General features: G+C 62.7%; 97 protein-coding genes, 1 tRNA gene and 1 pseudogene (2 of these 99 only partly in view). 45 read left to right on the top strand and 54 right to left on the bottom strand.

Annotated features, from left to right (window positions below):
- Positions 1-114, top strand: partial view of a ribosomal maturation YjgA family protein gene (locus AC1DVV_RS12585; RefSeq protein WP_477701801.1) — the 3' end only. The gene continues 345 nt to the left of window position 1, outside the view; the window shows 114 of its 459 coding nt (coding positions 346-459); the start codon falls outside the window, past its left edge; its stop codon occupies positions 112-114.
- Here AC1DVV_RS12585 and AC1DVV_RS12580 read toward each other — a convergent pair.
- A complete protein-coding gene (locus AC1DVV_RS12580; RefSeq protein WP_477701800.1) occupies positions 95-1,294 on the bottom strand; it encodes a cation:proton antiporter in 1,200 nt (399 codons plus the stop codon). The two genes, AC1DVV_RS12585 and AC1DVV_RS12580, sit on opposite strands and share 20 nt — an antisense overlap.
- Positions 1,295-1,481: 187 nt before the next feature.
- On the opposite strand from AC1DVV_RS12580, the gene alaC reads away from it, so the two are divergent.
- Positions 1,482-2,717: an alanine transaminase gene (gene alaC / locus AC1DVV_RS12575; RefSeq protein ID WP_457282100.1), complete on the top strand. Its 1,236-nt coding sequence runs from the start codon at positions 1,482-1,484 to the stop codon at positions 2,715-2,717.
- A 73-nt stretch (positions 2,718-2,790) separates the two neighbouring features.
- Here alaC and AC1DVV_RS12570 read toward each other — a convergent pair whose 3' ends face one another.
- From AC1DVV_RS12570 to AC1DVV_RS12550, 5 genes are all read right to left on the bottom strand, one after another.
- Positions 2,791-3,138 carry a hypothetical protein gene (locus tag AC1DVV_RS12570; RefSeq protein WP_457282099.1) on the bottom strand — a complete coding sequence of 116 codons (348 nt, stop codon included), beginning with the start codon at positions 3,136-3,138 and terminating at the stop codon, positions 2,791-2,793.
- A 302-nt stretch (positions 3,139-3,440) separates the two neighbouring features.
- On the bottom strand, positions 3,441-3,926 hold the full coding sequence (locus tag AC1DVV_RS12565) for a hypothetical protein (RefSeq protein ID WP_457282098.1): 486 nt from the start codon (positions 3,924-3,926) through the stop codon (positions 3,441-3,443).
- Positions 3,927-4,183: 257 nt separating this feature from the next.
- A complete protein-coding gene (locus tag AC1DVV_RS12560; protein ID WP_457282097.1) occupies positions 4,184-5,014 on the bottom strand; it encodes an urease accessory protein UreD in 831 nt (276 codons plus the stop codon).
- A gap of 232 nt (positions 5,015-5,246) precedes the next feature.
- A complete protein-coding gene (gene cphA, locus AC1DVV_RS12555; protein WP_477701798.1) occupies positions 5,247-7,841 on the bottom strand; it encodes a cyanophycin synthetase in 2,595 nt (864 codons plus the stop codon).
- Positions 7,841-10,048, bottom strand: coding sequence for a cyanophycin synthetase (locus AC1DVV_RS12550; protein ID WP_477689157.1), 2,208 nt, complete (start codon positions 10,046-10,048; stop codon positions 7,841-7,843). Before AC1DVV_RS12550 ends, cphA begins: the two co-directional genes overlap by 1 nt.
- Positions 10,049-10,369: 321 nt before the next feature.
- Between AC1DVV_RS12550 and AC1DVV_RS12545 the strand changes: the two genes are divergently transcribed.
- Complete coding sequence (locus AC1DVV_RS12545; RefSeq protein WP_457282267.1) at positions 10,370-12,712, top strand: cyanophycin metabolism-associated ABC transporter; 2,343 nt, start codon at positions 10,370-10,372, stop codon at positions 12,710-12,712.
- A gap of 14 nt (positions 12,713-12,726) precedes the next feature.
- The gene (locus tag AC1DVV_RS12540) at positions 12,727-13,215 is read left to right on the top strand and encodes a cyanophycin metabolism-associated DUF1854 family protein (RefSeq protein ID WP_457282094.1); all 489 of its coding nucleotides are present in this window, start codon (positions 12,727-12,729) and stop codon (positions 13,213-13,215) included.
- Positions 13,216-13,861: 646 nt separating this feature from the next.
- Here the strand turns inward: AC1DVV_RS12540 and AC1DVV_RS12535 are convergent.
- From AC1DVV_RS12535 to AC1DVV_RS12525, 3 genes are all read right to left on the bottom strand, one after another.
- Positions 13,862-14,629, bottom strand: coding sequence for an ABC transporter permease (locus tag AC1DVV_RS12535; protein ID WP_457280952.1), 768 nt, complete (start codon positions 14,627-14,629; stop codon positions 13,862-13,864).
- Positions 14,630-14,631: 2 nt separating this feature from the next.
- The gene (locus tag AC1DVV_RS12530) at positions 14,632-15,453 is read right to left on the bottom strand and encodes an ABC transporter ATP-binding protein (RefSeq protein WP_457279814.1); all 822 of its coding nucleotides are present in this window, start codon (positions 15,451-15,453) and stop codon (positions 14,632-14,634) included.
- Positions 15,454-15,564: 111 nt separating this feature from the next.
- A complete protein-coding gene (locus tag AC1DVV_RS12525; protein ID WP_457280953.1) occupies positions 15,565-16,566 on the bottom strand; it encodes an ABC transporter substrate-binding protein in 1,002 nt (333 codons plus the stop codon).
- 769 nt (positions 16,567-17,335) lie between these two features.
- Here AC1DVV_RS12525 and AC1DVV_RS12520 point away from each other — a divergent pair.
- Genes AC1DVV_RS12520 through AC1DVV_RS12510 form a run of 3 tightly spaced genes read left to right on the top strand, consistent with a single transcriptional unit; the run spans position 17,336 to position 20,187 of the window.
- On the top strand, positions 17,336-18,223 hold the full coding sequence (locus tag AC1DVV_RS12520; RefSeq protein WP_457279815.1) for a phosphate/phosphite/phosphonate ABC transporter substrate-binding protein: 888 nt from the start codon (positions 17,336-17,338) through the stop codon (positions 18,221-18,223).
- A 3-nt stretch (positions 18,224-18,226) separates the two neighbouring features.
- A complete protein-coding gene (locus tag AC1DVV_RS12515; RefSeq protein WP_457279816.1) occupies positions 18,227-19,312 on the top strand; it encodes a hypothetical protein in 1,086 nt (361 codons plus the stop codon).
- Positions 19,309-20,187: a phosphate/phosphite/phosphonate ABC transporter substrate-binding protein gene (locus AC1DVV_RS12510; protein ID WP_477665489.1), complete on the top strand. Its 879-nt coding sequence runs from the start codon at positions 19,309-19,311 to the stop codon at positions 20,185-20,187. Before AC1DVV_RS12515 ends, AC1DVV_RS12510 begins: the two co-directional genes overlap by 4 nt.
- A 7-nt stretch (positions 20,188-20,194) precedes the next feature.
- Here AC1DVV_RS12510 and AC1DVV_RS12505 read toward each other — a convergent pair whose 3' ends face one another.
- From AC1DVV_RS12505 to AC1DVV_RS12490, 4 genes are read right to left on the bottom strand one after another with little or no spacing between them, the layout of a single operon-like run.
- Positions 20,195-21,448 (bottom strand): M20 family metallopeptidase, encoded by a 1,254-nt coding sequence (locus tag AC1DVV_RS12505; protein ID WP_477665490.1) that lies wholly within the window; start codon positions 21,446-21,448, stop codon positions 20,195-20,197.
- On the bottom strand, positions 21,445-23,220 hold the full coding sequence (gene uraD / locus AC1DVV_RS12500; RefSeq protein ID WP_477665491.1) for a 2-oxo-4-hydroxy-4-carboxy-5-ureidoimidazoline decarboxylase: 1,776 nt from the start codon (positions 23,218-23,220) through the stop codon (positions 21,445-21,447). The genes AC1DVV_RS12505 and uraD overlap by 4 nt, the downstream gene beginning before the upstream one ends.
- Before the next feature lie 2 nt (positions 23,221-23,222).
- Positions 23,223-24,158, bottom strand: coding sequence for an allantoinase PuuE (gene puuE / locus AC1DVV_RS12495; RefSeq protein WP_477665492.1), 936 nt, complete (start codon positions 24,156-24,158; stop codon positions 23,223-23,225).
- A gap of 8 nt (positions 24,159-24,166) precedes the next feature.
- Positions 24,167-24,832, bottom strand: a complete 666-nt coding sequence (locus tag AC1DVV_RS12490) for a GntR family transcriptional regulator (RefSeq protein ID WP_457279821.1) — start codon at positions 24,830-24,832, stop codon at positions 24,167-24,169.
- Positions 24,833-25,029: 197 nt separating this feature from the next.
- On the opposite strand from AC1DVV_RS12490, the gene uraH reads away from it, so the two are divergent.
- On the top strand, positions 25,030-25,383 hold the full coding sequence (uraH, locus tag AC1DVV_RS12485) for a hydroxyisourate hydrolase (RefSeq protein WP_477701797.1): 354 nt from the start codon (positions 25,030-25,032) through the stop codon (positions 25,381-25,383).
- An 84-nt stretch (positions 25,384-25,467) separates the two neighbouring features.
- Positions 25,468-26,517 (top strand): tripartite tricarboxylate transporter substrate binding protein, encoded by a 1,050-nt coding sequence (locus tag AC1DVV_RS12480; RefSeq protein ID WP_457279823.1) that lies wholly within the window; start codon positions 25,468-25,470, stop codon positions 26,515-26,517.
- Between the two features lie 153 nt (positions 26,518-26,670).
- Here the strand turns inward: AC1DVV_RS12480 and AC1DVV_RS12475 are convergent, their stop codons facing one another.
- Positions 26,671-27,186, bottom strand: a complete 516-nt coding sequence (locus AC1DVV_RS12475; RefSeq protein WP_457279824.1) for a hypothetical protein — start codon at positions 27,184-27,186, stop codon at positions 26,671-26,673.
- Positions 27,187-27,356: 170 nt separating this feature from the next.
- On the opposite strand from AC1DVV_RS12475, the gene xdhC reads away from it, so the two are divergent.
- Entirely contained in the window at positions 27,357-28,193 is an 837-nt protein-coding gene (gene xdhC / locus AC1DVV_RS12470) for a xanthine dehydrogenase accessory protein XdhC (protein WP_477701796.1), read from the top strand.
- A 202-nt stretch (positions 28,194-28,395) separates the two neighbouring features.
- Positions 28,396-29,625, top strand: a complete 1,230-nt coding sequence (locus AC1DVV_RS12465; protein ID WP_477701795.1) for a urate hydroxylase PuuD — start codon at positions 28,396-28,398, stop codon at positions 29,623-29,625.
- 12 nt (positions 29,626-29,637) lie between these two features.
- Here the strand turns inward: AC1DVV_RS12465 and AC1DVV_RS12460 are convergent, their stop codons facing one another.
- Positions 29,638-30,573 carry a LysR family transcriptional regulator gene (locus AC1DVV_RS12460; RefSeq protein ID WP_477701794.1) on the bottom strand — a complete coding sequence of 312 codons (936 nt, stop codon included), beginning with the start codon at positions 30,571-30,573 and terminating at the stop codon, positions 29,638-29,640.
- A gap of 101 nt (positions 30,574-30,674) precedes the next feature.
- Here AC1DVV_RS12460 and AC1DVV_RS12455 point away from each other — a divergent pair, with 101 nt between their 5' ends.
- Together AC1DVV_RS12455 and AC1DVV_RS12450 are read left to right on the top strand one after the other, a co-directional pair.
- A complete protein-coding gene (locus tag AC1DVV_RS12455; protein ID WP_477665498.1) occupies positions 30,675-31,763 on the top strand; it encodes a tartrate dehydrogenase in 1,089 nt (362 codons plus the stop codon).
- 79 nt (positions 31,764-31,842) lie between these two features.
- Positions 31,843-32,823 carry a tripartite tricarboxylate transporter substrate binding protein gene (locus AC1DVV_RS12450; RefSeq protein WP_477665499.1) on the top strand — a complete coding sequence of 327 codons (981 nt, stop codon included), beginning with the start codon at positions 31,843-31,845 and terminating at the stop codon, positions 32,821-32,823.
- Between the two features lie 89 nt (positions 32,824-32,912).
- Here AC1DVV_RS12450 and AC1DVV_RS12445 read toward each other — a convergent pair whose 3' ends face one another.
- A complete protein-coding gene (locus AC1DVV_RS12445; protein ID WP_457279830.1) occupies positions 32,913-33,248 on the bottom strand; it encodes a DMT family transporter in 336 nt (111 codons plus the stop codon).
- Positions 33,249-33,381: 133 nt separating this feature from the next.
- Between AC1DVV_RS12445 and AC1DVV_RS12440 the strand changes: the two genes are divergently transcribed.
- Positions 33,382-34,740 carry a glycerate kinase type-2 family protein gene (locus tag AC1DVV_RS12440; protein WP_477665500.1) on the top strand — a complete coding sequence of 453 codons (1,359 nt, stop codon included), beginning with the start codon at positions 33,382-33,384 and terminating at the stop codon, positions 34,738-34,740.
- 65 nt (positions 34,741-34,805) lie between these two features.
- Here AC1DVV_RS12440 and AC1DVV_RS12435 read toward each other — a convergent pair whose 3' ends face one another.
- From AC1DVV_RS12435 to AC1DVV_RS12425, 3 genes are all read right to left on the bottom strand, one after another.
- Positions 34,806-36,323 carry an amidase gene (locus tag AC1DVV_RS12435; RefSeq protein ID WP_477665501.1) on the bottom strand — a complete coding sequence of 506 codons (1,518 nt, stop codon included), beginning with the start codon at positions 36,321-36,323 and terminating at the stop codon, positions 34,806-34,808.
- Between the two features lie 375 nt (positions 36,324-36,698).
- Positions 36,699-37,697, bottom strand: coding sequence for a Bug family tripartite tricarboxylate transporter substrate binding protein (locus AC1DVV_RS12430; RefSeq protein WP_457279833.1), 999 nt, complete (start codon positions 37,695-37,697; stop codon positions 36,699-36,701).
- Between the two features lie 63 nt (positions 37,698-37,760).
- On the bottom strand, positions 37,761-38,894 hold the full coding sequence (locus AC1DVV_RS12425) for an NAD(P)/FAD-dependent oxidoreductase (protein ID WP_477689167.1): 1,134 nt from the start codon (positions 38,892-38,894) through the stop codon (positions 37,761-37,763).
- A 75-nt stretch (positions 38,895-38,969) separates the two neighbouring features.
- On the opposite strand from AC1DVV_RS12425, the gene AC1DVV_RS12420 reads away from it, so the two are divergent.
- Positions 38,970-39,581 (top strand): helix-turn-helix domain-containing protein, encoded by a 612-nt coding sequence (locus tag AC1DVV_RS12420; RefSeq protein ID WP_457279835.1) that lies wholly within the window; start codon positions 38,970-38,972, stop codon positions 39,579-39,581.
- A gap of 103 nt (positions 39,582-39,684) precedes the next feature.
- Here the strand turns inward: AC1DVV_RS12420 and rtcR are convergent.
- A pseudogene (gene rtcR, locus AC1DVV_RS12415) lies at positions 39,685-41,196 on the bottom strand (RNA repair transcriptional activator RtcR); the annotation flags it as partial.
- Between the two features lie 217 nt (positions 41,197-41,413).
- Between rtcR and AC1DVV_RS12410 the strand changes: the two are divergent.
- From AC1DVV_RS12410 to AC1DVV_RS12390, 5 genes are all read left to right on the top strand, one after another.
- Complete coding sequence (locus AC1DVV_RS12410; RefSeq protein ID WP_457279836.1) at positions 41,414-42,967, top strand: vWA domain-containing protein; 1,554 nt, start codon at positions 41,414-41,416, stop codon at positions 42,965-42,967.
- Between the two features lie 608 nt (positions 42,968-43,575).
- Positions 43,576-44,808, top strand: coding sequence for an RtcB family protein (locus AC1DVV_RS12405; protein ID WP_457279837.1), 1,233 nt, complete (start codon positions 43,576-43,578; stop codon positions 44,806-44,808).
- Positions 44,795-45,436, top strand: a complete 642-nt coding sequence (locus AC1DVV_RS12400) for a hypothetical protein (protein WP_457279838.1) — start codon at positions 44,795-44,797, stop codon at positions 45,434-45,436. The genes AC1DVV_RS12405 and AC1DVV_RS12400 overlap by 14 nt, the downstream gene beginning before the upstream one ends.
- Before the next feature lie 19 nt (positions 45,437-45,455).
- The gene (gene rtcA / locus AC1DVV_RS12395) at positions 45,456-46,514 is read left to right on the top strand and encodes an RNA 3'-terminal phosphate cyclase (protein WP_457279839.1); all 1,059 of its coding nucleotides are present in this window, start codon (positions 45,456-45,458) and stop codon (positions 46,512-46,514) included.
- A 119-nt stretch (positions 46,515-46,633) separates the two neighbouring features.
- Entirely contained in the window at positions 46,634-47,602 is a 969-nt protein-coding gene (locus AC1DVV_RS12390) for a hypothetical protein (RefSeq protein ID WP_457279840.1), read from the top strand.
- Between the two features lie 26 nt (positions 47,603-47,628).
- Here AC1DVV_RS12390 and AC1DVV_RS12385 read toward each other — a convergent pair whose 3' ends face one another.
- The 5 genes from AC1DVV_RS12385 to AC1DVV_RS12365 are packed head-to-tail and all read right to left on the bottom strand — an operon-like array spanning position 47,629 to position 51,794.
- A complete protein-coding gene (locus AC1DVV_RS12385; protein WP_457279841.1) occupies positions 47,629-48,255 on the bottom strand; it encodes a hypothetical protein in 627 nt (208 codons plus the stop codon).
- Complete coding sequence (locus AC1DVV_RS12380) at positions 48,252-48,884, bottom strand: SCO family protein (protein ID WP_457279842.1); 633 nt, start codon at positions 48,882-48,884, stop codon at positions 48,252-48,254. The genes AC1DVV_RS12385 and AC1DVV_RS12380 overlap by 4 nt, the downstream gene beginning before the upstream one ends.
- A gap of 35 nt (positions 48,885-48,919) precedes the next feature.
- On the bottom strand, positions 48,920-49,519 hold the full coding sequence (locus AC1DVV_RS12375) for a c-type cytochrome (RefSeq protein WP_457279843.1): 600 nt from the start codon (positions 49,517-49,519) through the stop codon (positions 48,920-48,922).
- Positions 49,520-49,537: 18 nt separating this feature from the next.
- Complete coding sequence (locus tag AC1DVV_RS12370) at positions 49,538-50,140, bottom strand: cbb3-type cytochrome c oxidase subunit II (protein WP_457279844.1); 603 nt, start codon at positions 50,138-50,140, stop codon at positions 49,538-49,540.
- Positions 50,130-51,794: a cbb3-type cytochrome c oxidase subunit I gene (locus AC1DVV_RS12365; RefSeq protein ID WP_477665504.1), complete on the bottom strand. Its 1,665-nt coding sequence runs from the start codon at positions 51,792-51,794 to the stop codon at positions 50,130-50,132. The genes AC1DVV_RS12370 and AC1DVV_RS12365 overlap by 11 nt, the downstream gene beginning before the upstream one ends.
- Positions 51,795-52,178: 384 nt before the next feature.
- Between AC1DVV_RS12365 and AC1DVV_RS12360 the strand changes: the two genes are divergently transcribed.
- On the top strand, positions 52,179-53,441 hold the full coding sequence (locus tag AC1DVV_RS12360) for an Nramp family divalent metal transporter (RefSeq protein WP_477668127.1): 1,263 nt from the start codon (positions 52,179-52,181) through the stop codon (positions 53,439-53,441).
- On the opposite strand, the gene soxR is transcribed toward AC1DVV_RS12360, so the two are convergent.
- The gene (gene soxR / locus AC1DVV_RS12355) at positions 53,438-53,914 is read right to left on the bottom strand and encodes a redox-sensitive transcriptional activator SoxR (RefSeq protein ID WP_457279847.1); all 477 of its coding nucleotides are present in this window, start codon (positions 53,912-53,914) and stop codon (positions 53,438-53,440) included. The genes AC1DVV_RS12360 and soxR overlap by 4 nt on opposite strands.
- A 102-nt stretch (positions 53,915-54,016) precedes the next feature.
- Between soxR and AC1DVV_RS12350 the strand changes: the two genes are divergently transcribed.
- Complete coding sequence (locus tag AC1DVV_RS12350) at positions 54,017-54,355, top strand: antibiotic biosynthesis monooxygenase (protein WP_477665506.1); 339 nt, start codon at positions 54,017-54,019, stop codon at positions 54,353-54,355.
- Between the two features lie 144 nt (positions 54,356-54,499).
- Here AC1DVV_RS12350 and AC1DVV_RS12345 read toward each other — a convergent pair whose 3' ends face one another.
- The 3 genes from AC1DVV_RS12345 to xdhA all read right to left on the bottom strand — a co-directional run bounded on the left by AC1DVV_RS12345 (position 54,500) and on the right by xdhA (position 58,987).
- Positions 54,500-54,919, bottom strand: a complete 420-nt coding sequence (locus tag AC1DVV_RS12345; protein WP_457279849.1) for a hypothetical protein — start codon at positions 54,917-54,919, stop codon at positions 54,500-54,502.
- A 49-nt stretch (positions 54,920-54,968) separates the two neighbouring features.
- A complete protein-coding gene (gene xdhB, locus AC1DVV_RS12340; protein WP_477701810.1) occupies positions 54,969-57,320 on the bottom strand; it encodes a xanthine dehydrogenase molybdopterin binding subunit in 2,352 nt (783 codons plus the stop codon).
- A gap of 80 nt (positions 57,321-57,400) precedes the next feature.
- Positions 57,401-58,987, bottom strand: a complete 1,587-nt coding sequence (gene xdhA, locus AC1DVV_RS12335; protein ID WP_477707198.1) for a xanthine dehydrogenase small subunit — start codon at positions 58,985-58,987, stop codon at positions 57,401-57,403.
- A gap of 70 nt (positions 58,988-59,057) precedes the next feature.
- Here xdhA and AC1DVV_RS12330 point away from each other — a divergent pair, with 70 nt between their 5' ends.
- From AC1DVV_RS12330 to AC1DVV_RS12300, 7 genes are all read left to right on the top strand, one after another.
- Positions 59,058-59,990, top strand: a complete 933-nt coding sequence (locus AC1DVV_RS12330; RefSeq protein ID WP_477665507.1) for a LysR family transcriptional regulator — start codon at positions 59,058-59,060, stop codon at positions 59,988-59,990.
- A 77-nt stretch (positions 59,991-60,067) separates the two neighbouring features.
- The gene (locus tag AC1DVV_RS12325) at positions 60,068-61,651 is read left to right on the top strand and encodes an ABC transporter ATP-binding protein (RefSeq protein ID WP_457279852.1); all 1,584 of its coding nucleotides are present in this window, start codon (positions 60,068-60,070) and stop codon (positions 61,649-61,651) included.
- On the top strand, positions 61,648-62,757 hold the full coding sequence (locus AC1DVV_RS12320) for an ABC transporter permease (RefSeq protein ID WP_457279853.1): 1,110 nt from the start codon (positions 61,648-61,650) through the stop codon (positions 62,755-62,757). Before AC1DVV_RS12325 ends, AC1DVV_RS12320 begins: the two co-directional genes overlap by 4 nt.
- The gene (locus AC1DVV_RS12315; RefSeq protein ID WP_457279854.1) at positions 62,757-63,677 is read left to right on the top strand and encodes an ABC transporter permease; all 921 of its coding nucleotides are present in this window, start codon (positions 62,757-62,759) and stop codon (positions 63,675-63,677) included. Before AC1DVV_RS12320 ends, AC1DVV_RS12315 begins: the two co-directional genes overlap by 1 nt.
- A gap of 99 nt (positions 63,678-63,776) precedes the next feature.
- Positions 63,777-64,925, top strand: coding sequence for a BMP family ABC transporter substrate-binding protein (locus tag AC1DVV_RS12310; RefSeq protein WP_457279855.1), 1,149 nt, complete (start codon positions 63,777-63,779; stop codon positions 64,923-64,925).
- A gap of 108 nt (positions 64,926-65,033) precedes the next feature.
- Positions 65,034-66,086 (top strand): adenosine deaminase, encoded by a 1,053-nt coding sequence (locus tag AC1DVV_RS12305; RefSeq protein WP_457279856.1) that lies wholly within the window; start codon positions 65,034-65,036, stop codon positions 66,084-66,086.
- Positions 66,087-66,145: 59 nt separating this feature from the next.
- Positions 66,146-67,432 (top strand): YbfB/YjiJ family MFS transporter, encoded by a 1,287-nt coding sequence (locus tag AC1DVV_RS12300; protein ID WP_457279857.1) that lies wholly within the window; start codon positions 66,146-66,148, stop codon positions 67,430-67,432.
- Positions 67,433-67,444: 12 nt separating this feature from the next.
- Here AC1DVV_RS12300 and AC1DVV_RS12295 read toward each other — a convergent pair whose 3' ends face one another.
- Positions 67,445-67,849: a tautomerase family protein gene (locus tag AC1DVV_RS12295; RefSeq protein WP_477701791.1), complete on the bottom strand. Its 405-nt coding sequence runs from the start codon at positions 67,847-67,849 to the stop codon at positions 67,445-67,447.
- A gap of 133 nt (positions 67,850-67,982) precedes the next feature.
- Between AC1DVV_RS12295 and AC1DVV_RS12290 the strand changes: the two genes are divergently transcribed.
- From AC1DVV_RS12290 to guaD, 4 genes are all read left to right on the top strand, one after another.
- Positions 67,983-68,867, top strand: a complete 885-nt coding sequence (locus AC1DVV_RS12290) for a LysR substrate-binding domain-containing protein (RefSeq protein ID WP_477665508.1) — start codon at positions 67,983-67,985, stop codon at positions 68,865-68,867.
- Positions 68,868-69,127: 260 nt separating this feature from the next.
- On the top strand, positions 69,128-69,763 hold the full coding sequence (gene queE, locus AC1DVV_RS12285; protein ID WP_457279860.1) for a 7-carboxy-7-deazaguanine synthase: 636 nt from the start codon (positions 69,128-69,130) through the stop codon (positions 69,761-69,763).
- A gap of 23 nt (positions 69,764-69,786) precedes the next feature.
- The gene (locus tag AC1DVV_RS12280) at positions 69,787-70,149 is read left to right on the top strand and encodes a 6-pyruvoyl trahydropterin synthase family protein (protein WP_457280955.1); all 363 of its coding nucleotides are present in this window, start codon (positions 69,787-69,789) and stop codon (positions 70,147-70,149) included.
- 88 nt (positions 70,150-70,237) lie between these two features.
- Positions 70,238-71,530 (top strand): guanine deaminase, encoded by a 1,293-nt coding sequence (guaD, locus tag AC1DVV_RS12275; RefSeq protein WP_457279861.1) that lies wholly within the window; start codon positions 70,238-70,240, stop codon positions 71,528-71,530.
- Here the strand turns inward: guaD and AC1DVV_RS12270 are convergent.
- The 8 genes from AC1DVV_RS12270 to urtA form a co-directional block, all read right to left on the bottom strand.
- Positions 71,527-72,213 carry a hypothetical protein gene (locus tag AC1DVV_RS12270; RefSeq protein WP_457279862.1) on the bottom strand — a complete coding sequence of 229 codons (687 nt, stop codon included), beginning with the start codon at positions 72,211-72,213 and terminating at the stop codon, positions 71,527-71,529. The genes guaD and AC1DVV_RS12270 overlap by 4 nt on opposite strands.
- 254 nt (positions 72,214-72,467) lie before the next feature.
- Entirely contained in the window at positions 72,468-72,809 is a 342-nt protein-coding gene (locus AC1DVV_RS12265) for a zinc ribbon domain-containing protein (protein ID WP_457279863.1), read from the bottom strand.
- A gap of 18 nt (positions 72,810-72,827) precedes the next feature.
- Entirely contained in the window at positions 72,828-74,057 is a 1,230-nt protein-coding gene (fmdA, locus tag AC1DVV_RS12260) for a formamidase (protein WP_457279864.1), read from the bottom strand.
- Positions 74,058-74,100: 43 nt separating this feature from the next.
- Positions 74,101-74,790, bottom strand: coding sequence for an urea ABC transporter ATP-binding subunit UrtE (gene urtE, locus AC1DVV_RS12255; protein ID WP_457279865.1), 690 nt, complete (start codon positions 74,788-74,790; stop codon positions 74,101-74,103).
- A 25-nt stretch (positions 74,791-74,815) separates the two neighbouring features.
- Positions 74,816-75,559 (bottom strand): urea ABC transporter ATP-binding protein UrtD, encoded by a 744-nt coding sequence (gene urtD, locus AC1DVV_RS12250; RefSeq protein ID WP_457280956.1) that lies wholly within the window; start codon positions 75,557-75,559, stop codon positions 74,816-74,818.
- Positions 75,560-75,592: 33 nt separating this feature from the next.
- The gene (urtC, locus tag AC1DVV_RS12245) at positions 75,593-76,780 is read right to left on the bottom strand and encodes an urea ABC transporter permease subunit UrtC (RefSeq protein WP_457279866.1); all 1,188 of its coding nucleotides are present in this window, start codon (positions 76,778-76,780) and stop codon (positions 75,593-75,595) included.
- A gap of 45 nt (positions 76,781-76,825) precedes the next feature.
- Positions 76,826-77,740, bottom strand: coding sequence for an urea ABC transporter permease subunit UrtB (gene urtB, locus AC1DVV_RS12240; RefSeq protein ID WP_457279867.1), 915 nt, complete (start codon positions 77,738-77,740; stop codon positions 76,826-76,828).
- Between the two features lie 130 nt (positions 77,741-77,870).
- Positions 77,871-79,133, bottom strand: coding sequence for an urea ABC transporter substrate-binding protein (urtA, locus tag AC1DVV_RS12235; RefSeq protein ID WP_457279868.1), 1,263 nt, complete (start codon positions 79,131-79,133; stop codon positions 77,871-77,873).
- 232 nt (positions 79,134-79,365) lie between these two features.
- Here urtA and AC1DVV_RS12230 point away from each other — a divergent pair, with 232 nt between their 5' ends.
- Positions 79,366-82,740 (top strand): hybrid sensor histidine kinase/response regulator, encoded by a 3,375-nt coding sequence (locus tag AC1DVV_RS12230; protein ID WP_457279869.1) that lies wholly within the window; start codon positions 79,366-79,368, stop codon positions 82,738-82,740.
- Positions 82,733-83,626, top strand: coding sequence for a response regulator (locus AC1DVV_RS12225; protein WP_457279870.1), 894 nt, complete (start codon positions 82,733-82,735; stop codon positions 83,624-83,626). The genes AC1DVV_RS12230 and AC1DVV_RS12225 overlap by 8 nt, the downstream gene beginning before the upstream one ends.
- A 47-nt stretch (positions 83,627-83,673) precedes the next feature.
- On the opposite strand, the gene AC1DVV_RS12220 is transcribed toward AC1DVV_RS12225, so the two are convergent.
- Positions 83,674-85,890: a PAS domain-containing protein gene (locus tag AC1DVV_RS12220; protein ID WP_457279871.1), complete on the bottom strand. Its 2,217-nt coding sequence runs from the start codon at positions 85,888-85,890 to the stop codon at positions 83,674-83,676.
- Between the two features lie 297 nt (positions 85,891-86,187).
- Between AC1DVV_RS12220 and dcd the strand changes: the two genes are divergently transcribed.
- Positions 86,188-86,760 (top strand): dCTP deaminase, encoded by a 573-nt coding sequence (gene dcd / locus AC1DVV_RS12215; RefSeq protein ID WP_457279872.1) that lies wholly within the window; start codon positions 86,188-86,190, stop codon positions 86,758-86,760.
- A 72-nt stretch (positions 86,761-86,832) separates the two neighbouring features.
- Here the strand turns inward: dcd and AC1DVV_RS12210 are convergent, their stop codons facing one another.
- The 3 genes from AC1DVV_RS12210 to AC1DVV_RS12200 all read right to left on the bottom strand — a co-directional run bounded on the left by AC1DVV_RS12210 (position 86,833) and on the right by AC1DVV_RS12200 (position 89,300).
- On the bottom strand, positions 86,833-87,717 hold the full coding sequence (locus tag AC1DVV_RS12210; RefSeq protein ID WP_477665514.1) for an alpha/beta hydrolase: 885 nt from the start codon (positions 87,715-87,717) through the stop codon (positions 86,833-86,835).
- A 129-nt stretch (positions 87,718-87,846) separates the two neighbouring features.
- On the bottom strand, positions 87,847-88,269 hold the full coding sequence (locus tag AC1DVV_RS12205; RefSeq protein ID WP_457279874.1) for a universal stress protein: 423 nt from the start codon (positions 88,267-88,269) through the stop codon (positions 87,847-87,849).
- A 125-nt stretch (positions 88,270-88,394) separates the two neighbouring features.
- Positions 88,395-89,300, bottom strand: coding sequence for a delta(1)-pyrroline-2-carboxylate reductase family protein (locus AC1DVV_RS12200; protein ID WP_457279875.1), 906 nt, complete (start codon positions 89,298-89,300; stop codon positions 88,395-88,397).
- A 177-nt stretch (positions 89,301-89,477) separates the two neighbouring features.
- On the opposite strand from AC1DVV_RS12200, the gene AC1DVV_RS12195 reads away from it, so the two are divergent.
- Together AC1DVV_RS12195 and AC1DVV_RS12190 are read left to right on the top strand one after the other, a co-directional pair.
- Positions 89,478-89,894, top strand: a complete 417-nt coding sequence (locus AC1DVV_RS12195) for a hypothetical protein (RefSeq protein ID WP_457279876.1) — start codon at positions 89,478-89,480, stop codon at positions 89,892-89,894.
- Positions 89,895-89,946: 52 nt separating this feature from the next.
- Positions 89,947-90,210: a hypothetical protein gene (locus tag AC1DVV_RS12190; protein WP_477701809.1), complete on the top strand. Its 264-nt coding sequence runs from the start codon at positions 89,947-89,949 to the stop codon at positions 90,208-90,210.
- Here the strand turns inward: AC1DVV_RS12190 and pcp are convergent.
- Together pcp and AC1DVV_RS12180 are read right to left on the bottom strand one after the other, a co-directional pair.
- Complete coding sequence (gene pcp / locus AC1DVV_RS12185) at positions 90,203-90,883, bottom strand: pyroglutamyl-peptidase I (RefSeq protein WP_477665516.1); 681 nt, start codon at positions 90,881-90,883, stop codon at positions 90,203-90,205. The two genes, AC1DVV_RS12190 and pcp, sit on opposite strands and share 8 nt — an antisense overlap.
- 148 nt (positions 90,884-91,031) lie before the next feature.
- Positions 91,032-91,754, bottom strand: a complete 723-nt coding sequence (locus tag AC1DVV_RS12180; RefSeq protein WP_457279879.1) for a DUF4136 domain-containing protein — start codon at positions 91,752-91,754, stop codon at positions 91,032-91,034.
- A gap of 154 nt (positions 91,755-91,908) precedes the next feature.
- Here AC1DVV_RS12180 and ypfJ point away from each other — a divergent pair, with 154 nt between their 5' ends.
- From ypfJ to AC1DVV_RS12165, 3 genes are all read left to right on the top strand, one after another.
- Positions 91,909-92,784 carry a KPN_02809 family neutral zinc metallopeptidase gene (ypfJ, locus tag AC1DVV_RS12175; RefSeq protein WP_477665517.1) on the top strand — a complete coding sequence of 292 codons (876 nt, stop codon included), beginning with the start codon at positions 91,909-91,911 and terminating at the stop codon, positions 92,782-92,784.
- Between the two features lie 345 nt (positions 92,785-93,129).
- Positions 93,130-94,575 carry a DEAD/DEAH box helicase gene (locus AC1DVV_RS12170; protein ID WP_457279881.1) on the top strand — a complete coding sequence of 482 codons (1,446 nt, stop codon included), beginning with the start codon at positions 93,130-93,132 and terminating at the stop codon, positions 94,573-94,575.
- A 181-nt stretch (positions 94,576-94,756) separates the two neighbouring features.
- Entirely contained in the window at positions 94,757-95,677 is a 921-nt protein-coding gene (locus tag AC1DVV_RS12165; protein WP_457279882.1) for a YihY/virulence factor BrkB family protein, read from the top strand.
- Here the strand turns inward: AC1DVV_RS12165 and AC1DVV_RS12160 are convergent.
- On the bottom strand, positions 95,674-96,540 hold the full coding sequence (locus tag AC1DVV_RS12160; protein ID WP_457279883.1) for a symmetrical bis(5'-nucleosyl)-tetraphosphatase: 867 nt from the start codon (positions 96,538-96,540) through the stop codon (positions 95,674-95,676). The two genes, AC1DVV_RS12165 and AC1DVV_RS12160, sit on opposite strands and share 4 nt — an antisense overlap.
- 23 nt (positions 96,541-96,563) lie before the next feature.
- Here AC1DVV_RS12160 and AC1DVV_RS12155 point away from each other — a divergent pair, with 23 nt between their 5' ends.
- Positions 96,564-97,901 carry a hemolysin family protein gene (locus AC1DVV_RS12155; protein ID WP_477665519.1) on the top strand — a complete coding sequence of 446 codons (1,338 nt, stop codon included), beginning with the start codon at positions 96,564-96,566 and terminating at the stop codon, positions 97,899-97,901.
- 173 nt (positions 97,902-98,074) lie between these two features.
- Positions 98,075-98,917, top strand: coding sequence for a DUF2726 domain-containing protein (locus AC1DVV_RS12150; protein ID WP_477665520.1), 843 nt, complete (start codon positions 98,075-98,077; stop codon positions 98,915-98,917).
- A gap of 42 nt (positions 98,918-98,959) precedes the next feature.
- On the opposite strand, the gene AC1DVV_RS12145 is transcribed toward AC1DVV_RS12150, so the two are convergent.
- The 8 genes from AC1DVV_RS12145 to AC1DVV_RS12110 form a co-directional block, all read right to left on the bottom strand.
- Positions 98,960-99,865, bottom strand: a complete 906-nt coding sequence (locus tag AC1DVV_RS12145; RefSeq protein ID WP_477665521.1) for an amino acid ABC transporter substrate-binding protein — start codon at positions 99,863-99,865, stop codon at positions 98,960-98,962.
- A 196-nt stretch (positions 99,866-100,061) separates the two neighbouring features.
- Positions 100,062-102,152, bottom strand: a complete 2,091-nt coding sequence (locus tag AC1DVV_RS12140; protein WP_477665522.1) for a tetratricopeptide repeat protein — start codon at positions 102,150-102,152, stop codon at positions 100,062-100,064.
- Between the two features lie 253 nt (positions 102,153-102,405).
- A tRNA-Thr gene (locus tag AC1DVV_RS12135) sits at positions 102,406-102,481 on the bottom strand.
- 23 nt (positions 102,482-102,504) lie between these two features.
- Positions 102,505-103,512, bottom strand: coding sequence for a class 1 fructose-bisphosphatase (locus tag AC1DVV_RS12130; RefSeq protein WP_477702692.1), 1,008 nt, complete (start codon positions 103,510-103,512; stop codon positions 102,505-102,507).
- A 58-nt stretch (positions 103,513-103,570) separates the two neighbouring features.
- The gene (locus AC1DVV_RS12125) at positions 103,571-104,428 is read right to left on the bottom strand and encodes a tetratricopeptide repeat protein (protein WP_477702691.1); all 858 of its coding nucleotides are present in this window, start codon (positions 104,426-104,428) and stop codon (positions 103,571-103,573) included.
- An 18-nt stretch (positions 104,429-104,446) separates the two neighbouring features.
- Positions 104,447-107,170, bottom strand: a complete 2,724-nt coding sequence (gene pepN, locus AC1DVV_RS12120) for an aminopeptidase N (protein WP_477702690.1) — start codon at positions 107,168-107,170, stop codon at positions 104,447-104,449.
- A gap of 68 nt (positions 107,171-107,238) precedes the next feature.
- A protein-coding gene (gene prfB / locus AC1DVV_RS12115) for a peptide chain release factor 2 (protein ID WP_457279890.1) occupies positions 107,239-108,343 on the bottom strand; the annotation gives its coding sequence in 2 pieces (ribosomal slippage) (positions 107,239-108,261 and positions 108,263-108,343; 1,104 coding nt in all).
- A gap of 73 nt (positions 108,344-108,416) precedes the next feature.
- A complete protein-coding gene (locus AC1DVV_RS12110) occupies positions 108,417-109,352 on the bottom strand; it encodes an alpha/beta fold hydrolase (RefSeq protein ID WP_457279891.1) in 936 nt (311 codons plus the stop codon).
- 8 nt (positions 109,353-109,360) lie between these two features.
- Here AC1DVV_RS12110 and AC1DVV_RS12105 point away from each other — a divergent pair, with 8 nt between their 5' ends.
- The gene (locus tag AC1DVV_RS12105) at positions 109,361-111,268 is read left to right on the top strand and encodes an acetate--CoA ligase (protein WP_477702689.1); all 1,908 of its coding nucleotides are present in this window, start codon (positions 109,361-109,363) and stop codon (positions 111,266-111,268) included.
- Between the two features lie 148 nt (positions 111,269-111,416).
- Here the strand turns inward: AC1DVV_RS12105 and AC1DVV_RS12100 are convergent, their stop codons facing one another.
- A complete protein-coding gene (locus AC1DVV_RS12100; RefSeq protein ID WP_477665528.1) occupies positions 111,417-112,082 on the bottom strand; it encodes a YiaD family glycine zipper/OmpA-like lipoprotein in 666 nt (221 codons plus the stop codon).
- 272 nt (positions 112,083-112,354) lie between these two features.
- Here AC1DVV_RS12100 and AC1DVV_RS12095 point away from each other — a divergent pair, with 272 nt between their 5' ends.
- On the top strand, positions 112,355-112,423 hold the start of the coding sequence (locus AC1DVV_RS12095; protein WP_477702688.1) for an aldo/keto reductase. The gene runs 993 nt beyond the window's last position; the window shows 69 of its 1,062 coding nt (coding positions 1-69); the start codon lies at positions 112,355-112,357; its stop codon lies off the right edge, out of view.

Raw genomic sequence — 112,423 nt, 5'->3', positions numbered from 1 at the left:
GCCTATGCCTGCGGATTTCTGCTGATTTTGGCGCTGGAGTTTCTGCTGGCCCGCTGGAAGGCTGCCAGAAGGCCGATTACTCCGATTGCGCCGGTTACTTCGAGCGAGAGATGATCTCTTTCATGCGCTGAAGCCGGGGTGCCGTCATCGGCACCGTCAGCATGGTGCTGGCAATGGCCATCAGCAACAGGGCGGTGAAGGTCTCGTTGGTGATGATTTTCTTGCCCAGCAGGATGTTGACAAAGATGATCATGATCAGGCCCTTGGTCTGCAGCAGCCAGCCGATGATGGAGCCTTCACCGGGCGCCCATTTCAGCACTTTGCCTGCGATGTAAGTGCCCATCAACTTGCCGCCGACTGAAGCCACAAGCAGCACCGCCGCGGCGATAAAAACGGCTTCTCCGCCGACGGACCAGTTGGTGCGCAGCCCCGCACTGAGGAAAAACACCGGCATCATCACCAGCAGCACGTGATGGCGCAGCAGGTCCATGTGTTCCTGGTCGAACCACTCACCGTCGATGACGGCGCCGGCCAGGAAAGCCCCGATCATGTAGTCCAGCCCGGCCCATTCCGCGCCGAAGGCGCAGATGATCAGCCAGATCAAGCCGACGTACCAGCGGTCACGCTCGGGCAGCCACACCATGAGCTTGCGGAAGGCGTAGCTCACGACGCCGAACGCCACGAGGAAACCGACCTGGGTGCCCACGCGTTTCCAGTCCATCAGGATGAGCGCCAGAACGCCCCAGATCGCGATGTCGTCCAGGCTGGCGTAACGTATCAGGCGCTGGCCAACCGGTTGGCGCAGGATGGCGAGCTTGTCCATCAGCAGGATCAGCACGGGAAGCGCCGTCACGGCGCAGGCCATGCCGACACCCACCACAAACTGCCAGGGCATGCCTTGCGTGCCCAGCCACCCTGGGTACATCAGCATGCCTGCGGCCACGACGCAGCCCAACACCAGCGGTGTGCTTAGCGCCAGGCCGGCGGTGATGCCGCTTTCGCGCCGGTGTTCCCAGGTCTTTTTGAGGTCCAGCTCGATGCCGGCGATCCAGACAAACACCATGACGGCCCACCAGGCAATGCCGTTGAGCGACTGCACCACCGGCGCGCTGAAGACAAAGGCGTAGTAGTCAGGGTAGACCTTGCCCAGGATGCCCGGGCCCAGCAAAATGCCGGCGATCATCTGCACCACCACCAGTGGCGCGTAGTAGTCGGTTCCGAGAACCCGCCAGATCAGGTAGGGCGCCGCGAAGATGAGCGCCATGGCGATCAAATAGGTTTCGGTGGTGGTCATTGCGGAGTCCATGGTTCCCTTTGTTTTTATGCCTTCCGGCTCCGTGCCGGCGGCCAAGCCCCGCATGGTAGACCATGGCGGTGGCGCCGGTTGTAAGCGGCCTGCCTGTCGGTTACCATGGCGTCGGCTGGCCCCATTGCCAGCCACGTCGCTCGGACGGTTCCGGGCGCTTACGTGAAAGTTTCTTATGTCCGCCTCTTCTTCAGGCAAGCGCCGCTTTGCGCGCATTGACCGGCTTCCCCCCTACGTTTTTAACATCACGGCCGAGCTGAGAATCGCGGCGCGCCGGCGTGGCGAGGACATCATCGACATGAGTATGGGCAACCCCGATGGCGCCACGCCCGCGCACATCGTGGCCAAGCTCACAGAGGTCGCGCAGCGGCCCGACACGCACGGCTATTCGGCCAGCAAGGGCATTCCGCGGCTGCGGCGCGCCATTGCGCACTGGTACCAGAGCCGCTACCAGGTGGCGATTGACCCTGACACCGAGGCCATCGTCACCATCGGCTCCAAAGAGGGTTTGGCCCACCTGATGCTGGCCACGCTGGACCGCGGCGACACCGTGCTGGTCCCGGACCCGAGCTATCCCATCCACATTTACGGCGCGGTGATCGCGGGGGCCGACATTCGCTCGGTGCCGCTGACACCCGACACGGATTTTTTTGCCGAGCTGGAAAAAGCCATTCGCGGCAGCTACCCCAAGCCCAAGATGATGGTGCTGGGGTTTCCGTCCAACCCCACCGCGCAATGCGTGGAGCTGGAGTTTTTCGAGAAGGTGATTGCACTGGCGCGCAAGCACGACATTTTTGTGGTGCACGACCTGGCCTATGCCGACATCGTGTTCGACGGCTGGAAGGCGCCGTCCATCATGCAGGTGCCGGGCGCCAAGGACATCGCGGTGGAGTTTTTCACGCTCTCCAAAAGCTACAACATGGCGGGCTGGCGCGTCGGCTTCATGGTGGGCAACCCCGACCTGGTGGCGGCGCTGGCGCGCATCAAGAGCTATCACGACTACGGCACCTTCACCCCGCTGCAGGTGGCGGCGATTGCCGCGCTGGAAGGCGACCAGCAATGCGTAAAGGACATCGCCGCGCAATACCAGGCGCGGCGCGACGTGCTCTACAAGGGCCTGACCGAAGCGGGCTGGCCGGTGGACTGCCCCAAGGCGTCGATGTATATCTGGGCGCGCATTCCCGAGGCTTACCGCAAGCTGGGGTCGCTGGAGTTTGCCAAGCAGCTGCTGGAGAAGGCAAAGGTGTGCGTGTCACCCGGCATCGGCTTTGGCGACCACGGTGACGACCATGTGCGCTTTGCCTTGATCGAGAACGAGGCCCGCATCCGCCAGGCGGTGCGCGGCATCAAGGCCATGTTCAAGGCGGATGGGGTGCTGAAATCCGCACAAACCGATAAGCAGGAAGGCTAAAAAAAAGTGGGCCGCAAGCGGTCCACTTTGACATGACTCAAGACCGGCACCAAAGGTGTCGGCGCTGTTTTTTTCAACTGCCGGTGGCGTTGGGCGTGTCTTTTTCTGCGATACCGGCTGTGGCTGCCAGCAGTTTTTTCTCCAGTTCGGCACGCTCCGCAATCTCCCGTTCCAGCAGGTCGTTGACGTGTGCCAGCTCTTCCGCGGAGCTCTGGATTTTGTCTTCGAGTTCCGCGGTTTTTACCAGCGCCATCGCAACGTCGCCTGTTTTGACCGCGGGTGGAATTTCTTTTTCGAGGACCTTGTTGATCAGCAGCAGTTCTTGTGCGGATCTTTCCACTGTGTCCTGCACGGCATCGTTTTTTTCGAGCGCTCGCGCCAGTTGTGGCTTCTCGGGCGAGGTGTTCTGGGGTTTTTGCATGGATGCTTTCGTGGCGGGTGACGTGGCGGGTAATGGCCGGGGGAGCATGGAGACGGCGTCCCGCAGTGGACGCGCGATAGTCCCCCTCATCATGCACGCGAAATCCGTTGACCGGGTGGACTTTACGGGAGGATTACCTGTGTTTGGCGGCGAATGAAATATGCGTCGCCTGGAGAAACCGGCGATGTGGAAAACCTGCCCATAAAACGCACACAAAAAAGAAGTGGGCCGCAAGCGGCCCACCTTTGCTTCTGCTCCATCCGGTGAATTCATCAAACCCCGGCGGAGCGAGTGGCAACTGGTTATTGCGGCGGTGAGGCGACGGGCGCCGGGATCACCACAATGTCTGTCGAGGTCTGCGGCTGCACGCGAACGTTGGTGGCGCCCGGGGGCACTACAACGGTTTCTACCTGGCGCACGACACCGCCGCCGGCGACGCTGCCATCAGCCTTGCCGTAGCCCACGATACGGGCCTGGCAGGCGACCTGGTCTTCGCCCTTGAAGACATCGCAGCGCTTCAAGGCATTGGCGGAAAACTGTCCATTGGCGTTGTCGACCTTGCCGGCGCGTTTGGCGGCGTTGGCGTTCTTGACTTCAGTGATACAGGTTGCCCGGTCTTGCTGGGTCTTGCCGTTGTTACAGGCGGCCATTTCGCTCCTGGCGTCACCCGTGGCGTCGATCCCGGTGGTGCCGGAAGCAATCTGGGCCGCGGCACCCAGGGAAAGCAGGGCGGCAGCGCCGAAACAGGCAGCAGTGCGCGCAAGGCGGAAATTCAGGGATGAGGTCATGGTCAAACTCCTTGTTCGAAACTCGATGGATATCGATAAATGGAGTCTGGGCCGCTACCTGAAACGGCCATGAAAGGAAAAGGTCCGGGTAAGCCGTGCCCTAAGCCCATTCGCCTGTAGGACAGGTCTTTCAGCGGCTGTTGAGGCCGGGGCTCGCGCGGCTAACTAAAGACTACAAAACCCGTTGAGCTGCGGGGCCGGCGTAACGAATTTTCTGAAGATGTTTTTTTGTACAGCCTGCGTGAGCAGCTGCAGAACTACATCGACCAGATGCGCGGGGTGGAGGGCGCCAGCTGCCAGAGCTGTGTGCGCCAGGCTTGCCAGACCTGCTTGAGCAAGGCCATGGCAGGTTCAACCACTGGCGACAGCACACGGACGACGACGACCTGCCCGTCGGGGCTGGTTGCACCGGCGCTGGCACTCAGCGCGTGGGCCTGCATCACCTCACGTGCGCAGTCCAGCGCCAGCTGGCGGCGATGGCGCTCGAGCTTGCTGCCCGCCACAAAAAAAAGTGACGCGAGGCAGCGGTTGCCGGCCATGCCGAGCGGGCTGTTCATCAGCAAGGTGTCTGCGGCATCCATGCGTGCGCGCTCGAGCCAGACGCCGGGCATTTCGATGTGCTGGCGAAAGCTGCCGCTCTCGAACGGCAGGCTGGCGGCGGGCAGGCCCAGGGCGGTGACGTCCCAGCCGATCAGTTCGGCACCGGGCGCCAGCGTCATGGTCAGGTGGTTTTCGGCAAGGCAGCCGTTGTAGCAAATAGCCTCCAGCGGCAGCCATTCCATGCGGGCGCCGGCCTGCAGGTCAAGGCGGGTGCGCTGCAGGGCGGGCTCGCCGGCGGAGCGGTAAAAGCGCGTGGCGCCGGGCGTGGTGATGAGGCCGTGTGTGCCGGGTGCTGCGCTGAAGGCCAGGTCCAGCGTGTCGCCGCCGACCAGGCCGCCGGGCGGGTGCACGATGACGTTGTGGCAAATCGCGTCGCCTTCGGGGTAAAGACTTTGCAGGATGCGCAGGGGGCCGCTATGGCGAAAGTGGGCAAGGGTCTTGCCGGCCTGGTGGGTGTAGTCGAGTGCGAGGGTCGCGTTCCAGGTCATGGGGCAAGTTTAACGCGGGCAGGCAGCCTGGCTTTGCTATCAATTCAGGAGCTGCTCGCGCAGGTTCTGTATGCGCCGCAGCCTCTTTTTGCTTAAATTTTGGGCTCGAGAAGCGTTTTTTTCGTTTATCAGGCTTCTCGGAGGCTTGGAAGGCTTCGGAGTCGGCGAAAGGCAGCAGGGTGATGCCCCTTGCGCCTTTCGCTCCTCTTTTGCCGACTGCTGGCCTGGGGGATCAGCTTGTGACTTTCTCTTTAGCTTCCTTCACCCGCGCGGCCAGGTGGTCCAGCGCTTCCTGCACCTGGTCGACCAGGATCAGGCAGAGGTCACCGGGTGACAGGCGCGAAAGTGCGGTGTCGATGGCCAGAAACTCGCCGCGTATCTCGTCAATCTGTTTGGTGCGGCGGGCTTTGTCGAGGCCTTGGCGCAGCAGACCCATAACTTCACCGTCTGCGCGGCCGCGCTGAGCGGCGTCCTGGTAGAGGATGACGTCGTCGAACGCGCTGCCCAGGATGATGGTCTGGTCGCGGATGTCGCTGTCGCGGCGGTCGCCGGCGCCGCTGATCACCACGCTGCGGCGCTGCCCTGGCGTGGCCGGCATGGCGTCAACAGCCGCCACCAGGGCGCGCATGGCGTCAGGGTTGTGGCCGTAGTCGGCGATCACCGTGGCGCCTTTGTAGTCCATGACGTTGAAACGGCCGGGCGCGTTGTGCGCGTCGTTCACAAAGCTGGAAAGCCCGCGCTTGATGGTGTCCCAGTTGATGCCGGCGCCCCACGCGGCCGCGACGGCGGCCATGACGTTCTCGACCTGGAAACTGATGGTGCCGCCGCGTGTGACGGGCACGCCCTGCAGCGCGATGCGCTCGACCCAGGCGCCTTCGGCGGCGACCAGCATGGCGCCGTCGACGTACACGGTGCGCTTGCCCTGCGCGCGGTGCGTGGCCATCAGCGGGTGGTGGCGGTCGGCGGCGAAAAAGATCACCTTGCCGGGGCAGGTGGCGGCCATGTCGGCGACTATGGGGTCGGCGGCATTGAGCACTGCGTAGCCGGTGGTCGAGACGTTCTGCACGATCACGCGCTTGAGCACGGCCAGGTCTTCCACCGTGGTGATGTAGTTCAGGCCCAGGTGGTCGCCGCTGCCGATGTTGGTGACAACGGCGACTTCGCAACGGTCAAAGCCCAGGCCTTCGCGCAGCACGCCGCCGCGGGCGATCTCGAACACGGCCGCGTCGACGTCAGGGTGCATCAGCACGTTGCGCGCACTCTTGGGGCCGCTGCAGTCGCCGCTGTCGGTTTGCCGCCCGTTGATGTAAACGCCGTCGGTGTTGGTCATGCCGGTGCGCAGGCCGTCGGCGGCCAGCAGGTGGGCAATCAGGCGTGTGGTAGTGGTCTTGCCGTTGGTGCCGGTGACGGCAATCACCGGCACGCGGCCGTTGTCGCCTGGGGTAAAAAGTTCGTCGATCATGGCCGCGCCCACGGCGCGGCCCTTGCCGTACGAGGGCGACAGGTGCATGCGCAGGCCTGGCGCGGCATTGACTTCCACGACGCCGCCGTTTTGTGTCTCCAGCGGGCGCAGCATGCTTTCGCACACCACGTCGACGCCGCAGATGTGCAGGCCGACCATTTGCGCCGCAGCCACGGCGCGGGCGGCTACAGCCGGGTGTACGTCGTCGGTCACGTCGGTCGCCGTGCCGCCCGTGCTCAGGTTGGCGTTGTTGCGCAGGATGACGCGCCGGCCTTTGGCGGGGATGGATTCGGGCGTGAGCTCCTGTGCTTCCAGGCGGGCCACCGCGATGTCGTCGAAGCGGATTTTGGTGAGCGAGGTGGAATGGCCTTCGCCGCGTTTGGGGTCCTGGTTGACGATGTCGACCAGCTCACGCACGGTGTGCAGGCCGTCGCCCACGACCTGTGGCGGCTCACGCCGCGAGGCGGCCACCAGCTTGTTCCCCACCACCAGCAGGCGGAAGTCGCTGCCGGGCAGGAATTTTTCGACCATGACTTCGCCGTATTCGGCGGCGGCCTTCCAGGCGGTGTCCAGGTGTTCGCGCGTGGTGATGTTGACGGTGACGCCCTTGCCCTGGTTGCCGTCCAGCGGTTTCACGACTGCCGGCAAACCCACTTCCAGGGCCGCGGCCCAGGCATCGTCCGTATCGGTGACCGGGCGGCCCAGCGGCACGGGAACGCCGGCCGCGCGCAGCAGTTTTTTTGTGAGGTCTTTGTCTTGCGCGATGGATTCGGCCACGGCGCTGGTGGCGTCGATTTCCGCGGCCTGGATGCGCCGCTGTTTGGAGCCCCAGCCGAACTGCACCATGCTGCCTTTGGTGAGGCGCCGGTAGGGAATGCCGCGTGCCACGGCGGCGTCGACAATCGCGCCGGTGCTGGGGCCGAGGCGCTCGTCTTCGTCGAGTTCGCGCAGTTGGGCAATCGCGGCGTCCAGGTCGAAGGCGGTGTCGCGCAGGGCGGCGTGGATCAATGCTTGCGCCAGCTCAAACGCTAGCCGGCCGACGGTTTCTTCGCTGTACTCGACCACGACCTGGTAGGTGCCCGCTTCAACAGTAGAGGCGGTATGGCTGAAAGTGAGGGGGCAACCGGCAGCCGTCTGCAGCGCCAGCGCGGCGGCTTCAAGCACATGGGCCAGTGAGACGGGGCCTGCGTGGCCGGTCTGCCGGAAGGCGCCCATCTCGGGGAACAGCGAGCGCACGCGCGGCTCAAAGCCTGGCAGACCAGTGATATTGCACTCCACCGCAGTGCAGGCAACGATGGCTTCGAGCGCCGTGTGGCGGCTCCAGAGGTTGGGCCCGCGCAGGGCCCGGATACGGGACACTTCCATTACTCGGCACTCCCGGCGGTTTTAGGGGTGGTTTCAAAGGCTTCCATGCCGGCGCCTATCAAATTGAGGGGGATGCCCAGCGCCCAGGCGGCGCCCACGGCGGCCAGCAGTCCACCCTCGGACAGTCCGCGGCGTTCGCGCCAGGCGGCAAGCTTGCCGAGGCCCGGCAAAAAAGCCTCGCTGGCACCGGTGGCCAGCACGACCTGGTCCTGGCGCAGGTAGAGCGCACGGCCGCCTTTGGCGCAATGCGCCGCAATGGCCTCGGCCTTGGGGTCGGTGCTGTAGAAAATGACTTCGCCGTCGCAGAGCTCCTGCATTTCGGCGATGCGGGGATCTGCGGCATTGAGCACGGCGGCGCCGCCGGGCAGCACCACATCGACCTGCGAGCGCATGACCTTGTACATCTGGTCGGCTTCGGTGATGTCGAATTCGGCCAGGCCTTCGGCGCCGCCCAGGTCGGTAACAACACCCACCTGGCATTTGTCATAGGGCAGGCCGGTGCGCAAGATGGTGTCGGCGCCGTTTTCAAACACGGCCGCCTGCACGGCGCGGTTGATCAGCAGGCGCTGGCCGGCTTCCCAGTTGGCGCAGTTGGATGCGTCCACACAGCGTTGGTCCAGGAACAACCCACCCTGGCAGGCCAGGCCGGTGTGCCGGCCCGACAGGTGCAGCAGCCAGGCCACCAGACGCGCCACGCGCTGGTTGTCGCTGGAGCCGGCAATGCCGACGATGGGAATGCGGCCGTCAGGGCTGTCGGAGTCGGTGGCGGGGAAAAGGTGGTCGCAGATGGCACGGCCCACCGGGCGCGGCGCGCCTTCGGCCGGCTTGAGGTGCATGAGGAGGCCTGGGCCGGCGTTCACTTCAACGATGGCGCCGCCTTGCTCGTGCAGCGGGCGCGAGATGTCTTGCGCCACCACATCGACCCCGGCGATGTCCAGGCCCACCACGCGGGCGGCCAGCGACACGATGTGGTCAACGTCAGGGTGAACCTGGTCGGTGCAGTCGATGGCCACATTGCCGTTGCGCTGGATCAGCACCTCGCGGCCCACGGCCGGTATGGCTTCGGGGCTCAGCCCTTGGCGCTGCAGATCAAGAATGATGGCGCCGTCACTCGCCGTGTTGATGCGGCCCAGCGGGAAGTCTTCACCGACGCCGCGGCGCGGGTCGGTGTTGAGCTGTGCGTCCACCAGCTGCGAGACGGTCGAGCTGCCGTCGCCGGTGACCCAGGCCGCCTCGCCGCGCGCGGCGGCGACCACACGGCCGCCTACCACCAGCAGGCGGTGCTCATTGCCGCGTACAAAGCGCTCGACCATGACTTCGCTGCCATGCCGGGCCGCAACCTCGAACGCACCTTCGACTTCGGCCCGCGTTTTGAGGTCCAGCGACACGCCCCGGCCATGGTTGCCGTCGGACGGCTTGACGACCACCGGCAGGCCGATGTCTTCGGCCGCTTCCCAGGCTTCTTCGGCTGTGCCGACGATCTGGCCTTCAGGCACCGGCACGCCGCAGGTGGCCAGCAGGCTTTTGGTGAGGTCCTTGTCGTGGGCGATGCCTTCGGCGATCGCGCTGGTGAGGTCGGTTTCGGCCGTCCAGATGCGGCGCTGGCTGGCGCCGTAACCCAGTTGCACCAGGTTGCCGTCGTTCAGCCGGATATGGGGAATGCGGCGGTCGGTGGCCGCGGCCACGATGGAGGCCGTGCTGGGGCCGAGGTAGCAGTCGTCCACCTTGGTCCGGATTTTCTCGACGGCGGACTGCACGCCGGCCTGGCCGTAGTCTGTGCCGTTGATGGCGGCCATCAGCAGGCGGTGGCCTTCGGCCAGCGCGGTGCGGGCCACCTGCTCGTCGCGGGCGCGGAACACCATGCGGTAAACGCCGCGCTGGGAGGTGCTGCGCGTCTGGCCGAAGCCGGTCGGCATGTCGGAAAGGTTCAGCAGCTCGATGACCACATGCTCCAGCACATGGCCGGACCAGGTGCCTTCCAGCAGGCGCTGGATGAAGCCGCCGCGCTCGCCCACGCCGCAGTGGTGTTCGACGAGGGCCGGCAGCAGGGCGACCAGGCGGTCATTGAAGCCCGGTAACAGGTTGGAGGGGAAGTCTTCGAGGCTGCCGAGGTCCAGCCAGACTTCCAGCACGGGCCGATAGGTCCAGATGTTGGGGCCGCGCAGGTAATTGATGCGCAGCAGCTTGATGTCGTCCTGTGGGCTCATTTTTCGCAAAATTGTCGGCAGGGTTAGGCCTTGGTACCCCCGGGGGCAAGCCTCGGCCCTGGCCGATGGATTTCAGTGTGAGGCCTGTCAAGGTCTCGGTGGGTCCCTGTGTCTCGTTATGTTGTTGTTTTTGTCTCGGCGATGGCCGCCAGGGGTCGATTTTGATGGTTCCGTCATTTTCAGGGGGTTGATATGGTCAAACCGGTCGCTTCAGGCCGCATTCGGCGAAAATCCCTGTTTCGGGCCTATTCGCACAACTACGAAGAACCTGCGAATACCCTGCCGCGCCAGATGCGGGACGCCAAGATTTTCCACAACACAATGCAACACAACCACCCGGCAGACGACTCCAGCCCTACCGACCCTGTTCTGGCAGGGCTTCGCTCACAACTTGCAACCCAAGAGAACGTTTTGTGCACGCTGGTGGTTGACCTGGATAACCAACTTCATTTCGCCCGGGGCCTGCTGGCCCTGACGGACCGCCGGCTGCTGGCCTGCAACCCCGAAGGCGTATGGGCCAGCTGGCCCACGGCGGACGCCGCCGGCACCGTATTGCAAGGGCTTTCACTGCGCCATTTCGACCATGCCGGCGTGGGTACGCTGGAGCTGCATGAAGCGGGCCGGCGGCTGGCCAGCTGGCGGTTTACCCTGGGTGCCAATGTGCAGGCCCTGCGCCTGGTGCGCCTGTTTGCCCAGCAGCAGGCCCCGGCGGCGGGCGATGCCACGGCACTGGCCGAGGACACAGCCCTGTGCCCCGAGTGCGACCTGCCGCTGCCGCCTGACAGCGAAGAGTGCCCGGCCTGCGCACGCGAGTTGCACACGCCGCCTTCCACCTGGGTGCTGCTGCGCCTGTGGCGGTTTGCCGATCCGTACCGCTACCAGCTACTGGCCGGTTTTTTGCTGACTTTGGCCTCCACCGCCGCCACGCTGGTGCCGCCTTACCTCACGATTCCGTTGATGGACGACATCCTGATACCGTTCCAGAACGGCCAGAAGATTGAGCCCTGGAAGGTGGGATTGCTGCTGGGTGGCCTGCTGGGCGCGGCCGTGCTGGGCTGGGCGCTGAACTGGGCGCGTACCTATTTGCTGGCACTGGTGTCCGAGCGCATAGGCGCTGACCTGCGCACCGCCACCTTCGACCACTTGCTGGAGCTCTCGCTGGACTACTTTGGCGGCAAGCGCACCGGCGACCTGATGTCCCGCATCGGCTCGGAAACCGACCGCATCTGCGTATTTTTGTCGCTGCATGCGCTGGATTTCGCGACCGATGTGCTCATGATCGTGATGACCGCGGTGATCCTCATTTCCATCAACCCCTGGCTGGCCGTGGTGACCCTGCTGCCGCTGCCGTTTATCGGCTGGATGATCCATGTGGTGCGCGACAAGCTGCGCACCGGTTTTGAAAAAATCGACCGCGTCTGGTCGGACGTGACCAACGTGCTGGCCGATACGATTCCGGGCATCCGCGTGGTCAAGGCCTTTGCCCAGGAAAAGCGTGAGGCCCAGCGTTTTCGTGAGGTCAACCAGCACAACCTGGCGGTCAACGACAAGCTCAACAAGACCTGGTCGCTGTTCACGCCCACCGTCTCATTGCTCACAGAAGTCGGCCTGCTGGTGGTCTGGGCTTTTGGCATCTGGCTGGTGTCGCGCCAGCAGATCACGGTCGGCGTGCTGACGGCTTTTATCGCCTACATCGGCCGCTTTTACGGCCGGCTCGATTCGATGAGCCGCATCGTTTCCGTCACGCAAAAGGCCGCCGCCGGCGCCAAGCGCATTTTCGACATCCTCGATCATGTCTCCAACGTGCCCGAAACGGCCAGCCCGGTGAAGATTGGCGCGCTCGAAGGCCGCATCGACATGAAGAACCTCGGGTTCCGTTACGGCAACCGCTCGGTCATTCGCGGGCTCGATCTGCAGATCCGTCCCGGCGAAATGATCGGCCTGGTGGGCCACAGCGGTTCGGGCAAAAGCACGCTGGTCAACCTGATCTGCCGGTTTTACGACGTGAGCGACGGCTCCATCAGCGTGGACGGCACCGACATCCGCCGCTTCGGTGTGGCCGACTACCGCCGCAACATCGGCCTGGTGCTGCAGGAACCGTTTCTTTTCTTCGGCACGATTGCCGAAAACATTGCCTACGGCAAGCCGGGCGCCACGCGCGCTGAAATCGTCGCGGCCGCGCGTGCCGCCCATGCGCATGAATTCATTTTGCGGCTGGCCCAGGGCTACGACTCGCTGGTGGGTGAGCGCGGCCAGGGGCTGTCGGGCGGTGAGCGCCAGCGCATCTCGATTGCGCGTGCCTTGCTGATCAACCCACGCATTCTGATCCTCGACGAAGCGACCTCGTCGGTAGACACCGAAACGGAAAAAGAAATCCAGCGTGCCCTCGACAACCTGGTGCAGGGCCGCACCACGATTGCCATTGCCCACCGCCTTTCAACGCTGCGCAAGGCCGACCGCCTGGTGGTGATGGACCGCGGCCAGGTGGTGGAAGTGGGGCCGCACGACGAATTGATGGCGAAGCAGGGTGCTTACTGGCGGCTGTACGAAGCCCAGGCGCGGCAGGTCGACAGCGAAGAGGGCGGCGAGGAAGTCGAGCAAAGCCGCATCGCACTGGCCACCTCGCAACTGGCCCACACCGCGCAGCACACCGGCAACCGGTGAGCCAAGGATTGCACATGACAACTTCTTCTCATTTCTCTTCCACTTCATTTTCCCTGGAACGCACGGCGTCGGGCCGGCTGGTGTTCGTCGATGCCGGTGGCCAGCAGCATGCTGGCGTCGTGCCGGTGCGGGCCTTTCCCCTGGCCGCGCCCGATGAAGGCATTTCACTGGTCAACACCGAAGGGCACGAGGTTGCCTGGGTGGAAAACCTGCAGGCATTGCCGGCGGATGCACGCACCTTGCTGGAAGAAGAGCTGGCGCTGCGCGACTTTGTGCCCGAGGTGACGCGGCTGAAAAGCGTTTCGACCTTTGCCACCCCCAGTGTGTGGACGGTGGAGACCGACCGGGGTGAGACGTCTTTTGTGCTCAAGGGCGAAGAAGATATTCGCCGTTTGGGGCGCACGGGGCTGCTGATTGCAGGCAGCCAGGGGGTGCAGTACAGCGTGCGGGATATGACGGCGCTGGACCGGGGGTCGCGGCGGTTGTTGGAGCGGTTTCTTTAGGCCGGGTCTTGCTCCGGCCTTTGTGCGTTTTGCTGAGGGCTGTTGGCCGGGGGTAGCCCGGCAGCTACTCACTTTTCTTTTGCTTCGCCAAAAGAAAAGTAAGCAAAAGAAAAGGCGACCCTGCTGTCTGCGTCCCTGCGCTTCGCTACGGGCAACCTGTGGTGCTCGGTCCAGGCGGGGTCTCGCTCGAACTCGCCTTCGGCTCAGACAATCGCGATCCCTGATCCGCCTGAACCTGCGCTCCTCGGCGCAGACAGAAGGGGGTGGAGGCAGGAATACCAAACAACCGAAGACAAAACCCGGAATACCAGAAGAAACCAGGACTCGCCCTGGCGAGTCCTGGTTGGTATTTGTCTTTGGTATTCGGTCCCCGTTCCCGATTGGCCCTTGTGGATGCGCCGAGGAGCGGAGGTCCAGACGGATCGGGGCAAAAACTCGTTTGAGCGAAGCGAGTTGTTTTTGACCCCGGCTGGACCGAGCACCAGGCTGCCCGCAGCGAAGCGAAGGAACGCAGGAACCAGGGTCGCCTTTTCTTTGGTGACTTTCTTTTGGCGAAGCAAAAGAAAGTTACTTGCATGCCGGGCAACCCCCGGCCAACAGCCCTCAGCAAAGAGCGCAAAGGCCGGAGCAAGACCCGACCAATACCTTAGCCGTTCTGCGACCCCCGATGCGCCCACGCCGTAGTGTGCTTCTCGACATAGCTAAACAACTCATACATCGCCATAGCCATCGCCCCAATCACCACCAACCCGGCAAAAGCCAACGCCAGCCGTTGCTGCGACCCGGCACTTTGCATGAGGTAGCCAATGCCTGAATCACCCGCAGTCATTTCAGCCAGTACCGTGCCGACAAAAGCCAGCGTGATGGCGACCTTGAGCGAGGCAAAGAAGAAGGGCATGGAGCGCGGCAGGCCGACCTTGACCAGCACGTCCCAGCGTTTGGCGCCCAGCACGCGCAGCACGTCTTCCAGCTCTGGCTCCAGCGTGGCCAGGCCCGTGGCCATGTTCACGGTGATGGGGAAAAACGAGATCAGGAAAGCCGTGAGGATGCCGGGGCCCACGCCGATGCCGAACCAGACGATGAGGATGGGAACAATCGCGGCCTTGGGCACCGCGTTGAAAGCCACCAGCAGCGGATAGACCGCGGCATAGGCCAGCCGCGACGAGCCCACCAGAAAGCCCAGCAATACGCCGACCACGATGGACAGGCCGAAACCCACCATCGTGACCCAGAAGGTTTTCCAGGCGGCTTCGGCAATCGGGCCCGCGAATTCGTGCATGGCCTGGGCAATGGCCAGCGGCGCGGGAAAGATGAACTCCGGCACCGAGAAACCGGCGCACACCGCCTGCCACAGCGCCACCACGGCTGCCAGTAACACCCATGGCGCCCAGCGTTCGAGCTGTTTGTTGTTCATGTTCATACGGCGGCTCCGCCGCGCACCGCGCCGATGTGGCCGCGCAGCTCATGCACGATGTCGCTGAACTCGCGGGTGTAAGTGACTTCCAGGTCGCGCGGACGCGGCAGTTCAATCTCGCGCCGCACGACAAAGCGTCCCGGGCTTTTGCTCATCACATAGACGGTGTCGGCCAGGAACACCGACTCGCGCAAATCATGCGTGACCAGGATCACGTTGAAGCGCTGCTCGGTCCAGAGGTCGCGCAGGATGCACCAGAGCTCTTCACGCGTGAAGGCATCGAGCGCGCCGAAGGGCTCGTCGAGCAGCAGCATTTTGGGCTCGTGGATCAGCGCGCGGCAGATGCTGGCGCGCTGCTGCATGCCCCCAGACAGCTGCCAGGGGAATTTGTCTTCATAGCCTGCCAGGCCCACCTTCTGCAGCAGCTTGCGCGCCCGCTCTTCAAACTCCTTGCGCCTGGCCTTGAACTGGCTGCGATAAGGCTCGACAATCTCAAGCGGCAGCAACACGTTGTCGACGGTGGTGCGCCAGGGCAGCAGCGATGGCGCCTGGAAGGCCATACCGGAAATCTTCAGGGGCCCTGTCACTGGCCGTCCGTCAATCAGGATGCTCCCGGCCGACGGCATCTTCAGCCCGGTGGCCAGCTTCATGAAAGTGGACTTGCCGCAGCCCGAGGGCCCGACGATGGCAATGAACTCGCCCTGGCGCACCTGCAGATCGATGGCTTCAACGGAAAACTGTTTGCGCGCCAACAGCTCGTCGTTGTAGGCAAGCCAGACGTCCCGGAAGTCAACAAAAGGGCTGTCAGCGGTGGCGAGGGGCATGTTTTAGGTAGGAAAACGGCTGCTGGCCCAATCGGGATGTGCGCAAGCAGCTATTAAAAGTGTAGCAATCCGGGCAGGCATGGCGCCAGGCACAGAGCCTGAGGCCAGGACTTATTTCTTCGGCAGCACATTGAGCTCGGCTGCCGTGGGCAGGAAGGAGCCGTTCCACACTGCGTCGGGGTTGACACGGGTCTTGGTCCCGAAAGCGTCCGACACCTGCGAGGCCATCAGCGAGAGGCGCGGCGCTTTGACCTGGCCGAAGCCTTCGGCACGTGCGTCGGGGCTGTTGACGACGGTGTCGATGGCCAGGCGCAGGCGGCGCACTTCCAGCGGCACATTGATGATGCCGTCGCGCGCTTTCACGAATTCGATGGCGGCGGCCGGGTCGGCCACCACGTCTTTCACGCCCTTGGTAAAGGCCTGCAAAAACGCCTTGATGGCGGCCGGGTTTTCCTTGATGAGTTTGGGCGAGACGATCACCACGTTGCCGTAGTGCTTCACGCCGAAGTCGGCATAGGGCAGCACCACCACGTCTTCAGCCTTCACGCCGCGCGCCTCCAGGTTGAGCAGCGAGGTGAAGGTAAAGCCGGTGATGGCGTCCACGTCGCCGCGGGCCAGCATGGTTTCGCGCAGCGGCGGGTCCATGGCTGTCCACTGGAAGCCGGTGATGTTGTTGGCCTTGGCAAAAATCGGGAAGGCGCGGCGGCCGGCGTCAAACACCGGCGCGCCCATTTTTTTGCCGTTCAGGTCGGAGGGCGTCTTGATGCCTGATTTTTTGAGCGCCATGACGGAGGCCGGCGTGTTGTTGTAGACCATCATCACGCCTACCGGCTTGTTGGGTGCGTCCGGGTTGTTGGCGTGAAACTCCATCACCGAGGCCATGTCGGCAAAACCCATGTCGTAGGTGCCCGAGGCCACACGGGTCACCGCCCCGCCTGAGCCATTGCCGGCGTCCACCGTCACGTCGAGCTTGTTGGCCTTGAAGTACCCCTTGGCCACCGGCGTGAGGAAGAGGGCGGACGGGCCTTCGAAGCGCCAGTCGAGCTGGAACTTGATCGGCGTGTTTTGCGCATGGGCGTTCAGGGCTGCCAGGGCGATCACCGCCCCGGTCATCCTGGCTACAAGGCTGGGAAAGGCAGATGCGGCAGGTGCACGATTTTTCATGGCGGGATTTTCTTGAAGGGGTTGCAAAAGGGGAAACCGGCAGGCCAGCAATCAGCATAAGAACGCGGTGGCCGTGAAATCGAAGCGAACCTCAAAACGATACAGCAAAAACAATGCCTGCCACGCTGCGGAGTAGAACTTTGGCATTGCCCCGGCAGTTCAGGTGTCTGGTGGGTCTTGCCGCTGGGCGATGCGGATTGGCCTAAGAGCAACACCTGCCGCGTTCAGGTGCTGTCAGTTTTCGCACACTGGGATTACTCACAGGATGCATTTTGTGATGTATCGGCATCCGTATTTTTGGATGTACGGCTGGCCTGCTTTCCGCACATTGAGCGGCCCTGGCCGGGAGGATGCCCAAAGGCAGCTATTAAAAAGGTGGCCGCTGGCACCTCCTGTTCCTGGCCGCCAGGAAGTTCTGGAGGAAGGCTGAGGCTGTTACAGCTGTTTACGTTTGAGCGGAGCAGCTGCCGGTGATTTGGGCCGGGCACCGCCGCGCCCATGCCCATGGCAGGTTTCACCTGTCAGTCCTGACAGGGCGGACGCCATGAACAGGCTTTGACTATTTTTGCGGCCCGTCCATAGAGTGTATTTGCGTAGGTGACAAGGATTAAGCCGCAAGGCCATGCAGTTCCGAAGCCTTGACAAAGCCTTGGGGCAGTAGCCGAAGTCATCCAGCAACGATGTACTGGGTTAGCGGGCTTTCCAAAACAAGGCTTTCATGAAAACACCTTCCTCGCAGCTTCGCCGTCAGATGTTGTCAATCCTGGGCCTGGGCGCCCTCGCAGGGGGTATGGGTGGGCCGGGTAACGCCTGGGCCCAGGTTTCGGCTGCTGCCGCTGCCTCTGCTGCTAAAAAACCCGCAGGTGGCGCGAACTGGCGGTTGCTGATCAATGAAGCGGTGGGGGGCGACACCAACTCATTTTTGCTGACCAACCGTTATCGCCCTGCCGCCGACTTCATCAGCACCCAGCTCAAGGGGCGGCCCATCGTCGTGGAGCCCATGGTGGATATCAAGCGCTTCATGGCGGTGGCCCAAGGCGCCAGCAAGCCGGAGTTTGTCTTCGGGAAGTCCGTCAACCAGCTGGCCAAGCTGGTGCGCGACAACGGCTACCAGCCGGTGGTGCGGCGCGCCGATCCCTACAAGGCGGCCTTCATCGTGGCCAAGGATTCGCCCATTAAAACCCTGGCGGATGCGGCTGATGCAAAGGTCATCATGCCCGACGAGTCTGCCGCCACCAGTGCGGTGGCCCTGGCGGAACTGCGGCGGCAAAAACTCGGCCGGGTCCGCGTGACACACGTTCGCTTCCAGGAGGAAGTCGCGCAGTTTGTGAAGTCCGGAATGGGCCAGATCGGCGTGGTCAATCCCACCATTGCCAAAAAGTGGGTGGAAGAGGGCGGGCGCGTGGTGGCTGAAACCCAGCCGGTGGTGAACTGGTCGGTGCTCGCCAGTCCCAGCCTGGCGGCGGACATGGTGCAGCAGCTGCGCGACGCGCTGCTGGCCACCAATTCGGAAAGCGCCGCAGTGATGGCTTCGATGGGCGTGAAGGCCTGGGCTAAAGCGGAACGGAAGGACTACCTGGATTTGTTGGACTACACGAGGGAGTAAAAAATGGGTACGTTGATTCAAGCACGTCTGTTTTCACTTTCACTTTCGCCATGGCGGGCCGGACTGCTGGCAGCCATATTGGCATTTTCCTGCGGCGTACAAGCCCAGGAAAAAAGGGCGATACCGCCCAACATCGCACAGGCAGCGGCTGAAATTGCCGCGGAGCTCGCCAGCAGTTGCCCGCTGGCGCCGGCCGGTGACGTCAATGCCTACACGCAGTGCCGGCAAACCCTGTTCGGCCCGAGCCAGCTGCGTGCACATGTGGCGCCCATCATGCTGTGGGGTCGGCAAAACAAAAAGGACAACGCCACCCTGCGCCAGACCAACCTGACCCAGTTCGCCCCTGACGCCTGGACCGGCATGTATGCGCCGCTCTTCATGTTCAACGGCCGGCATACCGTGGAGTGGGTGGCCGACGAGAAGATGTTCCTGGTGCGGCTTGAGGCGGCCTTTCGCAACCGCCTGCCGCCGGGCCAGTTTCCTTATCCGTTCTGGCACGACGAGGCCAAGTGGTCGATGTACGAAAACGCCCGCAGCATGATGCTCTGGATCAGCCCCGAAACGGGAACCATCAAGGTAGCGCAGTTCACCGACGTGGCGCCCACGCCGCTGTTGCAACCGGTGCAGACGGTGCAGCATGAAAAATACCAGGGCCCATGGCTCTGGACTGACGACAAGGGCCACACCCAACCGGCGGTGACGCTGTTCGACGGCTTGTACCGGCCGGAAAACCCGCATCTGGGCAACGTCGACAAACGCTACCGTGACCTGGCGCTGCAGATGCGCGAGTCGCAGTGTGTGAACTGCCATGTACCCAACAACCCCGACAAGATGAGCCGCCTGGTGCTGCTGTCTACACCCGCGCATGCCGCGGCAGAGGTGGACCGGTTGATCAAGGCCGTGCGGGAAGACCGCATGCCGATGGACGAGTTCAGGTTGAGCTACGCGCTCTCGGAAGACAACAAGAAATGGCTGCTTGAGAGTGCGCTGGCATTCAAGGCAACCTTGACAGCTGCCAGGCAATGGGAAGACGAGGCAGCGAAGAAGACCGTGCAATCTGCAATTAACCCTTTGAAGGTGATCAAATGAATACTCCGTTGCTGTCACAAGTTACCGGTCGCCGCGCGGTTCTTCGCGGTGTGGTGGGCACCGCGGTTGCCGTGGCCTGGCAGGGCTTTCCCATGGTCAGCTGGAGCCAGCAGGCGGCGGGCCAGCTGGCGGGTGTTGATCGCTGGAGGCTGCTGATCAATGAGGCGGTTACGGCAGACCTCAGCATTTCGATGCTGGCCCTGCGTTACCGGGGGCTGGCCGACTACCTGGGAGGGCAGATCCGCAACAAGCAGGTGGTGGTTGACCCCGTCATCGACATCCAGAACTTCGTGCGGCAGGCATCGTCAGAGCAAAAGCCCCTGATGGTGTTCGGAAAATCCGTCAACCAGCTGTCCAAGCTGGTTCGCGATGGAGGTTACCAACCCCTGGTGCGCCGGCCCGAGCCCTACCAGGCCGCCTTTATCGTGAAGAACAGCTCGCCCATCAACAACATCGGGCAACTGAGCGGCAAGAAGATCCTGATGCCTGACGAATCGTCCGCCACGGTGGCGGTCGCGCGTGCCGAGATGCGCCGCCTGAATGTGCGCGAACCCTATATTTCCTACACACGCTACCAGGATTCCGTGTCGGCACAGGTGGCGGCAGGCCTTGCCGAGGTGGGTGCGGTGAATCCGACCATCGCCAGGAAATGGCAGGAAGGCGGAGGCCGCATCATTGGTGAAACCCAGCCCGTGGTGAACTGGTCGGTGCTGGCCGCCCCCGGCGTGCCGGCGGACATGATCAGCCGCCTGCAGGATTCCCTGCTGGCCATGAACAGCCAGTCGGCCGGCATCATGTCCGAGATCGGCGTCAAGCAGTGGGTCAAGGCCGAGCGCAAGGAATATCTCGCGCTGCTGGACTACACCCGCGAGTAACCTGCCATCAGACCGGGCCGGGCAGCAGCAGATCGAGTAGCGTCCGCGCAATCACCTTGGTAGCGCGGCGCAGGTCTTCGAGTTCCAGGCGCTCATCGGCCCGCTTGGCATGCGACTCCAGCACGGTGCGCGGTCCGGCGCCGTAAATGACGCCGGGAATGCCGGCCTCAGCGTACAGCCGTACGTCGGTGTACAGCGGCGTGCCCATGGCCGGGATGGCCTGGCCGAACAGCGCTTCGCCGTGCTTCTGGATGGCCTCCACCAGGGGCTTGTTGCCCGCCAGCGGCCGCATCGAGTTGGCCAGCAGCAGGCGCTTGATGTCGACCGAGATGCCCTTGCAGCCGGCGGCCGCGTCGGCAATCACTTTGCGGATGTTGGCCTCGACCTCGGCGGGATTCTCCTCGGGGATCATGCGGCGGTCCAGCTTGAACATCACCTTGCCCGGCACCACGTTGGTGTTGGTGCCGCCTTCGATGCGGCCCACGTTCAGGTAAGGGTGCTGGATGCCCTCGACCTTTGAAGTCACCTGCTGGTACAGCGCATTCTGCGCATAGAGCGCATTGAGAATGTGCACCGCGCCCTGCAAGGCGTCGATGCCGGTGTCGGGAATGGCGGCGTGCGCCATCTTGCCGTGCACCGTGACTTCCATCTGCAGGCAGCCGTTGTGCGCGGTGACGACTTCGTATGAGAAACCCGCCGCGATCAGCAGGTCGGGTTTTGTCAGGCCCTTTTTGAGCAGCCAGCCCGGGCCCATCTCGCCGCCGAACTCTTCGTCGTAGGTGAAATGCAGCTCAACGCTGCCTTTGAGTGGTGCGTCCAGTGATTCGAGCGCACGCACTGCAAAGGTGAAGCTGGCGAAGTCGCACTTGCTGACGGCTGATGCGCGTCCGTAAATCTTGCCGCCTTCAATCTCGCCGCCATAGGGATCTTTGGTCCAGCCTTCGCCTGGCGGCACCACGTCGCCGTGGGCGTTGAGGGCAATGGTTTTGCCTTCGCCTTTGTTGCCGTAATGGCGGCGCACGATCAGGTTGGTGATGGACTCCATGCCGTAGCCACGCACTTCGGCTTCGGGCACGGGGTATTTCTCAGCGTCAAAACCGAAGGCCTTGATGAGCTCTGCCGTGCGCTCGGCATGTGGCGCGTTGTTGCCCGGTGGCGTGTCGGTGGGCACGCGGATGAGCTGCTGCAGGAATACCGTTTCTTCGTCGAAATGGGCATCGATCCAGCTGTCAAGCCGGGCGTAATCTGTAGTGAGGGTCATTGTTGTTCAGGAGAAAGATGGGTAAGCAGATGCGCCAGGGCATGGATCGCAAGTTCGATGTCGTCGCTGGTGGTGCTTTCCAGCGGGTTGTGGCTGATGCCCGAGTTCTGGCCGCGTACAAAAAGCATGGCCTGCGGCATCACCTTGTGCAGTTTCATCGCGTCATGGCCGGCGCCGCTGGGCATGCGGTACAGAGGCACGCCCAGGCTTTGCACTGCGGCTTCCCAGCGCAGTTGCCAGGCAGGTGCGCTGGGGGCAGCGGCGGCGCGCTCGGTCAATTCGGTCGTGAAGTGCATACCGCGGCGCTCGCAAATGCTTTTGAGTTCGGCCAGCACGTCGGCCACCAGCGCGTCGCGCTGCGCATCGATGGGCGCGCGCAGGTCGAGCGAAAAGAGGCAGCGCCCGGGCACCACATTGATGGAGCCGCTGGGCACCTGCAGCATGCCGACCGTGCCGACGGAATTTCCGTCTTGCGCCGCGCGCCGTTCCACATACAGCAGTAATTCGGCCGCGGCTGCTGCGGCGTCACGGCGGCGGTTCATGGGCGTGGTGCCGGCGTGGCTGGCCATGCCGGTGATCTCGCACAGGTAGCGGACATTGCCGTTGATGGAGGTCACGATGCCCAGCGGCAGGTCGAGCTCGTTGAGTACCGGGCCTTGCTCGATATGCACCTCGATAAAGCCGAGGTAGTTGTCCGCGTCACGTTTGATCTTCGTGATGTCTTCGGGCTTGAGGCCAGCGTTGTGCATGGCCTCGCGCATGGTGATGCCGTCAGCGTCTTTCTGTTCCAGCCACTCGGGCTTGAAGTCACCGATCAGCGCGCCTGAACCCAAAAAGGTGGCTTTGTAGCGCTGGCCTTCTTCTTCGGCAAAGCCGACCACCTCAAAATTAAAGGGCAGGCGCTTGCCCTGGCGGTGCAGCTCGCGTACGCAGGCCATGGGCACAAAAATGCCGAGCCGGCCGTCGTATTTGCCGCCGTTGCGCACGGTGTCGTAGTGGCTGCCGGTCAGCAGGGTCTTGGCGTTGGGGGTGGCGGCCTTGTAGATACCCACCACATTGCCGACCGCGTCGATCTTCACCTCGTCAAAGCCGCAGTCCCGCATGGTGTTGCTGATGAAAGCCGCGCAGGCACGGTGCGCATCAGTGAGGTAGGTCACCGTGAGCTGGCCCTTTTCAAGATAGCCCGGATCGCTGTACTGCGACATCGTTTCCTGCCAGTCCCACACGTCGTTGCCCAGCGCGGGCGTGGCGGCGAACTTGTCGTTGAGCCGTAGCTCCACCACGCGGTGGATGTTGCGCAGGTTTTCCTGCAGCTCGAAGTCAGGGTGATTTTGCAGGCGCCGAGCGAAGGTCTCGATGATCTGCTGCTTGCTCAAACCGTCGCCGCGCGGGCCGCGCACCGCCAGGATAAAAGGAAAGCCGAACTTCGCGTTGTAGTCGGCATTGAGCTTTTGCAGGGTGGCGAACTCTTCGGGCGTGCAGTCCGTGAGGCCGGCCTTGCCTTGCTCGTTGGTCGATTCCGCCGTCAGGCTTTTACTGACCATGGCTTTGCCGGCCAGTTCGGGGTGGGCCTGGATGAGCTTGACCTGCGCGTCCTTGCCGGCCTCGCGCAGTACTTGCGCCATGGTGTGCTTCAGGTGGGCGAGGGACTGGAAAGGGCGGGCGTCCAGCGCCTTTTCGGCAATCCAGGGGGAATGCTCATAGAGGCCGTCGAGCAGTTGCAGCGCTTCTGCGCGCGGTACGGCATTGACTTGTTCCAGCGTGATGGCCATGTTCAGCTTTCCTGCCGGGGCATGTAAGGATGGTTGGCCTGCCAGTGGCGCGCAATATCGATGCGGCGGCAGACCCAGACGCGCTCATGCTTTTGCACGTGGTCAAGAAAACGCTGCAGCGCCACGATGCGGCCCGGCCGACCCAGCAGGCGGCAATGCATGCCGACGCTCAGCATCTTGGGCGACGCACTGCCTTCGGCATACAGCGCATCAAAGCTGTCGCGCAGGTAGATGAAAAAATCATCGGCCTGCGAGAAGCCCTGCGGGAGGGCAAAGCGCATGTCGTTGGTGTCCAGCGTGTAGGGCACCACCAGGCGCGGCACGACCTGACCGTCGGTGCGTTTCACCTCAGTCCAGAAGGGCAGGTCGTCGCCGTAGTAGTCGCTGTCGTATTCGAGCCGGCCGTCATCGGCCACCAGCCGGCGCGTGTTGGGGCTGTCGCGTCCGGTGTACCAGCCCAGCGGGCGTGTGCCGGTGAGTTTTTCAATGGCGTCCAGGCCCAGGCGCATGTGTTCGCGCTCGGTGGCCTCGTCGATCTGCTGGTAGTTGATCCAGCGCCAGCCGTGGCAGGCGATTTCGTGGCCGAGTTCGGTGAAAGCCGCGGCGACTTCGGGGTGGCGTTGCAGCGCCATGCCGACGCCGAAAACGGTGAGCGGCAGCTTGCGTTTTTCAAACTCGCGCAGGATGCGCCATACGCCCACGCGCGAGCCGTATTCGTAGATGCCTTCCATGCTGAGGTGCCGGTCGGCAAAGCTGGGTGGATTGGCCATCTCGGACAAAAACTGTTCGGAGCCGGCGTCGCCGTGCAGCACCGAGTTTTCGCCGCCTTCTTCATAGTTGAGGACGAACTGCACGGCGATGCGTGCCCGCCCCGGCCAGTTGGCTTGTGGCGGGTTGCGGCCGTAGCCGACCAAATTTCTAGGGTAGCCAGTGTTCATATCAGTACTCATGACAGCGCCATGGAAATATCGTTCGTCGGTACCTTGCGGTCAAAGGCGAGGCTCTTCTCGACGTGCAGCAGGTGGTCATTCATGAGGCGTACGGCCAGCGCTTCGTTCCTGGCGGCCAGCGCCTTGACGATTTCGGCGTGCTCGTCATTGGAGTGTTCAGCAGCACTGGCTGTCTGGTACATCAGGGTAATGAGGGCGCAGCGCGAGGTCAGCTCGCCCAGCATCTGGGCCAGCACTTCATTGCCCATGAGCTCGGCCATGCGCACATGAAAGTCGCCCAGCAACTCCGTCCGGCCCGAAACGTCGCCGAGGTCCACCGCGGATTTTTCGCGTGCGACGTGTTCCTTCAGTGCCTTGATTTTGGCGGGGGTGACTTCGCGCACAAAGGCCCGTGTCATTTCGGCTTCGAGCATGCGGCGCACGGCAAACACCTGCCGCGCTTCCATCACGGACGGCGCGGCCACGAAAGCGCCGCGGGCCGGTTCCAGGCGGATCAGGCGGTTTTGCGAAAGCTGGAACAGTGCCTGCCGCACCAGTGTGCGCGAGACGCCGAAATGGTCGGCCAGTTTTTGCTCGGCCAGCTTGGTGCCCGGATGCAGCCTGTGCTCCACAATAGCCTTGGTCAGGGCTTCGACGATGGTGTGGGTGGTTGACGATTCCATCGGTCGATAATAGCCGGAATGCTGAAAAGTGTATACACTTTTGGTAAACCGGATCAAAACAAGAGCTGCTCAAAAACCCAGCGAAGCGGTCCTGGCCAGGCGCGTCGCCGCAGACAGTGCTATCAGCACGGCAAGGTGGCGCAACAACGCCAGGAGGGTTTTTTGAGCAGCTCCCTCAACTACTACCAAGGAATACCATGGGCTTGAGCACACATGTACTGGACACCATGCACGGCACGCCGGCAGGCGGCATGAAGGCGTCGCTCTACACCACGCATGCGGGTCAGGCGACGCTGGTGAAGCAGTTCATCCTCAATGAAGATGGGCGCAATCCCGATGGACTGCTATACGACAGCGCTAATCTGAAAGCCGGCACCTACCGGCTCGTGTTCGAGGTGGCGGCCTACTTCAAGGCGCGCGGCGTGAAACTGCCCGAGCCGGCTTTCCTGGACCAGGTGACGCTGGACTTCGGTGTGGCCGATCCGCACCTTCATTACCACGTGCCCCTGCTGGTCAGCCCCTGGAGTTATTCCACCTATCGCGGCAGCTGAGCGGGTGCCAGGCCAGACCCGTGTCATGGCGCCGTCATCCGGGGCGGCGACAATCAGCGGTTTGTGCAACTTTCTTCCTCCTCCATGAATGTCAAGCCAATGACCCTGAGCCGCCGCCAGGCCCTGCTGCTGTCCGCAGGCACCGCCGCCAGCCTCGTGGCTCCAGCCGTATTGGCCCAAGGCCCTTCAGCGGGTTCTGCCGGCTCACCGGCCTCGGCCGCATCCGTTCCCGCCGGCATCTATCCTGAGCGCGCCGTCAAGATCGTCGTGCCTTTTGCCCCCGGCGCCGGCACCGACGCCATGGCACGACTGATTGCGCAAAAACTCGGCGAAACCATGAATGCCACCTTTGTGGTGGACAACCGTGCGGGCGCTTCCGGCGCTATAGGCACGCAGTATGTGGCGCAGTCCCCGGCCGACGGCTACACGCTGCTGCTGGTGGCCTCACCCTTCACCACCGTGGCGGCCTCCCTGCCCAGCGCCAATTACGACCCGCTGCGCCAGTTCACGCCGGTGGGCATGATCGCCAGCGGACCGCTGGTTTGGGCGGCCAACACCAAGCTGCCGGCCAACACCATGAAAGAGCTGGTCACGCTGGCCCGGCAAAAGCCCGGCGCGCTGAACTACGGCTCGGCCGGGGCGGGCGGTGTCAACCACCTCGTGCTTGAGTTGCTGAAAGCCCGTACTGGTACCTTCATCACGCACATTCCTTACCGCGGTGTGGCGCCCGCCACCATGGACATGATCGGCGGGCAGATCCAGCTGATCACAGGCACCATCCCGGCCCTGCTGCCTTTCATCAAAAACGGCAGCATCAAGCCACTGGCGGTAACAAGCGCCAAACGTTCAAGTGCCTTGCCCGACGTGCCCAGCATGACGGAAGCCGGCCTGGCGGGCATTGACGTTGTCAATTACTTCGCATTGATGGCACCCACCGGTACACCGCCAACCATCGTCAATGCACTGAACGCGGCCATCAACAAGGTCGTGGCTTTGCCCGAGGTGGTGGCGCGGTTCAAGGCCGACGCCGTGGAGGCCGCACCCGGCTCGCCCGCATTGCTCGGCCACTTCATCGAAGCCGACTACCGCGCCTGGCGCAACGTCGTTAAAACGCAGAATCTGAAGATTGAATAGGCCCCCACGGTCGCTCACTTCGTGTAGCTTCCTGCCCCCCGAGGGGGCCGCTCGCCTGCGGCCCGGCAAAGCCGGTTCCGCGGCTCATGCTGGCATGGCCGGCTCGCTTCGCATCGCCTTCTTCTCGTGCTTCTGCCCTTTGTCGGCGGAGTTCTAGTCCTGTCCCTCAGTAAGGGTGTCGAGCTGGAATTTGCCGCTCTTGTGCCAAAGCCAGGTGTCGGTGTAGACCACCTTGCCCATGCGCGTAGGCGCCGGGAAGGGGGACGCCTGCTGGATGGTGCGTTCGATCTCCGCTATCACTTCGGGTGCATGGCGCGGTGCGCGCATCCAGTCCAGGCGGGTGACGCGGCCGACCCTGTCGATTTCCACATTCAGCACACCCACGGCATACAGCAGCGGTGGCATGCGGCCTTTGTAGATACGGTCGGAATTGAGGCCGTAGATGTGCGTGGCGCCGTCTTCCCGGTAGGCGCGCGGTGTGGACGCCCCCGAACTTCTGGCGGAACCTTGCGGCCCCGCGATCGGCCCGATCACCGGGGAAGAGGGTTCCGGGGCCTTCGATGTCGGTGCTGCGGGTTCCGGCGCGGTCTTGCAGGCGCTCACCACTGCTGCACCGGCTGCAGAAAGCAGGGCCACCAGCCAGAAGCGGCGCGGTGTGGAGTCGGACATGTCTTGTCTCATCGTGCTTGCCTTTGCCGGGTTTTTGAGCGGCCGGCTCATTGAATTCTGTGTATACCTGCTATCACGCCCCGTAGCTGCCAGGGGCCAAGGTGGTGCTAAGGTGGCGTTCAAGGCATTTTGCCCAATATTTTGTCCACCCACCTGTCAAGTCGTCACCAATGGTTTCCAGTGTCTCCAGTCTGCAACTTGAAGACTTCCTGGCCCGCCTGGCCTCGGCGCCGGCGGTGCTGGTGGAGGTGGCAGAGGCGCAGGGCTCGGTGCCTCGCGAGGCGGGAACCTGGATGGCCGTCTTTCCCGATGCGCTGGTGGGCACGATAGGCGGCGGCCACCTGGAATACGACGCCATCGCCAAGGCGCGTGCGTTGCTCGCGGGTGATGCCGCCGGGCGTCAGGCGACAACACTGCGCGTAGCGCTGGGCCCGTCGCTGGGCCAATGCTGCGGCGGCGTGGTGGAGCTTCGCTTTGAGTGCGTCAGCGTGGGTGACATACAGGCGCTCGCCTTGCGGCTGGGCCAGGCCGCGCTGACGCCGGTGGCGCTGTTCGGCGGCGGCCACGTCGGCCACGCGCTGGTGCGGGTGCTCGCGCCCTTGCCGTTTTCACTCACCTGGATAGACAGCCGCGATGGCGTGTTTCCCGCCAGCGTGCCGCCGCGCGTGATGGCCGAACATTCCGATCCCGTACAAGCCGCCGTGCCTGGCCTGGCGCCGCAGTCCCGTGTGCTCATCATGAGCTTCAGCCACGCGGAAGACCTGGACATCGTGGCCGCCTGCCTGCTGCGCCAGCGAGAGAAATCCGATTTACCCTACATCGGCTTGATCGGGAGCAAGACCAAATGGGCGGTATTCCGCCACCGCCTGGAAGCTCGAGGCTTCGCCGCGGGCGAGCTGGCGCAAGTGACGTGCCCCATCGGCGTGCCCGGCATTACCGGCAAGGAGCCAGAAGTCATCGCCGTGGCGGTAGCGGCCCAGCTGTTGCAAACCATCAACGCGGGTTGAGCGCGGCGCAGAAATTTTTCGGAGCTGAAGCCAAACTCTATAAACTTGGCGCGTCAGGCCGCAGCGGAGCCGGGAAGCCGGAGCTAACTTCAAGTTGGCGCCAGCTTCTTTTGTTCGCGGCCACGTTTTCTGCTTACAGCGCCCGCAGTGGTGAGCAGGTTGCACAAGGCAGCGCCCTCGCGTGCTGCATAGGTTGAGAGATATGGAAAACTACCTTCTCGACTGGGCCAACCTGCTGCTGCGCTGGGTCCATGTCATCACCGCCATCGCCTGGGTGGGTTCCTCGTTTTATTTTGTCTTTCTCGACAGCAGCCTCACGCCGCCCGAGGATGAAGACCTCAAAAAGCAGGGCGTGAGCGGCGAGCTCTGGGCGGTGCACGGCGGCGGTTTTTACCACCCCGTCAAATTTGCCGTCAAGCCGCCGCAGCTGCCGGCCCACCTGCACTGGTTTTACTGGGAAAGCTACAGCACCTGGCTGTCGGGCTTTGCGCTGTTCACGATTTCCTATCTGTGGAACGCCGGCACCTACCTCGTCGACAAATCGCTGATGAACTGGTCGCCCGGTGCGGCCGGTGCGGTGGCGCTGTCCTTCTTTGTAATTTTCTGGATGCTGTACGACGGCATCTGCCAGCTGTTCGGGCGCAAGAAAAACGGAGACGCCATCGTCGGCGCGTTGGTCGCGGTGCTGGTGTGCGCAGCCTCGTGGCTGGCCTGCCACTGGTTCGCCGGGCGCGCTGCCTTCCTGCTGGTGGGCGCCATGATGGCCACCGCCATGAGCGCCAATGTGTTCTTCTGGATCATCCCCGGCCAGCGCAAGGTGGTGGCCGCCATCAAGGCCGGCGAGCCGGTCGATGCGGTGCACGGCCAGCGCGGCAAACAGCGCAGCGTGCACAACACCTACTTCACGCTGCCGGTGCTGTTCGCCATGCTCAGCAACCACTACAGCTTCACCTGGAGCCACCCGCAGAACTGGCTGGTGCTGATTTTGATGATGCTGGCCGGTGCGGCCATCCGCCAGTTCTTTGTGCTGCGCCACGGCTACAAGCTGGGCCGCAACCGACACCCGTTGCCGTATGCGCTGGTGGGCGTGGCTGTCATCGCCGCCGTGATCGTCTGGATGAAACCTCCTGTCGCTGTGGGTGCTATCAATTCAGTAGCTGGTGGCGCACAACCAGTGGGCGCTGCAAGCCAAAACAGCTTTCAACAAGTGCAGGCCATCATGGCCCAGCGCTGCTACCTGTGCCACGGTGCGCAGGTGCAGATGAAAAACGTGCGGCTTGATTCGCCCGAGGCATTGGCGCGCCACGCGACGCAGGTCTACCAGCAGGCGGTGGTCACGCGGCTGATGCCCATGAACAATGCCACGGGCATCACCGAGGCCGAGCGGCAGGCGATCAGGCAGTGGTTCGATGCGGGCGCCAAAACACAGTAAGCCGGGCAAGCCTTACCAGTTGCCCGCCAGCCCCGCAGCGCGTGTGGACGGCTTGCCGAAGTGCTGGGCCAGGAAATCCACAAAAGCCCTGACCCGCACCGAATGCTGGTGGCGGGCCGGGTACACCGCATGGATGTCGGCTGCCGGTGTGCGGTAGTTCTCGAGCACCTGCACCAGCCTGCCGCTGCGCAGGTATTTGGCGATGTCCCATTCGGCGCGCATCAAAATACCGTGGCCATCGAGCGCCCAGTTCACCGCAATCTCGCCGTCGCTGGTGCTGAGGTTGCCGTGCACCTTGATGGCCTGCGTGTGCTTGCCGGACGCCAGGCGCCACATGCCGTAGGCCTCGTCGCCCTGGCGTATGCCGATGCAGTTGTGCTGCGCCAGGTCGTGCGGCACCCTGGGCGTGCCGTGGCGGGCCAGATAGGCCGGTGAAGCGCAGAGCAGGCGGCGATTTGGCGCGATCAGCCGCGCAATCACGCGGGCGTCCGGCGGTTCACCGAAACGGACACAAACATCGAAGGCGTCTTCAGTCAGCGGCGGCGGATTGACCGTGAGCTGCAACTGCACTTCCACCTCAGGATGGGCTTTCACGAAACGCGAGATCAGCGGCGCCACATGGCTGCGGCCGAAGCCTATGGTGGCGTTCACGCGCAGCAGGCCCTTGGGCGCCGCCACGGCACTGGACACCTGCTGCTCCATGTCGTCAATGTCGGCGAGGATGCGGCGCGCGTGCGTGAGGTAAATCTCGCCTTCCTGCGTGAGGCTGGCGCGCCGCGTGGTGCGGCTCAGCAACTGCACCCCCAGCCTGGCCTCCATCTGTGAGAGCCGTTTGCTGATGGCTGCTGTGCTGACGCCGAGCTCGCGCGCCGTGGCCGACAGGCTGCCGTAGCGCGCCAGCAGGCTGAAAAAAGCCATCTCCGAGGGGGCTGTATTGACCGGATTCATTCATAACCTGTAGTTAACAGTGATCTTACTTTAAGAGGTTTTATTGCCTGTGCCAATCGCTACAGTGAGCAGATCACAACCGAGAAAACAGAGGAACCAACATGAAGACCTACAAGATCGCCTGCATCCCCGGCGACGGCATTGGCAAGGAAGTCATACCGGCCGGCCAGCAGGTGCTGCAGGCCCTGGCCGCGGCACAAAAGAGTTTCGCCTTCAGCTTCAGTGCTTTCGATTGGGGCGGCGACTACTATCGCCGGCACGGCATGATGATGCCGGAGGATGGCCTGGACGCGCTGCGCGACAAAGACGCCATCCTGTTTGGCTCGGCCGGCGACCCGCACATCCCCGATCACATCACGCTCTGGGGCTTGCGCCTCAAAATCTGCCAGGGCTTTGACCAGTACGCCAATGTGCGGCCCACGCGCATCCTGCCCGGCATCGACGCGCCGCTCAAGCGCTGCACACCGGAGCAGCTCAATTGGGTGATCGTGCGCGAGAACTCCGAAGGCGAGTACTCAGGCGTAGGCGGGCGCGCCCACCAGGGCCACCCGATCGAAGTGGCCACCGATGTGTCGATGATGACCCGCGCCGGTGTTGAACGCATCATGCGCTTTGCCTTCAGGCTCGCCCAGTCCCGCCCGCGCAAGCTGCTGACCGTGGTCACCAAGTCCAACGCCCAGCGCCATGCCATGGTGATGTGGGACGAGATCGCGCTGCAGATCAGCCGGGAGTTTCCGGACGTGACCTGGGACAAGGAACTGGTCGACGCCTGCACTGCCCGCATGGTCAATCGCCCCGCATCGCTCGACACCGTGGTCGCCACCAACCTGCACGCCGATATCCTGAGCGACCTGGCCGCTGCACTGGCTGGCAGCCTGGGCATTGCACCGACCGGCAACATCGACCCCGAGCGCCGCTTTCCGAGCATGTTCGAGCCGATTCACGGCTCGGCCTTCGACATCATGGGAAAAGGCCTGGCGAACCCTATTGGCACTTTCTGGAGTTGTGTCATGCTGCTGGAGCACCTGGGCGAAACCGGTGCGGCCGCGGTGTTGATGGCGGCGATTGAAAAGGCGACCGCGAACGTCGCCCTGCATACGCGCGACCTGGGCGGAAGCGCTACCACGGCGCAGGTCACCGAGGCCGTCTGTGCAGAGGTCGGCAGGCAGCGACTACTGCAGGCCGCTTGAGCCTTTCAGTGAAAGCCGGTGCAACCAGGCTACGCATGACGGCGAGTTTTCCGCTTCAGAAACATTCAGGAGACACACCATGAAAGTTGAAGTGAAAAAGTGGATAGGCATTTTCTGCATGGTCGCAGTGCCCGCCGCGATGGCGCAGACTGCCGCGCCCGCAGCGGGTGTGGTGTGCCCCGACAGGAACGTGCTGTACTGGCAGGCCTTTCCACCGGGTGGTGAGTCGGACCTGTCGGCGCGCCACCAGCAGGTCGTGCTCAAGAAAAAATGCCCGGCCGTCGACACCATCATCCAGTACAAGGCGGGCGCCGGCGGCGGCCTGATGTGGGGCCAGATGAACAGCCTGCCGGGCGACGGCCTCAATGTAGTGGGCATCAACCTGCCGCACATCGTGTTCCAGCCCATCGAGGGCGAGGTGCAGTACAAGACTGCCGACATCGTGCCGGTGTTCTGGTTTCACTACACCCCCGACGTGCTGGTGGTGCCCGAGAAAAGCCCGATCAAAACGTTTGCAGACTTCATCGCCGCAGCCAAAAAAGACCCCGGCAAGCTGAACCTGGGCGGCTCGGGGCTGAACTCCGCCAACCATGCGGCGCATGAGCGGCTCAACGCTGCCTTCGGCGTCAAGAGCACCTACGTGCCCTACAAGGGTACGGGCGACATGTCGATGGCCGTGATCGGCTCGCAGGTCGACGGTGCGATGACCTACACGCCGTTTGCCATCGGCAACAAGGGCAGGGTGCGCCCGCTGGCAGTCGCCATGGAAAAACGCCACCCGATGATGCCCGACGTGCCCACCTTCAGGGAGCTCGGTGTGGACTGGGTGGACGGCGCCTACCGCGGCATTGGCGTGCCCAAATCCACCCCGCTGGAGGCGCGCAGGCGCTTGTCCGACATGTGGGCCGTGCTGAACAACGACCCCGAGATGAAGGAACTCGCCGCCAAAAATGGCTTTGAACTCGTCAGCGTGGGCCTGGACCAGATGGACGGCTTCATGAAGGAGCGCATCCGTATCTACACCGAAGGTGCGAAGCGCCTGGGCCTGGGGAAAAAGTAGCTCCCGGCGCCGGTCGGTTATGGCTTCAACTTCAATGTCGGATCTTTGCCGTGAGATGAAAGTCCTGTCAGGGCCGCAAGACCGGGGCGTCAGTGGAGGCTGGTGGTGTTGGAAAGAAGGTTCAACACCACCACGCCGGCAATGATGAGCGCCATCCCCACCATGCCCCAGAGGTCAATCTTCTGCTGGTGAACGAAGAAACTGGTGATGCTGATCAGCACAATGCCCAGGCCCGACCAGATTGCGTAGGTCACGCCGGTGGGGATGGACTTCATCGTCACCGTGAGGAGATACAGCGCGGTGCCATAACCCGCGATGCTGATCAACGAGGGCACCAGGCGCGTGAAACTGTCGCTGGACTTGAGTGCCGTGGTGGCAATGACTTCGGCAACGATGGCAATGCCCAGGGCCAGGTAAGCGTTCATGAGGCTCTTCTTTCTGCTTCGGTGGATGATGGCTCATTCTAGGAAGCTGCCTTTCCGGCGAAATCCCAAACCCTCCCGCGTTGCCGGGTTACTGCCCGGTTACCACGGCACAATCCGGGGTGGAGACATTTCAATGACTGCAGCCAAGACACCTACCCCCGGCACGCCCATCCCGGACGCCGCCACCCAGCCGCGCCAGTTCCTCGAGCACCTGTACGCCGCCGCCGTTGCGCGCGCGCTGCCGCTTGAGAACACCGCACGCTACCTGCCCAAACCGCCCACCCCCGAAAGCGGCGGACGCACCATCGTGATCGGTGCGGGCAAGGCCGGCGGTTCCATGGCGCAGGCGGTGGAGGCACTTTGGCCCGCCGACGCACCGCTTGAAGGCCTGGTCGTGACCCGCTACCACCACATCCCGCCGCGCCCCGAGGGACTGAAACAGCGCATCGCGATTGTCGAAGCCGCGCACCCGGTGCCGGATGCGGCAGGGCTGGAAGCTGCACAGCGCATCCTGGCCATGGTGCAGGGGCTGGGTAAAAACGACCTGGTGCTGTGCCTGATCTCGGGGGGCGGCTCGGCGTTGCTGACCTTGCCGGCTGAAGGCCTGACGCTGGAAGACAAGCAGCGCATTAACAAGGCGCTGCTCAACAGTGGCGCCAATATTTCCGAGATGAACTGCGTGCGCAAACATCTCTCGCGCATCAAGGGCGGCCGCCTGGCCGCAGCCTGCGCGCCGGCGCGTGTGGTGACGCTGACCATCAGCGATGTGCCGGGAGACGATCCGTCCATCATCGCCAGCGGCCCGACGGTGCCCGACGCCACCAGTTGCGCCGAGGCGGTGGCCATCCTGCAGCGCTACGGCATTGAAGTGCCGGGCGCCATCATGAGCCTGCTGGAGCAGGGCGCACTCGAAACCCCCAAGCCGGGCGACGCGGTCTTCAAAGGCCATGAGGTGCACATGATCGCCACGCCGCAGCAAAGCCTGGAGGCTGCCGCCGCAGTGGCGCGCGCAGCCGGCTTGCAGGCGCACATCCTGAGCGACGAGATGGAAGGTGAATCCCGCGAGGTCGGCAAGGTGCATGCGGCGCTGGCCCGTGCCGTGGCGCTCAAGGGGCAGCCCTTCAGCAAGCCCTGCGTGATCCTGAGCGGCGGGGAAACCACAGTGACCGTTCGCAAGCAAGCAGAAGGCACGCCGCGCGGCCGCGGAGGCCGTGCCGGCGAATTCTGCATGGGCCTGGCCCTGGCCCTGCAAGGCCAGCCGGGCGTGTATGCGCTGGCAGCAGACACCGACGGCATCGACGGTGTGGAAGACAACGCGGGTGCCTATGTAGCGCCCGACACACTGCAGTGCGCACTGGCCAAAGGCATGAAGCTGGACCAGTACCTGGACCGCAACGACGCCTACGGCTACTTCGAGCCGCTGGGTGGCCTGGTCATTCCGGGGCCCACACATACCAACGTCAATGACTTCCGGGTGCTATTGATTTTGTAGCTGCTCGCGCAGGTTCTACCTGCGCTGCGGGCCTGTTTGATACATAAAACAGGCGAAAAAAAGCCTCACACGGCTGTCAAACCACCTGTGCCGGGCGCCGCGCTGATTTCGGGCGGATGCGTGACGATGGATTTGAGTTCCGGCCGTGCCGTCTGCAAAGTTTGCAAATCGGGTTGCGGCCTGCGCAGCGTGTCGCTGGCCTCAAAGACCTGTTCCAGCGCCTGGCATGCAGCCAGCAGTTGCGCATCGGCGTGCAGCCGTCCAATCACCTGCAGTCCGAAGGGCATGCCGTGTTCGTCTTTGCCGCAGGGCAGCGCGAGCGCCGGGTTGGTGGCCAGGGTCACCACATAGGTCAGGCCCAGCCAGTGGTAGTAGTTGCGCATGGCCTGGCCGTCGATGTTGCCGGCATACAGCTCCGTCCAGGGAAAGGGTGTGACCGGCGTGACGGGCGCCAGGATGATGTCGTATTGCTCGAAAGCCTTGGCAAAGCGGCGTGAAATGCGTGTTTGTTCCAGGTGCGCCCAGGCGCGGTCCGCCAGCGTGATGGCAGCCGCGATTTCCATGTTGGCGCGTACATTCGGGCCCAGGGTCTCGGGGGCGTTGCGATAGGTATCGGCGAATGCCGCTACAAAACTTTCTGCGCGCAGCGTGTCAAAGGCGCGGTCGGCATCGCCCAATTCAAGGTCTATCGGCTCGCAGCTCGCTACCAGCGGCCGGACGGCTTCCACGCGCTGGCGGAACACGCGCCGGATTTCCGGGTCCACGATGCACATGCCAAAGTCTTCCGTGGTGCCCACACGCAAGGTGGAAAGGTCCACCTGCTTCAAGGGCCAGAACGTGGAGGCATCCACCGGGTAGGAAAGCGGGTCGCGTGCGTTCGCGCCCACGCTGGCGGCAAAGAGCAGCGCCGTATCGGCCACGTTGCGCCCCATCGGCCCCAGCACGGAGATGACAGACCAGCCCAGGGGCCGGGCGTCGTTGGCCACCAGCCCGGGCGAAGGCCGCAGGCCGACCACGCCACAGAGCGAAGCCGGAATACGCAGCGAGCCGCCGGTGTCGGAGCCGGTGCAGATCGGCAGCATGCCGGCTGCCAGCGCCGCCGCCGAGCCGCCGGAAGAACCGCCCGCGTTGAGCGTGGGGTTGAACGGGTTGCCCGTCGCGCCCCACACCGGGTTGCGCGAGTTGGCGCCGGCGCCCATGTCGGGCACATTGGTCTTGGCCGTGACGATGGCGCCGGCCGCGCGCAGTTTGGCCACCAGTGCGTTGTCTTTGGCCGGCACGTTGCCGCGAAGTCCTATGTTGCCGTAGGTGGTGAGCAGGCCCGCGGTGTCCTGCAGATCCTTCACCCCCAGCGGCAGTCCGTGCAAAGGGCCCAGCGCCCCCCCGCGCATCACTTGCGCTTCGGCTTCGCGTGCACCCTCGCGCGCACGCGTGAAGTCGGTCGCGCAGATCGCGTTGATGGCGGGGTTGAGGCGTTCGATGCGGTCTATGCAGGCGTCCATCAGCTCCACCGGCGATACCTCGCGGCTGGCGATCAGGCTGCGGAGTTCGACGGCGGAGATGTCTGGAAGGGTGGAGTGCATATCAATGTCTTGTGTCGAAGGAAATGGTCATGTTCCGCCGCCGGGCCGCCCCAAGGCGGAACGCGCCCCCTCGGGGGGGCAGCGAAGCACACGAAGTGGCGAGCGTGGGGGCCAGGTCTCGCCGCCGGGCCGCCCCAAGGCGGAACGCGCCCCCTCGGGGGGGCAGCGAAGCACACGAAGTGGCGAGCGTGGGGGCCAGGTCTCGCCGCCGGGCCGCCCCAAGGCGGAACGCGCCCCCTCGGGGGGGGGCAGCGAAGCACACGAAGTGGCGAGCGTGGGGGCCAGGTCTCGCCGCCGGGCCGCCCCAAGGCGGAACGCGCCCCCTCGGGGGGGGCAGCGAAGCACACGAAGTGGCGAGCGTGGGGGCCGTCATGACTAATCTGTTTTGATCTGGGAGCGTTCGGCCAGCGCCTTCATGCGCGCGATCTCGGCCGTCACCAAGCCGGACCAGTCGGGAACCGCGGTATAGCCGGGTTCGAAGCCGGCGGCCTTGAGCTTGTCCAGTGTTTCGGTGCTGGCCATCACCGTGGCCAGGGCCTTTTCCAGCCGTGCCTTGACGGGCGCCGGCAGGCCCTTGGGCGCCACCACGGCCAGCCAGGCGTTCATGTCGACGGCTGGGTAGCCGGCCTCGGCCATGGTCGGCACATTCGGCAGCAGGGCCGAGCGCTTGTTCATGGCCACGGCCAGCACGCGGATCTTTCCGGACTTGAGTTGCTGCGATGCGGCGACCACGGTGTCGAAAGACACCGGGATTTGGCCGCCGATCAGATCGGTCATCAGGGGGCCGGAGCCTTTGTAGGGCACATGCGTCATCTTCAGGCCCGTGGCCGTATTGAACATCGCGCCGGCGAAGTTGGAGCTGGTGCCGTTTCCGAAACTGCCGTACAGGTATTTGTCCGGATTGGCCTTGGCCGCCGCCACGAACTGGTGCACGTCGGCGGCCGTGACCGACGGGTTCACCAGCATGGCCAGCGCCACTGAGCCCACCATGCCTATCGCCTCAAAGCCCTTGGCCGGGTCATAAGACAGCTTGGGTTGCAGCGCCGGGTTCAGTGTGAAGGTGGAGTTGGAGCTCACGAGCAGGGTATAGCCGTCGGGCTTGGCGTTGGCCACTGCGGCGGCGCCTATGGCGGTGCCGGCGCCCGGCTTGTTTTCGACCACCACGGGCTGGCCCAGCTGGTCACCCAGGGCTTTGCCAAGGATGCGCGCCAGCACGTCAGCCGCACCGCCAGCTGGGAAGGGTGCGACCAGTGTGACGGGCCGCTCAGGAAACTCGGCCGCATGGGCGGGCCCGCCCACGGCGGCAAGTCCACAAAAAAAGACAGCGCTGGCGGCCAGCGTGCGGCGCATTGCTTTGAAAGACATGTGTTGCATGGTAGGCCTCGTTGAAAATTTGATCAATCGGAAGGGGGTGATTCGAAGGGGCGGGCTCAAGAGTTAACGCAAACGGGCCGGTGCGAGCCTGGAGGCTTCAACGCCTTGCTGGCGCAGCTCTTCAGGCAGCGCCGCCTGGCGGATCAGCGCATCGGCCAGCGCACTTGCACCGGCCGCGCTCTGGATGCCGTAGCCGCCCTGCGCCGCGAGCCAGAAAAAACCGGGGCAGGCGTTGTCGTGGCCAATCACCATTTCCCCGTCGGGTACAAAAGAGCGCAGGCCGGCCCAGGTGCTGGAAGGGCGGCGGATCGTCAGTGTCGACACGCTTTCGATCTGGTGGATACCCATGGCAATGTCCAGCTCTTCAGGAGCCACGTCGTGCGGAACCGTCGGGTCCGCATTGGCGGGTGAGCCCAGCAGCTGCCCGGCATCGGGCTTGAAGTAATAGCTTTCGTCCACACCCACCACGGCGGGCCAGTGTGAGGCGTCCATGCCCTCGGGCGCCTTGAAGGTAAAGGCGCTGCGCCGGTGCGGCACCAGGCCGATGGGCTGCGCGCCAAACATGGCGGCCAGCTCGTCAGCCCAGGCGCCTGCGGCATTCACCACGGTTTTGGCGCGCAGCGTCTCGCCGTCGCTGAATTGCAGGGCCCAGCGCTGTCCGTCATGCGTGGCCTGTGTCAGTGTGGCGGCGGTGCGCAGCTCTCCGTCGGCGCCTGCCTTCTGGCGAAAGCCGCGCAGAAAGCCCTGATGCAGTTCATGCACATCCATGTCCTGCGCGCCTGCGTCGTACAGCGCGCCGTGCACCACATCGGGCCGCAGGCAGGGCACATGGGCCAGCGTGGTGTCGGCGTCCAGCGTCACCAGGCCGGGGCAGCTTGCGGACAGTTCCTGGCGGGTGTGCGCCAGTTCTTTTTCCTGGCCGTGCGTGGCAAGGTAAAGCACGCCCCGGGGCTGTATCAGCGCCGGGTGAAACCCTTCCGGCGGCCGTTCGTAAAACCCGCGGCTGGCACGCGTCAGTGCCCGCACCATGGGCGGGCCATAGGTTTCCATGAACATGGCCGCCGACCGGCCGGTGGAGTGAAACCCCGGCTGGGATTCACGTTCGACGAGCGCAACGCTGCGTTGCCCGGCCAGGCGCCAGGCCAAAGATGCGCCCGCAATGCCGGCGCCGAAGATCAGGATGTCAAATTCTCTCATTTGAGAATTCTCACATGCGAGAATCGTGCCTGTCCAGCCCATTTACCGGGATTTTTCGAAAAAAGGGAAAACACCATGCCTGCACGCCCCGCCCGCAACCCTGCCGCCGCCCCCGAGGCGGACCGGGTGCGGCTCGGTCTGAGCCTGCGCGGGCACCGCAAGGTGCGGCGGCTGACGCTCAAGGACCTGTCCGGCCGTTCCGGCGTCGCGCTGTCCACGCTGTCCAAGATGGAGTTGGGCCAGATTTCGGTCAGCTATGAAAAGCTGGCCGCCGTGGCGCGGGCGCTGTCGCTGGACGTGGGGCAACTGCTGGACGCGCGGGCCGCGGCGCCGGCCCCCGGCGCTGCAAAGCCGGTGGTGGTCTGGTCCGAGGCGGGCGGTGCGCCAGCCTACAGCTCTGGCAACTATGACTACGGCGCGCTGGCCGCCGGCTTTCCGGGCAAGCGCATGACGCCGATGCACGGCCGCATCGTGGCGCGCAGCCGCAGCCAGTTCCCCGACTTCATTCGCCACGCAGGGCAGGAGTTCGTAATCGTGCTGTCGGGCCGTGTGCGCATCGAGTTCGAGACCGGCGAAATCATCGAAGTGGGGCGCCATGAGTCGGCCTATTTCGACAGTGGCGTGGGCCACATCTACCTTTCGCTGGGCCGCAGCGATGCGCAGGTGCTGGTGGTGATGAGCGAATAGGGCTGCCTGGCCTTGTGTCTCGGGTTTGTACCCAGGTTCAGGTCGACAGCTTCTCCCAGGTCAGGTCAAATTTCAGCAGATATTTGCGCAACCGGTCCGCATCGTTCACCACGCTGCGCTGGGTACGTGAGACATTGAAGAGCACCCGCCCGGCGTCGCTGAGGGAAGCGCTTTTGCGGCAAACCTCAATCACGGCTTGAAGCTGTAGCTGTTCAAAGTAATCGAGTGTGTCCGCGGCGCCTCCCATTAATTCGGCGAGTGAGGCAGCGCCGCCGCTGGCTTCCTGTTCTGTGGCCTGCCATTGCCAGCGTAGCCGCGCGATCTCGGCCTCCACCAGGCTCGCGCCGATGCGGCCGTTGTCGCCCAGCGTGGCAAGGCGGGTGATGGATGCGCTCAAGTCCCGAAAATTGCCAGCCCAGATGGCCTCGCCCGATTGTGTAAATCGCAGGTAGGCTGCGCGGGCTTCGGCGGTCATGCGGGTTTTTCTGCCCAGATCTTCGGATGCGAGCATGAGCTGGTGGTCCATGTTGGGCTCGATATCCTCCCGGCGCTGGCTGAGGCCGGGCAGGGTGTAAGTCCACAGATTGATACGTGCAAAAAGGTCCTCGCGGAAGCGCCCGCGGGCGACTTCCAGACGCAAGTCCTTGTTGGTGCCGGCGATCAGCTGGAAGCTGCTTTCGACTTCTTTGTCGGCGCCTACGGGCAGGAAGCGCTTTTCTTCCACGGCCTTGAGCAGCATGGCCTGCTCGTCCAGGCCCAGCTCGCCAATCTCGTCGAGAAACAGCACGCCCTTGTCGGCGGTGCGCAGCAGGCCGGGACGGTCATTGGCCGCCCCGGTGAACGCTCCCTTCTTGTGGCCGAACAGCGTGGAGCCTGCACCGTCGCCGTGCAGCGTCGCGCAGTTCACGTCGACAAAGCTGCCGCTGACCTGGTGGCGTGACTTTTTGAGCTCGAAGATGCGCCGCGCCAGCATCGACTTGCCCGCGCCGGTCGGTCCGGTCAGCAGGATGGGCGCCTTGCTCTGGACGGCGATGTGTTCGATTTCCTCGATCAACTTGTTGAAGCGGGGGTTGCGTGTGGCGATGCCGCTTTTGAGGAAGGACACTGCATCTTGCTGCGCCACCGCAAGCCGCGTGTTGATCGCGTCATACCGCGAGAGGTCCAAGTCAATCAGTTCATAGCTGCCCACACCCTGGCCTTGCCGGCCCCTGGGCGGCGCCGTCTGCAACAGAACGCCGGGAATGAAGCGCGCCTCGACCAGCAGGAACAGGCAGATCTGCGCTACATGGGTGCCGGTGGTGATGTGCGCCCAGTACTCTTCGCGCTCGGTGTCGAAGGCGTAGGCACGCATCCAGTCATACAGCGCGCCATAGACCTCGCCGAAATCCCAGGGGTTGGCCAGGTTCATCTCGACCAGGCGAACCTCGGTGCCGGGCGAGAGCTGAACCACGTCTTCGCGCACCCTTTCGGCCAGCGCCTTGTTGCGCACGTCGTGCATCAGCTCCAGCCGGTCGACGATCAGGTCCTCATGCTGTGCGATCGACACCGTCGGCCGCCATTTCTCCCAACGGGAAGCACTCAGGCCCGAATCCAGTTGGGTACCCAGGAAACCCATCACCACTTTCTTCTTCATATTTCTAATGTACTAGCTTTAAAGCTAAAAAAATAGGAGAGATGAGTGAAGATGAACCGGTTATTTTTTGATTTTTATGAAAAATACTCAATTAAATCAATGATCTACGGTGATGGAGAAAAAGTTTTGAAGAGTTGGCACGCTGCCTGCAATACATAGTTCGTCACCACAACGGTGAATGCAAACAAGGAACAAGAACATGGCAAACACTCAACTATTTCAAAACAGCAAAGGCGCTTTCCCGTCTGCTTCCACCACTGTCAACGAGGCGGGTGGTGTGGCTTATGCTCTGGCACCTCGGCATGCGCTGGTGCAGTTGGCCGTCACCGGTTGCCTGAACAATGTTTACTACGCCGGTGCTGCCGAGCAACTGGACAAAGTGCTGGAGCTGGCTGCGCAGGTGGATGCGGGCTTCGTGGCCAAAACCGCCATCTATGCCCGTGAGCGCGGCCATATGAAAGACATGCCGGCGCTGCTGTTGGCCTCGCTGGCGACCCGCGATGTGGCACTGTTTGCCAAGGCGTTTCCTCGCGTCGTGGACAACGGCAAGATGCTGCGTAACGTGGTGCAAATTCTGCGTAGCGGCCGTGTGGGCCGTAAGTCAATGGGTTCGCGTCCCAAGAAGTTGGTGCAGGCCTGGTTGTGCAATGCAAGCGAGAAGCAGCTGCTGAACGCCAGCGTGGGTAACAGCCCGTCATTGGCCGACGTCGTGAAGATGGTTCACCCAAAACCGGCTGAGGCCTGGCGCGCCGCGTGGTTTGCCTGGTTGATTGGCCGTGACTTTGACGTGAGCCAGTTGCCCGAGGCGACGCGTGCTTTTGAAGCCTACAAAAAGGACCGCTGCGGTGCGGCACCCGATGTGCCTTTTCAGATGCTGACCGCGTTGAACCTGACCACCAACCAGTGGACCCAGATTGCCAAGAACGGCTCGTGGCAGATGGTTCGACAGAACCTCAACACCTTTGCGCGCCACGGTGTGTTTGGTACGACCAAGGCTGAAAAGGCCATTGCCGCCAAACTGCGTGATGTGCAGAGCATTGAGAAGGCCCGCGTGTTGCCCTACCAGTTGATGGCTGCCTACAAAGCGACGGATGAAACCGTTCCTCTGCAGGTACGTGAAGCATTGCAAGACGCGATGGAAATCGCGTTGAAGAACGTGCCCGCTCTGGTGGGTAAGGTGGTGGTGTGTCCTGATGTGTCGGGCTCCATGAGCTCGGCGGTGTCTGGACACCGTGGTTCTGCAACCAGTGCGGTGCGTTGTATTGACGTGGCGGCCCTGGTGGCTGCGGCTCTGCTGCGCAAGAACCCGGCAACCATGGTGCTGCCGTTTGAGCAGAAAGTCGTCAACTTGTCGTTGAACCCGCGTGACTCGGTGATGACCAATGCGGAGAAACTGGCTGCCGTGGGCGGTGGCGGAACCAACTGCTCGGCGCCGTTGGCCCTGTTGAACGCCGGTAAGGCCAAGGCAGACCTGGTGGTGCTGGTGTCGGACAACGAGTCATGGGTGGATAGCAAGCGTGCCGGTGCGACGCAAACCTTGCGTGAATGGGAAGTGTTCAAGCAGCGCAACCCGCAAGCCAGGTTGGTGTGTATCGACATCCAGCCTTACGCCCATACGCAGGCGCTTGAACGGCCTGACATCCTGAACATCGGCGGTTTTACCGATGAAGTGTTCAAGGTACTGGCTTTGTTTGCCGCGGGGGCGTTGGGAGCCGACCACTGGGTCGGATTGATAGACGAGCTGGCTTTGTAAGCCATGACTCGATGTGTTGAGCGTCGTCGCCTGAGGAATGCCGGTGTGATTACATCCAAACTGTTTCTATCACACAACTGTTAGTCCTCAGGCGGGGGCCTTTTTTAAAGATTGGCAAGAGGGTTTTCAAAAGCACGAATGCTGGCGGGATTACATTGGATATAGCCGGTTCGACTCTGGCCATGTGCATCACAGGAAACTGAATGCACATGAAAATCTCACCGATCCTTGTCGTGTTTTTGAAAGTTCTTGAAGAGAGAGCAAAAAGTTTTGATTGCCGGCGGCAAATGCGGTTGGAATTACAGCACTGTTAATGCCGAGGTCGCGGGTTCGAATCCCGCCGGTGCTGCAATGGGCTTGTGCCCGAGCCCATTGCAGCACCGTAGCTCAGTCTGGTAGAGCACGTATCCATTTCAACAATTTTGTTGCTGCTGGTGATCAAAAGGTTTTGGATGAATGCCCGTGAAATTACAGGTAGACGCGGCGTGCAAACGCTCTCGCGCTGAAAGGCGCGGGGTCTGGGTTCAAGCCCCAGCTTGGCAACAAGTGGCGGAATTTCATTTCACAAGCTCTAGTCATCCGTTTTTATTGAAAAAGGAAGAAAAACAATGAACTACCAACAACATGAAGTCACCGGCGGTGTGCCGGTCAAGATGTGGACCAACGGCGTACCGGTGGAAGCCCAGGCCCTGAAGCAGTTGGAAAACTCCGCCCGCCTGCCCATTGTGTTCAAGCACGTGGCCGTGATGCCCGACGTGCATTACGGCCTGGGCGCGACCATCGGCAGCGTGATCCCGACCTTCAAGGCGATCATTCCAGCTGCGGTGGGCGTGGATATCGGCTGCGGCATGATGGCCTGCAAAACCACGCTGCGCGCCGAAGACCTGCCTGACAACCTGGGTCCGCTGCGCTCGGAGATCGAAAAAGCCGTGCCGCACGGCTCGGCGCCCAAGACCTATCGCAGGAATGGTTCAGTGCGAGAAGTCGGCGCCTGGACGAATCCGCCCAGCGCGGCAGATGCGGCCTGGGGCCAGCTGGTCGAAGAGTTCGAGGCAATCTGCCTGGACTACCCACGCCTGAAGAACACCAACAACCACCGCCACATGGGAACGCTGGGTGGCGGCAACCACTTTGTCGAGGTGTGCCTCGACGAAGGCGGCGGGGTGTGGATCATGCTGCACAGTGGTTCGCGCGGGGTGGGTAACGCCATCGGTACGCACTTCATCGAGCTCGCGAAGAAAGACGCCGAGCTGCACCAGCGCAACCTGCCCGACAAGGACCTGGCCTACCTCGAAGAAGGTTCGCAGTACTTTGGCGACTATGTGCGCGGTGTGGGCTGGGCGCAAAAATTTGCGCGCCTGAACCGCGAGGTGATGATGCAGGCCGCCATTGGCGCGCTGCGCAAAGTGATCAGCAAGCCCTTCGAGACGCACCTGGAGGCGGTGAACTGCCACCACAACTATGTGCAGAAGGAAACGCACTTTGGGCAAGAGGTGTTTGTGACCCGCAAGGGTGCCGTGAGCGCCAAGGCGGGAGAGCTCGGGATCATTCCAGGCAGCATGGGCGCCAAGAGTTTCATCGTGCGCGGCAAGGGTAACCCGGACAGCTTCATGAGCTGCAGCCACGGAGCAGGTCGCACCATGAGCCGTACGCAGGCCAAAAAGCTGTTTACGGTGGACGACCAGATCAAGGCTACCGAAGGCGTGGAATGCCGCAAGGACGCGGAGGTGATCGACGAGATCCCGATGGCCTACAAGGACATTGACGCCGTGATGCTGGCCCAGAGTGATCTGGTGGAAGTGGTTTACACGCTCAAGCAGGTGGTGTGTGTCAAAGGTTGAGGGAGGGGGGCAAAAGGACAACGCTCTGCAGGCATTGTCCGGTCCTGCCCTGACGGCTCTTCGGGCAAAACTTGCCGAAGCAGGCTGCGTATTTGATTTTGCTGTTTACACGCTGGAGAAAGGCATTGATCCTTCTGCGGCGCTGCATCGGTGCGCGCTGGAGCTGCTGTTCGCGGACGTACGGGAGCGATGGTTGGTAAACCACCAGGAGGCCATCAAAAAATTTCCGCAATTTAGTGCGTCGAATTTTCATCAGCTCGACTACGACTGTGCCGCTGCGAGTCCGGAAATTTTGCCGGTGGAAAAAGTACAGGACCTCTTTTCCTGCGCGGCGCATCCAGCCGGTGCGCCTTGTTTGTTTTTGAGTTTTAGTGACCCACCTTACGGTTTCATGAAAGATGCTGACGCGAAGGCGCTGTTTGATCGGTGGTGTCAAATTTTAGGTTTGATCCCGGGCCATCTTCCTGAGGTGATCGACTGGGTTGGTGATCCTGATCTTGAACCATCGCGCAGCCAATGGAGTAACTATTTTGAAGCGGGAAAAGAGTGGTGGGGCATTTGGTGCCTGACGGTGTGGAACCCTGTTAACCGGACCTTGAGCGTGCTTGCCGCCAGCGCAACTGACTGATGATGAAAGAAGAAAAACAATGATTGAACTCGATGGCTCGCAAGGCGAAGGCGGCGGGCAGATTCTGCGCACGGCTCTGGCGCTCAGCTTGGTCACGGGCAAGCCGTTTCGCATGAACAACATCCGTGCGAAGCGGCCCAAGCCCGGCCTGATGCGCCAGCACCTGGCCTGCGTGAACGCGGCTGTGGCTGTGGGCGGCGGCGGCGATGAGACTTCTGCCGTCAATGCCACCGGTCAGGCCGTGCAGATTGGCGAAACCACGTTGCTGTTCACGCCAGGTGAGGTGCGCGCGGGCGACTACGAATTTGCGGTCGGCTCGGCAGGCAGCTGCATGCTGGTGCTGCAGACCGTGCTGTGGCCGCTACTGCAGGCCGAGGCGGCTTCGACGCTGCTGCTCAGCGGCGGCACGCACAACCCGATGGCGCCGTCGTGTTCCTTTCTGACCGCGCTGGCGCCTTATTTCGCCGGCAGCGGCGAGGCACTGTTTGACATTGAACTGCGCCGCCACGGTTTCTACCCGGCGGGAGGCGGGGAGGCGCGCGTGCGCCTGAACCCGCCCGCGCACGGCTTTTCGGCCATTCACCTCATGGAACGTGGCGCGTTGGTAGAGGCATACGCCGAATGTCTGCACGCCGGCCTGCCGAGAGGTGTGGCCGAGCGTGAGCTGGACGTGTTGCGCAAGGGGCTTGGCTGGCAGGAAGACTGCCTGCGCGACCGCGGGCTGCGCAGCAACGAAGGGCCGGGCAATGCGCTGCTGGCTGTCCTGCGCTATGAAAACATCACCGAGGTCTTTGCTGCCTATGGCGAAAAGAGCGTGAGTGCCGAGCAGGTTGCCCGCCGTGTGCTGCAGGAAGTGAAGGATTACCAGGCACACGAGGCGCCGGTAGGCCCGCACCTGGCAGACCAGCTGATGATTCCCATGGCACTGGCGGGCCTGCAGGGTCGGATGGGTCGCTATTGGGCGACGGAGCTGACCGAGCACACCCGCACCAATGCGCGGACCATCGAAGCCTTCCTGCCTGTGAAGTTCTCATGCGAGCCATGCGGTGGCGGAACGGTGATTTCGCTGCAGATGTGATGAATGGCTGGGTCATTCCTGGCCGATGCATGCCAATATGAAAACTGCGGGACGTTGCTGGTGTTGAGTCCGGAACCAGAGAAGCCTTACAGTATGGGCTGGTCGCATGAGGAACCTGCATGTCCAACGGCAAAAATACACTACCATCCGGCGCCCCCGATAAAGCCCAGATCGAGAACGCGATCGAAAAGGTCAATCGGCAGATCAAGATTCTGCGGGCCTTCAAAATATCGGTGACGCAAACCGGCTGGGATTCGAGCGTGGAGTCCCTGCAAAAGAAAGTCAACACCACCCTGGCCGACAGCTTTGGCGTGGGCACGCCCGAATACCGGCAGTTTGCCGTCGCGATACAGGATTTTCTGCTGGACAAGACTTTCGGCGACCGCTTCACGGACGACGAACGCCAGCAAAAAGTCAGGCAAGGGATCGATCTGGCCATCATGCGCGTGAATGCGGCCAAGAAGCTGCTGAGCGACTACCTCGATGGCACTGCAGCGCCGATAGTGGAGCCGGTTGCGGAGGCGAAACCGGTGCCACCGCCCCCACCACCGCCCCCACCAGCACCAGCACCAGCACCGGAACCAGCACCGGAACCGGAACCGGAGCCGGAACCGGAGCAGATCTCCACACCTTCACCTTCCATTCCAACGAGGATGCCCATGTCCAAGACCGATCTCTCTTCCGCCACCGCGCCGCAAGCCGTGTCCGGTTCTCGCGTGGCCATCCTGGGCCTGGGCGGAGATGCCGTGGGCGACGCGTGCCAGTTCATGGAGCAGCTGGGGCTGGAGGCGGCGATACTCGACGCCGTCACCATCGACCAGCTGGAGGGGCTGCGCAATGTGGCGTTTTTGCTGCTCCTGCCGGGCAACAAATCCGATGCGCCAGCGGCCATGCTGGCCATCGGGTTCATGCTGGCCGCGCTCGGCCGTAACCGCATTGCCTGCCTGCTGTCCGAAGACGACGCCTTGCCGGATGTCCTGAAAGGCGCTACAAGCATTTCGGTCGACGAGGCCGGATTGTGGCGGCTGCTGCTGGCACGTGAAATGAAGCGGGCAGGCCTGGAAGTGGATCTGAACCTTGCCATGTGAGTGGCGCCCCGGCGGCATGAGTGGTGTCAGCGTGCCGTGGGTTTCGTTACTGCATCGTCAGGCAGCATGGCAGTGTCTCTTTGCATCAAGGCACGGACCAGCCAGGTAAACCACGCAGCGGCAATCGCTGCTGCAATCCAAACCAGCATCTGCCCCAGGCGCGCCTGATCGTCCAGCAGGTAGGCGTTGCAGACGCGTACCGGCGAAGTTTCATACAGGTTGCCCACGACTGCCATCATCGGCAGCACATTGCCCAGAAAGAAACCCTGCACCAGCAGGCCCGCCGCTTGCCAGGACAGGCGCACGGCGGCGCCGCAGGCCAGCAGGGCCAGGCATTTCAGGATTTCGATGCGGCCGTCCACCAGCGCAAGGTCTAGTACGCGGGGGATCATCAGGATCGCGAGCACCACCGCGGCAGCGAACAAACCGCTGATGCCGTGGGCATTCCAGAGCCCCAGGCGAGCCAGCCAGCGCCCCGGCAGTGCAGTGGCGAGCAGATAGCCGGCCAGCGCCAGCAGGGGATACTGCACCAGCATATGAAGTGTCATGCTGGCTTCCAGTCCATGCCGCAGGCCGGGCAAGGCCAGCAGGCAAAGCAGGGCGACGGCCATAACCGCCAGGGTGCCGCGCGAGGGAGGCGCCAGCCTCTTCATGGCGGGGCAGCCTGCGCAAGGTGCTGCGCATAGTCGAGCGCGAGCTGCTGTTCCGCGTAGTCAAAAATGCGAACCAGCCGGCCTTTCTGGTCGATGACCAGCAGCGCCGCGTTGTGTTCAAAATCGCCGCGGCCATCAGGAACCACCACGACCTGGAAACCCGCCAGCAGGCGCTGGGTGTCCCGCGGGTCCTGCACACGCACAAAGCGCCACAGCGCCGGGTCAGCGCTCAATCGTGCTGCATAGGCCTGCAGCACGGCGGGGCTGTCGTGACGCCCATCGAAGCTGATCGACAGCAGCTTGACCCTGCCGCCGCGCTCCTGCCTCGCCTGCAATATCTGCTGCATTTGCTGGAAGCTGCTGCCCATCGCCAGGCAGACGGTCTGGCAACGTGTGTAGATGAAATCCACCAGCGTGACGGACTGCCCGTCGGCGAGATGCTGCGACAGTGCCTGAGAGGCGATGCCGGGCCCGTCGACGCTGACTGCGGGGGTTGCGACAGGTCGCAGTGCAACTTCGAGCCGACGGGCGCCCTCGGCGGTCCAGACCTGAAAGTCGTGCGTCAGCCACGCGGCGGCGGCGTAACCCGCCAGGGCCAGCATGACGCTGAGCAAGGCGGTGCGAAGCATCAGGGCTGGCCCACCACGCTTGCTGCCCCTTCAGCTCAGGAGCTTTTGGCCGCCAGCGCCTTGAGCTCGGCAGCGCCGTTGAACGGTGTGGTGCGCGTGCCGGCCTTGCGTTCGGCTTCAAACAGCTCGGGCTTGACGGCCCCCGCCTTGTTGGACCATTCGGCGCGGACGTAGCTCGCCACCGCGGCCAGTTCGGCATCGCTGAGCTGCGCGAAGGCCGGCATGGCGCCCTTGAAGGTGTTGCCCATGACGGTGATCTCGCCCGTGACGCCGTGCAGCAGGATGTTGGCCACGGTGCGCTCGTCGCCGGTGACCCATTCGGAGCCGTCCAGCGGTGGAAACACCCCGGGCAGCCCTTTGCCGGTGGCCTGGTGGCAGGCCACGCAGTTGGCGGTGAACAGCTGTTTGCCGTTGGCCGCAGCGCCCGGCGCGGGGCCCGAGAGGTCCGCCAGGGTGCGCTTGTCACCCAGGTCGGCGCGGCCGAAGGAGCCGGACAGCACGATGTAGCCCGCGCCCCACAGCACCAGGGCCAATGCCCCGACCAGGAAGATCAGCGGGATGGGCTGGCTTTTTTCGGAAGGCTCGGCCTGTTCCCGCTCCTGGGCCCGGCTTTCAGATGTCTTGTCGTTCAGCATGGGATGACCTTGTGTGGCTCAGGGCTTGGGGGCGGGTGGCAGCACCGGGTAGGTGTGGTTCAGGCCCTGCAGGTACTTGACCAGGTCCAGCGCCTGGGGCGAAGGCACGACCACCTGGCCGATGTTCGGCCCGTAGGCGGGTGGCAGGGCCAGCGGCTGCTCGCCCTCGCTTTCGGCGTCTTTGGCGTCCTTCACCGTGAAAAGATAGGGGTAGGACGGCATGATGGAGCCGGGCACATAGGCGCGCGGCTGGTACAGGTGGCCCAGGTGCCAGTCCTTGCTCGGCTGGCGCGCCCCGATGTTGAAGAGGTCCGGCCCGGTGCGCATGCTGCCCAGCAAATGCGGCCTGTCATAGAAGTAATCGCCCGGCACCGAGGCCCGGCCCCAGCCGCGCTCCGCGTCGGGGCCGAAGTTCCGGTCACGCGGCTGCTGGCTGTGGCAATAAACGCAGCCATTGGCAATGTAGACCTCGCGCCCGCGGAGTTGGGCGCTGGTGTAGTTTTTCAGCTCCGGCGGCGGTTTGATGTCGCGTACCTGCATGTAGGGCATCACCACCAGGGCCGCCGTGGCGATGCCCAGGGCCACCATGGCGCCCGATGCCAGCTTGACTTCATTTTCCATGAGCGGCTCCCATTTCAGCGCTGCGTGCGTCGTTGGGCCAGAAGAGGGCGGCGCCCGCGCGGCCCGGCCCGAAGCGAAGCGCCATGGCCAGGAAATGGCCGACGAACACCAGATGGCTGAGTACCATCAGGCCGCCGCCCACGGATCGCCATTTCAGGTAGGGCAGGGTCAGCTCGACGGAAGCCATGAAGGGCTGGGCGGCATCCAGCATCGCCACACCTTGAAGCCAGCCGCCGATGGTGAGCCCGACAAAATATATCGTCACCCCGACAGCCGCCAGCCAGAAATGCAGGGTGATCAGTTTCGGGTACGGCCACTCCCAGTTCAGCACCCGGGGCATCATGAAATAGATGGCGCCGAACAGCACCATGGTGACGAAGGCATAGGCGCCCAGGTGCGCATGGGCCACCGTGAAATGGGTGAAGTGGGTGATCTGGTTGACGCTGCGCAGCGCCTCCAGCGAGCCCTGCAGCGATGAGGCAAGGTACATCAGCCCGCCGAACATCATGAAGCGCAGCGTCGGCGAATAACGCGCCAGGTGCATGCGCCCCTGCAGCGTGGCGCCCATGTTGATGCTGAAGGCGATCACCGGAATCACCATCATGACGCTCTGCACGATCGACAGCGTGATGAGCCAGCCGGGCACCGGGCCGCCGATGAGGTGGTGGCCGCCGACCTGGCCGTAGAAAAACGCCAGCGTCCAGAAGCCCAGCAGCGAGAGGTTGTAGGAGCGTATCGGCCGGCCGATGATTTTGGGCAGGAAGTAATAGATGGCGCCCACGCTCACGGGCGTGAACCACAGGCCCAGCACGTTGTGCCCATACCACCAGTTGGTGGTGGCCTGCTGCACGCCGGTGTGCACGCCGGGCATCTTGCCGACCAGGAAGAGCAGGGCAATCCACAGCAGCGCCGCCGTCATGTACCAGACGCTGACGTACAGGTGCGAGACCTTGCGGTTGACCAGCGTGAACAGCACCGGCAGGATGACGAGGGCAAAGCCGGCGAACATGAAGATCGCGATCTGCCATGGAATTTCCAGGTATTCCATGCCGTCGTTCCAGCCGGTCGCGATGGCGCCTATGCCGCCGGCGATGCCCATGTTGATGAGCGCCCCGCCCAGCATGACCCAGATGGCGCCGTAGAGCCGGGTGCGCAGCAGCCGCGGCAGCAGCCACACGATCATTCCCAGCGCCGCATTGGTGATCCAGCCGTAGAGCACGCCGGTCAGGTGCACGGTGCGTATCCGGCCGAAGGTCAGCCAGGCATAGTCGGTGAGCCAGTCGGGCTCATGCAGCTTGATGGACGACACCAGCCCCGCCATCGAGCCCACGATGAGCCACAGGCAGGCAAAGGTGATGAACATGAACACCGGAAACGCGGTGGAGCGGTCGGACGTGATGCGGTCCAGCAGTTCGGCGGCGTCGGCCGCGTGCGTCTTGATGCCGCCTTCCTTCACTACCTTCTGCATTGACGCCTGTGCCGCGTCCTGTAGCGCGGGGTCGTCGACCTGGCCGATCTCGCCGTGCGCGAAGATGACGGAAGCCGCGACAGGGTTTTCTTGCAGCAGACCTTTGCGCAGCGACCAGATGAAGACAAAGAGTCCGATGATGGACAACAGGAAAGCACCCAGAAGGCTGAGGGCGGCGCTGTCCATCATGCAGCTCCCGCAGGCAACGCGCGCGGCATCGTCGGGTTCTCATTGCCCGCGCTCCGGGTTTCCAGAAAAAGCGGTGTCAGCCATCTGAACGACTGAGCCGGTCCGCCGCTTGTGCATGGTGCAACTGTCATGATTTCTCCGGTGTGAAAACCCGCAGACGCCATCTGCTGCCTGGCGCCGGTCGGGTGGGGCCGCGAGAACTTGCCGCAGGTGTTCCATACTACGCCTTTGATGGCTGCCAGCCTGGACGCCAGGCTGTATTCCAGTCATCTGCTACTGTTTTTATAGCTGCTGGCGCTCGCCTGCATTGGTCTGTAGCCTGAATCGATATGTTGATCTGGCTTAAGCCAGGCCTCATCAAGCCGTGTTAGCCTCGCGGCCATGTTGAACCGCATCCCCTCTTTCCTGCGCCATGTCGGCCCAGGTGTAGTCACCGGCGCTGCCGATGACGACCCTTCCGGTATCGCCACCTACACGCAGGCGGGGGCGCAGTTCGGCACCGGGCTGCTGTGGACGGTGTTTTTGTCACTGCCCTTCATGATCGCCATCCAGCTGGTCAGCGCCCGCATAGGTCGCGTCACCGGCAAGGGTGTGGCGGCCAACCTGCGCGAGCACACGCCGCGCGCCTTCCTGATGAGCATGGTGTTTTTGCTGGTCATTGCCAACACCATCAACATCGCCGCCGACATTGCCGCCATGGGCGAGGCGCTGCAGCTGGCTGTGGGCGGCGGCGACCACTTTCATGCGGTGGCCTTCGGCATCATTACCGTGCTGCTGCAGGTGTTTGTGCCTTACCGCAAGCTCGCACCCATTTTGAAATGGCTCACGCTCTTTCTCTTTGCCTATGTGATCGCCGTGTTCCTGGTGCAGGTGCAGTGGGCCCAGGTGCTGCATGACCTGGTCGTTCCCAAACTGCAATGGACCTCGGGCTACTGGATGATGATCGTCGCGCTGCTGGGCACCACGATTTCGCCTTACCTGTTTTTCTGGCAGGCCTCGCAAGAGGTCGAAGAGCTGCGCCTGAAGGGCGGCGTGCTGGGCGCTGAAAAGAAGATCCGCCGCGACCTTCGCCGCGTCAAGCGCGACACCTACATCGGCATGTTTTTCTCTAATGCCATCGCCTTTTTCATCATGGTGTTGGGCGGTGCGGTGCTGTATGCGGCCGGTATCCATGATGTGACATCAGCCGCGCAGGCGGCGCAGGCTTTGCGGCCACTGGCCGGCGATTTTGCCTTTGCGCTGTTCGCCGGCGGCATCATCGCCACCGGCCTGCTGGCCGTGCCGGTGCTGGCCTCGTCGGCCGCCTACGCCGTGGCCGAGGCCTTCGGCTGGCCCGAAGGCCTGGAGCGCCACTGGTACGAGGCCAAACGCTTTTACGCCATCATTGTCATCGCCACCATCGTAGGCACGGGCATGGACTTCACCAGCATAGACCCGATGAAAGCGCTTTACTGGAGTGCCGTGATCAACGGCGTGGTGGCCGTGCCCATCATGGCCGGCCTGATGCTGCTGGCCGGCCGGAAATCGGTCATGGGCAATTTCACCTCGGGCCTGAAGACCACGTGGTTCGGCTGGGGCGGTGTGGTGGTGATGGGCTTTGCGGTGGCGATGATGTTGCTGGATCTGATCCGCCCCTTGTTCTAGGCTTCCCGGCGACGAACCCACAAACGCTGCGGCCCCGCGCCCTGCCCGGCGAGCTGGTCATACGGGTTGCGCAGCCGGCATTTGTCAATCGACAGGCAGCCGCAGCCTATGCAGTCGTCCAGGGTGTCGCGCAGTTTTTTGAGCTGGGCCATGCGCTCGTCCAGGTCGGCGCGCCAGGCTGCCGACAGTCGGGCCCAGTCCGCGCGGCTGGGGGCCGCCTTCGCGGGCAGGGTGGCCAGGGCTGCCTCGATGTCGGCCAGCGCAATGCCCACCCGCTGCGCCACACGCACAAAAGCCACGCGACGCAGCATCTCACGTGCGTAGCGACGCTGGTTGCCTTCGGTGCGGGTGCTGCTGATCAGCCCTTTTTTCTCATAAAAGTGCAGGGTGGACACCGCCACGCCGCTGCGGCGTGCCATGTCGCCGACCGAGAGTGTGGGAAAGATGCCGGCCTGTTCCAGTTCCGTGCCCATGGATTTCCTTGAAAAAAATGCTTGACCTAAACTTTACTTGAGGTTTCAGACTCCTCATTTTTCAGGCCAATCCGGCCCGCTTATTTCAAAGGAGTTGTTTTCATGTCCAGCGATTTATCAAGCCCCGCTTCCGCCTCCGTGTTCCGCGTCGACAAATTCGTCGTGCCCTCGCAATCGATCTCCGCTTTTGTCGAGCGCATTCACCAGGTCCAGCGCATGCTGGGCGAGCAGCCCGGCTGCCTGCAAAAACATGTGCTGACCCAGACGGGCGACAGCAGCGAGTTCGATGTGGTGACCGTGGTCGAGTGGGCCAATGCCGATGCGGTGGCCGCCGCCCAGACCGTCATGCAAAAGCAGCTCGCCAGCGAGGGCTTTGATATTCAGGCTTTCCGGAAAAAGCTGGGCGTACGGGGCGACTCGGGGATGTACCGCGAGGCTTGATTTTCCGTCTCGGATCAGGCGCTCAAACGCTGCCGTAGCTGCGGGGTCGCAGGCTACCGCTGTGTTTGACCACGCCTGGGCGAAGCGTGGACCCGCCTGTTGTCGTGAAGTATTGGCAACGGCGCGCGAGGAATCCAGGCACAGTCATTTTTTCGAGAAAGGAACAAATGCATGCGCAGTCGCTGGTGCGGCTCCTGGCGGGACGTAGGAACTGGTCGCACTGATGCGTATGCCTGAGCTGCCGCCTTCCTGGGCCCATCGAAACTCACAGCCTTCATGGCCTTGGCGCAACCAGGCCTCCTTGTTTTTTGGGATACGCACCGTAGAGTCGCTCCCGTTCTCGTTGCTGCTTTCGGGTACCAGGGAGAAGGTCGTATCCGGCTGTTGGGCGCCGGGAGACGTGATGCCCATAAACCCACGGGCAGCAGGATCGAATTTCACAATTGCTTCGCCTGTGTCGGACAGCGAGGTGCTACGAACCCAGCAGAGAGAAGGGGAGCCTTGCGCCTCTGCGCCTGAAATGGTGAATCCCAGAACGAATATTAATAAAGCGGATTGCCACATGCGTTGCTCCCTTGCACGGCTTGATGTTGATCTGTCCAGGGGCATGAGCCTACGTCAATAATTTTGGCGAATCACCATAGCCGACGGCCCTCAGCACATTCTCCGCCGTAGCCGGCGCATCCATCACCACAAGTTGATCCCCTGGCTTTCCAGCCCCCACCGCATCCCGTAGTGCCTCGTACACACTGATCGCCAGCATCAGCGGCGGTTCGCCCACGGCCTTGCTGCCGAAGACGTTGTCTTCGCGGTTGGGCTCGGGCCACAGATCGATCTTGAAATGCTCGGGTACATCGCCGGTTGCAGGAATCTTGTAGGTGCTGGGCGCGTGCGTGGTCAAAAGGCCCTTGTCGTTCCACACCAGCTGCTCGGTGGTGAGCCAGCCCATGCCCTGCACAAAGCCGCCTTCGATCTGGCCGATGTCGATGGCCGGGTTGATGCTGGTGCCTACGTCATGCAGGATGTCGACTTTCAGTACACGGCTTTCGCCCGTCAGGGTGTCGATGGCCACTTCCGTGCAGGCTGCGCCGTAAGCGAAGTAGTAGAACGGCCGGCCGGTGAGGGTGGTCTTGTCGTAATGGATTTTGGGTGTGCGGTAAAAGCCGTCGCTCCACAGCTGGATGCGGTTGGCGTAGGCCAGCTTCACGACTTCTGTGAAAGGCCGCGCGCCTTCGGGCGTGATGACTTCGCCCCCCTCAAAACGAACAGCGCCCGCGCCGCAGCGGTCCAGCCCCGCGACAAACTGCGCCAGGTTGTCGCGCACATTGCGCGCGGCGTATTGCGCGGCGCGGCCGTTCAGGTCGGTGCCGGCCGATGCAGCGGTGGCCGACGCATTCGGCACTTTGCTGGTGTCGCTGGCGGTGGCCAGCACCTGTGCAAAGGGCACGCCCAGTTCGTCGGCCACGATTTGCGCGACCTTGGTGTTCAGGCCCTGGCCCATTTCGGTGCCGCCGTGGTTCACTTGTACGCTGCCGTCGGTGTACACATGCACCAGTGCCCCGGCCTGGTTGAAGAGGGTGGCGGTAAACGAAATGCCGAACTTGACGGGTGTGATGGCGATGCCGCGCTTGATGACCGGGCTTTGGGTGTTCCAGGCAGAAATTTTCTGACGGCGTTGTGAATAAAGCGCAGACAGCGCCAGCTTTGATAGCAGCGGGTCGAGGATGTTGTCCTCGACCTTCATCTGGTAGTGGGTGACGTCGCGCTCACCGATGCCGTAGAGGTTGCGTTTGCGAACCTCCAGCGGGTCCAGCCCGAGCGTGCGTGCGATGTCGCCCATGATGGCTTCAATCACGATCATGCCCTGCGGCCCGCCGAAGCCGCGGAAGGCGGTGTTGCTTTGCGTGTTGGTCTTGCAGCGGTAGGACGCTATCTCCACGTCCTCCAGAAAGTAAGCGTTGTCGGCGTGGAAGACCGCGCGGTCGGCCACCGGGCCCGACAGGTCGGCGCTGAAGCCGCAATTCACCGCCATCATGAGCTTGAGGCCGCTGAGCCGGCCGGTCTCGTCAAAACCCACGTCGTATTCATATGCAAACGGGTGGCGTTTTCCGGTGACCATGAAGTCGTCGTCGCGGTCCAGCCGCAGCTTGACGGGGCAATGCAGTTTGTGGGCAGCGATGGCGGCCCAGACGGCCATCTGGCCTGACTGCGTTTCCTTGCCGCCAAAGCCGCCGCCCATGCGCCGGCATTCAACGCGCACTGCGTGGTTGGCAATGCCCAGTGCGTGCGACACCCAATGCTGGATTTCGCCGGGGTGCTGGGTGCTCGAATACACCAGCCATTGCTGCTGCTCCTGCGGCACAACGTAGGCAACCTGGCCTTCGAGGTAAAAGTGCTCCTGGCCGCCGACTTCGAGTGTGCCGTGCAGCGTGTGCGGAGCTTTTTTGTGTGCAGCTGCCGCATCGCCGCGTTTGACGAAGACTGGCGGCAATACATAACTCTCAGCTTTGAGTGCATCACGCACGGTCAACAATGCAGGCAGGGGTTCGATGTTGCACACCACCTTGCGTGCGGCGCGGCGGGCCTGCATGACGGTGTCGGCCACCACCACGCCGATCACCTGGCCGATGTGCTGCACCGTGCCCTGCGCAAATACCGGTTCGTCGTGCGAGAAATTGCCCAGCACCGGGTCGCCCGGAATGTCGCGCGCCAGGATCACATCGCGCACGCCCGGCATGGCCAGCGCCGCAGTGGTGTCGACGCCCAGCAGCTTTCCGTGTGCCACGGTCGACAAAATGGGCGCGGCATGCAGCGTGCCGCGCACCTCGGGAATGTCATCGACATAGGTGGCGGCGCCGGCGACTTGCGCGCGAGCGCTTTCATGGGGCGTCGAGCGGCCCGCCGCCTGCGTGCCTGCAGGTTTTTTGGCCAGCGACGTTTTTTCCGCCAGGTCCGCAGCGGGCATATCACCAGCGCGGGCGTTGGCTGCGCGTACGTCCGGGTCGGCCACCGCATCGCGGCTGACGGAGATGTCTTTCGCGGCGTTCATGCGGCTTCCTCCAGCCGGAAGCTCGCCAGGTTGATCTGCTGCAGTCCCTGGCTTTCAAGCCAGTAACGCTGGAGCAGGTTGCCCAGCACCTGACTGCGGTAGGCCGCAGAGGCGCGCATGTCCGAGATGGGCGAGAACTCGGCGCGTAACGTAGCGATGGCGTGCTGCACAGTGGTCTGCGTCCAGGGTTTCTCCGTCAGCGCCGCCTCGGTCTGGATGGCACGCACCGGCGTGGCGGCGACGCCGCCCGCACCGATGGACGCAGTGACCACGGTGTTGTTTTCAATCTGCAGATTGATCGCCAGACAGACGGCGGAAATATCGTCGTCGTAGCGCTTGGAGATTTTGTAAGCCTTCATCGCCTCCCGGGGCTGCGCCTTGGGCACCTTGATCCAGGCCAGCACTTCGTCGGGCGCCATCAGGTTCTTGCGGTAGCCGGTGTAAAGCGCTTCCAGCGGCATTTCGCGGTGGCCGCGCACGCTCATCAGGACGATGTTGGCCCCCAGCGCAATCAGCAAGGGCATGGAGTCGCCAATCGGCGAGCCGTTGGCAATGTTGCCGCCCAGCGTGCCGGAATTGCGCACCGGCAGCCCGGCAAAGCGGGCCGCGAAGTTGTGCAACTGCGGCCGGTCTTTGACCAGCGCCGCATAGGCGTCGGCCAGTGTCACTGCGGCGCCAATGGCGATGTGCCGCGGGTAGTCTTCAATGCGGCGCAGCTCCCGCACCCGGGTGACGTCAAGCACTTCGCCAAACTGCATATGCTGCTTGGTCACCCACAAGCCCACGTCGGTGCAGCCGGCCACCAGCTGGGCGCCAGGGTGGGCGGCGCGGGCCTGCAGCAGGGCTGCCAGTGTTTTCGGCGATTTGTAAGCCAAATCGGCCTGCAGCCCAATAGGGACGGGCGCAAGCAGCTCCAGTTTTTGTAGCAAACCGGCTTCGTCGATCCGAACGGGATGCAGGCTGCCCATCGTTTGCGCGGCCTCCAGGATGGGCCGGTAGCCGGTGCAGCGGCAGAGGTTGCCCGAAAGTTCTTCCTGCGCGAGCTCCCGCGTGACAGGCTCGCCCTTGCAGATGTGGTTTTGGTACATGCCGAACAGGCTCATCACGAAGCCGGGGGTGCAGAAGCCGCATTGGGAGCCGTGCTTGTCGACCATGGCTTGCTGGGCAGGATGTAGCGCTGGTTCAACCCCTTCTCCCTCGCCAGCAGGGGCCGCGGAACCGGCTTTGCCGGGCCGCAGGCGCAGCGCCCCCTCGGGGGGCAGCGCATTACACGAAGCCGAAGGCGAAGTGAAAAGCGTGGGGGCAATATCTTCCACGGTCCAGACGGCCAATCCGTCAATGGAATGCGCCAGGCGAATGCAGCTGTTAATGGCGCGGTATTCGAGCTTGCCGCCGGCCGCCTCGCCCAGCACCACGGTGCAGGCGCCGCAGTCGCCTTCGCCGCAGCCCTCCTTGGTGCCGGTGCAGGCCAGGTCCTCGCGCAGCAGCTCCAGCAGGGTGCGGCTGGGTGGTACATTGCTGACGGAAACAACTTCACCCCGCCTGACGAAGCGGATGGGTCTGGAAAAAGATGGGACAGCCATGCTTCAGGTTAAAACAGTCGCGCCGCGGCCAGCATACAAAAGTGCATATCAACCGCATGGGTGAAAAGGTATGAAAGACCAGGCGCTTTTCGACAAGATAGACCTCCATCTCATCAGGGTCTTGAATACCGTGCTTACTGAACGCAGCGTATCACGCGCCGCCCTCCGCCTGGGTATGTACCAGCCCGCCGTCAGCGCGGCGCTCAAGCGCCTGCGCACGCTGGCGGGTGACCCTATCCTGGTGCGGTCCGGCTCCGGCATGGTGCCTACGGATGCGGGCCTGCGCATGATCGAGCCCTCGGCCAGCATTTTGCGCGCGGCCGGCATGCTGTTCAGTGACGCGCGGGGGTTTGACCCTGCCACGGCAGAAACCACCTTTCGCCTGGCGGCGAGCGACTACCTGGACCCGTCTTTCCTGCCGCAACTGGTGGCACAGATCAAATCCCAGGCGCCGCTCTGCCATATTGAAATCCACCCGCTGTCCGCTGAATCCGACTACCGCATGCACCTGGCGCAAGGCCAGGCCGACATCGTCATAGGCAACTGGGCCGCACCGCCCGACGACCTGCACATGGCGCGGCTTTTCGGCGACGAAGTGGTGTGCCTGGTCGCCAAAGACCACCCGGCGGTGCGCCGCGGCTGGGATGCCGCGACCTGGCTGGAAGCCGAACACATCGCCCCTACCGCCACGCACCCCGGCGCCAAGGGTGTGATCGACGAGCATCTCGACACCCTGGGCATGGTGCGCAACATCACGGTGCGCTGCCCGCACTTCAGCCTTATGCCGTCCATGGTGGCATCAAGCTTGCTGGTGATGACCACCGGGCGCCAGTACTGCGAACGCTTTGCCAGCCTGCTGCCGGTGAAAATACTGCCCACCCCGATCGCCTTTCCCCGCATGATGTATTACCAGCTCTGGCACGAACGCACGCACGCCTCCAACTCGGCCCGCTGGCTGCGCGAACGTGTCAAGTCCGTGGCCTCAACGCTACGAAAAGAATAGCTGCTTGCGCCCGTCTTGTATGGGCTGCAGCCGGAATTACCTATAAACCGACGACAAAACCGGATACCCCAGAGACAATGACCGCAGCCCCGCCCCAGACTGACAGCCCGCCCGGCCAGCCGCCGCGGCTGCAGCTTTCCGGCATCACCAAAAGCTACCCCGGCGTGGTGGCCAACAGCGGCATTTCGCTGACGGTTCAGCCCGGTGAGATCCACGCCGTGCTCGGTGAAAACGGCGCGGGCAAATCCACCCTGATGAAGATCATCTACGGTTCGGTCAAGCCCGACGCCGGCAGCGTGGCGATGGACGGCAAACCGGTCGTGGTGCGCAACCCGCACGAAGCGCGGGCGCTGGGCATCAGCATGGTCTTCCAGCACTTCAGCCTGTTCGACACGCTGACGGTGGCCGAAAACGTCTGGCTGGGGCTGGACAAACACCTCACGCTGGCCGAGGTCTCGCAGCGCATCATGCAGACGACGCAAGCCTATGGCCTGCAGCTGGACCCGACACGTCCCGTGCATACCCTGAGCGTCGGCGAGCGCCAGCGGGTGGAGATTGTCAGGGCGCTGCTCACGCATCCGCGGCTGCTGATCCTGGACGAACCCACGTCGGTGCTGACGCCCCAGGCGGTCGAGAACCTCTTTGTCACGCTGAGGACACTGGCCGCGCAGGGCTGCAGTATTTTGTACATCAGCCACAAGCTGCATGAAATCCGCGCGCTGTGCACCGCCTGTACGGTGTTGCGCGGCGGCAAGGTTTCCGGTTTCTGCGATCCACGGCAGGAGTCCAACGCCTCGCTGAGCCGTTTGATGATTGGCGCCGAGCCGCCCGCGCTGGAACACCGGGCGGTGCGCACCGGCGCCGTGGTGTTAGAGGTGAAACAGCTCGACTTGTCCAAAGAAGAACAGTTCGGCGTCGACCTGCACCAGGTCGCGTTGCAGGTGCGCGCCGGCGAGGTCGTCGGTATCGCCGGAGTGTCGGGCAACGGCCAGAAGGAACTGCTCTATGCGCTGTCGGGCGAAGATACCCGCGCTGCGGCCGATGCGGTTGCGGTGAAAGGCCAGCCGGTGGGCAAGCTCGGGCCGGGTGGCCGGCGCGCACTGGGCCTGCACTTTGTGCCTGAAGAACGCCTGGGCCGCGGCGCCGTACCGTCGCTTTCGCTGGCGCGCAACCTGTTGCTCACGCGCAAGGAGGCCGTCGGCAAAAGCGGCTGGCTCGACCGCGGCGCGTTGCAGGCGCAGGCCGACCGCATCATTGCCGAGTACAAGGTGAAGTCGGGCGGGCCGCAGGCAGTGGCCAAATCCCTTTCGGGCGGCAACCTGCAGAAGTTCATCATGGGCCGCGAGATTGATGCCCGGCCTGAACTCCTGATCGTCTCGCAGCCGACCTGGGGTGTTGACGTGGGCGCGGCCACGCAGATCCGCGGCGAGCTGCTCAAGTTGCGCGATGCCGGCTGCGCGGTGCTGGTGGTGAGCGAGGAACTCGAAGAACTGTTCGACATCTGCGACCGGCTGTACGTGATGGCCAAGGGTCAGCTCTCGCCTTCGCTGCCTCGCGTCGACGCCACGGTGGAACTGGTGGGGCAGTGGATGAGCGGGCTCTGGGCGCCCGGCACGCACCCAACAGAAACAACACAAACCACGGCGGAGGCCTCGGCATGAAGCTCGAAATCCGTCCCCAGCCGTCTTCCTTCTGGAGCTATGCCTCCCCGGTGCTGGCCCTGCTGATTACCGTGCTGATCGGCGTGGCGCTCTTCGTGGCACTGGGCAAAGACCCCGTCAAGGGGTTGCAGGTGTTTTTCTGGGAACCCATCAAGTCGCCGTATGCCATCGGCGAACTGCTGGTCAAGGCCACGCCGCTGCTCATCATCGCGCTGGGGCTGGCCGTGTGTTTTCGCTCCAATGTCTGGAACATCGGCGCCGAAGGCCAGTTCGTCATGGGTGCGATCGCCGCAGGCGGCGTGGCGCTGCTGGCTGAAAAAACCACCGGCCCCTGGATCGTTCCGGCCATTCTGCTGGCAGGCCTTGCGGGCGGCATGGTGTGGGCCGGCATCACCGCCTTGCTGCGAGACCGTTTCAACGCCAATGAAATCCTGGTCAGCCTGATGCTGGTCTATGTGGCGGAGATGGTGCTGAACTACCTCGTCTTCGGCCCCTGGAAAGACCCCAACGGCTACAACTTCCCGCAAACCAAAACTTTCGAGGCCGTGACACAGATTCCGCGGCTCATGCAGGGCTCGCGCGTGAACATCGGCATCATCCTCGCGCTGCTGGGTGTGGCCGGGCTGTGGCTGTTCATGTTCCGCACACACGCGGGTTTCCGGCATGAAGTCAGCGGCCTGGCGCCTGCTGCTGCGCGCTATGCCGGCTTCTCGTCGCGCCGGGCGTTGTGGCTGGCGCTGCTGACATCGGGTGCCGCGGCGGGCCTGGCAGGCGCGCTGGAGGTGGCCGGCCCCATCGGCCAGCTCACGCCTTATGTGCCGGCGGGGTATGGTTTTGCCGCGATCATCGTCGCCTTCGTCGGGCGCCTGCACCCGGTCGGCGTGGTGTTCTCGGCCATCCTGATGAGCATGTTCTACATTGGCGGCGAGCTCGCGCAGTCGCGCCTGGGGCTGCCCAAGTCGATCACCGGCGTGTTCCAGGGCTTGCTACTCTTCAGCCTGCTGGCTTGCGATACCTTGATCGCCTACAGGCTCAGGCTGTCCAGGCCCATCCCCGTGCAGGTGGCCACGCTTCCTTCCACCGACCTTGTGAAAGGAGCCGGTTGATGGACTCCACCGCATTGCTCATCGCGGCCACACTCAGCGCGGGCACCGTGCTGGCCATTGCCGCGCTCGGCCTGCTGATCAACGAGAAGGCCGGCATCGTCAATCTGGGCGCCGAAGGCATGATGCTGTGCGCCGCCATTGCCGGCTTTGCCACCGTGGTGCACACCGGCAACAGCTGGCTGGGCTTTGTGGCCGGTATGGCGGCGGGCGCGTTCCTGGCCGCGGTTTTCGGTGTGCTGGTGATCTGGCTCAACACCAACCAGTACGCCACAGGCCTGGCGCTCAGCCTGTTCGGCGCGGGTTTTTCGGCCTTTGCCGGCATCAAATACGTGCAAGAGAAGCTGCCCGAACAGTCGCAGTACCCGATTCCCTTCCTGGCTGATATTCCGCTCGTGGGCCCGGCGCTGTTCCGCCAGCACCCCATGGTTTACATCGCGATGGCGCTGACGGCCGGGTTGATCTGGTTTTTGTACCGCACGCGCGCTGGCCTGGTGTTGCGCTCGGTGGGTGAAAGCCCCGAGTCGGCGCATGCGCTGGGCTACCCGGTGCGGCGCATCCGGCTGGCGGCCGTGGTGGCCGGCGGTGCGCTGTGCGGGCTGGCGGGCGCCTATGTGTCGGTGGTCTATACGCCGCTGTGGGTGGAGGGCATGATCGCCGGCAAAGGCTGGATCGCGCTGGCGCTCACCACCTTTGCCACCTGGCGCCCGGCACGGGTTTTGCTGGGTGCTTACCTGTTCGGTGGCGTGACCATGCTGCAGTTTCACCTGCAAAGCCTGGGCGTCAACATGCCCACGCAATTCCTGAGCATGCTGCCCTACCTGTCCACCATCGTGGTGCTGGTCCTGATCTCGCGCAACCCGCTATGGATTCGCGTCAACATGCCCAGCTCCATCGGCAAGCCTTTTTACCCGGGGGCCTGATGGTGTATTGACGGCCGATCCGCCGCATAATTGCTTTTTTTCGCCTTCCCGTTCCACTTTTCATTTCAATGTCATTTCCTACAACGAAAGCGAGTTCACATGACTGACCTGCAAAAACGTTCCCTGCTCAAGCTGGCGGCCCTGTCGGCCGTGGCGGGGGCAGCCCTGATGGGCTGCGGCAAGAAGGAAGAGCCGGCAGCGGCGCCTGCCGCACCAGCGGCGGCAGCGCCTGCCAAGGTCGAGCCTCTGAAAATTGCCTTTGCCTATGTGGGCCCTGTGGGCGACGGCGGCTGGACCTTCGCGCACGACAACGGCCGCAAGGCCGTGGAGAAAGCCTATGGCGACAAGGTTGTCACCAGCTTCGTCGAAAAAGTACCCGAGTCAGCCGACGCCGAGCGTGTGATCCGCGACATGGCAGCCCAGGGCAACAAGCTGATCTTCGGCACCACCTTCGGCTACATGGAGCCCATGCTCAAGGTAGCAGGCGACACCAAAGACGTGAAGTTCGAGCACGCCACCGGCTACAAGCAGGCCGCCAACATGCGCACCTATGACAGCCGCACTTACGAAGGCGCCTACATGGCCGGCGTGATCGCGGGCAAGATGAGCAAGACCGGCACGCTGGGCGTGGTTGGCTCGGTGCCGATTCCTGAAGTAGTGCGCAACATCAACAGCTTCACGCTGGGCGCGCAGTCGGTCAATCCCAAGGTCAAGACCAAGGTGGTGTGGGTCAATGAATGGTTCAACCCACCCAAGGAAACCGAGGCTGCCACCGCTCTCATCAATGGTGGGGCCGACGTGCTGTTCCAGAACACTGATTCGTCCGCCGTGCTGCAGACCGCCGAAAAAATGGGCAAACGCGCCTTCGGCTGGGATTCGGACATGACCGCTTACGGCCCCAAGGCCCACCTGGCATCGGCCATCATCAACTGGGGCCCGTACTACGTGAAATCCGTGGGTGAGGCCCTTGAAGGCAAATGGACGGGCAACACCGCTGCCTGGTGGGGCGTCAAGGAAGGCGCGATTGACATCGTGTCAATTGCCGCCGATGTGCCGGACGACACCAAAAAGCGCATCGACGAAGTCAAGGCGGGCCTGAAGGACGGCAGCTTCTCGATCTGGAAAGGCCCCATCACCGACAACACCGGCAAGGAGCTGCTGGCCAAGGATGTGGTGGCGGACGACAAATTTCTCGGCGGCCTGAAGACGTATGTCAAGGGTGTCGAAGGCAAGGTTCCCGGCAACTGAGGATAATGGACGCAGCGCCGTGCCTGGGGCAACAGTTCCCGGGCCGGAGCGCTCGCAACGTAGTTTCAAAGCTGCCTTCGGGCAGCTTTTTTTGTTTCTGGAGTTGAAATGACGCCCGCACCATTCAATGTAAAACCCGTGTCCGCGGACCGCCTGCCTGAGCTGCTCAAAAGCATGCCCAAAGCCGAGCTGCATATGCACATCGAGGGCTCGCTTGAGCCCGAACTGATCTTTGCACTGGCCCGCCGCAACGGCGTGAGCATTCCCTACGCCAGCGTTGAAGAATTGCGCAGCGCGTATGCCTTCACCAACCTGCAGAGCTTTCTCGACATCTACTACGCAGGTGCCAGCGTGCTCATCACCGAGCAGGATTTTTACGATATGGCCTATGCCTACTTGCGCAAAGCTGCCGCTGACAACGTGGTGCACACCGAAATGTTCTTCGACCCGCAAACGCATACGGCGCGCGGCGTCAGCATGGAAACGGTCGTCAACGGCCTGCACCGCGCCTGCGTGGATGCACAGGCCGGGCTGGGCGTCAGCGCCTCGCTGATCCTGTGCTTTTTGCGCCACCTCAGCGAGGAGGACGCGTTTAAAACGCTGGAGCAGGCCTTGCCGTTCCGCGACAAATTCATCGGTATTGGGCTTGATTCGGGCGAGGTGGGCAACCCGCCTGAAAAATTCGCCCGTGTGTTTGCGCGCTGCCGCGAGCTGGGCTTTCACCTGGTGGCCCACGCCGGGGAGGAAGGCCCGCCCGAATACGTCTGGACGGCGCTTGACGTGCTCAAGGTCGAGCGCGTGGACCACGGTGTGCGCTCCAGCCGCGATGCGTCGCTAATGCAACGTCTGGCGAAAGACCGCATTCCGCTGACCGTGTGCCCACTCTCCAACCTCAAACTCTGCGTATTCCCGGACCTTGCCAGCCACAACCTGCGCGAGCTGCTCGATGCCGGGCTGGTGGCCACCGTCAATTCAGACGACCCAGCCTATTTCGGCGGCTACATGAATGAGAACTTCACGCAGACTTTTGCTGCGACGGGGCTGAATGCGCAGCATGCCTATGTGCTGGCGCGCAACAGCTTTGAGGCAAGTTTCATCGAAGCCTCGGCAAAGTCCCGCTATGTCGACCGCCTCCATCAGGCCTTCGAAACATTTCAATAAGCCTATCAGCGCGTTGCCCCCAAGGCACGGCCTGAATTCAACATGACGGAGAACTGTGTATGGCGTTGACGCCAAAAGAAGGGCAAACCCCTGTCGCCCAAAACCCCTGGCCCATCGCGCTGGCGGGGCTGGTAGCATTGGCGGTGGCCATGGGTCTAGGGCGCTTTGCCTTCACGCCGCTGCTGCCGATGATGCTCAACGACGGCGTGGTCGATTTGCCGACGGCCAGCTGGCTGGCCAGCGCCAACTACTTTGGCTACATGCTGGGTGCGATTCTCTGCACGCTGCAGCCCTGGCTGTGGGCGCGCTTCAAGTGGCTGCCGCACCTGGCGTACTCGTCCCTGGTGCGCGCCGGTCTGGTTGCCACAGGCGTGCTGACGTTGGCCATGGGCTGGCATTTTCCGGCTGCATGGCCGCTGCTGCGCTTTGCCGCGGGCGTGACCAGCGCGGTGGTGTTTGTGTTTACTTCGGGCTGGTGCCTCTCGCAGCTGGCCAAGCGTGGCGTTCCCGCGATGGGCGGCATCATCTACGTCGGGCCGGGCGCCGGCATTTTGGTGAGTGGCCTGTTTGCCACTGGCATGGTCGCCTGGCACTGGACGGCCGCCACGGGCTGGATGATTTTCGGCGTGCTGGCGTTTGCGCTGACAGCCTCGGTGTGGCATGTCTTGCGCGGCGGCGATGAACGCCTGATTGCACTGGCGCCGCGCGCTGCTGCCCGGCCGGGTGATGCGCCGCAGCACCACGGCAATGCCGAGATGACCCTGCTCACGCTGGCCTATGGCCTGGCCGGTTTTGGCTACATCATTACCGCCACTTTTTTGCCGGTGATCGCGCGTGCGGCCTTGCCGGGATCGGCCTGGCTGGACATGTTCTGGCCCATCTTCGGCCTGGGCGTCATGGTGGGTGCGCTGCTGGCCACACGCCTGCCGCCGGGCAAAGATTTCCGCCTGCTGCTGGCCGGCTGCTACTTTTTGCAGGCGCTGGGTATTGCCGCCAGCCTCTGGAGCCCCAGCCTCGCGGGCTTTGCCATCGGTAGCCTGATGCTGGGCATACCGTTTACCGCCATCACTTTTTTTGCGATGCAGGAAGTGCGCCGCCTGAAGCCCGCCACAGCCGCCAGTTTCATGGGCCTTCTGACAGCCACCTACGGTGTCGGCCAGATCCTCGGCCCGCCGCTGGTGGCCGTGCTGCTGCGGCGAACACCCAACGCGGGTGTGGGTTTCACGATGTCGCTGGAAATTGCGGCGGCCTCGCTGCTGGTGGGCGCTGTGGTGTATGGGTGGATGGCGAAGGCTTATCCGGTACTGCCGGCTTTACCGTCTGGCGGCGTAGCGGCGCAGAAGTAAGCGCTTCGCTCATCAGTCAGGACCGGGCTGTTGCACCAGCGCCATGGCAAACTTGCCGCCGCCCACCGACCAGTCCGAATAGTCGTTTTCATGCATGAAGATGAAAACGTCATCGGCGGCAACACCGGCGTTGGTCTTTAAATTGCGCGCGATGGCCGCATAGAGTGCTCGCTTCATCGCGTCGCTGCGGCCGCGCCGCATCGTGATCTCGACGACCACCGGCTGCTCTGAACGTGCCATGCCGTTGAAGCTTCGGTTGAAGAAGAACTGCTGCGCATCGTAGCTGCTGACCGAATTAAAAAGCTCGTCTTCAGGCATGCCAATGCTGTCGACCAGCGCCTGGTGAATCCCGTCGACGATGCCTTGCCGTTGTTCGAGGCTGGTGCTGTGGTGGACGCTGGTGCGGACAAAAGGCATGTGATTTTTCCTCAATTTAAATAGATGGTGGTGAATTGAAGCTTTCACCGAGGTTGCTCGAATTCTGACAATCAATGACCGTCAGGAAAAGCGATTTGTTCGCAAGTCATATGTGCCATAAACTCACATAATGATGAAGCGCCATCTCCCACCTTTGAATGCCCTGCGTGCCTTTGAAGCCGCTGCCCGGCTGGGTCGCATGACAGCTGCGGCCGAGGAGCTGTCGGTGACCCCCGGCGCCATCAGCCGGCAGGTGCGCCAGCTGGAGCAGTCCCTGGGCGTGCCGCTCTTCGAAGGTGCCAAAAACAAGCCACAACTGACCGCTGCCGGCGCCGCGCTGTGGCCGGCCCTTGCCGCTGGGCTGGACCAGATGGAAGCCGCCGTGCGTGAAGTGCGCAGCAGCGAGGCCGGAACGCTGGACGTTTCCTGCTTCAGCACCTTCACCGTCAAATGGCTGATTCCGCGTCTCTATGACTTTAATGCGCGCCATCCCGATATCGACGTCCGGCTCAGCGCCGCCGAGCGTGTGGTCGATGTGGACCGTGACGGTTACGACCTCGTCATCACGGTAGACGGGCGGGGCAGCGAAAAATCGGGCACGCTGCTGCCGCTGTTTGTGGAGCGCCTGGGACCTGTCATGGCGCCTGCGCTCGCCAATCAGGCGAATGTGCGTGAAGCGATCGACCTGGCCCGCTTGCCGCTGCTGCACACCCGAACGCGGCGGGATGCCTGGCAGATGTGGTGTGAGTCGCGCGGCCTTGCCCTTCCTATTCAGGACGGTCCTGAGTTTGAGCACTATTACTTCACGCTGGAGGCGGCAGTGGCTGGCCTGGGCGTTTGCATTGCGCCCTGGCACCTGGTGATGGACGATATCCGCGCGGGACGGCTGGTGGCGCCGCTGGGCTTTGAGGAAAGCAGCTACCAGTACGTGGCCAGGCGCCGGGCCCGGGCGAATGTGCGGCTGGACAAATTCTGCGATTGGCTGGAAAAACAGGCACACGAAGCTCCCGCGCCCTGAAGCCGCTATTGGCCGGTAAATCCCCCGAAATCCCGCTATTGGCCGCTGGCCGTTAAAATCAGGGCTTGCGTGCTGCCTCGGCGCGCCGGCATTTGCTTTGTTTCCGGGGCCATGTAGAGGACTACCATGTATAAAAACCTCGCGACCCCCGGTCTTTCGGCCTCAGTGGGCGCCTGTTTTATTTCTCCCGCTCAATGTCTCCCTTCGCCCCGACAACTGCCTGTGGCGCGCCGCGGCTATGGCGCTGCGAAAGCCGCGCCATGAGCTACCAGGTCAAGGAAATTTTCTACACGCTGCAGGGCGAGGGCGCCAATGCCGGGCGGCCGGCGGTGTTCTGCCGTTTTGCTGGCTGCAACCTGTGGACAGGCCGCGAGCAGGACCGTGCCACGGCCGTCTGCCAGTTTTGCGACACTGACTTTGTAGGTACCAACGGCACATTGGGCGGCAAGTTTGCCGATGCCGATGCGCTGGCCCAAAAAATTGAAGCGCAGTGGCCGGCGGGCGACAGTGCCCACCGCTTTGTGGTGATGACGGGCGGCGAGCCCTTGCTGCAGGTCGATGCCGAACTGATCGCCGCGTTGCATGCGCGCGGCTTCCAGATTGCGGTGGAAACCAACGGCACCATTGCCGCGCCCCAGGGCATTGACTGGATCTGCGTGAGTCCCAAGGCCGGCGCACCCTGGGTGCAACGCGCGGGTCAGGAGCTCAAGGTCGTCTGGCCACAGCCAAGTTTCGACCTGGCCGAACTTGAGGCTGCCGACTTCACTCACCGCTACCTGCAGCCCATGGACAACCCCCAGCGCCAGCAGAACACCGAAACCTGCATCCAGCTGTGCATGGCACGCCCGGCCTGGCGCCTGAGCCTGCAGACCCACAAAATCACGGGCATCCGATGAAAAAGCTCCCCACGCCAGAACCCATGCGCTGCGAGATCAGCCAGACTTTCTACTTTGACGCGGCGCACACCCTGAAGCGCGTCATCGAGGCCGACAGCAGCAAGCGCGTGCATGGCCATACCTACAACGCCGAGGTTTTTGTCGCTGGCGAGCCCGATGCGGCCACCGGCATGGTGATGGACCTGGGCCTGGTGCGGCGCGAGATTGAGGTGCTGCGCGAGGAACTGGACCACCACCTGCTCGACGACGTGAAAGATCTGGGCCCGCCCACGCTGGAAAACCTGTGCCAGTTCATCTTCCGCAAGCTGGACGCACGCCTGCCGGGCTTGACTTCGGTACGGGTCTGGCGCGCCTCGCTGGGCGACGGCTGCCGTGTGAGCCGCTGAACCCGGCTGTCCGGCTGGCAACAAGCCCAATAGGCCTTATCGGGTTTTGAATATTCAGCCCGCCGGTGACTGGGTTAATCTTGCAGCCATGAAAGCCTATCGCGCCGCCCTCCTGTACTTTGCCGCGCCTGCGCAGGCCGTTTATGAGGCTGATGGCCTGCTGGTGACCGGACCCGATGCCGAAGGCCGCCAGGTGGTGCAAGCCGTCGGCAGCTACCACGCGCTGGTTTCCGGGTTTGCCGAGGTGCCCACCGAACACCTGCCGGGCCGCCTCATCGCGCCGGGTTTTGTCGACATGCACGTTCACTATCCGCAGCTGGACGTGATCGGCTCGCCTGCCGAAGGGCTGCTGCCCTGGCTTGAAAACTATACTTTTCCAGAAGAAAAACGCTTCGCAAGCAAGGACCACTGTGCGCAAGCAGCTACGTTTTTCATAGCAGAACTGCTTCGCAACGGGGTCACCACGGCACTGGCCTTCGCGACCTCGCATGTGGAATCCGTCAACGCGCTGTTCGCCGAGGCACAGAAAAACCAGTTGCGCCTCATGACCGGAAAATGCCTGATGGACCAGAATGCCCCGGACGGCGTGCGCGACGAAGCGGTGCAAAGCTTGCAGGACACCGAAGCGCTGATCCAGCGCTGGCATGGCGTAGACCGGCTGGGCTACGCCATCACGCCGCGTTTTGTGCCCAGCTGCAGCGAAGCACAGCTGCGCGGTGCCGGCGAGCTGGCCGCGAAATACCCGGACGTGTGGATCCAGTCGCACGTGGCCGAGAACAAGGACGAGATCGCCTGGGTGCGGCAACTCTATCCGGAGGCGCGCAGCTACCTCAGCGTCTATGAACAGTTCGGACTGCTGCGCCCGCGCGCCGTATATGCGCATTGCATCCACATCGACGACGAAGACCGCGCCCTGATGCGCGGCACCGGCACGGCGGCAGCCGTGAGCCCGACCAGCAACCTGTTTCTGGGCAGCGGTTTTTTTGACTACGAGGGTGCAGACCGCATCGGTTTCCCCTATGGCCTGGCCAGCGACGTGGGTGGCGGCACCTCGTTCAGCCCTTTCCACACCATGCTGGCGGCCTACTACGTGGGAAGAGAGGGGCAGACCAAAACCGGCCTGTCGCTCAAGCCGCAGCACCTGTGGTGGCAGCACACGGCGGGTGCGGCGCGTGCACTGGGCCTGGAAGGCGTTGTCGGTAACCTGCAGCCCGGTTGCGAAGCAGATTTTGTCGTGCTCAACCTCCAGGCCACGCCGCTGCTGGCGCGCAAGACGGCGCAAGCCGCCAGCCTGGACGAGCTGCTGTTCGCACTGATTGTGCTGGGTGACGACCGGGTGATTGAAAAGGCCGTGATTTCCCAGGCGGGCGGCGCAGCCTAGCAGCCGGCCCGGTCGCGTTCGGCTTCCGCGTCGCGCCGGCGCTGGTTCAGGCTTTCCATGGCAGCCACACTGCCGCCGCTGCGCTGGCTCTTCTGGATGCCCTCAATTTTGGTGTTGATGCTGCTGCAACGCCTCTTTTGCGATTCGGCGGATCGCAGCGCGGAGGCATCGCCGCCCTGCGCAGCCTCGACGGCCCTGGATTCCATGGCCTGAGGCCGCGCAGGCGCGACGCCTGGCGCCGGACTGCCGGGCAGTTTTCCCACGGCGGCCAGCGCCGCCGCAACCTCCTGGGCATGTTTCTTGGCCGCGATGCAGTCGGCTTCGATGCTGGCACGAACTTCCGGTGCGGTGCCGCGTTTGCCGTAGACCTCGGTGATCAGGGTTTTCTCTTCTTCCGAATAGGCGGCGGCCCTGAGTTTTTCCGCCTGCGCTCCCGCTTCGCGAGACCAGACAATTTTCTGGGAGTCGATGCCGCGTTGCCGGCACTGTGTGTCCGTGCCCGCGCTGGCGACGGGTCGGGGGGCATTGTCGAAATTGCGCACTTCAGTGCCCGGTTGCACCGTGTCGCAGGGGCGGTCCTGGTAGACGTTGCCGCAGCGATGCATCTTCTGCGCCTGTGCCCCGGCGCCAAGCAGCATCAGCACGGTCCCTGCGGCGATCCCCATCCAAGTTTTGCAGTTCATTGCCGCTCCCCCTGTTGTGTAGTGATGTGCCATTTAAGCACACCGCCAGAGGGTGTCCACGGCCCGCTTTGGCCAGGATTTCGGGTTTTCGGGACTGTGGGCAGGCAGACTTCTATAAGAGGAGCATCACACAGGGTTATGGGAAAAGAACGCAATCAGCATCAAAAGCGACAAATGGATACGCCGCGCCGACGGTGACCTTGCCGCTTGAAATATCGCCGTGAATCATGTCGTGCTCCTTGTGAAGGGTGTCCTCAGTGGCTGATCATCCAGGGGCGTTTGCTCGGAAAAGCTTTATTGCCATTGGGTGCGGTCATCGTGGCTCCGCGCTTGCCGCTGGAGCAGCAGCCGCATCCGGCCGGATGCTTGAGCCGCGCGTAGTCGCCCGAGCGCTTGGGCTCATGGCGGGCCCGCTCGTTGGTGTCCATCGCGCGCCGCGCGTCGTCTTCCATCAGCGCCAGCGAGGGCGCGACGGACAAAATGCGCGCGGCTGGGCCGCCGCACACCGGGCAGGCCGCCGCCTGGTTGCGCATGGAAACCGAGCGCAGCGCGTCGAAGCTGCCGCACTGCGGGCAGTCGTAGTCGTAGGTGGGCATGGTGCTTCCCCTGGGGTTTTAACGCAGGTCGGGCGACAGCGGCATGCTGATCTTGCCGTCGATGTGCTTGACCGGTCCCGATGCGTTCGGGTTGATGTCGAAGTCGAAGATGCCGGTCGGCAGCCACAGCGTGGCGCAGGAATTCGGCACGTCGACCACGCCGCTGATGTGGCCTTGTACCGGCGCCGTGCCCAGGATGGAATACGCCTGCGCGCCCGAGTAGCCGAATTTCTTCAGGTATTCGATGGCGTTAAGGCAGGCCTGGCGGTAGGCGACGTTGACGTCCAGGTAGTACTGCTTGCCGGCCTCGTCGACCGAGATGCCTTCAAAGATCAAATAGTCGTCGTAGCGCGGCGTGATCACGCTGGGCTTGAAGATAGGGTTCTTGATGCCGTACTTGGCCATTCCGCCCTTGATCAGAGTGACCTTCATGTGCACCCAGCCGGCCATCTCGATGGCGCCGCAGAAGGTGATCTCGCCGTCGCCCTGGCTGAAGTGCAGGTCGCCCACAGACAGGCCCGCGCCGTCGACGTAGACCGGGAAGTAGACCTTGGAACCGCGCGACAAATCCTTGATGTCGCAGTTGCCGCCGTGCTCGCGCGGCGGCACGGTGCGCGCGCCCTCGGCCGCGGCCTTGTCGCGCGCCGCGCCCGTCATCTTGCCCATGTGGGCGGTGCCAGCCGAAGGCGGGTTGGCGAGACCCGTGCGCGTCGGCTCGCTGTCGATCAGCGCCTGTTCGCGCGTGTTCCACATCTCCAGCATGGCTTTGTCGGGCAGGCAGCCTATCAGGCCGGGGTGGATCAGCCCGGCAAAGTTCACGCCCGGCACGTGGCGCGAACTCGTGAACATGCCCTTGAAGTCCCAGATCGATTTCTGCGCTTCGGGGAAATGGTCGGTCAGGAAGCCGCCGCCGTTCTTCTTGCTGAAGAAACCATTAAAACCCCAGAGGCTGTCCTGCTTGGCGCCTATGTCCAGCAGGTCGACCACCAGCAGGTCACCGGGTTCCGCGCCCTTGACCCCGACCGGGCCTGACAGGTAATGCACCGTGGAAAGGTCGATGTCGCGCACATCGTCGGCGCTGTCGTTGTTCTTGATGAAGCCGCCGGTCCAGTCGAAGGTCTCCAGGATGAAATCATCGCCCGGGTTGACCCAGCAGGCCATGGGGATGTCCGGGTGCCAGCGGTTGTGGATGTTCTCGTTGAGGGTGGGCGACTTCGTCAGGTCAACCTTGATCAGCGTGTCGGTCATGCCATATCTCCTGGTGGTGATGAATAAAGGAAGGAAAGGAAAATCAGACGGAAAGAAACTGCTTGATGCGCGCCGTGTCGGTGCCGGCGCGTGTGCTCTCGTGCACCAGCTGTCCGCCCTCGATGACGAAGAGCCGGTCGGCCACGTCCATCGCGAAGCTCAGCACCTGCTCCGACACCACAATCGTGATTTCGCGCATCTTGCGGATCTCGTTGAGCGCACGCGCGATGTCCTTGATGATGGAAGGCTGTATGCCCTCGGTCGGCTCATCGAGTAGCAGCACCTTGGGGTTGGTCACCAGCGCGCGGGCAATCGCCAGCTGCTGCTGCTGGCCGCCCGAGAGGTTGCCGCCCTTGCGGCCGCGCATGTCGAAGAGCACCGGGAACAGCGCGTAGATCTCGTCCGGGATCTGCTTGTGTTTGGCGTTCTCCAGGCCCGTCAGAATGTTTTCCTGCACCGTCAGCGTCGGGAAGATCATGCGGCCTTGCGGCACGTAGGCCACGCCCTTTGCGACGCGCTGATAGCTTTCGTCTTTCGAGATGTCCAGGCCGTCGACTTCAATCGTTCCGGACTTGAGCGGCAGGATGCCGATCAGCGACTTGAACAGCGTGGTCTTGCCCATGCCGTTGCGGCCCATGATGGCCACGGTTTCGTTTTTCTTAGCGGAGAAGGTGATGCCGTGCAGCGCCTCGCTCTGGCCGTAGCTGACGTGAAGGTTGTTGACGTTGAGCATGGTGGTTCCCTTGATGCTTTGGTGCTTAGTGGCCCAGGTACACGTCGATCACGCGGGGATCAGCCTGTACTTTTTCCATCGACCCTTCGGCCAGAATCTTTCCCTGGTGCATGACGGTCACCTTGTCGGCGATGCGCTTGACGAACTCCATGTCGTGCTCGATGACGATCATGGCGCGGCCCTTGCAGATGCGCTTGAGCAGCTCGGCCGTGAGCTCGCGCTCACGCACGCTCATGCCGGCGATCGGCTCGTCCAGCATCAACAGCTCAGGGTCCTGCATCAGCAGCATGCCGATCTCCAGCCACTGCTTTTGCCCGTGCGAGAGCAGGCCGGCTTCGGTATCCACCTGTCCGTCCAGTCCGATCTCGGCCGCCACGGCCTGCACGCGGGCCTTGACTTCCTCGCTGCGTTTGAAGAACAGCGCACCGAACACACCGCGCCCGCGCGGGAAAGACACTTCCAGGTTCTGGAACACGCTCAGGTTTTCGTAGATGGACGGTGTCTGGAACTTGCGGCCTATGCCGGAGCGCACGATCTGGTATTCGGGCAGTTTCGTCATCTCGGCGTTCTTGAACTTGATGCGACCGTGGCTGGCGCGGGTCTTGCCGCAGATCAGGTCCAGCAGCGTGGTCTTGCCTGCGCCGTTGGGGCCGATGATCACGCGCAGCTCGTTCTGGTCGACGTAGAGGTTCAGGCTGTCGATGGCCTTGAAGCCGTCGAAAGACACGGTCAGGTCTTCGACCGACAGCACGAAGTCGTTGGGGGTCATGGCAGGAGCGATCATGGTGGCTTCCTTGGGTGTTCAGGTCTGCTGGCCGGTCAAGCCAGCGGGCAGCGGGGGCGTTGCTTGGGCCGCAACCGGCGGGGGCGCCATGGGCGGGGCGGCAGGCGGGGCGACTTTCTCGCGGCGCGTGAAGCGCTTGGTCAGCCAGGGTTTGACGCGCTGCGTGTAGACGCCGGCCAGGCCGTCGGGGAAGGCCAGCACCACGCCCAGGAACATGGCGGCCATCAGGAACAGCCAGAGGTCGGGAAAACTCTCGGAGAAATAGGTTTTGCCGAAGTTCACCAGCAGCGCGCCGTAAACCGCGCCCACCAGCGACATGCGCCCGCCCACGGCGGCGAAGATCACCATCTCGATCGACGGCACGATGCCGACCAGAGAGGGCGACATAAAGCCCACCTGCAGGGTGAACATGGCACCGCCCACCGCCGACAGCATGGCCGCAAAGCAGAAGGCGAAAACCCGGAACATGGCCACGTCGTAGCCCGAAAAGCGCACGCGGTCTTCCTTGTCACGCATGGCCAGCAGCAGTGTGCCCAGTTTGCTCTTCTGGATCCAGGTACACAGCACGATGGCGCCCAGCAGCAGGCCGGCGGTGAGGAAGTAGAGGATGTACTTGGCGCTGTCGGTACGTGTGTCCCAGCCCAGGATGGTCTTGAGGTCGGTCATGCCGTTGACGCCGCCGGTGTAGCCCTGCTGGCCGATGATGAGCACCGTGAGGATCAGCGCCACGGCTTGCGTAATGATGGCGAAGTAGACGCCGCCGACACGCCGCTTGAACATGGCGTAGCCGATGATGAAGGCCAGCAGCGTGGGCACGACCAGGATCAGCAGCAGCGTCAGTGGGAATGACTGGAAAGGCTTCCACCAGATCGGCAGCGCGGTGATCTGGTTCCAGTCCATGAAGTCGGGAATGCCGGGTGTGGACTGGATCTTGGTGGTGATGGGGTCGCTGGCTTCAAGCTTCAAAAACATCGCCATGCCGTAGCCGCCCAGGCCGAAGAACACACCCTGGCCCAGGCTCAGCACGCCGCCGTAGCCCCACAGCATCACCAGGCCCAGCGCGACGAAGGAATAACTGAGGTATTTACCCACGAGGTTGAGGCGGAACAGATCCAGCGCCAGCGGAAAGGCCACCAGCAGCACCAGGGCCAGCAGGGCGACGTTGCCCAGGCCGTTGCGCACTATCCATTGCTTGAGGCTGTTCATGAAAAACTCCGGTTGTCTAGGTTGCCGTGGGAATGGAATGAAAACTCAGCGCCGCACCTTGGAGGCGAACAAGCCCTGCGGGCGCAGCATCAAAATCGTCACGATGGTCATCAGCGTCAGCACCTTGGCCATGGAGCCGGTCATGAAGAACTCGGCGATGGACTGGGTCTGCGCGATGCCGAAGGCCGAGACCACGGTGCCCAGCAGGCTGGCCGCGCCGCCGAAGGTGACGACCAGGAAGGCGTCGACGATGTAAAGCGAGCCGCTGGTCGGGCCGGTGGAGCCAATCGTGGTGAAGGCCGCGCCGGCCACGCCGGCGATGCCGCAGCCGATGGCAAAGGTCAGGCGGTCGGTCTTCTTGGTGTTGATGCCGGTGGCGTTGGCCATCACGCGGTTGGCGACGGTGGCGCGCACACGCAGGCCCCAGCGCGACTTGTGCAGCGCGATCAGCACCCCGCAGGTCACCACCAGCGTGAGCGCCATCACGAACAGGCCGTTGATTGGGATGTCCAGGCCGGGCGCCGGCGCCCAGGAGCCCATGAGCCAGTCGGGCAGGGTGGGGCTGACTTCCTTGGCACCGAAGGTAGTGCGGAAGATCTGCTGCATGCCCAGCGACAGGCCCCAGGTGGCTAGCAGGGTATCGAGCGGGCGTTTGTAGAGGTGGCGTATGAAAGCCCATTCGGCCAGCCAGCCGACGGCGAAGGCGAAGATGAAGGCCGCCGCGATGGCGAAGGGAAAGTAGGCCTGCACGAAACCCGGTGCGTAGGTTTCGGACAGGTGTGAAAACAGGTAGATGGTGTAAGCGCCTATGGTCATGAACTCGCCATGCGCCATGTTGATGACGCCCATCTGGCCGAAGATGATGGCCAGTCCCAGGCCCATGAGCAGCAGCACGGAAAACAGGCTGAGCCCGGCAAAGCCTTGCATCAGGCCGATGTTGAGCATTTCGGAAAGATTCATGGCGGGGCTCCGGTGCGGCGGGTGGGTCGAATGCCAAAAAGGCAGGTGTCTGTGAGGAAGAAAAGAAGAAGCCCCTGCCGGCTCACCCAGCCATAGGGCGGAGTGAACCGGTAGGAGCCAGCGTCAACGCTTACTGGTAGCCCTTGGGGAAGGGATTGGGTTCGATCAGTGCCGTTGATTCGGCCACCACCTTGAACTGGCCGTCCGGTTGCGCCTGGCCGATGCGGGCCTTGCTCCACAGGTGATGGTTTTCGTGCAACTTCACGTAACCTTCGGGTGCGGTCTTGAGCTCGATGCCGGTGGAGGCCGCGGCGATCTTGTCCACGTCGAAGCTGCCGGCTTTTTCAACCGTCGCTTTCCACAGCCAGGGGCCGAGGTAGCCGGCCTGTGTCACGTCGCCGATCACCGCATCCTTGCCGTACTTGGCTTTGAAGGCCGTCACAAAAGCCTTGTTGTTGGGGTTGTCCAGCGACTGGAAGTACTTCATCGAAGCGTAGAAGCCCTTCATGTTCTCGCCGCCTATGCCCAGCACCTCGTCTTCGGTGACCGAGATGGTGAGCAGGAACTGCTTGTCTGCCGTCACGCCCGCGGCCTTGAGCTGCTTGTAGAAAGCCACGTTGGAGCCTCCCACCACCGCGATGAAGATGCAGTCGGGCTTGGCGACCTTGATCTTGTTGATCAGCGAGTTGAAGTTGGTGTGGCCCAGCGGGTAGTATTCTTCGCCGACGACCTTGCTGCCGGTGAGGTGGCTTTCAATGTGCTTGCGGCCTATCTTCATCGAGGTGCGCGGCCAGATGTAATCGGATCCGACCAGGAAGAAGGTCTTGGCCTTCTTTTCTTTGGAAGCCCAGTCCAGGCCGTAGAGAATTTGCTGCGTGGCTTCCTGTCCGGTGTAGATCACGTTCTTGCTCTGCTCCAGGCCTTCGTAAAAGGTCGGGTAGTAGAGCATGCCGTTTTCTTTTTCGAAGATGGGCAGCACGGCCTTGCGTGAGGCCGAGGTCCAGCAGCCGAACACGGCGGCGACCTTGTCGTTGACCAGCAGTTTCTTGGATTTTTCGGCGAAGGTCGGCCAGTCGGAGGCGCCGTCTTCCTTGATGACCTTGATCTTGCGGCCCAGCACGCCGCCCATGGCGTTGATCTGGTCGATGGCGAGCTGCTCGGCCTGGATGGAGCCCGTTTCGGAAATCGCCATGGTGCCGGTGGCCGAGTGCAACTGGCCCACGGTCACTTCGGTGTCGGTGACGGCCAGCTTTGTGGTGTTGACCTTGGCTGTGGGAAATTGCTGGGCTTGCGCCCAGCCTGGCAAGCCGGCCAGCGGCAGGGCCGCGGCGACGCCCTGCATGAGGCGGCGGCGGTTGATGAAGGAAGATGGATCGCGATCGTCGTTGGACATGCTGGGCTCCTGCGGTTGGTGAAAAGTGAAAACGTGAAAAGTTGAAGGGGAGAAAACTGACGCAATAAAAAGAGGAAGGCTTACGTTCTGGTCAGGTGAATCATGTTCACAAGGGCTGCGCATCCCTATACGTCAATCAACGTAGCCACCTGTCTTGGTGCGTTGCACCAGATGCGGGCACACTTCTTGCGGAACCTGTTGCAGCCAACCGGCCGTTCGACGGAGATCTCTCTTGACTATCGCCACCCAGAAAATTTTTCGTATTCGACGCGAGTACAACGCGTGGGTGGCCGACGAATCCATCGAGGACTACGCGCTGCGCTACACGCCGCGCGGCTTTCGCAAGTGGTCGGAATGGCGCGTGGGCAACACGGCTTTTGGTGCGGTGTCGTTTCTGGCACTGGAGGCCATAGGCGCGGCCATTGCGCTGAACTACGGCTTTACCAATGCGTTGTGGGCCATCCTGGTGGTGGGGCTGATCACCTTTTTCACCGGCCTGCCCATCAGCTACTACGCGGCGCGTTACGGCGTGGACATGGACCTGCTCACGCGCGGCGCGGGCTTCGGTTACCTGGGCTCCACCATCACATCGCTGATCTACGCGAGCTTCACTTTCATCTTCTTCGCGCTGGAGGCGGCCATCATGGCGCTGGCGCTGCAGATGTACCTCGATATTCCCATTGCCTGGTGTTACGTCATCAGCGCGGTGGTCATCGTGCCCCTGGTGGTGCGCGGCATCACGCTCATCTCGCGCCTACAGATGTGGACACAGCCGCTGTGGGGCGTGCTGCTGCTGTTGCCTTACCTGGCCGTGCTGTGGAAGAACCCGCAGGCTTTTTTCGACTTCACCGGCTTGGCCGGGCGCACGTCGGGCAGCAGCGAGTTCGATCCGCTCATGTTTGGTGCTGCCGCCACGGTGGCGTTCTCGCTTGTGGTGCAGATCGGCGAGCAGGTGGACTTTTTGCGTTTCCTGCCCGAAAAGACCCACGTCAACCGCGTGCGCTGGTGGGGCGCGGTGCTGATGGCGGGGCCGGGCTGGATCGTGCTGGGCATGCTGAAAATGCTGGGCGGCGCCTTTTTGGCTTTTCTGGTGCTGCAGCATGAGTTGCCGGCGGCCAGGGCCATGGAGCCGACGCAGATGTACCTGGCAGGTTTTGCGTATGTCTTCAGCAACCCGGCCTGGGTGCTGGCGGCCACCGTGTTGTTTGTGGTGGTGTCGCAGCTCAAGATCAACCTGACCAACGCCTATGCGGGCTCGCTCGCATGGTCCAACTTTTTTGCGCGCCTCACGCACAGCCATCCGGGCCGCGTCGTGTGGCTGGTCTTTAACGTGACTATCGCCTTGCTGCTGATGACGCTGGATGTGTTCTCGGCGCTGGAAAAGGTGCTGGGGCTTTACGGCAACGTGGCCATCGCCTGGGTCGGCGCGCTGGTGGCCGACCTGATGATCAACAAACCGCTGGGCCTGAGTCCCAAGGGCATCGAGTTCAAGCGCGCGCACCTCTACGACATCAACCCGGTAGGCCTGGGCTCCATGCTGCTGGCCGCCACGGCCGGTGTGTTTGCCTACACCGGCGCCATGGGCCCGCAGGCCGAGGCCTTCTCGCCCTTTATCGCGCTGGGCCTGGCGCTGGTGCTGTCGCCGCTGCTGGCCTGGCTCACCGGCGGGCGTTATTACATCGCGCGCAAGCCGCAGGCCATGGGCGCGCCGGGCCAGATGGTGCATTGCCATGTGTGCGAGAACGCCTTTGAGGCCGAGGACATGGCCAGCTGCCCCGCCTACGGTGCGCCCATCTGCTCGCTGTGCTGCACGCTGGAGTCGCGCTGCCACGATCGCTGCAAGACGCGCTCACGCGCGGCCGAGCAGGCCGAACAGTTTTTAAGCACGCTGCTGCCCGGCGCGCTGTCGGGCCGGGTCAACTTTCGCGTCGGCCACTACATGGTGGTGATGCTGTCGCTGTGCGCGCTGCTGGCCACCGTAATGGGCATGGTGTACACGCAGGAAACGGCTTTCCCGCTGTCGGGCGATCTCTCCGGCCTGCTGCGCTCGGCCTTCGTGAAGGTGTTCGCCATGTTGCTGTTGATCGTCGCTGTCTGCAGCTGGTGGGTGGTGCTCGGCAGCGAAAGCCGGCGCATGGCGCAGGACGAGTCGAACCGGCAGAACCAGCTGCTGTCGCGCGAGATCGAGGCGCACCAGCGCACCGACGCGGCGCTGCAGACCGCCAAGGAAGTGGCCGAGTCGGCCAACCAGGCCAAGACGCGCTATGTGGCCGGCATGACGCACGAGCTGCGCACACCGCTCAACAGCATCCTGGGTTATTCGCAGATTTTGCTCAAAAGCGAGGCGCTGGCCAGCACGCCGCGCGAAGCCGTGCAGACCATACAGCGCAGTGGCGAGCACCTGCTGCAACTGGTCGACGGTTTGCTCGACCTGGCGCGCATCGAGGCCGGCCGGTTGCGGCTGGAGCCGATCCCCGTGCCACTGCCCGACTTCCTCGAAGGCCTGGTCAGCATGGTGCGGCCGCAGGCCGAAGCCAAGGGCGTGGATTTTTTCTATACCCACAGCGGCCGTATGCCGGCCTGGGTGCAAGCCGACGCCAAGCGGCTGCGCCAGATCATCATCAACCTGCTGAGCAATGCGGTGATGTTCACCGACACGGGGAGCGTGAAGCTGCATGTGGACTGTCGGCGCGAGGTGATCCGATTCGACGTGGTGGACACCGGTATAGGCATCGCGCCGCAGGACCAGCAGCGCATCTTCCTGCCTTTTGAACGCGGCGCCGCGGGCCGCCGCCGCGGCGAGCCGGGCACAGGCCTGGGCTTGACCATCACCGGGCTGCTGACCGCGCTGATGGGTGGCGACCTGAGCCTGAAGAGCGAGCCTGACAAGGGCAGCACCTTCAGCGTGCGCCTGTACCTGCGCGAGATCGACGATCCCGGCCCACTGGCCGACCCGCCGCACCAGATCGCCGGCTTCTTCGGCAAGCGCAGGACGCTACTGGTGGTGGACGACCAGCCAGTGCAGCGTCAGATGCTGGCCGGCATGCTCACGCCGCTGGGCTTTGATGTGAAAGAGGCGGCCAGCGGGCTGGAATGCATAGACAGCCTCAAGGACGGCGTGCCCGACGCCATCCTGCTGGACATCAGTATGGACGACCTGGATGGCTGGGAAACCGCGCTGCAGATACGCGGCCGGGGTTATGCCGGGGTGCCCATCATCGTGGTGTCGGCCAATGTGTTCGAGAACCAGGCCTCGCGCCTGAAGGCATCGGGTTGCCAGGCCTTTGTCGGCAAGCCGGTGCTCGAATCCGAGTTGATGGACGCGCTGCAGCGCCACCTGGGGCTGGAGTGGGTGACCTCCGTGGTCTCCCCGGCGCCGCTGGCGAGCCCGGCTGGGGAGAGTTCGCTGGGCCTGCCCGAGGAGGCCCGCGCGGGGTTAATACGGCTGGTGAAGCTGGGCCACGTGCACGGCCTGCACCGCCTGCTGGACCGCGTCGCGACCGAAGACCCCACGCTGGCCGCCAGTTGCGCGCGGCTGCGCGGCTTTGTGAGCCGCTGCGAGCTTGAGTTGCTGCTCGATCATTTGACGGAGGGCGTCGATGCTTGAAGCCGCTGAAGAACAACGCCCTGTCGTGCTGGTGGTGGACGACGCTCCCAGCAGCCTGGGCATGCTCTGCGACACGCTGGAAGGCGAGGGCTACACCGTGCTGGTGGCGCGCGACGGCGATTCGGCGCTGCAGCGCCTGGAGCTGGTCGCGCCTGACGCCATCCTGCTGGACGCCGTCATGCCCGGCCTCTCGGGCTTTGACACCTGCCGGCAGATCAAGGCCAACCCCGCCATGGCGCACATCCCGGTGATCTTCATGACAGGCTTGTCGGAGACGCCGCACGTGCTGGAAGGTTTTGCCTGCGGCGGTGTCGACTACGTCGTCAAGCCGCTGCGCGCGCAGGAAGTGGTGGCGCGCCTGCACACCCATACGCGCAATGCGCGCATTACGCGGCTGGCGCGTGAGGCCGTGGACGTGGCCGGCTTCGGCGTGGTGCTGGTCGATGCGCGCGGGCGCATCGCTTGGCGATCGCCCCAGGCGGCCCTGTGGCTGCAAGGCGCCGGAGGCGGTGTGCAGCCGGGGCGGTTGCCCGATGCGGTCCATGCGGCGCTGGAAGGCGACACCGATGAGGTGCTGCTGGCCCTGGCCGGCGTGCAGCTGTCGGTGCGCAACATGGGCCGGGTCGGCATAGGCGAAACCATGCTGTTGCTGGAGCAGCGCGGTGCGAATGTCGCCTCGCCCTCGCGCCTGGCCAATGCCGCGTTGACGCCGCGGGAAACCGAGGTCCTCTCATGGCTGGCCAAGGGCAAGACCAACCGCGACATCGGCGACATCCTGGGCATGAGCCATCGCACGGTGAACAAGCACCTGGAGCACATTTTTGAAAAGCTGGGCGTGGAAACACGGGCAGCAGCCGCGGCACTGGCGACCGGGCATGTCTTTTAAGCCGGCCCAAGCCCTGCCTGGGCGAAAAAAACTTTTTTTTGGCGCGTTCAATGAACCTGCGCGGTTGCGACGGGAATCTCCAGGATGAACGATGCGCCCTGCCCGGGGCCGTCGCTGTGGACTTGCAAGCTACCGCCCATTTCCTGCGCGGCCAGAACGCAGCTGTGCAGACCAAAGCCATGCCCGTTTTTGCGAGTGGTAAAGCCGTGGGAGAAAACGCGCGTCAGGTTCTCCGGTGCAATGCCTTCCCCGTTGTCCGTCACCGTGATGCGCAGAACGGGCCCTTCCAGCAAAACAGCATTGAGCGTAATGAACGGGCGCCTGTCTGTAATCGTGCCAAAAGCCTGCTTGGCGTTGCTGATCAGGTTCACCAGAACCTGCAAAACGCGTTGCCGATCCAGCAAAAGGGTGGGCAACGTTGCGTATTTTTTTTCAACATCCACTTTGTGGCGCGTCAGTGCATCCGCATTCATGCGCAGCGCGTCGTCCAGCAACTCATCCACCTTGGCGGATTCGACGACACGCGGGGTGCCTGCGTATGATTGCTGGGTCGCGATGACCTGTTTGATGTGGTCCACACTGCTGCAAAGTGCGTCGAGTTCTTTCGCGATGGATTCATGCTCTGCCTCCAGTGTCCGCGCCAACTCGCGCAGATAGGCGGGTAACAGCTTGCCCTTGCTGTCCCGCGTCAAAAACTCCCCCAAATCCCCGATGTGGGCGTCCATCAAACCCACAGAGCGGGCGAGCCCCTTGAGCTTGGACGTCCGCAACTGGCTGCCAATCAATTCGGCCGACACGTTGACGCTGTTGAGAACGTTCCCCACGTTGTGCAACACGTTGGTTGCGATCTCTGCCATGCCCGCCAGGCGCGCCGTGGTGAGCAGCTGGGCTTGAACCTCTTCAATTTTTCGTTCCGCTTCCTTCAATTCGGATATGTTTTTCGAAGTCCCGAAGGTCCCGATCAGTGTGCCGTTCCTGTCTCTCCAGGGGCCTTTGGTGGTGAGGTACCAGACGACACGCCCATCAGGATGAACGGTTTTTTCGCTCTTTTCGAGGATGGGCTTCCCCGTCCGGATAATCTCTTCCTCGTCGTGGCTAAATTCACTCGCCCTGTCCTGGCCGTAAATGTCTGCATCGGTTTTACCAATCACATACTTTTCAAACTCCTCCACACTGGCCAAATGCGGTGGAAGTGTCTCCTCACCCATGTCCGGATGTGCTGCGCGATAGCGGCTGATCGATAGCCGCAGGAGGTTGTGAACCTCCGAGCGGCTGACTTTTACCAAACGTGATTTCAGATCTTTGAAGAAGATGGAATCTGGTGAGCTCTCCATCAGCGTAGCCAGCAAATCACGGTGATGCGCCAGCGCTGCTTCAGTCTGCTTCAGGGCAGTAATGTCCTTGGAAATACCGAAGGTACCAATGATGGCTCCGGCTTTGTTGCGCAGCGGCATCTTTGTACTCAGCTTCCAGGATTCATCGCGTCCGTCTTTCCAGGTTTCCTTCTCCACTTTGCCGATGATCGGCTGACCTGTGCGCAGGATTTCCTGTTCATCCTCGTAGGCGGGGCGCGCATGCTCTTCGGAAAAAAAATCGTGATCCGTCTTGCCCACCAGCTCCTCCGGTGATGCCCCAAACTGCAGCGCCTGTGCCTTGCTGCATTTGAGAAAGCGGGACTGCGCATCCTTGAAATAAATGTGATCGGGAGCGTTGTCCAGAAGCGTGCGCAACAAATCCTGCTCGTTGATCTGGGAGGCAGCCGCCGCGCTCCCCTTCTCCGTGGCATCCGCCTCTGGGTGCCCGCCTGGATGAGACCCGGCGAGTTGTTGCAAATGCCACTTCTCTGCCAGGGAGTATGCCGATTGGATGACTTCTACGGGATCATGCGGCGTCTTGAGCACCAGCCACCTGCTATTCATGGCTCCCATGGCTGCGAACAGTGCATCAGAAGAAAAATCCAGTCGCTCCGCGCAAAGCACTATCTGGACTCCCGGATCAAGCGCCCATATTTGAGGTGCTATTTCGAGCGCATTTCCTCCAGCCGTACCAGAAACACCGATAAATGCCACGGTGTAGGGGCGCGAAGCCAGAAGCGACTGTTGTACCAGGGCCAGCGCCTCGCGCGCGTCGCGGGCACCATCCAGTTCGAATTTCCCTTGCACATTCTCATCTTCAACAAGCATGTTGTGGAAGGCATCGTGAATGCCGGGGCTGCTGTCCACGACAAGAATGCGGTCCTTGTTGTGGGTAGATCTTGTTTTCATAGTGGGGCGCCTCGCCTGAACCGGCTTTAGATATGGGACAACGGCACTTCCGCTTGAGCTTGTGCCTGTTATAGGGGCAACGTTACGCGGAATGCGGTGTCTTGACCAGCGGCACTTTCCCCGTCCATGCGTCCGCGGCGCTTTTATCGGATTGTGGGGCAGCGATAGTCCTCAGCCCGTGCCTTTTGCCAACTGGCCCCTTGGTGAGGAAGGGCTGACTGCTTCCGGACTGGCGGTCAATGGGGATGGCACTCCAACCCCAACTTACAATCACAGCCACAACAGGAGCCCCATCCCATGAGCATCAAGAGCGATAAATGGATACGCCGCATGTCCGAACAGCACGGCATGATCGAGCCTTTTGAACCCGGCCAGATCCGCCAGCGGGACGGCCAGAAGATCATCAGCTACGGCACCAGCAGCTACGGCTATGACATCCGCTGCGCGCCTGAATTCAAGGTTTTCACCAACATCCATAGCACGGTGGTGGATCCGAAAAACTTCGACGAAAAAAGTTTTGTCGACTTCCACGGTGACAGCTGCATCATCCCGCCCAACAGCTTTGCGTTGGCCCGCACCATGGAGTACTTCCGCATCCCGCGCAATGTGCTGACCATCTGCCTGGGAAAAAGCACCTATGCGCGCTGCGGCATCATTGTCAACGTCACGCCGTTTGAGCCCGAATGGGAAGGTTATGTAACGCTGGAGTTCTCCAACACCACGCCGCTGCCCGCCAAGATTTACGCGGGTGAGGGCTGCGCGCAGGTGCTGTTCTTCGAGAGCGACAAGGACGACGTCTGCGAGGTCAGCTACAAGGACCGCGGCGGCAAGTACCAGGGGCAGGTTGGGGTGACCTTGCCGAAGGCGTAACGGACATCTACACGACTGATTTGGACGGACGCCTGCAAAGGGCGTCCGTTTTCGTTTCTGCCCTCTACAGCCTCAGGGTTTGGCGACCTGGGGGCGGCTGGCAAAGCCGCTCATGTATTTGATGGCGTCGCCAATGGTGTCGCGCCACACCGGCCATTCATGGTCGCCGTCGACGACGCGGTACTCCACCAGCTTGGGCTGGTATTCAAACAATTTCTGGAACAGGCCGGCCGAGTGGTAGGCAATGGAAAAGGTGTCGTGGTCGCCGCTGTTGATGTACAGGGGTACCACGATTTTTTTGCTTTTGTAGGCTTCCCAGCTGGCGGTGTAGTTCAGGCGGTCCCACGAGGCCTGGTCAAATTTGCCGCCTGCCTGGAACGGCGCCACCTGCATGGCCGAAGAGTGGCCCGGGGGTGTCGGTGAATAGATCGCCGGGCTCAACGCCGCGGCGGAAACAAACAGCTCGGGGTACTTGAAAACGGCGTTCACCGTGCCGAAACCGCCGGCGGACAGCCCTGCGATCATGCGGCCTTCACGCGCGGTGATGGTCCTGAAGTTGGTGTCGATGTGCGGGATGAGCTCCTTGATGAGCGCGGTCTCGGCCTTGTCCTTGTTGCCGTCCACCCACCAGGTGGAGCCGCCGCCCGGCATCACGATGATGGCCGGCTGGACGCGGCCTTCCCTGACCAGCGTGTCCATGGTCGCCTGCACCTGGCCTTTGACCGGCCAGTCATTGTGGTCGCCGCCGTTGCCGTGCAGCAGAAACAGCACCGGGTAGCGCAGCCGGCCGCTCTCATAGCCGTCCGGCAGGTAAATGGTGTAGCGGTAGTCTGCGCTCAAGGCCTTTGAGTTGAAGGACCTGACGGTGACCTCGCTGGCAAACGACAGCGGTGCGCCAGCCGCAACAAGCGCCAGTAAAAACCAGCCCAGCAGTTTGCGAATCGACTTGAACCCCATGCCTGTCTCCATCTTGAGCTCCTTGTTGTGTGAGGGCAAGTATCCGGTAAATCCCGGACGCATGAAAGCGCTCTCACGCAGCGGCTCAACGGATGCCCCGGGGGCGGGACTGGGCCTCGGTGAACCTTGCTACTTGACCAGCAACACCGGAATCTCGCACTCGGCGACCACGCGCTGGGCCACGCTGCCGATCAGCGCGCGGCTGAGCAGGCCCTGGCCGTGTGTGCCCATCACGATAAGGTGCACTTTTTCGCGCTTGGCGGCACGCAGTATTTCAGCGGTGGGCGAGCCAACCACGGCGAGAGTTCTAAACGCCATCTTGTGGCGCTGGAGGAAACGCTCGATCGGCGCCAGCACCTTTTGCGATTCTTCGGCGTGGTAGGCGGTGACGTTGGCCGAACCCAGCATGGTCTTGACGCGCCCCGGCACGGGAGCCTGCACATTGATCACCACCACTTCGCCTTCGGTACCGGCGAGTTCATCGTGGTTGACCAGAAAGGCCAGGGCCTTTTTGGTGTATTTGCTGCCATCGGCGGCGAACAGAATCTTCATGGTTTTTCTCCGGTGTGATCGGATCAGCTTAACACCAGCGCCCTCGTACTGCTGTAGGTGAGCGCCTGTTTTCGTCTTGCAGTCCGGGGAAAATGGCTTGGCTCCAGGTGCCGACTTGGCGCCGTTCAAGCCAGCGCTGTCCGTGCCGCGGCCAAGTCCCAGCCTGCCCAGCCGCAGCTTTTAAACAGCACCGGCCCGGCGGGCTTTTTGGTGTCCTGGCGTATCACATCGCCTAGGCTGGCGAAGCGGGCCACGTCCAGTCCGGCCTGCAGCAGGTCCCCTGCCTCGTGGATGGCATCAGCCGTGTCGACAAACACCGAACCCTTCGCCGCGAAGTATTGGCATAACGCGGCGCTCAGTTCCATCATGGCAGGGGTGAAAGCCCCAACGGCGCTGATGAAGCCGTCAGGCCGGGGTAGCGCGCTGAGGACTACGGCGGCAGCCGGCGTGCAGGTAACGGCCAGCGGGCAGTCGGCCAGCGCAGCATCGGCGTCGTGCACCACGCGGGCGTTCACGCCCAGCGCCTCTGCATGCTGCACCAGGGCCTGGGCGCTGGCGTAGCTGCGCGAAGCGATGCGAAATTCGTGCACGCCCAGGCCTTCGGCATAAGCCTCCAGATGCGCAAGTCCCTGGACACCGGCACCGACGATGAGCATGGGGCCGTGCGTGTTGGGCGCCAGCCGCTGCGCGGCCAGCAGTGAGACGGCTGCCGTGCGCCGGGCGGTGACGGTGGGCCCGTCGAGCATCAGCCGGCGACTGCCGGTGGCCACGTCAAACACCACAACGTCGCCCTGGATAGTGGGTCGGCCGGTGCCGGCATTGCCAGGCGTGAAGGTGATCAGTTTGGTGATCGCGGTGCGGTCGTCCAGCGCCGGCATCACAAACAGGCTGCCGCCCCCGGGCAGGGGTTGCACCACGCGCGGCGGCACCTGGACGGAACTGTCCTTGAGCAGGTGCGTCAGCTCGCTGACCAGCAATGGGTAAGGCAGGCGGGCGGCGGTCTGGGCGGGGTTAAGCAGGGTGGGCGTCATGGGGCGATGGTAAAGCGAGCAGGGAAGTGGAAGGGCGGGACGAGAGGGTGTCAGTGCCCCGCGTTACGTCGCGTAAAAAAATGAAAGGTTTTTATCCTACATATTCCCGGGAAAAGTGCTGGATGGAAACCGCAAACGCTTCCCTAGGATGAAAACAGGTTCACAGGGAGGCCTGCCATGTTTTCTGACCACTTGCAAAAATTCGACAAAATGCCTTACAAGACGCTGCTCTGGGTAGCGGCTGGGCTGGTGTTTGTTTGCCAGCTGGCAGCCTTCGCGTTTGTGGCGGACGGGCAAGTCACCAAAGCCAGGATCCGCGACTATCAGCGCCAGGCTGAAGTGCAGGCGATTGCGCAGTGCATCGAAAACACCGCCGGTGCCGCCCGCCAGGGCTGTATCCAGCAGGCCCGCGTCGCGGCCGCCTCAGCCTTGCCGCCCGTCATCACCAGCGCGCAAAAGGGTCAGGCTGTGGCCGATTCATCGGGGGAATCCAGCGGTGTGATGGCCAGCAACGCAGCAGGCGCCACTGTCAGCAGCATGCTGCCAATGCAGCCTGCACAGGGCTTTATGCCGGCGTCCTTCGCCATCCGCTGATTCAGCAATCATCGGAAGGTTTTCCGGCCGGTGCGGTTAGCATGTGGCCACGATGGATCTGTCACGCCTGTTGCGTCTTTACCAGCCGCGAAACCCCCTGTTCTGGCTGATGCTCACGCTCAATGCCCTGTCGCCCGCGCTGGCCTGGGTGGTGCATACCCGTCCCTTGAATGCCTGGGCCACGGTGCTGGTCACCTGTTTTGCGTTGGGTAACGCCGTGATTGGCACGTTCCTGCTGTGGCGCCTGCTGCGCGATGAGCCTGCCGTGCCCACGCAGAATGCCGGCGCGCAAGACGCTAACCCTGACGTTAATTGACGGCCCCGGCGCCTTTGACGATGTCGTGCGGTGTGGCCAGCGCCGCCGCTATGGCCAGCCGCAATCCGCGCACGATCTCACCGAGCGGCAAGCTGGGCGCGCCCTGTTCGGGCACATAGGGCACATGGATAAAGCCGCCGCGCGTGCGCCTGAAACCGCGCTTTGTGGCCAGGGCATGCATGAGTGCATAAAACACGTGGTTGCAGACAAAGGTGCCCGCGGTTTGCGATACCTCGGCAGCCACGCCCGCCTCTTGCAGCGCCTGCAGCATGGCCTTGATGGGCAGGCTGCTGAAATAGGCCGCAGGCCCGCCCGCCACTACCGGCGTGTCGACGGGCTGGCCGCCGATATTGTCGGGAATACGGGCATCGTTGACGTTGATGGCAATGCGCTCCAGCGAAATCGCGCTGCGCCCGCCCGCCTGGCCGACGCAGATCACCAGTACCGGCTTATGCAGCGCGAGCAGCCGGATGAGTTCTGCGATGGAGCCCTGAAACACGGTGGGCAATTGCGCCGCCACCAGGAGGTGGCCGCCTATGCGCTTGCCACCCAGTGCCTGCACCGCCAGCCAGCTGGGGTTGAGGGGCAGGCTGCTGTGCCCGGTGTCGCCGAAGGGGTCGAAGCCGGTGAGCAGGACACGGGGGAGCGAAGAAGCAGAAAGGGCTGTGCGCATGCCGCCATTGTGAAGGACGGCAGTGTTTTGGCTACCCCAACCATCCGGACATTTCCGCGCTGGTTGCCGCCCCCCGGAAAAGGTACCAGCCTTCCGAGGTGGGGTGAAACGGGAGACCGGGCCCCACTCGATTGCTCGGCGGTTGAGCTTACTTTTTGATCACCGCGCCGGTTTCGCTGTCGAACTTCACGACGCGCACCTGGCCGTTCTGACCGGGGAAGTTGTCAAACACCGCGCGAACCAGGTAAGGCACGACCAGCGGAAGGTCGCCGCTGCCGCCTTCGTACACGGCGCGCGATTCAAACACCGTGCGCGGCGGCTTGCCGGGGGGCGTGCCCTGGGTGTCAAGTAACCGCACGCGCAGGCTGTTGGTGTAAATCGTCATGTTGAGCGGCCTGTCGCCGACATAGCGCGGCCCGAAAGGGTCGGGCACCCAGCCTCCCGCGTATACGCGGCCCGCGGCGTCGCGGTAAGGCGGCAGGAAGACAAAGTTGTCCTGGTAAATCGGCTGCAGAAAGGTTTTCTCCTCGCTGCGGCTGCTGGCCGCCACGTCGACGTGCAGGCGCCCGGTCTGTCCTTCAGGTGCGCGTTTGAGGCCGCGCTTTTCCAGTTCGGCCTGCACATAGCCCTCATAGGTGGCTTGTTCCAGCTGCCGTGTCGAGTCCACCGGCGTGATGTAGCTGAAGGTCGCGCCTGCCGTATCGGCCGGCCACTGGTTGAAGCTGGTCACGCGGGTGGTGATGGGGCTGGCGCAGGCCGTCAGCAGCGCAGCCAGCAGCACCGCAAGCGCCAGGCGTAGCGGGAAAAACACGGAAATGGCGCTGCGTGGCATGCCGGCGCCTTCAGGCGCGGGATGGGCAAAAGTATTCATGAGGAATGGATACATGAGGGTGCAATTTTGTTCCACGGCAGGGGTGCTGCTCAAGTAAAGTCGGCGCATGCGCTGACAGCGGACCGGGCTTTGGGGCAGGTGCCGCAGCGGGCCGGAAAGGCCAGTATGCACGGATGACAGACAGGGAGACACCATGAAGTGGGAAGGCAATCGCGAATCCGACAACGTTGAAGACCGGCGCGACGGCGGTGGCGGGGGAGGCGGCTTCGGCTTTGGGGGCCGCAGCGTCGGCATCGGCACCATCGTGGTGGCGCTGGTCGGCGGCTGGATCTTCGGCATCAACCCGATGACCATTCTGAGCCTGCTCAGCGGCGGCGGACCGCCGGCACAGGTACAACAGGGCCCGGCTCCCAAGCCGCCGGCCGATGACCGCATGGCGAAATTCGTCTCCACCGTGCTGGCGGACACCGAAGATGTCTGGACCGATGTGTTTGCCAAGGGCGGCGGCACTTACCAGAAACCGCGGCTGGTGCTCTTTCGTGGCGCCACGCAAACGGCCTGCGGGCAGGGCCAGGCCGCCATGGGGCCGTTTTACTGTCCGGGCGACCAGAAGGTCTACATCGACCTGGGTTTTTACGAAACCCTCCGTAGCCGGTTGGGAGCACCCGGCGACTTCGCCCAGGCTTATGTGATCGCGCATGAGGTGGGCCACCATGTGCAGAACCTGCTCGGCATCAGCGGCAAGATGGACCAGATGCGCGGGCGGGTCAGCAAGGCCGAATACAACGCCCTGAGCGTTCGCCTTGAGCTCCAGGCCGACTGTTTTGCCGGCGTCTGGGCGCACAACGCACAGAACGCGCGCCAGATACTGGAGCAGGGCGACGTGGAGGAGGCCATGAACGCCGCCGCCAAAATCGGCGACGATGCCCTGCAGCGGGCCGGTGGCGGCGCGGTGGTGCCTGAAAGCTTCACCCACGGCACCAGCGCCCAGCGCCAGCGCTGGTTCGACACCGGCCTGAAAACCGGCAGCATGAAGGCCTGCGACACCTTTAGTGCCCGCAGTATTTAGCCGGCAGTCAACAATTTAGAGTGAAATCGGGCCGTAGCCCTTTACTGACGTGCGCAAGTAGCTATAAAATAGATAGCAATAAAGGGGCATTGCCCCAGTGGCTGCCCTGGCCCAAATGGCCCTGAAGGCGCAGTGGGCCGGCAAAACCGGCATCGGGGCCTAAAGTGCGACAATAGAAGGCTGAGGAAGCGCTGCAACAGCCCCATCATGGTCGCTGACCGTGCCACGCCGGGCGGCCCGCCGCGCTCCCTTTCTTGCCAATGGTGCAGCGGTGCCGTTGGCTGCCAGCGCGCCGGTCCGCGCGCCCTTCGCAAGACAACCCGCAGAGTACCGCCAAGCCTTTTTATGACATCCTCTTTTTCCAATCTTTCGCTGGCAGAACCGCTGGCCCGCGCCGTGGCCGAAATGGGCTACGAAACCATGACGCCCATCCAGGAACAGGCCATCCCGGTCGTCCTGCAGGGTAAAGACGTCATGGGCGCCGCGCAAACCGGCACCGGCAAGACCGCGGCTTTCGCGCTGCCCCTGCTGCAGCGCATGATGAAGCACGAGAACGCCTCGACGTCGCCAGCCCGCCACCCGGTGCGCGCGCTGGTGCTGCTACCCACGCGCGAACTCGCCGTGCAGGTGGCCCAGCAGGTCGAGCTGTACGCCAAATACACCAATCTGCGCAGCACCGTGGTGTTTGGCGGCATGGACATGAAGCCGCAGACGGCCGAGCTCAAAAAAGGCGTTGAAGTGCTGGTGGCTACGCCGGGTCGTCTGCTTGACCACATTGAAGCCAAGAACGCCGTACTCAACCAGGTCGAATACGTGGTGCTCGACGAAGCCGACCGCATGCTGGACATCGGTTTCTTGCCCGACCTGCAGCGCATCCTGAGCTACCTGCCCAAGCAGCGCATCACCTTGCTGTTCTCGGCGACTTTTTCGCCTGAAATCAAGCGCCTGGCTTCCAGTTACCTGCAGGATCCGGTCACGATTGAAGTGGCGCGCTCCAACGCGACGGCTTCTACCGTCGAGCAGCATTTCTACAGCGTGGGCGCTGACGACAAGCGCCGTGCCCTGCACCAGATACTGAAACAGCGCGGCATGAAGCAGGCTTTTGTGTTCGTCAACAGCAAGCTCGGTTGCGCGCGGCTGGCGCGTTCCCTGGAACGTGAAGGCCTCAAGACCACGGCGCTGCACGGCGACAAGAGCCAGGACGAACGCCTCAAGGCGCTGGAAGCCTTCAAGAAGGGCGAAGTCGACCTGCTGGTGTGCACCGACGTGGCGGCGCGCGGCCTGGACATCAAGGATGTGCCCGCGGTGTTCAACTTCGATGTGCCCTTCAATGCCGAAGATTACGTGCACCGCATCGGCCGTACCGGCCGGGCCGGCGCATCGGGCCTGGCTGTGAGTTTTGTTGCCAGCAGCGACCAGCGCCTTGTGGCTGATATTGAGAAGCTGATCAAGACCAAGATCGAGCTGGAGCCCATCGAGTTCGAGGAAGACCAGCCCCGGATCAGCGAGCAGGGCCGTATCAATGACGGCCGCCGCATGTACCGTGAAGGTGAAGAGGGCGGCCATGCGCGTGAAGCGCGCCAGCCGCGGGAGCGGCGCGAGTACACGCCGCATCGCCAGCCGGCGGCGCCGCGTGACCCGTTCTTCGACCAGCCCTACGAAGCAACCGCTGCGCCCGATGCCACGCCCGCCTGGGAGGCTGCCGCCAAGGCCGCCCCTGCGCGCAGCAGTGTGTCGGCCAATATCAAGCCGAAGAAAAAAGTCGCAGCGCTGTTCAAGACAGCCGGTTAAGACAACCGGTTAAGACAACCGGTTAGGGCGCGCCCGTCCAGCACCGGTTCATTGCGGGGCGCTGAGCAGCGCCTCTACCCGATTTCCTCCACCAGTTTCCATACTCCCGTCGGTTCACGCCTACGGTGCAGGGAGCTGCTGTCCGGTTGGGTCTTTGCTGCGGGTTTCCTAAGCTTTCGGGATGATGGAGAAACCCGATCCGCATGTTCAGGCCCCGCCGGCCTTCGCGCTTTCTTCCCTTCAGAAGATTTTCAGGCCTCTTTACCGGCCCCTGTGGCAGGCCATCGACCACTGGATTGATGCAGGCGGCATGCGCATGAGCGCGGCCATGTCGTTCTACGGCATCCTCAGCCTGGCGCCGCTGCTGGTGCTGCTGGTGGCAGTGCTCGGCTGGTGGCTGGACCGCCGGTATATCGAAACCAGCCTGGTGGATCAGATCCGCAGCGTCATCGGCGCGCAGGGCGCACAGGTGGTACAGCAGGCACTTTCAAGTGCCCAGGCTCCTTCAGAGGGCATCACGGCTTCGCTGTTTGCTTTTGCGCTGCTGTTGTCGGGTGCGACCGGCGTCTTTGCCGAACTGCAGGATGCGTTTGAGCGCCTGTGGCGGCAAGGCAGTGGTGAGCTGCCGCAGCAGAAATGGTGGCACAGCGCTTCTTTGCGGCTGCGAGGTGTGGCCTACATCCTGGCCTTCGGTTTTCTCTTGCTGGTTTCGCTGGCGATCTCGACTTTTCTGAGCCTTCTCTCAGGCTGGGCAGGCGGCTATTTGCCGATTGAGAAGATCGCCTGGGTCCTCAATGAGGTTGTGTCTTTCTGCTTTTGCGTGGTGCTCTTTGTGGCGCTCATGAAAATGAGCGTAGGCCCCAAGCCCGCTTTACGCTATCTGGTGATGGGTTCCGCGGCGGGGGCCATCCTGTTTGCGGTCGGCAAGCACCTGATGGCTTTTTATCTTTCGACCGCTGCGATTGTGTCGGCCTATGGCGCGGCGGGCTCACTGGTGGTGATCCTGATGTGGATTTACTTTTCGTCGGCTGTGCTGTTGCTGGCTGCAAGCATGGCCCGGGCCTGGGCGGATGAGGCAAGTGCCGCGCGGCAACCGGTTTAAGCCGGCTTGCCGGCCTTGCCAGGTTTTTGCGCTTCTTCGCATTGCACACTGACCAGTTCAAACTCGCCGGGCGCCGTCCCCAATCTGGCCGCCGTCAGGCAGCCGCCCCACACGCAGCCGGTGTCGAGTGGCAAGGTGTTGTTGCGCAGGGCGGGTGTGCTGTTCTTGCCGCTGGCCAGCGTAGACCAATGGCCAAACGCCACCGGCGTATCTGCTGTGGCCCGGCCGGGAACATCAAACCAGGGCAGGTGGCCTTCTGGCGCGCTGCCGGGGCCGTCGGTACTGCTGAAGTCCATCACGCCTTCGGGTGTGCAAAACCGCAGGCGCGTGAGTGCGTTCACGATGACCCGCAGCCTGTCGGCGCCCTTGAGGCTGTCGCTCCAGTGATCAGGCGTGTTGCCGTACATGGCCTGCAGAAAGTCCTTGAGATGGCCGCCGCGCAGCACCTGCTCCACCTCTGAGCCCAGCGCCACGGTTTGCGCCGCATTCCATTGCGGCAGCACGCCCGCATGCACCATCAGCCAGCCGTGGCGATGGATGGCCATGGCGCGGTGGCGCAGCCAGTCGAGCAGTTCCTCGCTGTCCTTGGCCTCCAGAATGTCCTGTACGGTGTCGCTGCGGCCCGGCTTGCGCACGCCTTGCCACACAGCCAGCAGGTGCAGGTCGTGGTTACCGAGCAGGCATTGCGCAGCGTCGCCCAATGCCGAGAGGCTGCGCAGCACCTTCAGGGAGCCGGGGCCGCGGTTGACCAGGTCGCCAAGGATGTAGAGAGTGTCGCGGCTTGGCGAGAAATCGATCTTGTCCAGCAAGCGCTGAAAAGGTGCGTGGCAGCCCTGCAGGTCGCCGATACAGTAAAGTGACATGTGTTTATTTTGCGCCAGGCCCCATGGACTTTTTCCTGATTGCTTTTCTGACCTTGCTCAACGGTGTGTTTGCCATGTCGGAGATGGCACTGGCTTCGAGCCGCAAAGCCCGGCTCTCGGCCATGGGCGAATCCGGCGACAAGGGCGCGCAGGCGGCGCTGGGGCTGCTGGACAACCCTACGCAGTTTCTTTCGTCGGTGCAGGTCGGCATCACCTCTATCGGCATGCTCAACGGCATTATTGGCGAGGCGGCTTTCAGCAGCGGTTTGGCGGCGTGGATCCAGACCTTCGGCGTGCGGCCGCGCGTCTCCGAGATCACCGCCACCGCGCTGGTGGTGACAGTCATCACCTTCATCACCATCGTCTTTGGCGAGCTGGTGCCCAAACGCATCGGGCAGCTGTACCCGGAAACCGTCGCACGTCTGGTTTCAAGGCCCATGATGTGGGTGGCGACGGGCTTCAAACCCTTTGTCAGGCTGCTGTCCATCAGCACGCAGGCGGTACTCAAGCTGCTGCGTATCGACAACAGCGCCGGCCGGGCCGTCACCGAAGAAGAAATCGCGGCCAGCCTGGAGGAGGGGGTGGACGCCGGCCTGATTGAGGAGCATGAACACCAGATGGTGCAGAACGTGTTTCTGCTGGATGACCGCCTGCTCACTTCACTGATGCTGCCGCGTTCCGACATTGAGTGGCTCGACGCTTCCGACACCATTGCCCAGGCCATCGACAAGGCCGGCGCCACCGGCCACTCGTGGTATCCCGTCTGCCGCGGCAGCCTTGATGACGTGGTGGGCGTGGTCAATGTGGCCAAGCTGCTCGCGCTGCGCGGCCAGATCCAGCCCGCCGCTTCCGGCCAAAGCTCGGGCGCGGTACCCTCGGTGACCGACCGCATCGGTGCTTATGCCGTGCCGGCGGTCTTCGTGCCGGAAACGCTCACGGGCATGGAGTTGCTGGAGCAGTTCCGGGCCCGTTCCACCCGCATTGTGTTTGTGGTCGATGAATACGGGGTAGTGCAGGGTCTCATGACGCCCATGGACATGCTGGAAGCCATCACCGGTGAGTTGCAGCCCGGCGCGCAGATGGACGCGTGGGCGACCGAAAGAGAGGACGGCAGCTGGCTCATTGACGGTGTCATGCCTGTCTCTGAACTCAAAGCCCGTCTGGATATCAGGGAACTGCCCGAGGAAGGCCGGGGCCGCTACAACACGGTGGCCGGCCTGCTTCAAAGCGTTTCGGGGCGGCTGCTGAAAACGGCCGAGCGGGTGGAATGCGCGGGCTGGCGCTTCGAAGTCCTTGACCTTGATGGCAAGCGGATCGACAAAATCCTGGCCAGCCCCATTCCGGTCGATCTCAATATGTAAATATTTGTTTCTACCAGTAGACCACTTGGGTTGTATTGGCGGAACATATATGTGAAAAAAGGCCACTTTTAGGTAGATTGGATTCAATATGAGTCGCGTTCACAACACCTTCATACGTAAATAGTTGTAACTTAACGGGGCTGTGTTTAAACTGAAAAAAAGTTAAGGCACTCATGTTTGATGTTTTTGTGTTGGCGCTCACTGCGACGGCGGTGTCTGCAATGGCGACGGGAGCAGCCTGCCATCATGGCTGGCTGGCGCGTTCCGCGCGCAAAAAAAGGCGCCTTCCCACGCATTGGCACCTGCAGCCAAGGCCACTGCTACTGGAGGCCGAACAGGACGTATGGCATTGGCTTCAGCGGGCCTTTTTTGACCACCATGTCCTGATCAAAGTCCCTGTCATCCGCTTTGTTTCGCCGCGAACCGAAGCCGAAGGGCAGCGTTCCTTTGAATTGCTGAAAACCGTTTACTGCACTTTCACTGTATGCGCCGCGGATGGAACCGTCATTGGTTGCCTGGATGTTCCCGGTCCCCGTGGGCTCAAGGCCAGCAACCGTGACCTCAAGCGCAAGCTGTTTGAAGAATGCGGGATTGCCTACGCCGTCGTGCGTGCGAGCAACCTTCCCTCCCTGGAAGATGTTCGCGCGGCATTCCTCGGAGAAATCGACCTGTCCGACGACGAACCCGATGTGCTCGGCGAGCCCCCCTTGGCCTTGCCGGTTGAGGTGGATGCCGACGCCGATGCCATGGCCACCGTGCCCGATACCATGCGCGCTGCCAACGGAACCCTCCTGGAGGAGGCGCCAAAAGTCGCCAGCATGGACATTGCGGCAGCCCGAAGCAGCCTGCAAGCCAAGCTGGAACGCAACCGCAGGATACGGTTCACCAATTTCGACCCGCTCAGCACAGGGTCCGGCATTGTTCATGACAACGCCGACCACAATTTTGCTGTGCAGTGGGAAGACTCTTTCATCACACCGGAAGAGCCGGATACGCCGAACGGCACCAACGCCTGAGCGTTTAAAGCCGCAGCGGTGTTGCGGGTCTGCGGGCTTTATTCAATTTGCTTTCGCGGTGTCAAACAATGCCTTCGTTTCCGCCGGCATCACGGTTGTCAGCGGTTTGCCGCCCGGTTTCATGGGTTTTAAAAACCATTGTTCATACCAGCCCTGCGCTGCGCCGCTGCGCATGGATTCCTTGATAGAGGCGTTGACCAGGTCACCCATGGCGGCGTCCCCCTTGCGGTAGGCAATGGCAATAGGTTCTACCGACAGGCGTTCCGGCAGGATCAGGTAGTCGCCTGCATTGGGCAGGCTCGCCAATTGCGCGGCGAGCGCCACACCGTCGCGGGCGTACCCTGCCGCCCAGCCCAGTTGCAACTGTCCGAGGGCGGCATCCGCGTTGACTGCCTTGGCGTGTTGCCACTTCAATGAATGCTGCTGCGCGTAGAGATCCAGCGCGGGAACCACGGTGGTGCCGGCAATGCCCACAATGCTTTTGCCTTGCAGTTGGTCGAGCGCGCTGAGTTTGTCCTTGGTGCGCACCGCCACCTGGACGGCTTCGATAAAAATCGGTGTCGAGAAATCCATTCGCGCCCGGCGCTCCGGTGTGTCGGTTACGTTCTCGCACAGCAAATCGACACTGCCTTCAGACAGCAAGCGTGTGCGGGCGTCCACGTACGTTTCGATATACCGTACCGGCAGGTTCGGCTTGCCGGCAGCCTGGCGGAGCCGCTCGATGATGGGCTTGCAGAATTCGATGCTATAGCCCAGAGGCTTTTCCGCCGTCTGGTGAAACGAGAAAGGCGCGGAGTTTGCGCGGTAGCCCACATTGATCTGCCCGCGGCTCTTGATTTTCTCCAGTGTGGCCTGCGCTTGAGCCCACTGCGGTACGGCAATCGCTGCTATAGCCAGGACGGCCGGAAACAGCCGTTGTCGAAAAGGACGAAGCGGAAATATCCCCATACGAATCCCCCTGTTGCTGGGTTAGATTCTTATGGAAAAGGGCCAGGTTCGCAAACAATGCGGGGTGATGGCTTTCCCGATACAGCCAAGGTACTCATCGCGCTGCAATCATCGGCAGCTATGAATGAAAAAGGCCCAGGATCGTACCCACTGTTGATTCCAAGATGCCTTCAGTTCGGCAATGACCGCTGTAGAACTATTGTTGAACGTAAATGCATGCAGGCGGCAGGTCGCTTTGATAGCGCTCATACATTGCCGTGTAAGCCGCCTCGATGTGACTGACGAACAAAGGCGTGTCAAACAGCGGTGTTGTCAGCCTGTTTCGGGCCAGTTTCTCCCTGATCTGTGCGAGGCGCCGGGGGACGGTCGCCAGCTCAATCGCAGAGGCCTCATAGTCCGTCATGTTCAAGGTAATCAGCTCGGTCAAGCCAACCGTATGAAGCAGGCTTGCGGCCACCCGGCTGGCGAAAGATTCGCTCATGCATGTCAATACAGGTAGTCCGGCCCACAAGGCATCACTGGCTGTTGTGTGGGCGTTATAAGGCAGCGTATCCAGAAACAGGTCGGCCAAGCGGTGCCTTGCAAGATGGTCGGCCGAAGGTAGCCGCTTTGCAAAAATCAGCCGCTTCGGGTCAACGCCTCTTTGCAGTGCTTCCTTATGCAGATTGATCGCTGCTTTTGGGTTGTCCTCAAGGAGCCAAAGCACGCTTCCTTCCACCGCCTTCAATATTCGCATCCAGCAATCAAAAACCTCGGGTGTAATTTTGAAACTGTTGTTGAAGCAGCAGAAAACAAAACCGATTGCGGGTAAACCAGCTTCTTCGCGGCTCGGTACCTTGTCTGCAATAAGACGCTTGCTGTCGTTTGGCTGATAGCTATTGGGAAGATAGACGATGTTTTCGCTGTATTGCCGCCGGCTTTCTTCGGGAATAACTGTTTTGTCTGCGATCAGATAGTCCATGAAATCGGCGCCCATGGTCGCCGGATAGACGAGATAGTTCACCTGAACAGGTGCAGCTCTCAGGCTAAAAATATCTGGCCGGCTTCCAAGTGTGAAACCACTCAGGTCGATGGCAATGTCTATTTCCAGGTCTCTTGACAGTTGTACGACTGCTTTGTCGGATTGGAGTCGAACATCAAGAAACTTGTCGAAAGTTGCCAAAGCCCTGTCCCTCATTGCGTCCTTCCTGTCGGGTCCAAATGAGAAAGCGTACAGCTCAAACCTGGATCGATTGTGTTTCTCAAACAACTCGGCCATCAGACGCATGGTTGCATGATCGTGAAAGTCCGCGGAAAAGTATCCCACCCGAATCTTGTCGCGCCGCTGGTGTTTGGGGATGCTGCTGGCGGTTGCTGAATCCAGGCCTTTGTCTTTGACCCATAAGGTGGCCGCTTTGCACTGCAATGACAAATCCGCTGTAAATCCCAACATGCCAAACGGTATGGCGACTTTCCTTCCGGCCTCAATGTCCTGAAAAAACTTTGGCAAATCATTTGCAAGCGAACGCCAGTCGCAAATTTTCATTTTTGCGTGCAACAGCGAACCAAATACGAACTCGGCATTGGCATTCAGTTCAATACCTCGCTTGTAACAATCGGCGGCCGCTTCATAGCGCTTCATCTCATCGAGAGCGATCCCTAAATTGACCCACACATCCGATAGATTTGGCGCAAGCGCCAACGCTTTCGCGTAAGAAGATTCGGCTGCCTCATGCTGCTTCAGTCCGTTCAACGCGACCCCCAGGTTGAGCCAGGCCTCGGCTGAATCTGGCGCCAGTTCGGTTGCCTTGCGGCAGGCGGCTTCGGCGGCCCCGTAATTTTTCTGGTCACTCAATACGCCGCCTAGATTGACATAGGCGGGAGCCAGATCCGGATTCAATGCAATTGCCTTCCTGAAGGCTGTTTCGGCATCGTCCAGTCGTCTCTGGTTGCTCCGGAGTTTGCCCAGGTTGGAGTGGGCAAAAGCATAGTCCGGCGCCAATGCCAGCGCTTGATTCAGACATTGCTCCGCCTTAAGGTATGCGCCCAATTCGGTCAGCTGCAGGCCGATGCTGTTTTGCGCGTCCGCCGAATTGAGCGTTCGAACCCGGGCTTTTTCAAGGGCGTCTACCGCCTCTGGTTTTCTGCCCATCCCACCGAATGCGTTTCCCAGGTGATACCAGGCTTCAGGCAGGTCAGGGGCGAGTTGAAGGCTTCGTTGGCACCACTCGGCGGCGGCGGCGTATTCACCGCGAGCGTTGGCGGCGCCGGCATTGCCGATGTAGTTGGAAAGAAGCTGCTCCAGCATTTTGATTTTTTTGGTTCCGGGAGGTCTATATCTTCGCATGCCCTTCGTGCGTAAACAGATGCCGCTGAGACCAGGGCTTCAGGCCTCCGAGCCCCTCGGACATTCACGCAATTACTGGGTGAGTACACGCACACTTTGCAGTCGGACAAGACGAGTGCGCAACTCGTAGGCCGCTTTAGTTGAGTCGGACTTTTTCAAGTGCATTCTCGCCATATGAAAAAGCCCCTGTTCCTTGCGAAACAGGGGCTTCAATTGGTGCCGGAGAGATGAATCGAACACCCGACCTTCTCATTACGAATGAGCTGCTCTACCGACTGAGCTACACCGGCTTTGTATCAAATACAGCCTTCAATTATAGCCCGGAGTGGTAAGAGGTCACCCGTTCGACCTCATTTTTGGAGCCGAGGATCACGCTGACCCGCTCGTGCAGCTTGGTGGGCTGCAAATCCAGGATGCGTTGTTTGCCGTTGGTGGCGGCGCCGCCGGCCTGTTCGATGAGCCAGCTCATGGGGTTGGCTTCGTACATCAGGCGCAGTTTTCCGGCCTTTTCGGGCTCGCGTTTGTCCCAGGGGTAGAGGAAGATGCCGCCGCGGCACAGGATGCGGTGCACGTCGGCCACCATGGCGGCGATCCAGCGCATGTTGAAGTCCTTGCCGCGCGGACCGTCCTTGCCGGCCAGCAGCTCGTCCACGTAGCGCTTGACCGGCTCGTCCCAGTGGCGCATGTTGCTCATGTTGATGGCGAACTCTTTGGTGTCTTCAGGGATCTGCACGTTTTCCTCGATCAGCACGAAGGAGCCCTGTTCACGGTCCAGCGTGAACATGGCGACGCCGTCGCCAACCGTCAGGACCAGCGTGGTCTGCGGGCCGTAGATGCAGTAACCCGCCGCTACCTGCTTGTGGCCGGCCTGCAGGAAGTCGCCTTCATCCACACCGCGGTCGCCCTCGGGCATTTTCAGCACGCTGAAAATGGTGCCAATGCTGACGTTGATGTCGATATTGCTGGAGCCGTCGAGCGGGTCGAACAGCAGCAGGTATTCACCCTGGGGGTAGCGATTCGGCACCACGTAAATGCCTTCCATTTCCTCGCTGGCCATGCCAGCCAGGTGGCCGCCCCATTCATTGGCCTCAATCAGCACTTCGTTGGCAATGATGTCCAGCTTCTTCTGGATCTCACCCTGCACGTTCTCACTTTCGGCGCTGCCCATGCCGCTGCCGAGCGCACCCTTGTTGACGGCCTGGCTGATGCTCTTGCAGGCGCGGGCGACCACTTCGAGCAGCAAGCGAAGCTGCGAGGGAATGTGACCGTCGATGCGCTGTTGCTCGATCAGGTAGCGGGTCAAGGAGATTTTTTGGGACATGAGGGCTCCATTCGGTTGAGGGATAGTTCGTTTGGGCGGCGTATGGCTGGGCGGGCGCTTAGCCAGGCTCGCCTTGCTGTTCGCGTTCTTCAAATTCGGCAAGCGTGGCCAGGGTGTCGTCCAGCAGGTCCTCGTCGTCCGTCGCTCGGGCAATGTCCACGCGTTGCTGGAAGAGGGCGCGCGCTTCGGCGGGCTGGTCCGTTTCGTGCGCGAGAACGCCAAGCTGGAACAAGGTGTCCAGCACGATGTCCGTGTCCTGCAAGGCCTGGCCCAGCGCCAGGCGCTGTTGCAGCCAGGCCTGAGCCTGCGCATGCTCGCCCAGCTCGTAGGTATTTTGCGCCAGGTTGTTGATGAGGCCGGAAAGGCGCTTGTCCGTGCCGGAGCCGAAGGCGCTTTGTGCATCTGCCAGCAGTTGCCGGTTGTGCGCCACAGCCTCGGCGAAGCGGCCGGCCTCGTGCAGGGCATAGCCGATCTCTTCGCGAATGCCCAGCTTCTGGTCGACGCCTAGCGTGGCGCCTTCGTGCGCAGCCCAATGGGCCGACTGCTGAAGGTGCTCGACGGCGGTGTCGTACTCCTCGGCTTCCAGGGCCGACTCGCCGATGGCGTAATGCTGTTCGTAGCGCTCGGTGGGCGTGAGGCTGCCCTTGGCAGCGCGGATGGCCAGGGCGCGCAGGCCCAGGGGCAGGCCCTCGGCATCCAGCTGGCGTTTGCGGAACACCACGAACTGCAACCACAGCAAGTCAGCCAGCTCGGCGGAGTCGGCGCCCAGGGCCTCGGCCAGGGGCTCCAGCGCGGCCAGGTCGGCTGACATGCGCGAACCGCTGAACATGCCGCTGGCGTCGTACACCGTGTCGCGCAGCGGGTTGAACTTCTTCGCAAACCGCTGTGCGGGGGTGGTGAATGTGAAGAATGCCATGGCGGGTGTCGTCCGCGTTCAGTCGGCCAGTGCGCGAGAGACGACTTCGTGTGTGTCTTTGCTCAAATCAGTCTTGGCCGCGACGCGCGCAATCGCCTCGCGCGCCGCGCTGCGGTAGGGCTCGGCCAGCTTGCTCCAGCGGTCCAGCGCGCGCGCCAGGCGGGCCGCCACTTGCGGGTTGATGGCGTCGAGCTCCATCACGCGGTCGCTCCAGAACACGTAGCCGGCGGCATCGGCGCGATGGAACGCGGCCGGGTTGCCCTGGCAGTAGGTGCTGACCACGCTGCGGGCGCGGTTGGGGTTGCGCAGGCTGAAGTCGGTGTGCTTCATGAGCTGCTTGACCGCGGGCAGGATGTTGCCGCCGCGGTCAGGCGCGCCGGCTTGCAGGCCGAACCATTTGTCGATGACCAGGGCTTCGTCCTTGAACATGGCGTGGAACAGTGGCAGCGCCTCGGCGGCCAGCGCGTGGCCGCTGGAGACCAGGGCGGCCAGCGCGTTGAAGCGGTCTGTCATGTTGCCGGCGTCCTTGAAGCGCTGCAGGGTCTTGCCCGGCCAGACGGTATCGCCGGAAGCCTGCGCCGCCAGGCACAGATGCGTGAGTGCCATTCCCGCGAGCGCGCGGCGGCCCGAGGAGGCCGGGTCAGGCGTGTAAGCGCCGGTGTCGTGGTTGGCCTCGTACACGGCTTGCCAGTCGGCTGCCAGGGCTGTGGCCAGCTGCTGCCGCATGGCTTCGCGCACCGCATGAATACGCTGCGGGTCCACCACGTCCAGCTGTTCGGCCAGGTAGGTTTCGGATGGCAGGGTCAGCACCAGCTCCTTGAAGGCCGAGTCCAGCGCGGGGTGGCGCAGCACCTGGCGCATCGCGTCAAGATAGGCATCATCGAGCACTGCAGCCGTTACGGGGCCTGCGCCACTAGCTATTGATTTGATAGCGCGGTTGACGGCCAGGCGTTGCCCGGCTTCCCAGCGGTTGAAAGGGTCGCTGTCATGCGCCAGCAAATGCAGCAGCTGGGCGTCGGTGTAGTCAAACTCCAGCACCACCGGGGCGGTGAAGCCGCGCAGGATGGAGGGAACCGGCTCGGCATCGATGTTGACGAAGGTCAGCGTTTCGCTGGCCTGCGTCAGCACCACGGTGCGGGTGCGGGCAGGTGCCTGGCTCTCACCGGCCAGCTGCAGCGGCAAGTCCTGGCCGTCTGCGCCCAGCAGGCCCAGGCCGACCGGTATGACAAACGGCTCCTTCACGGCTTGCCCTGCCGTGGGCATGCAGCTTTGCGACAAGGTCAGGGTGTAGGTGCGCGCCGCCGCGTCATAAGCACCCTGCGCGTGCACACGCGGCGTGCCGGCCTGGCTGTACCAGCGCTTGAACTGCGGCAAGAGGCGCGCCAGGTCCGACATCGGGTTGGCGTCGGCAATCGCCTGCGCGAAGTCGTCGCAGGTCACGGCGTGGCCGTCGTGGCGCTCAAAGTAAAGCGTCATGCCGCGGGCAAAGCCCTCACGGCCCACCAGGGTCTGCATCATGCGGACGACTTCAGCGCCCTTTTCATAAATGGTGACGGTGTAGAAGTTGCTGATCTCGACGTAGCTGTCGGGCCGCACCGGGTGGGCCATGGGGCCGGCGTCTTCGGGGAACTGGGCGGTGCGCAGCACGCGCACGTCTTCAATGCGCTTGACGGCGCGGGCCGAGGCCTCGCCGCACAGATCCTGGCTGAACTCCTGGTCGCGGAACACCGTCAGGCCTTCCTTCAGGCTGAGCTGGAACCAGTCGCGGCAGGTCACGCGGTTGCCCGTCCAGTTGTGGAAGTACTCGTGGCCGACCACGCTTTCAATGTTGGAGAAATCAACGTCGGTGGCGGTGGCCTGGTTGGCCAGCACGTACTTGGTGTTGAAGATGTTCAGGCCCTTGTTTTCCATGGCGCCCATGTTGAAGTCGCTGGTGGCGACGATCATGAAGCGTTCCAGGTCCAGCGGCAGGCCGAAGCGGGCTTCGTCCCATGCCACCGAATGCATCAGCGATGTCATCGCGTGCTCGGTTTTGTCGAGGTCGCCGGGGCGCACATAAACCTGCAGCACGTGCTCCTTGCCTGCGCGGGAGGTGACGCGCTGCTCGCGGGCCACCAGCTGGCCGGCCACCAGGGCAAAGAGGTAGCTCGGCTTTTTGTGCGGGTCTACCCACTTGGCGAAATGCCGCGCGCCGTTGGGGCCGGGCTCCAGCGGGCCCTGGCTGACCAGGTTTCCGTTGGACAGCAGCACCGGGTACTGCGCCTTGTCGGCGCGCAGGGTCACGGTGTAGCTGGCCATCACGTCCGGGCGGTCCAGGAAGTAGGTGATGCGCCTGAAACCTTCGGCCTCGCACTGCGTGAAGAACGAGTTGTTGCTGACGTACAGGCCCATCAGCTTGGTGTTTTTGGCGGGGCAGGTCGTGGTGAAGATTTCCAGCTCAAAGGGCTCGGTGCCATCTGGCAGGTTTTCCAGCACCAGCTGGTTGCCTTCCATCTTGAAGGAGGTGCCCTGGCCGTTCACCAGCACGCGCGAAAGATTGAGCTCTTCGCCGTCCAGCTTCAGGGCTTGTGCCGGCACGTCCGGGTTGCGGCGCAGGCTCATCTTGTTGAGCACGCGTGTTTTCTGCGGGTCCAGGTCAAAGCACAGGTCGACCGTATCGATCCAGTAGGCGGGCGCGACGTAGTCGGCGCGGTTGATGACCACCGCGGCGCCGGGGCTCGCTCCGTCAAGCATATGCAGCATGGTTAATTCCTGAAAATCAAAATTTCACAACTTCCCGAGCGCGTCGAAAGGCACGCGCTCACACGCCCTCACACACCCTGTTTGAGGGAGGCTTCAATAAACACGTCCAGGTCGCCGTCCAGCACTTTCTGCGTGGCCGAGACTTCCACATTGGTGCGCAGGTCCTTGATGCGGCTGTTGTCCAGCACATAGCTGCGGATCTGGTGGCCCCAACCCACGTCAGTTTTTGTGTCTTCGAGTTTTTGCTGCGCTTCCTGCTGCTTGCGCAATTCGAAGTCATACAGACGCGAACGCAGGCGCTTCCAGGCCACGTCACGGTTGCTGTGCTGGCTGCGGCCGTCCTGGCACTGCACCACGATGCCGGTCGGAATGTGCGTCAGGCGCACGGCCGAGTCGGTCTTGTTGATGTGCTGGCCGCCGGCGCCGCTGGCGCGGAAGGTGTCGGTGCGCACGTCTGAAGGGTTGATCTCGATTTCAATCGAGTCATCGATCTCGGGGTAGACAAACACCGAAGCGAACGAGGTGTGGCGCCCGCCGGAGGAGTCGAACGGCGACTTGCGCACCAGACGGTGTACGCCGGTTTCGGTGCGCAGCAGGCCGAAAGCGTACTCGCCCTCGATCTTGATGGTCGCACCCTTGATGCCGGCCGTGTCGCCGGGCGATTCGTCTTCAACCGTGGTCTTGAAACCCTTGCGCTCCGCGTATTTGAGGTACTGGCGCAGCAGCATGCTGGCCCAGTCGCAGGCTTCGGTGCCGCCGGCGCCGGCCTGGATGTCGAGGAAGCAGGGCAGGGGGTCAGCCGGGTTGTTGAACATCCGGCGGAATTCCATCTTTTCGACTTCCGTAGCCACCTTGGCGGCTTCGCCTTCAATCGTCTGCATGCCGGCGTCGTCGCCTTCGGCCTTGGACATCTCGAAGAGTTCGGTGTTGTCGGCCAGCTCGGCGCTCAGGCGGTCGATCACATGGACCACGTCTTCCAGCGATTTCTTTTCCCTGCCGAGCTCCTGCGCGCGCTTGGGGTTGTCCCAGACCTTCGGGTCTTCCAGTGCGGCGTTGACTTCGTTCAGCTTACGTTCTTTGGCAGGGTAGTCAAAGATACCCCCGAAGTTCATTGACCCGGTTGCTGAGGTCCACGAGCTGGTTGCTGATGAGGTTGATGCGTTCTGCGTCCATGATTTTTCTGTCCTAAATGGTGGGAGCCGCATTGGGCGGCGTAACCCGACATTTTCTCATGATGCAGGGCCTTTCAGGCCAAGAACCCCTCAATCAGTGTTGCCAGCTGTTCCGGCTGGTCGTGGTGCAGCATGTGGCCGGCATCCTGGATCACCGCGACCTGCGCCTGGCGGACCTGTTTGAGCCGTTCGTGGTACTCGGCCAGGGTGTATTTTTCCTTCCACCACAGGGCCAGGGAGTCGTCGGATGCTTCGACGGCCAGCACCGGAGCACTGATGCAGCGGTAGACCTCGAGGGCCTCGTCGACGCGGTAGAGCTGCGCGCTGGTGATCTTGTGGGCAGCTTCTCCCAGAATCTCCCATTTGCCTTCGGCATTTGGCCGGGACCAATGGCTGGCCAGCCAGGCGGCCTTGTCGGCGGACAGGCGCGGGTTGGTTCTCATCAGGCGGCGTGCCACACCGGCCACGTCGGCATAGGCTTTGAGTTCCAGCTCGCCCCGATGCAGGCTTTTGAGTTCGTCTATCCACTTGGCATAACGCCCCGGCGCCTGCTCGGCTTTGCTGGACGGCAGGCCAAAGCCTTCCAGGTTGACCAGCCTGCGGATGCGCGCCGGCCGCACGCCTGCGTACAGCATGGCGACATTGCCGCCCATGCTGTGGCCTACCAAATCAACGGGTTTGTCGCCCGCGTAATGGTCAAGCAGAAAGTCCAGGTCTGCCAGGTAATCGGGAAACCAATAATTGTCGGCAGGGTTGCCTGCGGGGCCGGAACCAGTCAACCCGAAACCGCGCCAGTCGGGCGCGATGATGGTCCGGCCTTGCACGAAGGCGTCCGACAGTGCGTCAACCATGAACTGGTAAGAGGCTGCCACATCCATCCAGCCGTGCACCAGAACCAGCGGCGGCAATGCCGGGTTCGCGCCTGCCGCGCTTTCCCAGAGCCACACGTGGTAACTCAAGCCACGTATAGGGACAAACTCGCTGCGTGATGATCGTTTTTCTTTGTACATTGGTTCCCATGATAAAGAGACACGAGTTGACGCGCAGTCAAAACAGGGACAAGCCGGCCGGTCCCAAATCCCCCGCCGTCGGGCAAGCCGACCAGTACGCGGCGCTTCATTCCGGCTTCCGCTGGCAGGTCGACGAGCACTTCAACATCGCCGAAGTATGTTGCACCCGCTGGGCCAGGGGTGAAGGTGCAACGGCGGGTGCTACTAAAAGAATAGCTGTTCGCGCTCACCAGCCGGGCGCTGCAGCCGTTTCTTATACCTATTCGGAACTGAAGGGCGCTGCCGATGCCTTGAGCCATGTACTGGCCGGCCTGGGCGTTCAGCGCGGCGACCGCGTCGCCATCGTGATGCCGCAACGTTTTGAAACCGCTGTGGCTTACATGGCGGTCTTCCAGATGGGGGCGGTCGCCATGCCGCTGTCCATGCTGTTCGGCCCTGATGCGCTCGAATACCGCCTGCAAGACAGCGATGCGGTGCTGGCCATTTGCGACGAGAGCTCGATTGACAGCCTGAATGCCATCCGCGGCAACTGTCCGGCATTGCGCACGGTGGTGGCTGCAGGTGCGGCGCAGGGCAAGGGTGACGTGGACTACGAAACTGCGTTAGCGAAACACAGGAGCGCCTTCACCGCCGTCAAGACCAAGGCCGACGAAGGGGCGATCCTGATCTACACCAGCGGGACCACCGGCCCGCCCAAGGGCGCACTGCTGCCGCACCGGGCGCTGATCGGCAACCTGCCGGGTTTCGTCTGCAGCCAGAACTGGTTTGGCTTTGACGGCAAAACCAATAAAAAGTCCGACGCTGTTTTCTGGTCCCCGGCAGACTGGGCGTGGACCGGTGGGCTGATGGACGCCTTGCTGCCCAGCCTCTACTTCGGCCGGCCCATCGTTGCCTTCAACGGCCGCTTCAGCCCCGAGCTGGCGTTCAGCCTGATGGCGGAACAGGGCGTCACGCACACCTTTCTGTTCCCGACGGCGCTCAAGGCCATGATGAAGGCCTACCCTCGGCCCAGGCAGCACTTCAAGCTGAAACTGCAGGCCATGATGAGCGCCGGCGAAGCCGTGGGCGATGCGGTGTTTGCGTACTGCAAGGATCAGCTGGGTGTGATCGTCAACGAGATGTTTGGCCAGACTGAAATCAATTACGTGGTGGGCAACTGCAGCATGAACAGGGTTCATGGCGAGCGCAGCGCCGGGCCGCCCCAAGCAAGCTCAGCCCCCTCGGGGGGCAGCGCATTACACGAAGTGAAAAGCGTGGGGGCGTTTGCAGGTTGGCCCGCCCGGCCGGGCAGCATGGGCAAAGGCTACCCGGGGCACCGCGTGGCGGTGATTGACGACGAAGGCAAGGAATGCGCGGTGGGCGTGCCCGGCGATGTATCGGTCAACCGCTACGACATTCACGGCGACCCCGACCCAATCTTCTTTCTGGGTTACTGGAAGAAAGAGGAGTCCACCCGCGGAAAGTTCACCGGCGACTGGTGCCGCACCGGCGACCTGGCAAGGCGCGATGCCGATGGCTACCTCTGGTACGAAGGCCGCGCAGACGACGTCTTCAAGGCCGCCGGCTACCGCATCGGCCCCGGCGAAATCGAGAACTGCCTGGTCAAGCACGCAGCCGTCGCCAACGCCGCCGTGGTGCCCAAGCCCGACCGCGAGCGCGGTGCAGTCGTCAAGGCGTATGTCGTACTTGCTCCTGATTTGATAGCCGCTCGCGCAGGCCACCAGGGCGGTACAGCCCGATTTGATGATGAACTGACGCTGCAGCTGCAAGCCCACGTCAAAACCATGCTCGCGCCTTACGAATACCCCAAGGAGATTGAATTCATAGACGCGCTGCCCATGACCACGACGGGTAAGGTGCAAAGGCGCGTGCTGCGCCTGCAGGAAGAAGAGCGTTTTAAAGCATCAAAAACGTAGTAGCGAACCGCCATAAAAAAAGCACCCCGCAGGGTGCTTTTTTTCCTTCCAGTAGGGGCCGGGATCTGGCTTTGCCAGTCCCAAGGCGCCTGTCCCCTGCAAGGGGAGGTGGCGCTACACGAAGTGAGCGCCGGCAGGGGTGTGCCAGTTACCTAGTTGCGACCTGCTCAGCCACGTAGATTTCAACGCGGCGGTTCTTGTCACGGCCCTGCTGTGAGTTGTTGTCAGCCACCGGCTCGCGCGAACCGCGGCCGTCCGTCACGATGCGGGTGCGCGCCACGCCGCGGCTGACCAGGTAGTCGCGGGCCGAATCGGCACGGTCAATGGACAGCGGGTTGTTGATGGCGTCAGAGCCGGTGTTGTCGGTGTGGCCGATGATGGTCACTGTCGTTACCGGGTTCTGGTTCAGGCTGGTGGCGAACTGGTTCAGGATGGGGGCGAAGTTCGGCTTGATGGCGGAACGGCCCACGTCAAAGGAAACGTCGCTCGGGATGTCGAGCTTCAGGCGGTTGTCAGTGGTCTGGCTGACGGCCACACCGGTACCGACGGTCGCTTTTTCCATGGCGGCTTTCTGGTCCTGCATTTTCTTGGACCAGATATAACCGCCGCCGGCGCCTACAGCGCCACCCAGAACAGCACCGGTGGCTGCGCCTTTGGATCCGCCAGTTGCCGCACCCAGCACGGCACCTGCAACAGCGCCAATGCCGGCGCCCTTGGCGGTGCCCTGCTGTGTTTCGCTCATGTTGGCGCAGCCGGAGAGTGTCAACGCAGCCAGCGCCGCGCAGGTAATGGATGTGATGGTCAGCTTGTTCATGAAATGTTCCTCGGAAAGTTAATGTCGTTAATCTAGGTATCGGAGTGAAGGAGAACGGTTGTCGGTCTTACTTCAATCAGCAGCGCATTAAAGCGCGGGTGTGTGAATACTAGGCATGCAAAAAGTGAGCAGTTGTAAGACAAGGGCGCGATATAGGCGCGCCTGCACGCCGTTTACGGAGACCTTAAACTAGTCGTTTTGTCAATTCCGTGAATTCCGTCACAGCGTTTTTGCTGTCGTACGGCCTCTTCAATCTCACATGTGACTCCTCCATGAATAAAGTTCAACTCGGCTCCAGCGACCTTCACGTGACCCCCATTTGCCTGGGTACCATGACATTC

The organism is Polaromonas sp. P3_B4, from assembly GCF_056402835.1.
Note: the sequence above shows the minus strand (reverse complement) of the source record. Positions and strands in the feature narration are given on the sequence as shown.

Excerpts from the sequence above, each read along its gene's own strand:
- AC1DVV_RS12580 (WP_477701800.1), bottom strand. The coding sequence starts at position 1,294 with ATGACCACCACCGAAACCTATTTGATCGCCATGGCGCTCATCTTCGCG.
- alaC (WP_457282100.1), top strand. The coding sequence starts at position 1,482 with ATGTCCGCCTCTTCTTCAGGCAAGCGCCGCTTTGCGCGCATTGACCGG.
- AC1DVV_RS12570 (WP_457282099.1), bottom strand. The coding sequence starts at position 3,138 with ATGCAAAAACCCCAGAACACCTCGCCCGAGAAGCCACAACTGGCGCGA.
- AC1DVV_RS12565 (WP_457282098.1), bottom strand. The coding sequence starts at position 3,926 with ATGACCTCATCCCTGAATTTCCGCCTTGCGCGCACTGCTGCCTGTTTC.
- AC1DVV_RS12560 (WP_457282097.1), bottom strand. The coding sequence starts at position 5,014 with ATGACCTGGAACGCGACCCTCGCACTCGACTACACCCACCAGGCCGGC.
- cphA (WP_477701798.1), bottom strand. The coding sequence starts at position 7,841 with ATGGAAGTGTCCCGTATCCGGGCCCTGCGCGGGCCCAACCTCTGGAGC.
- AC1DVV_RS12550 (WP_477689157.1), bottom strand. The coding sequence starts at position 10,048 with ATGAGCCCACAGGACGACATCAAGCTGCTGCGCATCAATTACCTGCGC.
- AC1DVV_RS12545 (WP_457282267.1), top strand. The coding sequence starts at position 10,370 with ATGCAACACAACCACCCGGCAGACGACTCCAGCCCTACCGACCCTGTT.
- AC1DVV_RS12540 (WP_457282094.1), top strand. The coding sequence starts at position 12,727 with ATGACAACTTCTTCTCATTTCTCTTCCACTTCATTTTCCCTGGAACGC.
- AC1DVV_RS12535 (WP_457280952.1), bottom strand. The coding sequence starts at position 14,629 with ATGAACAACAAACAGCTCGAACGCTGGGCGCCATGGGTGTTACTGGCA.
- AC1DVV_RS12530 (WP_457279814.1), bottom strand. The coding sequence starts at position 15,453 with ATGCCCCTCGCCACCGCTGACAGCCCTTTTGTTGACTTCCGGGACGTC.
- AC1DVV_RS12525 (WP_457280953.1), bottom strand. The coding sequence starts at position 16,566 with ATGACCGGGGCGGTGATCGCCCTGGCAGCCCTGAACGCCCATGCGCAA.
- AC1DVV_RS12520 (WP_457279815.1), top strand. The coding sequence starts at position 17,336 with ATGAAAACACCTTCCTCGCAGCTTCGCCGTCAGATGTTGTCAATCCTG.
- AC1DVV_RS12515 (WP_457279816.1), top strand. The coding sequence starts at position 18,227 with ATGGGTACGTTGATTCAAGCACGTCTGTTTTCACTTTCACTTTCGCCA.
- AC1DVV_RS12510 (WP_477665489.1), top strand. The coding sequence starts at position 19,309 with ATGAATACTCCGTTGCTGTCACAAGTTACCGGTCGCCGCGCGGTTCTT.
- AC1DVV_RS12505 (WP_477665490.1), bottom strand. The coding sequence starts at position 21,448 with ATGACCCTCACTACAGATTACGCCCGGCTTGACAGCTGGATCGATGCC.
- uraD (WP_477665491.1), bottom strand. The coding sequence starts at position 23,220 with ATGGCCATCACGCTGGAACAAGTCAATGCCGTACCGCGCGCAGAAGCG.
- puuE (WP_477665492.1), bottom strand. The coding sequence starts at position 24,158 with ATGAACACTGGCTACCCTAGAAATTTGGTCGGCTACGGCCGCAACCCG.
- AC1DVV_RS12490 (WP_457279821.1), bottom strand. The coding sequence starts at position 24,832 with ATGGAATCGTCAACCACCCACACCATCGTCGAAGCCCTGACCAAGGCT.
- uraH (WP_477701797.1), top strand. The coding sequence starts at position 25,030 with ATGGGCTTGAGCACACATGTACTGGACACCATGCACGGCACGCCGGCA.
- AC1DVV_RS12480 (WP_457279823.1), top strand. The coding sequence starts at position 25,468 with ATGAATGTCAAGCCAATGACCCTGAGCCGCCGCCAGGCCCTGCTGCTG.
- AC1DVV_RS12475 (WP_457279824.1), bottom strand. The coding sequence starts at position 27,186 with ATGTCCGACTCCACACCGCGCCGCTTCTGGCTGGTGGCCCTGCTTTCT.
- xdhC (WP_477701796.1), top strand. The coding sequence starts at position 27,357 with ATGGTTTCCAGTGTCTCCAGTCTGCAACTTGAAGACTTCCTGGCCCGC.
- AC1DVV_RS12465 (WP_477701795.1), top strand. The coding sequence starts at position 28,396 with ATGGAAAACTACCTTCTCGACTGGGCCAACCTGCTGCTGCGCTGGGTC.
- AC1DVV_RS12460 (WP_477701794.1), bottom strand. The coding sequence starts at position 30,573 with ATGAATCCGGTCAATACAGCCCCCTCGGAGATGGCTTTTTTCAGCCTG.
- AC1DVV_RS12455 (WP_477665498.1), top strand. The coding sequence starts at position 30,675 with ATGAAGACCTACAAGATCGCCTGCATCCCCGGCGACGGCATTGGCAAG.
- AC1DVV_RS12450 (WP_477665499.1), top strand. The coding sequence starts at position 31,843 with ATGAAAGTTGAAGTGAAAAAGTGGATAGGCATTTTCTGCATGGTCGCA.
- AC1DVV_RS12445 (WP_457279830.1), bottom strand. The coding sequence starts at position 33,248 with ATGAACGCTTACCTGGCCCTGGGCATTGCCATCGTTGCCGAAGTCATT.
- AC1DVV_RS12440 (WP_477665500.1), top strand. The coding sequence starts at position 33,382 with ATGACTGCAGCCAAGACACCTACCCCCGGCACGCCCATCCCGGACGCC.
- AC1DVV_RS12435 (WP_477665501.1), bottom strand. The coding sequence starts at position 36,323 with ATGCACTCCACCCTTCCAGACATCTCCGCCGTCGAACTCCGCAGCCTG.
- AC1DVV_RS12430 (WP_457279833.1), bottom strand. The coding sequence starts at position 37,697 with ATGCAACACATGTCTTTCAAAGCAATGCGCCGCACGCTGGCCGCCAGC.
- AC1DVV_RS12425 (WP_477689167.1), bottom strand. The coding sequence starts at position 38,894 with ATGAGAGAATTTGACATCCTGATCTTCGGCGCCGGCATTGCGGGCGCA.
- AC1DVV_RS12420 (WP_457279835.1), top strand. The coding sequence starts at position 38,970 with ATGCCTGCACGCCCCGCCCGCAACCCTGCCGCCGCCCCCGAGGCGGAC.
- AC1DVV_RS12410 (WP_457279836.1), top strand. The coding sequence starts at position 41,414 with ATGGCAAACACTCAACTATTTCAAAACAGCAAAGGCGCTTTCCCGTCT.
- AC1DVV_RS12405 (WP_457279837.1), top strand. The coding sequence starts at position 43,576 with ATGAACTACCAACAACATGAAGTCACCGGCGGTGTGCCGGTCAAGATG.
- rtcA (WP_457279839.1), top strand. The coding sequence starts at position 45,456 with ATGATTGAACTCGATGGCTCGCAAGGCGAAGGCGGCGGGCAGATTCTG.
- AC1DVV_RS12390 (WP_457279840.1), top strand. The coding sequence starts at position 46,634 with ATGTCCAACGGCAAAAATACACTACCATCCGGCGCCCCCGATAAAGCC.
- AC1DVV_RS12385 (WP_457279841.1), bottom strand. The coding sequence starts at position 48,255 with ATGAAGAGGCTGGCGCCTCCCTCGCGCGGCACCCTGGCGGTTATGGCC.
- AC1DVV_RS12380 (WP_457279842.1), bottom strand. The coding sequence starts at position 48,884 with ATGCTTCGCACCGCCTTGCTCAGCGTCATGCTGGCCCTGGCGGGTTAC.
- AC1DVV_RS12375 (WP_457279843.1), bottom strand. The coding sequence starts at position 49,519 with ATGCTGAACGACAAGACATCTGAAAGCCGGGCCCAGGAGCGGGAACAG.
- AC1DVV_RS12370 (WP_457279844.1), bottom strand. The coding sequence starts at position 50,140 with ATGGAAAATGAAGTCAAGCTGGCATCGGGCGCCATGGTGGCCCTGGGC.
- AC1DVV_RS12365 (WP_477665504.1), bottom strand. The coding sequence starts at position 51,794 with ATGGACAGCGCCGCCCTCAGCCTTCTGGGTGCTTTCCTGTTGTCCATC.
- AC1DVV_RS12360 (WP_477668127.1), top strand. The coding sequence starts at position 52,179 with ATGTTGAACCGCATCCCCTCTTTCCTGCGCCATGTCGGCCCAGGTGTA.
- soxR (WP_457279847.1), bottom strand. The coding sequence starts at position 53,914 with ATGGGCACGGAACTGGAACAGGCCGGCATCTTTCCCACACTCTCGGTC.
- AC1DVV_RS12350 (WP_477665506.1), top strand. The coding sequence starts at position 54,017 with ATGTCCAGCGATTTATCAAGCCCCGCTTCCGCCTCCGTGTTCCGCGTC.
- AC1DVV_RS12345 (WP_457279849.1), bottom strand. The coding sequence starts at position 54,919 with ATGTGGCAATCCGCTTTATTAATATTCGTTCTGGGATTCACCATTTCA.
- xdhB (WP_477701810.1), bottom strand. The coding sequence starts at position 57,320 with ATGCCCGCTGCGGACCTGGCGGAAAAAACGTCGCTGGCCAAAAAACCT.
- xdhA (WP_477707198.1), bottom strand. The coding sequence starts at position 58,987 with ATGGCTGTCCCATCTTTTTCCAGACCCATCCGCTTCGTCAGGCGGGGT.
- AC1DVV_RS12330 (WP_477665507.1), top strand. The coding sequence starts at position 59,058 with ATGAAAGACCAGGCGCTTTTCGACAAGATAGACCTCCATCTCATCAGG.
- AC1DVV_RS12325 (WP_457279852.1), top strand. The coding sequence starts at position 60,068 with ATGACCGCAGCCCCGCCCCAGACTGACAGCCCGCCCGGCCAGCCGCCG.
- AC1DVV_RS12320 (WP_457279853.1), top strand. The coding sequence starts at position 61,648 with ATGAAGCTCGAAATCCGTCCCCAGCCGTCTTCCTTCTGGAGCTATGCC.
- AC1DVV_RS12315 (WP_457279854.1), top strand. The coding sequence starts at position 62,757 with ATGGACTCCACCGCATTGCTCATCGCGGCCACACTCAGCGCGGGCACC.
- AC1DVV_RS12310 (WP_457279855.1), top strand. The coding sequence starts at position 63,777 with ATGACTGACCTGCAAAAACGTTCCCTGCTCAAGCTGGCGGCCCTGTCG.
- AC1DVV_RS12305 (WP_457279856.1), top strand. The coding sequence starts at position 65,034 with ATGACGCCCGCACCATTCAATGTAAAACCCGTGTCCGCGGACCGCCTG.
- AC1DVV_RS12300 (WP_457279857.1), top strand. The coding sequence starts at position 66,146 with ATGGCGTTGACGCCAAAAGAAGGGCAAACCCCTGTCGCCCAAAACCCC.
- AC1DVV_RS12295 (WP_477701791.1), bottom strand. The coding sequence starts at position 67,849 with ATGCCTTTTGTCCGCACCAGCGTCCACCACAGCACCAGCCTCGAACAA.
- AC1DVV_RS12290 (WP_477665508.1), top strand. The coding sequence starts at position 67,983 with ATGAAGCGCCATCTCCCACCTTTGAATGCCCTGCGTGCCTTTGAAGCC.
- queE (WP_457279860.1), top strand. The coding sequence starts at position 69,128 with ATGAGCTACCAGGTCAAGGAAATTTTCTACACGCTGCAGGGCGAGGGC.
- AC1DVV_RS12280 (WP_457280955.1), top strand. The coding sequence starts at position 69,787 with ATGCGCTGCGAGATCAGCCAGACTTTCTACTTTGACGCGGCGCACACC.
- guaD (WP_457279861.1), top strand. The coding sequence starts at position 70,238 with ATGAAAGCCTATCGCGCCGCCCTCCTGTACTTTGCCGCGCCTGCGCAG.
- AC1DVV_RS12270 (WP_457279862.1), bottom strand. The coding sequence starts at position 72,213 with ATGAACTGCAAAACTTGGATGGGGATCGCCGCAGGGACCGTGCTGATG.
- AC1DVV_RS12265 (WP_457279863.1), bottom strand. The coding sequence starts at position 72,809 with ATGCCCACCTACGACTACGACTGCCCGCAGTGCGGCAGCTTCGACGCG.
- fmdA (WP_457279864.1), bottom strand. The coding sequence starts at position 74,057 with ATGACCGACACGCTGATCAAGGTTGACCTGACGAAGTCGCCCACCCTC.
- urtE (WP_457279865.1), bottom strand. The coding sequence starts at position 74,790 with ATGCTCAACGTCAACAACCTTCACGTCAGCTACGGCCAGAGCGAGGCG.
- urtD (WP_457280956.1), bottom strand. The coding sequence starts at position 75,559 with ATGACCCCCAACGACTTCGTGCTGTCGGTCGAAGACCTGACCGTGTCT.
- urtC (WP_457279866.1), bottom strand. The coding sequence starts at position 76,780 with ATGAACAGCCTCAAGCAATGGATAGTGCGCAACGGCCTGGGCAACGTC.
- urtB (WP_457279867.1), bottom strand. The coding sequence starts at position 77,740 with ATGAATCTTTCCGAAATGCTCAACATCGGCCTGATGCAAGGCTTTGCC.
- urtA (WP_457279868.1), bottom strand. The coding sequence starts at position 79,133 with ATGTCCAACGACGATCGCGATCCATCTTCCTTCATCAACCGCCGCCGC.
- AC1DVV_RS12225 (WP_457279870.1), top strand. The coding sequence starts at position 82,733 with ATGCTTGAAGCCGCTGAAGAACAACGCCCTGTCGTGCTGGTGGTGGAC.
- AC1DVV_RS12220 (WP_457279871.1), bottom strand. The coding sequence starts at position 85,890 with ATGAAAACAAGATCTACCCACAACAAGGACCGCATTCTTGTCGTGGAC.
- dcd (WP_457279872.1), top strand. The coding sequence starts at position 86,188 with ATGAGCATCAAGAGCGATAAATGGATACGCCGCATGTCCGAACAGCAC.
- AC1DVV_RS12210 (WP_477665514.1), bottom strand. The coding sequence starts at position 87,717 with ATGGGGTTCAAGTCGATTCGCAAACTGCTGGGCTGGTTTTTACTGGCG.
- AC1DVV_RS12205 (WP_457279874.1), bottom strand. The coding sequence starts at position 88,269 with ATGAAGATTCTGTTCGCCGCCGATGGCAGCAAATACACCAAAAAGGCC.
- AC1DVV_RS12200 (WP_457279875.1), bottom strand. The coding sequence starts at position 89,300 with ATGACGCCCACCCTGCTTAACCCCGCCCAGACCGCCGCCCGCCTGCCT.
- AC1DVV_RS12195 (WP_457279876.1), top strand. The coding sequence starts at position 89,478 with ATGTTTTCTGACCACTTGCAAAAATTCGACAAAATGCCTTACAAGACG.
- AC1DVV_RS12190 (WP_477701809.1), top strand. The coding sequence starts at position 89,947 with ATGGATCTGTCACGCCTGTTGCGTCTTTACCAGCCGCGAAACCCCCTG.
- pcp (WP_477665516.1), bottom strand. The coding sequence starts at position 90,883 with ATGCGCACAGCCCTTTCTGCTTCTTCGCTCCCCCGTGTCCTGCTCACC.
- AC1DVV_RS12180 (WP_457279879.1), bottom strand. The coding sequence starts at position 91,754 with ATGAATACTTTTGCCCATCCCGCGCCTGAAGGCGCCGGCATGCCACGC.
- ypfJ (WP_477665517.1), top strand. The coding sequence starts at position 91,909 with ATGAAGTGGGAAGGCAATCGCGAATCCGACAACGTTGAAGACCGGCGC.
- AC1DVV_RS12170 (WP_457279881.1), top strand. The coding sequence starts at position 93,130 with ATGACATCCTCTTTTTCCAATCTTTCGCTGGCAGAACCGCTGGCCCGC.
- AC1DVV_RS12165 (WP_457279882.1), top strand. The coding sequence starts at position 94,757 with ATGATGGAGAAACCCGATCCGCATGTTCAGGCCCCGCCGGCCTTCGCG.
- AC1DVV_RS12160 (WP_457279883.1), bottom strand. The coding sequence starts at position 96,540 with ATGTCACTTTACTGTATCGGCGACCTGCAGGGCTGCCACGCACCTTTT.
- AC1DVV_RS12155 (WP_477665519.1), top strand. The coding sequence starts at position 96,564 with ATGGACTTTTTCCTGATTGCTTTTCTGACCTTGCTCAACGGTGTGTTT.
- AC1DVV_RS12150 (WP_477665520.1), top strand. The coding sequence starts at position 98,075 with ATGTTTGATGTTTTTGTGTTGGCGCTCACTGCGACGGCGGTGTCTGCA.
- AC1DVV_RS12145 (WP_477665521.1), bottom strand. The coding sequence starts at position 99,865 with ATGGGGATATTTCCGCTTCGTCCTTTTCGACAACGGCTGTTTCCGGCC.
- AC1DVV_RS12140 (WP_477665522.1), bottom strand. The coding sequence starts at position 102,152 with ATGCTGGAGCAGCTTCTTTCCAACTACATCGGCAATGCCGGCGCCGCC.
- AC1DVV_RS12130 (WP_477702692.1), bottom strand. The coding sequence starts at position 103,512 with ATGTCCCAAAAAATCTCCTTGACCCGCTACCTGATCGAGCAACAGCGC.
- AC1DVV_RS12125 (WP_477702691.1), bottom strand. The coding sequence starts at position 104,428 with ATGGCATTCTTCACATTCACCACCCCCGCACAGCGGTTTGCGAAGAAG.
- pepN (WP_477702690.1), bottom strand. The coding sequence starts at position 107,170 with ATGCTGCATATGCTTGACGGAGCGAGCCCCGGCGCCGCGGTGGTCATC.
- AC1DVV_RS12110 (WP_457279891.1), bottom strand. The coding sequence starts at position 109,352 with ATGTACAAAGAAAAACGATCATCACGCAGCGAGTTTGTCCCTATACGT.
- AC1DVV_RS12105 (WP_477702689.1), top strand. The coding sequence starts at position 109,361 with ATGATAAAGAGACACGAGTTGACGCGCAGTCAAAACAGGGACAAGCCG.
- AC1DVV_RS12100 (WP_477665528.1), bottom strand. The coding sequence starts at position 112,082 with ATGAACAAGCTGACCATCACATCCATTACCTGCGCGGCGCTGGCTGCG.